Annotated in this window: 109 protein-coding genes and 1 pseudogene (2 of these 110 cut by a window edge); 49 read left to right on the top strand and 61 right to left on the bottom strand. The window is 60.8% G+C overall.

Annotated elements, in window-relative coordinates; all coding sequences use genetic code 11:
* Positions 1–854: the 5' portion of an undecaprenyl-diphosphate phosphatase gene (locus tag J5M57_RS14235; RefSeq protein WP_207849655.1), read on the bottom strand. It extends 19 nt beyond the left edge of the window; only the first 854 of its 873 coding nucleotides appear in the window; its start codon is at positions 852–854; the stop codon falls past the left edge of the window.
* A 227-nt stretch (positions 855–1,081) separates the two neighbouring features.
* On the bottom strand, positions 1,082–2,920 hold the full coding sequence (locus tag J5M57_RS14230; protein WP_207849654.1) for a sigma-54-dependent Fis family transcriptional regulator: 1,839 nt from the start codon (positions 2,918–2,920) through the stop codon (positions 1,082–1,084).
* A 382-nt stretch (positions 2,921–3,302) separates the two neighbouring features.
* Between J5M57_RS14230 and J5M57_RS14225 the strand changes: the two genes are divergently transcribed.
* The 6 genes from J5M57_RS14225 to J5M57_RS14200 are packed head-to-tail and all read left to right on the top strand — an operon-like array spanning position 3,303 to position 9,258.
* Positions 3,303–4,397: an ABC transporter ATP-binding protein gene (locus J5M57_RS14225; RefSeq protein WP_064586983.1), complete on the top strand. Its 1,095-nt coding sequence runs from the start codon at positions 3,303–3,305 to the stop codon at positions 4,395–4,397.
* The gene (locus J5M57_RS14220; protein WP_207849652.1) at positions 4,397–5,512 is read left to right on the top strand and encodes an ABC transporter ATP-binding protein; all 1,116 of its coding nucleotides are present in this window, start codon (positions 4,397–4,399) and stop codon (positions 5,510–5,512) included. Before J5M57_RS14225 ends, J5M57_RS14220 begins: the two co-directional genes overlap by 1 nt.
* Entirely contained in the window at positions 5,509–6,375 is an 867-nt protein-coding gene (locus J5M57_RS14215; protein ID WP_007912484.1) for a sugar ABC transporter permease, read from the top strand. The genes J5M57_RS14220 and J5M57_RS14215 overlap by 4 nt, the downstream gene beginning before the upstream one ends.
* Before the next feature lie 9 nt (positions 6,376–6,384).
* Complete coding sequence (locus J5M57_RS14210) at positions 6,385–7,185, top strand: carbohydrate ABC transporter permease (protein WP_007961997.1); 801 nt, start codon at positions 6,385–6,387, stop codon at positions 7,183–7,185.
* Positions 7,186–7,195: 10 nt separating this feature from the next.
* The gene (locus tag J5M57_RS14205) at positions 7,196–7,468 is read left to right on the top strand and encodes a DUF2160 domain-containing protein (protein WP_027614647.1); all 273 of its coding nucleotides are present in this window, start codon (positions 7,196–7,198) and stop codon (positions 7,466–7,468) included.
* A 47-nt stretch (positions 7,469–7,515) separates the two neighbouring features.
* Entirely contained in the window at positions 7,516–9,258 is a 1,743-nt protein-coding gene (locus J5M57_RS14200) for an ABC transporter substrate-binding protein (protein ID WP_064586985.1), read from the top strand.
* 212 nt (positions 9,259–9,470) lie between these two features.
* Here the strand turns inward: J5M57_RS14200 and J5M57_RS14195 are convergent, their stop codons facing one another.
* Together J5M57_RS14195 and J5M57_RS14190 are read right to left on the bottom strand one after the other, a co-directional pair.
* Entirely contained in the window at positions 9,471–10,928 is a 1,458-nt protein-coding gene (locus J5M57_RS14195) for a heavy metal sensor histidine kinase (protein WP_207849651.1), read from the bottom strand.
* Positions 10,925–11,599 carry a heavy metal response regulator transcription factor gene (locus J5M57_RS14190; RefSeq protein ID WP_064586987.1) on the bottom strand — a complete coding sequence of 225 codons (675 nt, stop codon included), beginning with the start codon at positions 11,597–11,599 and terminating at the stop codon, positions 10,925–10,927. Before J5M57_RS14190 ends, J5M57_RS14195 begins: the two co-directional genes overlap by 4 nt.
* Before the next feature lie 535 nt (positions 11,600–12,134).
* Here J5M57_RS14190 and J5M57_RS14185 point away from each other — a divergent pair.
* The 6 genes from J5M57_RS14185 to J5M57_RS14160 all read left to right on the top strand — a co-directional run bounded on the left by J5M57_RS14185 (position 12,135) and on the right by J5M57_RS14160 (position 19,484).
* Complete coding sequence (locus J5M57_RS14185; protein WP_207849650.1) at positions 12,135–13,382, top strand: TolC family protein; 1,248 nt, start codon at positions 12,135–12,137, stop codon at positions 13,380–13,382.
* A gap of 49 nt (positions 13,383–13,431) precedes the next feature.
* A complete protein-coding gene (locus tag J5M57_RS14180; RefSeq protein ID WP_207849649.1) occupies positions 13,432–14,625 on the top strand; it encodes an efflux RND transporter periplasmic adaptor subunit in 1,194 nt (397 codons plus the stop codon).
* Positions 14,626–14,640: 15 nt separating this feature from the next.
* A complete protein-coding gene (locus J5M57_RS14175) occupies positions 14,641–17,787 on the top strand; it encodes a CusA/CzcA family heavy metal efflux RND transporter (RefSeq protein WP_207849648.1) in 3,147 nt (1,048 codons plus the stop codon).
* Positions 17,788–18,036: 249 nt separating this feature from the next.
* On the top strand, positions 18,037–18,237 hold the full coding sequence (locus tag J5M57_RS14170; protein ID WP_064586991.1) for a co-regulatory protein PtrA N-terminal domain-containing protein: 201 nt from the start codon (positions 18,037–18,039) through the stop codon (positions 18,235–18,237).
* A gap of 66 nt (positions 18,238–18,303) precedes the next feature.
* A complete protein-coding gene (locus tag J5M57_RS14165; RefSeq protein WP_207849647.1) occupies positions 18,304–18,636 on the top strand; it encodes a DUF2790 domain-containing protein in 333 nt (110 codons plus the stop codon).
* 467 nt (positions 18,637–19,103) lie between these two features.
* Entirely contained in the window at positions 19,104–19,484 is a 381-nt protein-coding gene (locus tag J5M57_RS14160) for a DUF6124 family protein (RefSeq protein WP_169840613.1), read from the top strand.
* Positions 19,485–19,690: 206 nt separating this feature from the next.
* Here J5M57_RS14160 and J5M57_RS14155 read toward each other — a convergent pair whose 3' ends face one another.
* The 3 genes from J5M57_RS14155 to J5M57_RS14145 form a co-directional block, all read right to left on the bottom strand.
* Entirely contained in the window at positions 19,691–21,016 is a 1,326-nt protein-coding gene (locus J5M57_RS14155) for an OprD family porin (RefSeq protein ID WP_207849646.1), read from the bottom strand.
* A gap of 176 nt (positions 21,017–21,192) precedes the next feature.
* A complete protein-coding gene (locus J5M57_RS14150; protein ID WP_083366309.1) occupies positions 21,193–21,507 on the bottom strand; it encodes a transcriptional regulator in 315 nt (104 codons plus the stop codon).
* Entirely contained in the window at positions 21,497–21,847 is a 351-nt protein-coding gene (locus J5M57_RS14145) for a toxin (RefSeq protein WP_207849721.1), read from the bottom strand. The genes J5M57_RS14150 and J5M57_RS14145 overlap by 11 nt, the downstream gene beginning before the upstream one ends.
* A gap of 369 nt (positions 21,848–22,216) precedes the next feature.
* Here J5M57_RS14145 and J5M57_RS14140 point away from each other — a divergent pair, with 369 nt between their 5' ends.
* Positions 22,217–22,681: a GNAT family N-acetyltransferase gene (locus tag J5M57_RS14140; protein WP_207849645.1), complete on the top strand. Its 465-nt coding sequence runs from the start codon at positions 22,217–22,219 to the stop codon at positions 22,679–22,681.
* Between the two features lie 191 nt (positions 22,682–22,872).
* Here J5M57_RS14140 and nuoN read toward each other — a convergent pair whose 3' ends face one another.
* The 22 genes from nuoN to J5M57_RS14030 form a co-directional block, all read right to left on the bottom strand.
* Positions 22,873–24,336 carry an NADH-quinone oxidoreductase subunit NuoN gene (gene nuoN, locus J5M57_RS14135; RefSeq protein WP_169840612.1) on the bottom strand — a complete coding sequence of 488 codons (1,464 nt, stop codon included), beginning with the start codon at positions 24,334–24,336 and terminating at the stop codon, positions 22,873–22,875.
* Positions 24,337–24,343: 7 nt separating this feature from the next.
* On the bottom strand, positions 24,344–25,876 hold the full coding sequence (nuoM, locus tag J5M57_RS14130; protein WP_003223785.1) for an NADH-quinone oxidoreductase subunit M: 1,533 nt from the start codon (positions 25,874–25,876) through the stop codon (positions 24,344–24,346).
* Between the two features lie 39 nt (positions 25,877–25,915).
* Positions 25,916–27,769, bottom strand: a complete 1,854-nt coding sequence (nuoL, locus tag J5M57_RS14125) for an NADH-quinone oxidoreductase subunit L (RefSeq protein ID WP_207849644.1) — start codon at positions 27,767–27,769, stop codon at positions 25,916–25,918.
* A complete protein-coding gene (nuoK, locus tag J5M57_RS14120) occupies positions 27,766–28,074 on the bottom strand; it encodes an NADH-quinone oxidoreductase subunit NuoK (RefSeq protein ID WP_003223790.1) in 309 nt (102 codons plus the stop codon). Before nuoK ends, nuoL begins: the two co-directional genes overlap by 4 nt.
* A gap of 3 nt (positions 28,075–28,077) precedes the next feature.
* Positions 28,078–28,578 carry an NADH-quinone oxidoreductase subunit J gene (nuoJ, locus tag J5M57_RS14115; protein WP_003223793.1) on the bottom strand — a complete coding sequence of 167 codons (501 nt, stop codon included), beginning with the start codon at positions 28,576–28,578 and terminating at the stop codon, positions 28,078–28,080.
* A 9-nt stretch (positions 28,579–28,587) separates the two neighbouring features.
* Complete coding sequence (gene nuoI / locus J5M57_RS14110) at positions 28,588–29,136, bottom strand: NADH-quinone oxidoreductase subunit NuoI (protein ID WP_207849643.1); 549 nt, start codon at positions 29,134–29,136, stop codon at positions 28,588–28,590.
* Positions 29,137–29,147: 11 nt separating this feature from the next.
* The gene (nuoH, locus tag J5M57_RS14105) at positions 29,148–30,155 is read right to left on the bottom strand and encodes an NADH-quinone oxidoreductase subunit NuoH (protein ID WP_003223797.1); all 1,008 of its coding nucleotides are present in this window, start codon (positions 30,153–30,155) and stop codon (positions 29,148–29,150) included.
* Complete coding sequence (gene nuoG, locus J5M57_RS14100) at positions 30,152–32,866, bottom strand: NADH-quinone oxidoreductase subunit NuoG (protein ID WP_207849642.1); 2,715 nt, start codon at positions 32,864–32,866, stop codon at positions 30,152–30,154. The genes nuoH and nuoG overlap by 4 nt, the downstream gene beginning before the upstream one ends.
* A 136-nt stretch (positions 32,867–33,002) precedes the next feature.
* A complete protein-coding gene (gene nuoF / locus J5M57_RS14095) occupies positions 33,003–34,358 on the bottom strand; it encodes an NADH-quinone oxidoreductase subunit NuoF (RefSeq protein ID WP_064586999.1) in 1,356 nt (451 codons plus the stop codon).
* On the bottom strand, positions 34,355–34,852 hold the full coding sequence (gene nuoE / locus J5M57_RS14090) for an NADH-quinone oxidoreductase subunit NuoE (protein ID WP_003223804.1): 498 nt from the start codon (positions 34,850–34,852) through the stop codon (positions 34,355–34,357). Before nuoE ends, nuoF begins: the two co-directional genes overlap by 4 nt.
* Before the next feature lie 2 nt (positions 34,853–34,854).
* The gene (gene nuoC / locus J5M57_RS14085) at positions 34,855–36,639 is read right to left on the bottom strand and encodes an NADH-quinone oxidoreductase subunit C/D (protein WP_007964852.1); all 1,785 of its coding nucleotides are present in this window, start codon (positions 36,637–36,639) and stop codon (positions 34,855–34,857) included.
* 73 nt (positions 36,640–36,712) lie between these two features.
* Entirely contained in the window at positions 36,713–37,387 is a 675-nt protein-coding gene (locus tag J5M57_RS14080) for an NADH-quinone oxidoreductase subunit B (RefSeq protein ID WP_003223809.1), read from the bottom strand.
* Between the two features lie 10 nt (positions 37,388–37,397).
* Positions 37,398–37,811, bottom strand: coding sequence for an NADH-quinone oxidoreductase subunit A (locus J5M57_RS14075; RefSeq protein WP_003223812.1), 414 nt, complete (start codon positions 37,809–37,811; stop codon positions 37,398–37,400).
* Positions 37,812–38,416: 605 nt separating this feature from the next.
* Positions 38,417–39,742, bottom strand: a complete 1,326-nt coding sequence (aceA, locus tag J5M57_RS14070) for an isocitrate lyase (RefSeq protein WP_003223815.1) — start codon at positions 39,740–39,742, stop codon at positions 38,417–38,419.
* A 474-nt stretch (positions 39,743–40,216) separates the two neighbouring features.
* Complete coding sequence (locus tag J5M57_RS14065; RefSeq protein ID WP_064587000.1) at positions 40,217–40,954, bottom strand: secretin N-terminal domain-containing protein; 738 nt, start codon at positions 40,952–40,954, stop codon at positions 40,217–40,219.
* 262 nt (positions 40,955–41,216) lie between these two features.
* Positions 41,217–41,642: a GNAT family N-acetyltransferase gene (locus J5M57_RS14060; protein ID WP_025108996.1), complete on the bottom strand. Its 426-nt coding sequence runs from the start codon at positions 41,640–41,642 to the stop codon at positions 41,217–41,219.
* Positions 41,635–42,807: a cupin domain-containing protein gene (locus J5M57_RS14055; protein WP_207849640.1), complete on the bottom strand. Its 1,173-nt coding sequence runs from the start codon at positions 42,805–42,807 to the stop codon at positions 41,635–41,637. The genes J5M57_RS14060 and J5M57_RS14055 overlap by 8 nt, the downstream gene beginning before the upstream one ends.
* 86 nt (positions 42,808–42,893) lie before the next feature.
* Positions 42,894–44,264, bottom strand: a complete 1,371-nt coding sequence (purB, locus tag J5M57_RS14050; RefSeq protein WP_003223822.1) for an adenylosuccinate lyase — start codon at positions 44,262–44,264, stop codon at positions 42,894–42,896.
* 127 nt (positions 44,265–44,391) lie between these two features.
* Positions 44,392–45,015 (bottom strand): high frequency lysogenization protein HflD, encoded by a 624-nt coding sequence (hflD, locus tag J5M57_RS14045; RefSeq protein WP_169840609.1) that lies wholly within the window; start codon positions 45,013–45,015, stop codon positions 44,392–44,394.
* The gene (gene mnmA / locus J5M57_RS14040; protein ID WP_207849638.1) at positions 45,012–46,136 is read right to left on the bottom strand and encodes a tRNA 2-thiouridine(34) synthase MnmA; all 1,125 of its coding nucleotides are present in this window, start codon (positions 46,134–46,136) and stop codon (positions 45,012–45,014) included. Before mnmA ends, hflD begins: the two co-directional genes overlap by 4 nt.
* A 59-nt stretch (positions 46,137–46,195) precedes the next feature.
* Positions 46,196–46,642, bottom strand: a complete 447-nt coding sequence (locus J5M57_RS14035) for an NUDIX hydrolase (RefSeq protein ID WP_064587004.1) — start codon at positions 46,640–46,642, stop codon at positions 46,196–46,198.
* A gap of 213 nt (positions 46,643–46,855) precedes the next feature.
* A complete protein-coding gene (locus J5M57_RS14030; protein WP_207849637.1) occupies positions 46,856–49,081 on the bottom strand; it encodes an NADP-dependent isocitrate dehydrogenase in 2,226 nt (741 codons plus the stop codon).
* Between the two features lie 481 nt (positions 49,082–49,562).
* Here J5M57_RS14030 and icd point away from each other — a divergent pair, with 481 nt between their 5' ends.
* Positions 49,563–50,819 (top strand): NADP-dependent isocitrate dehydrogenase, encoded by a 1,257-nt coding sequence (gene icd / locus J5M57_RS14025; RefSeq protein WP_047601677.1) that lies wholly within the window; start codon positions 49,563–49,565, stop codon positions 50,817–50,819.
* A gap of 84 nt (positions 50,820–50,903) precedes the next feature.
* On the opposite strand, the gene J5M57_RS29080 is transcribed toward icd, so the two are convergent.
* A complete protein-coding gene (locus tag J5M57_RS29080) occupies positions 50,904–51,215 on the bottom strand; it encodes a cold shock domain-containing protein (RefSeq protein ID WP_169840606.1) in 312 nt (103 codons plus the stop codon).
* 224 nt (positions 51,216–51,439) lie between these two features.
* On the opposite strand from J5M57_RS29080, the gene clpS reads away from it, so the two are divergent.
* Together clpS and clpA are read left to right on the top strand one after the other, a co-directional pair.
* Complete coding sequence (gene clpS, locus J5M57_RS14015) at positions 51,440–51,823, top strand: ATP-dependent Clp protease adapter ClpS (RefSeq protein ID WP_027614670.1); 384 nt, start codon at positions 51,440–51,442, stop codon at positions 51,821–51,823.
* A gap of 30 nt (positions 51,824–51,853) precedes the next feature.
* Positions 51,854–54,124, top strand: coding sequence for an ATP-dependent Clp protease ATP-binding subunit ClpA (clpA, locus tag J5M57_RS14010; protein ID WP_207849636.1), 2,271 nt, complete (start codon positions 51,854–51,856; stop codon positions 54,122–54,124).
* Between the two features lie 997 nt (positions 54,125–55,121).
* On the opposite strand, the gene infA is transcribed toward clpA, so the two are convergent.
* The 4 genes from infA to trxB form a co-directional block, all read right to left on the bottom strand.
* Positions 55,122–55,340 carry a translation initiation factor IF-1 gene (gene infA, locus J5M57_RS14005; RefSeq protein ID WP_002553999.1) on the bottom strand — a complete coding sequence of 73 codons (219 nt, stop codon included), beginning with the start codon at positions 55,338–55,340 and terminating at the stop codon, positions 55,122–55,124.
* A gap of 112 nt (positions 55,341–55,452) precedes the next feature.
* Positions 55,453–56,160, bottom strand: coding sequence for an arginyltransferase (locus tag J5M57_RS14000; protein ID WP_207849206.1), 708 nt, complete (start codon positions 56,158–56,160; stop codon positions 55,453–55,455).
* Between the two features lie 57 nt (positions 56,161–56,217).
* A complete protein-coding gene (gene aat / locus J5M57_RS13995) occupies positions 56,218–56,898 on the bottom strand; it encodes a leucyl/phenylalanyl-tRNA--protein transferase (RefSeq protein WP_083366300.1) in 681 nt (226 codons plus the stop codon).
* A gap of 62 nt (positions 56,899–56,960) precedes the next feature.
* Positions 56,961–57,920, bottom strand: a complete 960-nt coding sequence (trxB, locus tag J5M57_RS13990; RefSeq protein WP_169840604.1) for a thioredoxin-disulfide reductase — start codon at positions 57,918–57,920, stop codon at positions 56,961–56,963.
* 309 nt (positions 57,921–58,229) lie between these two features.
* On the opposite strand from trxB, the gene J5M57_RS13985 reads away from it, so the two are divergent.
* The 6 genes from J5M57_RS13985 to cysG all read left to right on the top strand — a co-directional run bounded on the left by J5M57_RS13985 (position 58,230) and on the right by cysG (position 65,904).
* Positions 58,230–60,638, top strand: a complete 2,409-nt coding sequence (locus tag J5M57_RS13985) for a DNA translocase FtsK (protein WP_083366298.1) — start codon at positions 58,230–58,232, stop codon at positions 60,636–60,638.
* 67 nt (positions 60,639–60,705) lie between these two features.
* The gene (gene lolA, locus J5M57_RS13980; protein ID WP_207849207.1) at positions 60,706–61,326 is read left to right on the top strand and encodes an outer membrane lipoprotein chaperone LolA; all 621 of its coding nucleotides are present in this window, start codon (positions 60,706–60,708) and stop codon (positions 61,324–61,326) included.
* Positions 61,327–61,516: 190 nt separating this feature from the next.
* Complete coding sequence (locus J5M57_RS13975; protein ID WP_064587012.1) at positions 61,517–62,839, top strand: replication-associated recombination protein A; 1,323 nt, start codon at positions 61,517–61,519, stop codon at positions 62,837–62,839.
* Positions 62,839–63,213, top strand: a complete 375-nt coding sequence (crcB, locus tag J5M57_RS13970) for a fluoride efflux transporter CrcB (protein ID WP_064587013.1) — start codon at positions 62,839–62,841, stop codon at positions 63,211–63,213. Before J5M57_RS13975 ends, crcB begins: the two co-directional genes overlap by 1 nt.
* 15 nt (positions 63,214–63,228) lie before the next feature.
* Complete coding sequence (gene serS, locus J5M57_RS13965) at positions 63,229–64,509, top strand: serine--tRNA ligase (RefSeq protein WP_207849208.1); 1,281 nt, start codon at positions 63,229–63,231, stop codon at positions 64,507–64,509.
* Entirely contained in the window at positions 64,510–65,904 is a 1,395-nt protein-coding gene (gene cysG, locus J5M57_RS13960) for a siroheme synthase CysG (RefSeq protein ID WP_207849209.1), read from the top strand.
* 93 nt (positions 65,905–65,997) lie between these two features.
* Here cysG and J5M57_RS13955 read toward each other — a convergent pair whose 3' ends face one another.
* The 8 genes from J5M57_RS13955 to J5M57_RS13920 all read right to left on the bottom strand — a co-directional run bounded on the left by J5M57_RS13955 (position 65,998) and on the right by J5M57_RS13920 (position 70,705).
* On the bottom strand, positions 65,998–66,999 hold the full coding sequence (locus tag J5M57_RS13955) for a glutathione S-transferase family protein (protein ID WP_207849210.1): 1,002 nt from the start codon (positions 66,997–66,999) through the stop codon (positions 65,998–66,000).
* Positions 67,000–67,090: 91 nt separating this feature from the next.
* The gene (locus J5M57_RS13950; RefSeq protein ID WP_083366293.1) at positions 67,091–68,092 is read right to left on the bottom strand and encodes a glycosyl transferase family protein; all 1,002 of its coding nucleotides are present in this window, start codon (positions 68,090–68,092) and stop codon (positions 67,091–67,093) included.
* Entirely contained in the window at positions 68,089–68,424 is a 336-nt protein-coding gene (locus J5M57_RS13945; protein ID WP_169840599.1) for a TusE/DsrC/DsvC family sulfur relay protein, read from the bottom strand. Before J5M57_RS13945 ends, J5M57_RS13950 begins: the two co-directional genes overlap by 4 nt.
* Positions 68,421–68,714: a sulfurtransferase complex subunit TusB gene (tusB, locus tag J5M57_RS13940; RefSeq protein ID WP_207849211.1), complete on the bottom strand. Its 294-nt coding sequence runs from the start codon at positions 68,712–68,714 to the stop codon at positions 68,421–68,423. The genes J5M57_RS13945 and tusB overlap by 4 nt, the downstream gene beginning before the upstream one ends.
* On the bottom strand, positions 68,714–69,070 hold the full coding sequence (gene tusC, locus J5M57_RS13935) for a sulfurtransferase complex subunit TusC (protein WP_064587020.1): 357 nt from the start codon (positions 69,068–69,070) through the stop codon (positions 68,714–68,716). The genes tusB and tusC overlap by 1 nt, the downstream gene beginning before the upstream one ends.
* 1 nt (position 69,071) lies before the next feature.
* A complete protein-coding gene (tusD, locus tag J5M57_RS13930) occupies positions 69,072–69,464 on the bottom strand; it encodes a sulfurtransferase complex subunit TusD (RefSeq protein WP_207849212.1) in 393 nt (130 codons plus the stop codon).
* Between the two features lie 192 nt (positions 69,465–69,656).
* The gene (locus J5M57_RS13925) at positions 69,657–70,361 is read right to left on the bottom strand and encodes a YoaK family protein (protein WP_207849213.1); all 705 of its coding nucleotides are present in this window, start codon (positions 70,359–70,361) and stop codon (positions 69,657–69,659) included.
* Positions 70,362–70,375: 14 nt separating this feature from the next.
* On the bottom strand, positions 70,376–70,705 hold the full coding sequence (locus J5M57_RS13920; protein ID WP_064587022.1) for a DUF6388 family protein: 330 nt from the start codon (positions 70,703–70,705) through the stop codon (positions 70,376–70,378).
* 135 nt (positions 70,706–70,840) lie between these two features.
* Between J5M57_RS13920 and J5M57_RS13915 the strand changes: the two genes are divergently transcribed.
* The gene (locus tag J5M57_RS13915) at positions 70,841–71,191 is read left to right on the top strand and encodes a hypothetical protein (protein WP_041074236.1); all 351 of its coding nucleotides are present in this window, start codon (positions 70,841–70,843) and stop codon (positions 71,189–71,191) included.
* 94 nt (positions 71,192–71,285) lie between these two features.
* On the opposite strand, the gene J5M57_RS13910 is transcribed toward J5M57_RS13915, so the two are convergent.
* Complete coding sequence (locus tag J5M57_RS13910) at positions 71,286–71,711, bottom strand: GNAT family N-acetyltransferase (RefSeq protein WP_207849214.1); 426 nt, start codon at positions 71,709–71,711, stop codon at positions 71,286–71,288.
* Between the two features lie 147 nt (positions 71,712–71,858).
* Here J5M57_RS13910 and J5M57_RS13905 point away from each other — a divergent pair, with 147 nt between their 5' ends.
* The 4 genes and pseudogenes from J5M57_RS13905 to J5M57_RS13890 all read left to right on the top strand — a co-directional run bounded on the left by J5M57_RS13905 (position 71,859) and on the right by J5M57_RS13890 (position 74,941).
* Positions 71,859–72,296, top strand: coding sequence for a hemerythrin domain-containing protein (locus J5M57_RS13905; protein ID WP_027614687.1), 438 nt, complete (start codon positions 71,859–71,861; stop codon positions 72,294–72,296).
* Positions 72,297–72,518: 222 nt separating this feature from the next.
* On the top strand, positions 72,519–73,154 hold the full coding sequence (locus J5M57_RS13900) for a lytic polysaccharide monooxygenase auxiliary activity family 9 protein (RefSeq protein WP_083366286.1): 636 nt from the start codon (positions 72,519–72,521) through the stop codon (positions 73,152–73,154).
* A gap of 40 nt (positions 73,155–73,194) precedes the next feature.
* Positions 73,195–74,196, top strand: a pseudogene (locus J5M57_RS13895) (chitinase); the annotation flags it as partial.
* 154 nt (positions 74,197–74,350) lie between these two features.
* A complete protein-coding gene (locus J5M57_RS13890; protein ID WP_169840594.1) occupies positions 74,351–74,941 on the top strand; it encodes an NUDIX domain-containing protein in 591 nt (196 codons plus the stop codon).
* A 126-nt stretch (positions 74,942–75,067) separates the two neighbouring features.
* On the opposite strand, the gene J5M57_RS13885 is transcribed toward J5M57_RS13890, so the two are convergent.
* Positions 75,068–75,583 carry a methylated-DNA--[protein]-cysteine S-methyltransferase gene (locus J5M57_RS13885; RefSeq protein WP_169840593.1) on the bottom strand — a complete coding sequence of 172 codons (516 nt, stop codon included), beginning with the start codon at positions 75,581–75,583 and terminating at the stop codon, positions 75,068–75,070.
* A gap of 154 nt (positions 75,584–75,737) precedes the next feature.
* Between J5M57_RS13885 and ggt the strand changes: the two genes are divergently transcribed.
* Both ggt and J5M57_RS13875 read left to right on the top strand, forming a co-directional pair.
* The gene (ggt, locus tag J5M57_RS13880) at positions 75,738–77,465 is read left to right on the top strand and encodes a gamma-glutamyltransferase (protein WP_207849216.1); all 1,728 of its coding nucleotides are present in this window, start codon (positions 75,738–75,740) and stop codon (positions 77,463–77,465) included.
* 65 nt (positions 77,466–77,530) lie between these two features.
* The gene (locus tag J5M57_RS13875; protein WP_207849217.1) at positions 77,531–78,064 is read left to right on the top strand and encodes a cysteine hydrolase family protein; all 534 of its coding nucleotides are present in this window, start codon (positions 77,531–77,533) and stop codon (positions 78,062–78,064) included.
* Positions 78,065–78,306: 242 nt separating this feature from the next.
* On the opposite strand, the gene J5M57_RS13870 is transcribed toward J5M57_RS13875, so the two are convergent.
* Positions 78,307–78,948 (bottom strand): TetR/AcrR family transcriptional regulator, encoded by a 642-nt coding sequence (locus J5M57_RS13870; RefSeq protein ID WP_207849218.1) that lies wholly within the window; start codon positions 78,946–78,948, stop codon positions 78,307–78,309.
* Between the two features lie 142 nt (positions 78,949–79,090).
* Here J5M57_RS13870 and J5M57_RS13865 point away from each other — a divergent pair, with 142 nt between their 5' ends.
* Both J5M57_RS13865 and J5M57_RS13860 read left to right on the top strand, forming a co-directional pair.
* Complete coding sequence (locus tag J5M57_RS13865) at positions 79,091–79,552, top strand: GNAT family N-acetyltransferase (RefSeq protein WP_207871970.1); 462 nt, start codon at positions 79,091–79,093, stop codon at positions 79,550–79,552.
* Positions 79,553–79,674: 122 nt separating this feature from the next.
* Positions 79,675–80,310 carry a hypothetical protein gene (locus J5M57_RS13860; RefSeq protein ID WP_083366277.1) on the top strand — a complete coding sequence of 212 codons (636 nt, stop codon included), beginning with the start codon at positions 79,675–79,677 and terminating at the stop codon, positions 80,308–80,310.
* Positions 80,311–80,350: 40 nt separating this feature from the next.
* On the opposite strand, the gene J5M57_RS13855 is transcribed toward J5M57_RS13860, so the two are convergent.
* Both J5M57_RS13855 and J5M57_RS13850 read right to left on the bottom strand, forming a co-directional pair.
* Complete coding sequence (locus J5M57_RS13855) at positions 80,351–80,896, bottom strand: hypothetical protein (RefSeq protein WP_207849220.1); 546 nt, start codon at positions 80,894–80,896, stop codon at positions 80,351–80,353.
* A gap of 87 nt (positions 80,897–80,983) precedes the next feature.
* Positions 80,984–81,292: a hypothetical protein gene (locus J5M57_RS13850; protein WP_207849221.1), complete on the bottom strand. Its 309-nt coding sequence runs from the start codon at positions 81,290–81,292 to the stop codon at positions 80,984–80,986.
* Positions 81,293–81,449: 157 nt separating this feature from the next.
* On the opposite strand from J5M57_RS13850, the gene J5M57_RS13845 reads away from it, so the two are divergent.
* A complete protein-coding gene (locus J5M57_RS13845) occupies positions 81,450–82,895 on the top strand; it encodes a SulP family inorganic anion transporter (protein WP_207849222.1) in 1,446 nt (481 codons plus the stop codon).
* Between the two features lie 106 nt (positions 82,896–83,001).
* Here the strand turns inward: J5M57_RS13845 and J5M57_RS13840 are convergent, their stop codons facing one another.
* Entirely contained in the window at positions 83,002–83,517 is a 516-nt protein-coding gene (locus J5M57_RS13840) for a carboxymuconolactone decarboxylase family protein (RefSeq protein WP_169840584.1), read from the bottom strand.
* A gap of 131 nt (positions 83,518–83,648) precedes the next feature.
* Between J5M57_RS13840 and J5M57_RS13835 the strand changes: the two genes are divergently transcribed.
* Positions 83,649–84,464 carry an AraC family transcriptional regulator gene (locus tag J5M57_RS13835; RefSeq protein ID WP_169840583.1) on the top strand — a complete coding sequence of 272 codons (816 nt, stop codon included), beginning with the start codon at positions 83,649–83,651 and terminating at the stop codon, positions 84,462–84,464.
* Positions 84,465–84,467: 3 nt separating this feature from the next.
* On the opposite strand, the gene J5M57_RS13830 is transcribed toward J5M57_RS13835, so the two are convergent.
* Positions 84,468–85,361 (bottom strand): DMT family transporter, encoded by an 894-nt coding sequence (locus tag J5M57_RS13830; RefSeq protein ID WP_207849223.1) that lies wholly within the window; start codon positions 85,359–85,361, stop codon positions 84,468–84,470.
* A gap of 91 nt (positions 85,362–85,452) precedes the next feature.
* Here J5M57_RS13830 and J5M57_RS13825 point away from each other — a divergent pair, with 91 nt between their 5' ends.
* From J5M57_RS13825 to J5M57_RS13815, 3 genes are all read left to right on the top strand, one after another.
* Positions 85,453–86,784 carry a PLP-dependent aminotransferase family protein gene (locus tag J5M57_RS13825; protein WP_207849224.1) on the top strand — a complete coding sequence of 444 codons (1,332 nt, stop codon included), beginning with the start codon at positions 85,453–85,455 and terminating at the stop codon, positions 86,782–86,784.
* A gap of 101 nt (positions 86,785–86,885) precedes the next feature.
* Positions 86,886–87,272, top strand: coding sequence for a cytochrome c family protein (locus tag J5M57_RS13820; RefSeq protein WP_083366270.1), 387 nt, complete (start codon positions 86,886–86,888; stop codon positions 87,270–87,272).
* A 218-nt stretch (positions 87,273–87,490) separates the two neighbouring features.
* A complete protein-coding gene (locus J5M57_RS13815) occupies positions 87,491–87,784 on the top strand; it encodes a hypothetical protein (protein WP_207849321.1) in 294 nt (97 codons plus the stop codon).
* Here the strand turns inward: J5M57_RS13815 and J5M57_RS13810 are convergent, their stop codons facing one another.
* From J5M57_RS13810 to J5M57_RS13800, 3 genes are all read right to left on the bottom strand, one after another.
* The gene (locus J5M57_RS13810) at positions 87,785–89,428 is read right to left on the bottom strand and encodes a sensor domain-containing diguanylate cyclase (RefSeq protein WP_169840578.1); all 1,644 of its coding nucleotides are present in this window, start codon (positions 89,426–89,428) and stop codon (positions 87,785–87,787) included.
* 231 nt (positions 89,429–89,659) lie between these two features.
* Positions 89,660–90,061 carry a hypothetical protein gene (locus J5M57_RS13805; protein ID WP_207849225.1) on the bottom strand — a complete coding sequence of 134 codons (402 nt, stop codon included), beginning with the start codon at positions 90,059–90,061 and terminating at the stop codon, positions 89,660–89,662.
* Between the two features lie 124 nt (positions 90,062–90,185).
* Complete coding sequence (locus tag J5M57_RS13800; RefSeq protein WP_207849226.1) at positions 90,186–90,755, bottom strand: chorismate mutase; 570 nt, start codon at positions 90,753–90,755, stop codon at positions 90,186–90,188.
* A gap of 126 nt (positions 90,756–90,881) precedes the next feature.
* Here J5M57_RS13800 and J5M57_RS13795 point away from each other — a divergent pair, with 126 nt between their 5' ends.
* Positions 90,882–92,240: an MATE family efflux transporter gene (locus J5M57_RS13795; protein WP_083366267.1), complete on the top strand. Its 1,359-nt coding sequence runs from the start codon at positions 90,882–90,884 to the stop codon at positions 92,238–92,240.
* An 84-nt stretch (positions 92,241–92,324) separates the two neighbouring features.
* The gene (locus J5M57_RS13790) at positions 92,325–92,882 is read left to right on the top strand and encodes a YceI family protein (RefSeq protein ID WP_169840574.1); all 558 of its coding nucleotides are present in this window, start codon (positions 92,325–92,327) and stop codon (positions 92,880–92,882) included.
* A 15-nt stretch (positions 92,883–92,897) separates the two neighbouring features.
* Here the strand turns inward: J5M57_RS13790 and J5M57_RS13785 are convergent, their stop codons facing one another.
* A complete protein-coding gene (locus J5M57_RS13785; protein ID WP_047601629.1) occupies positions 92,898–93,110 on the bottom strand; it encodes a YXWGXW repeat-containing protein in 213 nt (70 codons plus the stop codon).
* Positions 93,111–93,151: 41 nt separating this feature from the next.
* Positions 93,152–93,475 carry a YXWGXW repeat-containing protein gene (locus J5M57_RS13780; RefSeq protein ID WP_207849227.1) on the bottom strand — a complete coding sequence of 108 codons (324 nt, stop codon included), beginning with the start codon at positions 93,473–93,475 and terminating at the stop codon, positions 93,152–93,154.
* Between the two features lie 255 nt (positions 93,476–93,730).
* Here J5M57_RS13780 and J5M57_RS13775 point away from each other — a divergent pair, with 255 nt between their 5' ends.
* Positions 93,731–94,417, top strand: a complete 687-nt coding sequence (locus J5M57_RS13775; RefSeq protein WP_207849228.1) for a GNAT family N-acetyltransferase — start codon at positions 93,731–93,733, stop codon at positions 94,415–94,417.
* Positions 94,418–94,787: 370 nt separating this feature from the next.
* Here the strand turns inward: J5M57_RS13775 and J5M57_RS13770 are convergent, their stop codons facing one another.
* A complete protein-coding gene (locus tag J5M57_RS13770; protein ID WP_064587049.1) occupies positions 94,788–95,906 on the bottom strand; it encodes a P1 family peptidase in 1,119 nt (372 codons plus the stop codon).
* A gap of 147 nt (positions 95,907–96,053) precedes the next feature.
* Positions 96,054–97,157 (bottom strand): polyamine ABC transporter substrate-binding protein, encoded by a 1,104-nt coding sequence (locus J5M57_RS13765; protein WP_207849229.1) that lies wholly within the window; start codon positions 97,155–97,157, stop codon positions 96,054–96,056.
* A 111-nt stretch (positions 97,158–97,268) separates the two neighbouring features.
* On the opposite strand from J5M57_RS13765, the gene J5M57_RS13760 reads away from it, so the two are divergent.
* Positions 97,269–98,048, top strand: a complete 780-nt coding sequence (locus J5M57_RS13760; protein WP_169840569.1) for a LuxR C-terminal-related transcriptional regulator — start codon at positions 97,269–97,271, stop codon at positions 98,046–98,048.
* Positions 98,049–98,171: 123 nt separating this feature from the next.
* On the opposite strand, the gene J5M57_RS13755 is transcribed toward J5M57_RS13760, so the two are convergent.
* Positions 98,172–99,113 (bottom strand): class I SAM-dependent methyltransferase, encoded by a 942-nt coding sequence (locus J5M57_RS13755; RefSeq protein WP_064587052.1) that lies wholly within the window; start codon positions 99,111–99,113, stop codon positions 98,172–98,174.
* Between the two features lie 199 nt (positions 99,114–99,312).
* Between J5M57_RS13755 and J5M57_RS13750 the strand changes: the two genes are divergently transcribed.
* The gene (locus J5M57_RS13750; RefSeq protein WP_207849230.1) at positions 99,313–99,726 is read left to right on the top strand and encodes a response regulator; all 414 of its coding nucleotides are present in this window, start codon (positions 99,313–99,315) and stop codon (positions 99,724–99,726) included.
* Positions 99,727–99,804: 78 nt separating this feature from the next.
* Positions 99,805–100,473, top strand: coding sequence for an HAD-IA family hydrolase (locus tag J5M57_RS13745; RefSeq protein ID WP_207849231.1), 669 nt, complete (start codon positions 99,805–99,807; stop codon positions 100,471–100,473).
* A gap of 102 nt (positions 100,474–100,575) precedes the next feature.
* Here J5M57_RS13745 and J5M57_RS13740 read toward each other — a convergent pair whose 3' ends face one another.
* Positions 100,576–101,235, bottom strand: a complete 660-nt coding sequence (locus J5M57_RS13740) for an isoprenylcysteine carboxylmethyltransferase family protein (RefSeq protein ID WP_207849232.1) — start codon at positions 101,233–101,235, stop codon at positions 100,576–100,578.
* A gap of 189 nt (positions 101,236–101,424) precedes the next feature.
* On the opposite strand from J5M57_RS13740, the gene J5M57_RS13735 reads away from it, so the two are divergent.
* Together J5M57_RS13735 and J5M57_RS13730 are read left to right on the top strand one after the other, a co-directional pair.
* Positions 101,425–102,222: an SDR family oxidoreductase gene (locus J5M57_RS13735; protein ID WP_207849233.1), complete on the top strand. Its 798-nt coding sequence runs from the start codon at positions 101,425–101,427 to the stop codon at positions 102,220–102,222.
* A 30-nt stretch (positions 102,223–102,252) separates the two neighbouring features.
* Positions 102,253–102,663 (top strand): SRPBCC family protein, encoded by a 411-nt coding sequence (locus tag J5M57_RS13730; protein ID WP_207849234.1) that lies wholly within the window; start codon positions 102,253–102,255, stop codon positions 102,661–102,663.
* 127 nt (positions 102,664–102,790) lie between these two features.
* On the opposite strand, the gene J5M57_RS13725 is transcribed toward J5M57_RS13730, so the two are convergent.
* Together J5M57_RS13725 and J5M57_RS13720 are read right to left on the bottom strand one after the other, a co-directional pair.
* The gene (locus J5M57_RS13725) at positions 102,791–104,185 is read right to left on the bottom strand and encodes a HAMP domain-containing sensor histidine kinase (protein WP_064587057.1); all 1,395 of its coding nucleotides are present in this window, start codon (positions 104,183–104,185) and stop codon (positions 102,791–102,793) included.
* The gene (locus J5M57_RS13720; RefSeq protein WP_169840562.1) at positions 104,163–104,846 is read right to left on the bottom strand and encodes a response regulator transcription factor; all 684 of its coding nucleotides are present in this window, start codon (positions 104,844–104,846) and stop codon (positions 104,163–104,165) included. The genes J5M57_RS13725 and J5M57_RS13720 overlap by 23 nt, the downstream gene beginning before the upstream one ends.
* Before the next feature lie 306 nt (positions 104,847–105,152).
* On the opposite strand from J5M57_RS13720, the gene J5M57_RS13715 reads away from it, so the two are divergent.
* From J5M57_RS13715 to hcnC, 5 genes are all read left to right on the top strand, one after another.
* Positions 105,153–106,094, top strand: a complete 942-nt coding sequence (locus J5M57_RS13715; protein ID WP_207849235.1) for a hypothetical protein — start codon at positions 105,153–105,155, stop codon at positions 106,092–106,094.
* Positions 106,095–106,331: 237 nt separating this feature from the next.
* The gene (locus J5M57_RS13710; protein WP_207849236.1) at positions 106,332–106,871 is read left to right on the top strand and encodes a hypothetical protein; all 540 of its coding nucleotides are present in this window, start codon (positions 106,332–106,334) and stop codon (positions 106,869–106,871) included.
* Between the two features lie 241 nt (positions 106,872–107,112).
* Positions 107,113–107,427, top strand: a complete 315-nt coding sequence (gene hcnA, locus J5M57_RS13705; RefSeq protein WP_207849237.1) for a (2Fe-2S)-binding protein — start codon at positions 107,113–107,115, stop codon at positions 107,425–107,427.
* Complete coding sequence (hcnB, locus tag J5M57_RS13700; protein ID WP_169840559.1) at positions 107,424–108,833, top strand: cyanide-forming glycine dehydrogenase subunit HcnB; 1,410 nt, start codon at positions 107,424–107,426, stop codon at positions 108,831–108,833. Before hcnA ends, hcnB begins: the two co-directional genes overlap by 4 nt.
* A complete protein-coding gene (hcnC, locus tag J5M57_RS13695) occupies positions 108,826–110,085 on the top strand; it encodes an FAD-dependent oxidoreductase (RefSeq protein ID WP_207849238.1) in 1,260 nt (419 codons plus the stop codon). The genes hcnB and hcnC overlap by 8 nt, the downstream gene beginning before the upstream one ends.
* A gap of 169 nt (positions 110,086–110,254) precedes the next feature.
* Here the strand turns inward: hcnC and J5M57_RS13690 are convergent, their stop codons facing one another.
* Positions 110,255–111,975, bottom strand: the 3' portion of a protein-coding gene (locus tag J5M57_RS13690; RefSeq protein ID WP_207849239.1) for a monovalent cation:proton antiporter-2 (CPA2) family protein. Its footprint extends 88 nt past the window's final position; 1,721 of the gene's 1,809 nt are visible here — the last part of the coding sequence; its start codon lies beyond the right edge, outside the window; its stop codon occupies positions 110,255–110,257.

Here is a 111,975-nt window from a genome sequence, read left to right as displayed (position 1 = left end):
CTGACGGCCACGATCAGGAAAATCCCCAGCACTGCGCGGTAGATGACGAACGGCCAGGTGGAGAACTTCTCCAGAAAACGCATCAGGCCCCAGATCGCGAAGAACGCCGAGAGGCTGGCGATCACCAGACCGAACATCAGGTGGCCCCAAACCGCTGCCGGAAGGTCGGCATGGAACAACACCCACAACTCTTTCAGGCCGGCGAGGGCAATCGCCGGCAGCCCGAGCAAGAACGAGAACCGCGCCGCTTCTTCACGCTTGAAGTTGAGAAACAACGCCGCCGTGAGCGTTGAGCCGGAGCGCGACACCCCTGGAATCAGCGCGCCAATTTGCGCAATGCCGACGATCAGCGCATCACGCAGACGCATTTCGTCCACGGTGCGCCGATGGCGACAGGTGAGTTCAGCAGCGGCCAGCAACACCGCCATGACCACGCAGGAAATCCCGATCACCATCAGGCCGCGCAGGGGCGAGTTGCATGCATTGAGCGTCGAGGACAGCGCTATGCCGGCGATACCGATAGGAATGGTCGCCAGCACGATGGCCACCGCGAGGATGAACCAGCGGTTGTTGAAGTCCCGCTGGCGCACCGCATCGACGCTGCCGCCGACCACTTGTCTGACGTCCCGCCAGAAATAACTGACCACCGCCGCCAGTGCGGCCAACTGCATGGCGGCGGAAAACGCCGAACCGGGATCCGGCCAGCCGAGCAGGGCCGGGACGATGCGCATGTGGGCGGTGGAGGAAACAGGCAGCAACTCGGTGATGCCCTGAATGATGCCGAGGATACCGATCTGCAGGTAGTCCAGAGAGGCAAAGCCGATATCAAGGCCGGTGGAACAGATGTTGGTCAAAGCACTTATCCTGTGAAAATCAGGAGGAGGGAGGTGTCTGAATCAAAGGCAGGGCGAAAAGCTGAAACATTTCGTCACAGTCTGGTCGGTGCGGTCAATGGGGGCGGTTTGATAGTTGTGTGGTGTCTGGGCAAATGCCATCGCGAGCAGGCTCACTCCTACAGTGATCTGTTCCTGGCGCAAATCCCTTGTAGGAGTGAGCCTGCTCGCGATTGACTGCGCAGCAGTCAGCTGTCCGCCTGACGCAACCGCTTATAGAGGGTATTGCGACTCACCCCCAACCGCCGCGCCAGATGCGAAATATTCCCCCCGGCTGCCAACAACTCGCGGTTCAGCGCTTCGGCATCATTCAGATCAACCCCCAACGGCGGCGCGCTCTCAACCGGTTCCATCTCCAGATCGACAAAAAAATCATCCGGCAAATGCTCCGGCCGTACCGGTTGCTCTTCGGCCATCGCCAGCGCCACCTGCATCACGCTGCTGACCTGGCGCAGATTGCCCGGCCACGGATGCCGCTCGAACAACTCCAGCACCTCACGGCTCAACCCGGCCCATTGCGTCGGTTCGCGATGCTGTTCCCACAGGCGCTTGAACAACGCCTCCTTATCACTGCGCTCCCGGAGCGGCGGCAGCTCCAGCGTCAACCCGCCGATGCGGTAATACAAATCCTCGCGAAAGCGCCCCAATTGCACCTGCTCCCTGAGCGAGCGGTTCGTCGCCGAGATGATCCGCAGGTCCACCGGGAACAGCTCGCTGCTGCCCACCGGTTGCACGCAGCGCTCCTGCAACACCCGTAACAGCCGCGCCTGGGTTGGCAGCGGCATGTCGCCGATTTCGTCGAGGAACAGCGTGCCTTTGTCGGCCTTGCGGATCAGGCCGATGCTGCCTTTCTGGTTGGCGCCGGTGAACGCGCCTTTCTCATATCCGAACAGTTCCGACTCCACCAGTTCGGCGGGGATCGCCGCGCAGTTGACGGCGATGAAGGCCTGTTTGCTGCGCGAGCTGGCTTGATGCAAGGCTTTGACGAACACTTCCTTGCCGACTCCGGTTTCGCCGTGGATCAGCAGCGGGATGTCTTTTTCCAGCAAACGTTCGGCCTGGCGCACGGCTTTTTCCACGCGGCTGTCGCCGAAGTGCAGGGTGTTGAGACTGATCCCCGCTGAAACGGCGGGCTTAGGCTCAGCAGTAAACACCCGCGCCTGAATCGGCGCCTGTTTCGGTCGCTTCAACAAACACTGGAAGCGGTTGCGTCCCGAGGTCTGCAGGGCGAACGGCAAGCCGTCGGGCTGGTTCAGCAGTTCCAGCAGCGACACATTGAACAGGCTTTCGACGCTGACCCGCGACAGGCCCACCCCGAGCAGATTGTCCGCCCGCCGGTTGGCTGACAGCACCTGACCGCTCTCATCGAAAATCAGTAATCCCGCCCACTGGCTGTCGAGGTTGTTCAACCCGGTGTTGAAGGTGAGTTGAAAGTGCTGGCCGTGGAACAGGTTGAGGATCAGCCGGTTCTCCACGCTCTGGCTCATCATCTTGACCATGCCCAGGGTATGCGAGGGCGGCAGGTAGCTGTCGCTGGACACATCGAGCACGGCGATGACCTTGCGCTCGGCGTCGAAAATCGGTGCGGCGGAACCGGTCATGAAGCGGTTGGCCTTGAGGAAGTGTTCATCGTGCTCGATGTGCACCGCTTGTTCGCAGGCCAGTGCGGTGCCGATCGCATTGGTGCCGCTCGAGCGCTCCATCCAGCTCGCCCCGGCCCGAAAACCCCGGGCCAGGTTGGGCTCGATAAACCGCTGGGTGCCCCACGACGTCAGCACCTGGCCCTGATGGTCGGCGAGCATGATCAGGCAATTGGAATTGCTCAGGATGTTCTCGTAGTACGGCAGCACTTCCTGGTGGGTGGTTTGCACCAGTGAGTGATGACTGTCGAGCAACTGCGCGATGCTGGCGGCTGGCAGCTGATCGAAGGCCGGGGTGCTTTGGTGGTCGAGACCGAAGGCGCGGCAACGCTGCCAGGAGGTCTGGATGATTGCATCGTGGGACAGCGGCGGGGCAGGTGCGGCCATGGCAGTGGGCCTCTGATGCAGCATTCTTATTGTTGTTATGAACCCAATCTTCGAAACCTCTACAAATCCCCTGTAGGAGTGAGCCTGCTCGCGATAACGGTGTGTCAGTCAATACATATATGTCTGATAGACCGCTATCGCGAGCAGGCTCACTCCTACAAGGGATCTTTGGTGTTCACGAAATCCGGGCAAAAAGCGTTCATAGAGTGTTGTTCACTATTGTTCATTGTCAATCGACCAACTGTTCAAATGTGTTCAGCAATGAACGCCCATTCCCTGCGTTTTCGGCACTTTTCGCCACAAATCAACCACTTGCCATTTCTGGCACGAATGTCGCTCTGCTGCACAGGTCGCTTGACTCCAATAATAAAAAGGCCGAGCCATGTCACTCACCCTGGAGCACGTCAGCCGCACCGTCGAGGGCCAGACCTGGATCGACGATGCCTGCCTGAAATTCGAACCCGGATCCTTCAACGTCCTGCTCGGCCGCACGCTGTCCGGCAAGACCAGCCTCATGCGTCTGATGGCCGGTCTGGACAAGCCCGACAGCGGCCGCATCCTGATGAACGGCGTCGACGTCACCCAGCGCCCGGTGCGCCTGCGCAACGTGTCAATGGTTTATCAGCAGTTCATCAATTACCCGACCATGACTGTGTTCGAGAACATCGCCTCGCCGTTGCGCCAGGCCGGTGTGTCGAAAGAGATCATCCACAGCAAGGTGCAGGAAACCGCACGGATGCTGCGCATCGAGAAGTTTCTGCAGCGTTATCCGCTTGAGCTTTCCGGTGGCCAGCAGCAGCGCACGGCGATGGCCCGGGCGCTGGTCAAGGATGCCGAGCTGATCCTGTTCGACGAGCCACTGGTCAACCTCGACTACAAGTTGCGCGAAGAACTGCGCCAGGAAATGCGCGAGTTGTTCAAGTTGCGCCACACCATCGCGATCTACGCCACCACTGAACCCAACGAAGCGTTGGCGCTGGGCGGCACCACCACCATTCTTCACGAAGGCCGGGTGATCCAGAGCGGCCCGTCGACCTCGGTTTACCACCAGCCGCAAACGGTGCTGGCCGCCGAGCTGTTCTCCGAGCCGCCGATCAACCTGATGCCCGGGCGCATTGCCGGCAACGAAGTCAGCTTCGCCAATTTCGTGCACTTTCCATTGAACGTCGACCTGCGCCCGGTGGGTGAGGGCGAGTTCCGTTTTGGCGTGCGCCCCAGCCATATCTCGCTGGTGCCGAGCAACGATGACGATCTGGAACTGGCGGTCACCGTCGAAGTGGCGGAGATCAGCGGTTCGGAAACCTTTCTGCACGTGCGCAACGAGCATTTTCTGTTGGTGCTGCACCTGCCGGGGGTTCACGAATACGACGTCGATGCGCCGATCCGCATCTACATCCCGACCCATAAACTGTTCGTGTTCGATGCGCAGGGTCGTCTGGTGCAGGCACCGGGCCGGCGTGTCGCGAGGGTTGCCTGATGGCCGAAATCCGTTTGCAGCACCTCGCTCACAGCTACAGCAAGCAGCCGAGCGGGCCTGAGGATTATGCGATCCGCGAGATGGATCACATCTGGGAGCAGGGCGGCGCCTATGCGCTGCTCGGGCCGTCGGGTTGCGGCAAGTCGACCTTGCTCAACATCATTTCCGGCCTGCTCAGCCCCTCGCAGGGCCACGTGTTGTTCGACGGCAAAGCGGTCAACGATCTCACGCCAGAGAAACGCAACATCGCCCAGGTGTTCCAGTTCCCGGTGGTCTACGACACCATGACCGTGTTCGACAACCTCGCTTTCCCCCTGAGAAATCAGGGCATGGCCGAGGCGAAAGTGCACAGCAAGGTGCAGGAAATCGCCGAGGTCCTCGACCTGCAAAACCTGCTGAGCAAGAAGGCGCGCAACCTGACCGCCGACGAAAAACAGAAAGTCTCCATGGGCCGTGGCCTGGTGCGCGACGACGTTTCGGCGATCCTGTTCGACGAGCCGCTGACGGTGATCGACCCGCACCTGAAGTGGAAGCTGCGGCGCAAGCTCAAGCAGATTCACGAGCAGTTCAACATCACCATGGTCTACGTCACCCACGACCAACTGGAAGCCTCGACCTTCGCCGACAAGATCGCCGTGATGTACGGCGGCCAGATCGTGCAGTTCGGCACGCCCCGGGAATTGTTCGAGCGGCCGAGCCACACCTTTGTCGGCTACTTCATCGGCAGCCCGGGGATGAACCTGATCGAGGTGCAGCCGCAGCCGGGCGGGGTCGGTTTCGCCTCGACGCACCTGCCACTGTCCGACGCCCTGCAGCGGCATATCGAACATGGGCAGTGGAAAAATCTGAAGGTCGGCATCCGCCCGGAATTCATTCATGTGTGGGACGAGCCTTTTGACGAGGCGATGCAGGCCAAGGTCGTACACGTCGAAGACCTCGGCACCTACAAGATCCTCACCCTCGACCTCGATGGCGCGCCGCTGAAGGTGCGCCTGACGGAAGACAAACCGGTGCCGCAGGGCACCGCGTACATCAGTTTTCCGGCGCAGTGGCTGATGGTTTATGCCGACGAATTCCTGCTGGAAGACACCGACTCTACCGAGGTGCAGCCATGAACAAGGTGCAGAACAACAAGGCCTGGTGGCTGGTGTTGCCGGTGTTTCTGCTGGTGGCGTTCAGCGCGGTGATCCCGATGATGACCGTGGTCAACTACTCGGTGCAGGACATCTTCGACCAGTCCAGCCGCTACTTCGTCGGCGCTGACTGGTACAAGCAGGTGCTGCTCGACCCGCGTCTGCATGACTCGCTGCTGCGCCAGTTCATCTACTCGGCGTGCGTGCTGCTGATCGAAATCCCGCTGGGCATTGCGGTTGCCCTGACCATGCCGACCAAGGGCCGCTGGTCGTCGGTGGTGCTGATCATCCTGGCGATTCCACTGCTGATTCCGTGGAACGTGGTCGGCACCATCTGGCAGATCTTCGGCCGCGCCGACATCGGCTTGCTGGGTTCGAGCCTCAATGCCATGGGCATCAGCTACAACTATGCGGCCAACACCATGGACGCCTGGGTCACGGTGCTGGTGATGGACGTCTGGCACTGGACCTCGCTGGTGGCGTTGCTGTGTTTCTCCGGGCTGCGCGCGATTCCCGACGTGTATTACCAGGCCGCGCGCATCGACCGCGCCTCGGCCTGGGCGGTGTTCCGCCACATTCAGTTGCCGAAGCTGAAAAGCGTGCTGCTGATCGCGGTGATGCTGCGCTTCATGGACAGTTTCATGATCTACACCGAGCCGTTCGTGCTCACCGGCGGCGGGCCGGGCAATGCCACGACCTTTTTGAGTCAGACGTTGACGCAGATGGCTGTAGGGCAATTCGACCTCGGTCCGGCAGCGGCGTTTTCGCTGGTGTACTTCCTGATCATTCTGTTGGTGTCCTGGCTGTTCTACACCGCCATGACGCACTCCGACGCCAACCGCTGAGGCCCGGCCATGAGCAAAAGAAAGCTTATTCCGTTGCTGATCTACATCCTGTTCCTGCTGGTGCCGATCTACTGGCTGCTGAACATGTCGTTCAAGAGCAACACCGAAATCCTCGGCGGCCTGACGCTGTTCCCTCAGGAGTTCACCTGGCACAACTACAAGGTGATCTTCACCGACCCGAGCTGGTACACCGGCTATCTCAACTCGCTGTATTACGTCAGCCTGAACACGGTGATCTCGCTGAGTGTGGCGCTTCCGGCGGCCTATGCGTTTTCCCGCTATCGTTTTCTCGGCGACAAGCACCTGTTTTTCTGGCTGCTGACCAACCGCATGGCGCCACCGGCGGTGTTTTTGCTGCCGTTCTTTCAGTTGTATTCGTCGATCGGGCTGTTCGACACGCACATCGCCGTGGCGCTGGCGCATTGCCTGTTCAACGTGCCGCTGGCGGTGTGGATTCTGGAAGGCTTCATGTCCGGTGTGCCCAAGGAAATCGACGAAACTGCCTATATCGACGGCTACAGTTTCCCCAAGTTCTTCGTGAAGATTTTCATCCCGCTGATCGGCTCCGGGATCGGCGTCACGGCGTTTTTCTGCTTCATGTTTTCCTGGGTCGAATTGTTGCTGGCGCGCACGCTGACCTCGGTCAACGCCAAGCCGATCGCGGCGGTGATGACGCGCACGGTGTCGGCCTCGGGCATCGACTGGGGCGTGCTGGCGGCGGCGGGGGTGTTGACCATTCTGCCGGGCATGCTGGTGATCTGGTTTGTTCGCAACCACGTGGCCAAGGGCTTTGCCCTCGGTCGGGTCTGAGGAACGCATGATGGAATGGATGAGCTGGACCACACCCACGGCGGGGTTCTTTATCGCCATCGGCCTGTTGCTGGTGGGCATGACCACCTGGGAATTGCGCTCGCCGAGCATCCTGCGGCGAGGGTTTCTGCCGATTGCCACCACCCGTGGCGATCGCTTGTTTATCGGTCTTCTCGGCAGCGCCTACCTGCATCTGCTGGTAATCGGCGTCACCGACTGGAGCATCTGGGTGGCGTCCGCGCTGTCTCTGGTGTGGCTGTTGGTTGTGATGCGCTGGGGCTAGTCGAGTCGCTCGGCAATCGTGCTCCGTAACTCAAACTGGAGGTCTCTATGTTCGACAAAAACAATAAGCTGCGACATAGCATTTCATTGGCAGCCATGCTGGCACTCAGCGGTTTGAGCGCATCTGCTTGGGCCGATGCCTACGAAGACGCTGCGAAAAAATGGATCGGCAGTGAATTCAAACCGTCGACCCTGACGGCGGATCAGCAGCTCGAAGAATTGAAGTGGTTCATCAAGGCCGCCGAGCCGTTTCGCGGCATGGAAATCAAAGTGGTTTCCGAGACCCTGACCACCCACGAATACGAGTCCAAGGTGCTGGCCAAGGCCTTCACCGAAATCACCGGGATCAAGCTCACCCACGACCTGCTGCAAGAAGGCGACGTGGTGGAAAAAATGCAGACGGTGATGCAGTCGGACAAAAACATCTATGACGGCTGGGTCAACGATTCGGACCTGATCGGTACACACTTTCGCTACGGCAAGACCGAATCGATCACCGACCTGATGGCCAACGAGGGCAAGAACTTCACCTCGCCGACCCTCGACATCAAGGACTTCATCGGCATCTCGTTCACCACCGCGCCGGACGGCAAGGTTTATCAGCTGCCTGACCAGCAGTTCGCCAACCTGTACTGGTTCCGTGCCGACTGGTTCGAACGCGCCGACCTGAAAGCCAAGTTCAAGGAAAAGTACGGCTACGAACTCGGCGTGCCGGTGAACTGGTCGGCCTATGAAGACATCGCCAAATTCTTCAGCGAAGACGTCAAGGAAATCGACGGCAAGCGCGTCTACGGGCACATGGACTACGGCAAGAAAGACCCGTCGCTGGGCTGGCGTTTCACCGATGCCTGGTTCTCCATGGCCGGTGGCGGCGACAAAGGCCTGCCCAACGGCTTGCCGGTGGACGAGTGGGGGATTCGCGTCGAGGACTGCCATCCGGTCGGCTCCAGCGTGACCCGCGGTGGTGACACCAACGGCCCGGCGGCAGTGTTTGCCACGCAGAAATACGTCGACTGGCTCAAGGCCTACGCGCCACCGGAAGCGGCGGGCATGACCTTCTCCGAGTCCGGCCCGGTGCCGTCGCAGGGCAACATCGCCCAGCAAATCTTCTGGTACACCGCGTTCACCGCCGACATGACCAAACCGGGCCTGCCGGTGGTCAACGCCGACGGCACGCCGAAATGGCGCATGGCGCCGTCGCCGCGCGGGCCGTATTGGGAAGAGGGCATGAAGCTCGGCTATCAGGACGTGGGGTCGTGGACATTCATGAAATCCACGCCTGAGAAACAGAAGCTGGCCGCGTGGCTGTACGCGCAGTTTGTGACCTCGAAAACCGTGTCGCTGAAGAAAACCATCGTCGGCCTGACGCCGATCCGCGAGTCGGACATCAACTCGCAGGCGATGACCGATCTGGCGCCGAAACTCGGTGGCCTGGTCGAGTTCTACCGCAGCCCGGCCCGCGTGCAATGGACCCCGACCGGGACCAACGTGCCGGACTATCCGCGTCTGGCGCAACTGTGGTGGAGCCATATCGCCGAAGCGGCCAGCGGCGAGAAAACCCCGCAGCAGGCGCTGGATGGCCTGGCCAAGGATCAGGACGCGATCATGACGCGTCTCGAGCGTTCGAAGGCCCAGGCGGTGTGCGCACCGAAAATGAACCCGGAACGCGACGCGCAATACTGGTTCGACCAACCGGGTGCACCGAAACCGAAACTGGCTAACGAGAAGCCGAAGGGCGAGACCGTGAGCTACAACGAACTGCTGAAATCGTGGGCGGATGCGCGTAAGTAAAAGCTGAAGTGTGAAAGGCAAACGGCACCGTGAGGTGCCGTTTTTTTTGCTGGCCGATTTACCGCTATCGCGAGCAGGCTCACTCCTACAGGTTTCAGCGGTGTTCACAAAACTCAAAAACACCCCGATCCCTGTAGGAGCTGCCGCAGGCTGCGATCTTTTGATCCTGATCTTCAAAGGCCAAGGCAAAAGATCGCAGCCTGCGGCAGCTCCTACAGGACATCGCTCAATGCCACTTTCATGCTTGAATTGCCTGTAAGCGATGGGGCCGTGGGTGTCACCGCAGGAAAACCAAGGCGGAATACGGTCATGACGCCGGGCAAGCTTTTCACCTCCGCCACCCCCTGGTGCAGGCTCATGATCGAGCGCACGATCGCCAGCCCCAGCCCGGTGCTGCCCTGCGAGCGCGAGCGGGCGCTGTCGACGCGGTAGAAGCGGTCGAACAGGTGCGGCAGGTGTTGCGCCTCGATGCCGGCGCCGGGATTGCTCACCAGCAGTGACGCCTGCGTCGCGCCTTGTTCGATCAGCAAGGTGATGGTTTTACCGTTCGGGCAATGGCGCAGCGCGTTGGACAACAGATTGGAAATCGCCCGTTGAATCATCAGTCGATCGCCCAACACCGATGCGCTACCAACAACGTTCAAGTGAATCTGCTTGTCCTGTGCCGACAACGAAAACATCTCCGCGACCTTCGCCGCTTCAACCTCCAGCGCCACCGACTCAAACGGCGCCAGCGCCGACGGATGACTGACCTGCGCGAGAAACAGCATGTCCGAGACAATCCGCGCCACGCGCTCCAGTTCCTCGGTGCAGGACACCAGCACGTCCTTGTATTCCTCGGTGGTGCGCTCGCGGGACAAGGTCACCTGCGCCTTGCCCATCAGGTTGTTGATCGGCGTGCGCAGTTCATGCGCCAGGTCATCGGAGAACTGCGACAACTGCTGCACCCCGGCATCCAGCCGATGCAGCATGAAGTTGATGCCTTGGGCCAGTTCGCTCAACTCCTGCGGCATGTTCACCACCGACAGCCGATGGTCCAGGTCCTGGGTCGAGACCATCGCCGCGACTTTGCGAAACTCGCGCATCGGCGCCAGTCCGCGCTGCACCGCGCCCCATGCCGTGAGGCCGATGAACACCAGCAGCAGCGGCAAGGCAATCAGCGTCGAGCGCAGATAAGCACTGAGCAGCGCCTGGTCATGCGCGTTATCCATCGACAGCAGCACCGGCAGGCTGTTGCCATCCTTGAGCCGAATCAGCTTCGACGCCGTGAGGAATTTCGCCCCTTCGGCATCGCTGCTGTCGCTGTAGGCTAACTCATCGGTGGCGGCGCGCACCGCCCGCATTTCCGCACGCGGATCCTTCAACCCGGAACCGGATTTGAGCAGCGGCGAACGTTGATTCGCGCGGTCATAAATCGTCAGCGTCAGGTTGTCGTGGCCCATGACCTGATCGAGCAGAATGTGCGGCTTGCCACTGACTTCATTGGCATCGACGTACAGCGACAGGCTGTGCTCGACCTGCGCCATCTTCTTTTGCAGGCTGTCGCGCGACAGCGCATTCAGCTCATGGGTCAGGGCGAAATACGCGAGGATCGCCAGAAACACCACCAGCAAGGCGCCGAGCGTACTTACCGTCAGACCCAGGCGCATCGACAAACTGGCCGGCTTCATTCCCGCGCCTCCAGCACGTAGCCGACACCGCGCAGGGTGTGGATCAGTTTGTGGTCGAACGGGTCGTCGATTTTCGCCCGTAGCCGGCGGATCGACACTTCGACCACGTTGGTGTCGCAGTCGAAATTCATGTCCCACACCAGCGAGATGATCTGCGTGCGAGTCAGCACCTCGCCGGACTGGCGCATCAGTAAGTGCAGCAGGGCAAATTCCTTGGTGGTCAGGTCGATACGCTGCGCGCCACGAAACGCCCGATGGCGGCCCGGGTCGAGTTCCAGATCGGCCACTTTCAGCACCTGCGGCAGCGGAATGTTTTCGCTGCGGCGCATCAGCGTGCGGACCCGCGCCAGCAGTTCGGGAAACTCGAACGGCTTGACCAGGTAGTCGTCAGCGCCCAGATCCAGACCGCGAATCTTGTCCGCCAGGCGCCCGCGCGCGGTGAGCATCATCACCCGCGTTGAGTGGGTGCGGCGCAGTTGTTCCAGCACGCCCCAGCCGTCGAGTTCCGGCAGATTCACGTCGAGAATGATCAGGTCATACACCTGTTGTTGCGCCAAGTGCAAACCGTCGGCGCCATTCACGGCGTGGTCAACGATATAACCACTTTCGGTCAAACCCTGATGCAAGTATTCGGCAGCTTTAAGCTCGTCCTCGACGACAAGGATTCGCATGATCTTTCACCACTTTTATTTAATGGATATTTAATTAAGGCGGCCCCTCACCCTAACCCTCTCCCGGAGGGAGAGGGGACTGAGCGCGGATTATTTCAGAACTACGCCGACGTGAAACAAATTTACTGAATCCATAATCGACTTGATTTAACAGGTCGATAGATAACGTCAGACATCTCGGTCAGCTCCCTCTCCCTCCGGGAGAGGGCTGGGGTGAGGGGAGGCGGCACAATAAAGGTTGTAGCGGCTACAGGGTCAACGACAAAACGCTCTAAGCCAGTGCTCTGCGACAGTCGGTCGCAGTGCGATCCACAAAAAATGCATGAATTCGCTTCACACAAGTGTTGTTCGGCAGACAACTAACCCGCATTTGTTTCCATGTATTGCAATAACACCGCTAGCACTTCGCATCCTAAAACAAAACAACTTCGGCAAACCGTGAATAACGGATTTGTAATCTTCCAGTCACCTTGTCGATAAGTTCAAAACCCTACCGTGGCGCAATCAAAGATTCTTGATAAAAGGAAGTCCTCCATTGCCCGGTTTAATACAACTGACGGCGCGATCACGCCTGAACAAAACCGCCAGCGGCCTCTTGTTGTTGGCGTGCAGCAGCCTTGCCAGTGCCTCGACCCTGACCCTGGATCAGGCGCTGCAAAGCGCCTTCGCCGGCAACCCGGATCTCGCCGCCGCGCAGTGGGAAATCGGCATTGCCGAGGGCGATCGCCAGCAGGCCGGGCTGATCCCCAACCCCGAAGTCTCATGGGAGGCTGAAGACACCCGGCGCAACTCGCGCACCACCACGCTGATGCTCAGCCAGCCGATTGAACTGGGCGGCAAACGCGGCGCACGGATCGATGTTGCCAGCCGCGCGCAGGACGCCGCCGGCATCGAGCTGGAGCGCAAGCGCAATGCCTTGCGCGCCGATGTGATTCAGGCATTCAACAGCGCGCAAACTGCGCAGCAACGTCTGCAGCTGTCGCGCCAGTCGCTGCAACTGGCCGAGCACGGTTTGCGTGTGGCCCAAGGGCGCATCGAGGCCGGTAAATCGTCGCCGGTCGAAGGCACGCGGGCGCAAGTGCAGCTTTCTGAAGTGCGCCTGGAAGTGAGCCGCGCCGAGCGCGATCAGGCCAACGCGTATCAGCAGCTGGCGCAGGTCATGGGCGCACCGTTGCCGACCTCGACCAACGTGCAGGCTGCCACGCAAAACCTCGCCAGCGCGCCACCACCCAGTCGGTTGCTCGAGCGTCTGAACGAGACTGCTGAGCTGCGCCTGGCCACGCTGCAGATCGACCAGCGCGAAGCGTCGCTGGGCCTGGAAAAGTCCCAGCGCATTCCCGACCTGACCGTGAGCATCGGCAGCCAGTACAGCGAGACCGAGCGCGAGCGGGTCAACGTGGTCGGGCTGTCGATGCCGATTCCGCTGTTCAACCGTAATCAAGGCAACGTCCTTGCCGCCGCACGCAGAACCGATCAGGCGCGGGACCTGCGCAATGCCACCGAACTGCGTTTGCGCAGCGAAGTCCAGACCAGCCTCGAGCAATGGCAGACCGCCAACGGCGAAGTCAAAGCCTTCAACCAGACCATCCTGCCCGCCGCGCAAAGTGCGGTGGACAGTGCCACCCGCGGTTTCGAAATGGGCAAGTTCGGCTTCCTCGATGTGCTCGACGCCCAGCGCACCCTGATCGCCGCGCGCAGCCAATACATCCAGGCCGTCAGCGAGGCGACCGACGCCCGCGTGCGCCTCGAACGGATCTTCGGCGACCTCAGCGTCAGCCCTTGAATTTCACCTTTCAGACAACTGCGCGATGGCTTGGCGCAGAGGAGTTTCCATGGATAAAAAACTGATGGTGGTCGCGGTGGCGACCTTGGCGCTGGGCATTGGCATCGGCTCGATGTGGCCGGCCCACTCAAATATCGACGCCCACGCCGATGAGGCGTCCGAGCATGCGGATCACGCCGAAGAGGGCGCTGCGGCCGAAGGCGAACATGCTGAAGAAGGGCACATTGAACTGAGCGCCGAGCAGATCGCGGCGGCGGGCATTCAACTGGCCGAGGCGCGGGCGCAGAGCATCAGTCTCGGCCTGTCGTTCCCCGGCGAAGTGCGCTTCGACGAAGACCGTACCGCGCACGTGGTGCCGCGCGTGCCGGGGGTGGTCGAGTCGGTGGCGGTCAACCTCGGGCAACCGGTGAAAAAGGGCCAGTTGCTGGCGGTGATCGCCAGTCAGCAGATCTCCGATCAGCGCAGCGAACAGGCGGCCGCGCAACGTCGCCTGGCGTTGGCGCGCACCACCTACGAGCGCGAGAAAAAACTGTGGCAGGACAAGATCTCCGCCGAGCAGGATTTCCTCCAGGCGAAGCAGGCGCTGGAAGAGGTGGAAATCGCCATGAACAACGCCCGGCAGAAAATCAGTGTGCTCAGCGGCAGCGTGGTCGCCACCGGTGGCAATCGCTACGAACTGCGCGCACCGTTCGACGGCGTGGTGGTGGAAAAACACCTGACACCGGGGGAGGTGGTCGATGAAACCACGGCCGCGTTTACCCTTTCGGACTTGTCCCGGGTGTGGGTCACGTTCGGCGTCTCGCCCAAGGATCTGACCAGGGTGCAGGTGGGTAAACCGGTGACCGTCAGCGCGCCGGAATTGAACGCGCAAGTCACCGGCAGCGTGGCTTACGTCGGCAGTCTGCTCGGCGAACAAACCCGCACCGCGACCGTTCGCGTCACCTTGGAAAACCCGCAGGGCTCATGGCGCCCCGGACTGTTCGTCAGCGCACGGGTGGCGACCGACAGCCGCGAAGCGCAAGTCGCCGTGCCGGAAACCGCGATCCAGACCGTCGAGGACAAACCCACGGTGTTCGTGCGTACCGCTGACGGTTTCAAGGCGCAGGCCGTCGAGCTGGGCAGCCGCGCAGCCGGCCACGTGGAAGTCATCCAAGGGCTGGAAGCAGACGTGCAAGTCGCCAGCGCCGGCAGCTTTGTCCTCAAGTCGGAGCTGGGCAAAGCCTCAGCCGAGCACAGCCATTAATCCTGGAAGGTCCTCATGTTCGAACGCCTGATCCAGTTTGCCATCGAGCAGCGCATCATCGTCCTGCTCGCCGTTCTGCTCATGGCCGGGCTCGGCATCGCCAGTTATCAAAAACTGCCGATCGACGCCGTGCCCGACATCACCAACGTCCAGGTGCAGATCAACACCGGCGCCGCCGGGTTCTCGCCGCTGGAAACCGAGCAGCGCATCACCTTCCCGATTGAAACCGCGATGGCCGGTCTGCCGGCGCTGGAGCAGACCCGTTCGCTGTCGCGCTCCGGGCTGTCGCAAGTCACGGTGATCTTCAAGGACGGCACCGACCTGTTCTTCGCCCGCCAATTGGTCAACGAACGTCTGCAGATCGCCAAGGAGCAATTGCCCGAAGGCGCGGAAGCGGTGATGGGGCCGATTTCCACCGGCCTCGGCGAGATTTTCCTGTGGACGGTCGAAGCCAAGGAGGGCGCACTGAAGGAGGACGGCACGCCCTACTCACCGACTGATCTGCGGGTGATACAGGACTGGATCATCAAGCCGCAATTGCGCAACGTGCCGGGCGTCGCCGAGATCAACACCATCGGCGGGTTTGCCAAGGAATATCAGATTGCGCCGGACCCAAAACGCCTCGCTGCGTACAAACTCACGCTCACCGATCTGATCACGGCGCTGGAGCGCAACAACGCCAACGTCGGCGCCGGTTACATCGAGCGCAGCGGCGAGCAGTTGCTGATCCGTGCGCCGGGGCAAGTGGCGAGCACCGAGGACATCGCCAACATCGTCATGGCCAATGTCGACGGCACGCCGATCCGGGTGAAGAACGTTGCCACCGTGGACATCGGCCGCGAACTGCGCAGCGGCGCGGCCACTGAAAACGGCCGTGAAGTGGTGCTGGGCACGGTGTTCATGCTCATCGGCGAGAACAGTCGCACGGTCTCGCAAGCGGTCGCCAGCAAGCTCGAACAGATCAACAAATCCCTGCCGCAAGGGGTGATCGCCGTGCCGGTGTACGACCGCACGCACCTGGTCGACAAGGCCATCGCCACGGTGAAAAAGAACCTCATCGAAGGCGCGATCCTGGTGATTGCGATTCTGTTCCTGTTCCTCGGCAACATTCGCGCGGCGTTGATCACTGCGATGGTGATTCCGCTGTCGATGCTGTTCACCTTTACTGGCATGTTCAGCAACAAGGTCAGCGCCAACCTGATGAGCCTCGGCGCGCTGGACTTCGGCATCATCGTCGACGGCGCGGTGGTGATCGTCGAAAACACCTTGCGCCGTTTGGCCCATGCGCAGCAGCATCACGGGCGTTTGCTGACCCGCGCCGAACGTTTCAAGGAAGTCTTTGCCGCAGCCAAAGAGGCGCGGCGACCGCTGATTTTTGGCCAGTTGATCATCATGGTGGTGTACCTGCCGATCTTCGCCCTGAGCGGCGTCGAAGGGAAAATGTTCCACCCGATGGCGTTCACTGTAGTGATTGCGTTGCTCGGTGCCATGTTGCTTTCGGTGACTTTTGTTCCAGCGGCGATTGCGCTGTTCGTGACTGGCAAGGTCAAGGAAGAAGAGGGCGCGGTGATGCGCGGCGCACGTCGCGTTTATGCACCGGCGCTGGCCTGGGTGATGTCGCATCGCGCTGTCGCCGTTGGTGCGGCATTGGCCGTGATTGTGCTCAGCGGCGTGCTCACCAGCCGCATGGGCAGCGAGTTTGTGCCGAGCCTCAGTGAAGGGGATTTTGCCCTGCAAGCGCTGCGCGTGCCGGGCACCAGCCTGACGCAATCGGTGGACATGCAGCAGCGTCTGGAGACGTTGATTCTGACGAAAGTGCCGGAAGTCGAACGCGTCTTTGCCCGCACCGGCACCGCCGAAATCGCCTCCGATCCGATGCCGCCGAACATCTCCGACAGCTACGTGATGCTCAAGCCCAAGGATCAGTGGCCAGACCCAGGCAAGTCCCGGGAAACCCTGATGGCCGAACTGCAAGCCGCCGCCGCGACGCTGCCGGGCAGCAACTATGAACTGTCACAGCCGATCCAGCTGCGCTTCAACGAACTGATCTCCGGTGTGCGCAGCGATGTCGCGGTGAAGGTGTTCGGTGACGACATGGACGTGCTCAATGCCACGGCAGCGAAGATCGCGGCGGCGCTGCAGAAGGTCAACGGCGCGTCCGAGGTCAAGGTCGAACAAACTACCGGGTTGCCGGTGCTGACCATCAACATTGATCGCGATAAAGCGGCACGTTACGGGCTCAACGTCGGTGATGTGCAGGACACCATTGCCGTAGCCGTGGGCGGGCGTCAGGCCGGCACCTTGTACGAGGGTGACCGGCGCTTTGACATGGTGGTGCGCTTGTCCGACGCCATGCGCAAGGACATTGATGGCTTGTCGGAGCTGCTGATTCCGGTGCCGGCGCTGAGCGGCGCGGCGAATCAGATCGGTTTTATCGCGTTGAAGGACGTCGCCAGCCTCGACCTGTTGCTCGGGCCGAACCAGGTCAGCCGCGAAAACGGCAAGCGTCTGGTGATCGTCAGCGCCAACGTGCGTGGGCGTGACATTGGTTCGTTTGTCAGCGAGGCCGGTGAGGTGATCGAGCGTGATGTGCAAGTCCCGGCCGGTTACTGGACCAGTTGGGGCGGCCAGTTTGAACAACTGCAATCGGCGGCCAAGCGTCTGCAGATTGTGGTGCCGGTGGCGTTGCTGCTGGTATTCGGGCTGCTGTTCATGATGTTCAACAATTTGAAGGACGGTTTGCTGGTGTTTACCGGGATTCCGTTTGCGTTGACCGGCGGGGTGATGGCGCTGTGGCTGCGGGACATTCCGTTGTCGATTTCGGCGGGTGTCGGGTTTATCGCGTTGTCCGGGGTGGCGGTGTTGAACGGCTTGGTGATGATTGCGTTTATTCGTAATTTGCGCGAGGAGGGGCGGTCGCTTGCGGATGCAATTAACGAAGGTGCATTGACGCGTTTGCGCCCGGTGTTGATGACCGCGCTGGTGGCGTCGTTAGGCTTTATCCCGATGGCGCTGGCGACCGGCACGGGTGCGGAAGTGCAGCGCCCGTTGGCGACGGTGGTGATCGGCGGAATCCTGTCCTCCACGATCCTCACGCTGCTGATATTGCCGGCGCTTTACCAACTCGCCCATCGCCGGGATGAGGACTCCGTCCCTACCTGACTGTGAACAGAACCCCTGTGGCGAGGGAGCTTGCTCCCGCTGGACTGCGCAGCAGGCCGCGCTTTTCCAAATGAAAAGCGAGGGCCGCTGCGCGCCCCAGCGGGAGCAAGCTCCCTCGCCACAGTTACTTTTCAGGCCTGCAGATTTTCCAGCGTGTTCACATTACGAATCTGTAATTCCCCCGCCACCGTCACGATAGGTTCACCTTGTTACCTTGATCCCGTCAGCTACTTAAACGAGGAATCAACGATGAAATTCGCCCCACTGAGCACCTTCGCAGCCGCCCTGATGCTGTCGTCCCTGGCCATGGCCGAAGGCGGCGGTGACCGCACCTTCGACCGCATGATGAGTGCCAACGACCGCGCCGTAGAGCTGTTCGTCGCTAAAGAGCAGGCCCGCGACCCGGTAGTCGTCAATGAAAAGAAAGACGACAAGACCAAAGACCTGTAAGCCCGGCGCACTGGAACAAGCCCGTTGTCGTGTGCCGATGCCGGGCTTTTTTAAGGAGGACTAAACATGCAGTTGATCAAATGGATGACCTTCGCCGGTGTCATGGCGATGTCGGTGAATGCATTGGCCGAAGGCGGCGGTGACCGTACTTTCGAGCGCGCCTTCAGCGCCAATGCCAAAGCCATGGAGCAATACGCGGCGGCGCGTGGCAAAGCGGCGCCGGTGGTCAAGGAGTTCGAATACGGCATGAAGCTCGATGTGGTGAAGATCGTCAGCGTGGTGAAGCCGCCGCCAGGTTGCTCGGTGGTCCCGACCGCCATGACTTACGAGGATTCCAAAGGGCAGCTCAATACGCTCAAGTACAGCGTGGCGGGCGTGTGCCGTAACAGCGGTGGCTAGCCCGCCTGAATTGTCGCCCCCCTGTAGGAGCTGCCGAAGGCTGCGATCTTTTGATCTTGATCTTTAAAGTCAAAGCCAAAAGATCGCAGCCTTCGGCAGCTCCTACAGGGGCGTTTTTGCAAAATCACGATCTGTATTTAGATTCGGAATGTTTAAAGGTTGTGTGGGAAAAGCGGAACCTTCCCACAATGTTTTCAGGTTGTCCGTCGGACGTCCGCTCTCTAGCCTGTGTGGGTCGCTGCCAAATCAGCGATCGGGATTGGAACCCCGGGACCCAGAAAGCGCAAAAGTGGCTTTCATGACGTATGCTTGCGCACCTTCGTGGTGTGCACTCTGTTATGGCGGCTGTGCGCGGGAGACTTCAAGTCTGCCGGGTTTTCTGGTCCCCGGGTTCCAACCTGCGTACAGCTGCCACCCTTCGCGTGGAACCGAATGGGCCAGCTCCACCGCAAGACTGGAGATACACCATGAAAAAGCCAACCCCCAATCCCCCCGAAGCAACTGCGTTAACAGACGCTGACCCCGCATCCCCCTACATTTCAGTCGACACCCATAAACTCCACGAAGCCGCCGAGCGCGCCCTCGACTACTACCTCAACCCCGCACCGCCCATCATGGCCACGCCCTACACCGCCAACGCGCTGTTCCTGGTCAACCCCGACGCCGACACCGAATCCCTGCTGGCCAATGCCTGCGAGTCCCTGGCCTCGGCCACGGTGATGCTCGGCGACTTCGCCGCGTTGCTGGAGGGTACGCATCGCAAGACCCTGCTCGGTATTGCGCAGGTCGTCATGCTCGGCGAACTGGCGGTGAACAAGGCGCTGGATAACGTAGATCCCACCGCATAACTCTTGTAGGAGTGAGCTTGCTCGCGATAGCGTCGGTACAGCCAACATCTTCATCGACTGGCCCACCGCCATCGCGAGCAGGCTCACTCCTACAGTGACCGAGTAAAGTCCGGACATAAAAAAGGCGCCCCGAAGGACGCCAAAAAATTCACCTCTGACCAAAGGAGCAAGGAGCTTCTAAAGGTGAATGGTATTGCTCGGGAAACTCAGAGAATCGCCAACGGGTATTCGACAATCACCCGCACTTCATCCAGATCGGACTCAAACGCCGTGGCGCGAGTAGTGGCCTGGCGCAAGCGCAGCGACAGGTCTTTCATCGAACCGCTTTGCACCACGTACTTGACCTCGATATCGCGCTCCCAGCGCTTCTGGTCGGTCAGCGGATTGCCCTCGGCATCGCGGCGCATGTACACGGCGTTGGCGTTGGAGTAATCGGCGTCGGTGCCGCGTGCGTAACGGGTCATGAATGACAGACCGGGCACGCCGTAAGTGCTCATGTCGAGGTCGTAGCGCACCATCCACGAACGTTCTTTCGGCGAGTTGAAGTCGCTGTACTGGATCGAGTTGTCGAGGAAGATCGAGTCGGACTGACGCAGGTAGTCGAAGTCGTCATTACCGTTGTTGCGCTGGTGGGAGAGGGCGACGGAGTGCGCGCCGAGTTTCACGCCGACGCGGCCGCTCCAGATGTTGTTGTCGAACTGGCCGAGCAGTTGTTTGCCCTCGTCGACCGCCTTGTAATAGTTCAGGCCACCGAACAGCGACAGATCATCGGACAGCGGGTAGGTCCAGGCAGTGCCGGCGTAGTACTGATTCCACGCATCCTTGAGGCGACTGGAGTACAGGCTGAAACTGAGATTTTTGTTAAGCGCATAATCGCCGCCGCCGTAAGCGATCCATGGCGAATTGACCGGGCCGGCGTAGAACGTGGCGAAGTTCTCGCGCATGTCGCTGGACACCGGCTGGCTCATCGCATGCAAACGCCCGCCCTGCACCGACAGACCCTCGATGCTGGTGTTGGTCGCCGTCACCCCGCGAAAGCTTTCCGGCAGCAGACGCGAGTCACCGGCCGCCACCACCGGGTTGGCCGGGAACACATCACCGACCCTGACCACGGTATCGAACGCCCGCACTTTGGCGGCGCCGCCAAACTTGGTGTATTCGTCCCGCGCCTGGCCGTCGCTGTTGACCGGCAACACATCGAACGAACTGCGCCCGCCATTACGCCCGTCACCGGTGTCGAGTTTCAAGCCGATCATGGCAAACGCATCGACACCGACCCCGACGGTGCCTTGGGTGAAACCGGATTCGAACTTGCTGATGACCGCATGCGCCCAGGCTTCGGAATAGCCGTTGCCGGTGGGGCTGGACTGGCCGTTGCGGTGATCACGATTGAAGTAGAAGTTACGGTTGAGCACCGTCAGGCTGCTGCCTTCGACAAAGCCCTCGGGCTTGTCTTCTGCAAACACCATGGACGGCCCTGAGCCGACCACCACCGCAAAAGCGGCCATCGATATTTTTGTAGGGTTAACCATCAAACACTCCTTGGGTTCGGCAGAACGGGAACGTGCGTCGGCGTAAGTTTTATTGTTCGACGGGCAAAGGCCCGCCGGCATTGGTCGCCGGGTGACATCGTTACAAGCTGCGGATAACGCCAAGGTGATGGGGGAATTACAATTTCGTCATGTGGATGGAGCGAAGGCCTTGAATATCAGGTCAGGGCTGCGAGTTGTTCGATAGTCTGCGGAAAACGCTCGACCAGACGGATCAGGGTCGTGGCCTGAGCATTGGGCGTTGCTCGTCCTTGCTCCCAGTTTTCCAGAGTTCGAGTGTTGGTGCGCAGGTACATGGCGAACACAGACCGCGATAGGTTGAGCTGTTGGCGGATGGCTACCACTTCCTCGGCAGTGATGGGTACCAGTTTCGGTAACTGAACCCTGTGTGTGCGCAACGTAATTTTGCCCTCGCGCTCTTCTGCCAGAGCTTCGAGGCCATCCATCAATTCGGAAAAAATGTCACGTTTCATAGTGGGATCTCGTGTTGATTTCTGTATCCAGAGTTTGTTTGAACAGTTTTCTCTGAGCAGGCGAGAGGTCGGTTTGCTCGTCTTTGCTATACACAGTGAACAGCCAGAATTGGTTGAAACCGGACCACCAGTAGTAAATCACCCGTAATCCGCTGCGCTTGCCCTTGCCTCGTCGTTGATCGCAGAAGCGAATCTTGCGCAGCCCACCTGTACCCTCGATCAGATCGCCCGCTTCGGGGTTTTTAAGCAACTCCAGTTGAAAGCTCCGAAATAGATCGTCGTCCAGATAATCGTTTCGGTATTTCTGAAACATACGTAACTCTACAAAAAGAGCATCCATGTTCTGTACGCTACCTACGTATAGTGTTGTCTCGATAATCGAATCGGTCAAGGCCTCTAGGCCGTCCTTTCCGTCCCTTTTTTAACGGTAGACAACGGTCGTAAAAAGACCTGTAGGACGAATCGACCAGCGTGGTAAGAACGTTCAATTGAGTAGCGAAGAAACTTCGCGATTGACGTGCCGGAACAATCCACAGCACTATCCGATCATGACTGCCCACCACCGAATGAACATGATGTGCTCCTCTATGACCGCTTCAGGCGGGCCATAAGGTCATACGTGTTTGTCATTTGACGTGTACCCAAAGCCCCGCCAGAAATGGACGGGGCTTTTTCATTGCCCGTCCGTACATGGCTCATGGAGAGAGGAATGTTCGACATCAGAAGAGCCACCGCGAATGACGCCCAAACCGCATTCGACATACGACGCTTGGCGATCAGGCATCAATGCATCGGTGCTTACACCGAGCAGCAAATGCACGACTGGACCAAGGGCTCGGCTGAGGACGGTTACGACACGCTCATGGCAAAGCACTTCTATCTGGTCTGCACTGAGGGTGAACCTGTGGCAACTGGAATGCTTGATCTGGAGCAGCGTGAAATCGGCGCAATCTTCATCCGCCCGGATTTCATGCAGCGTGGGCTGGGCAAGCGTGTTCTGTTCTTTCTCGAAGATCTGGCGCGGGAGCTGGGGCTGGCAGAGGTGTGTCTGGACGCGACATTGAACGCTGTCGATTTTTACCGGCGCTGCGGTTACATCGGGGAGGGGAGTGCGGTTTATCAGTCGCCTTCAGGTTTGCAACTGGCCTGCGTGCCAATGGTGAAGACACTGTGATGCCATTGTGGCGAGGGAGCTTGCTCCCGCTGGACTGCGTAGCAGTCCCCGCTTCTCAGCTGAACAGCGGGGCCGCTTCGCGTCCCAGCGGGAGCAAGCTCCCTCGCCACAGGTTATTTGTTGCTGCATAGAATCCGTAAAACAAAAACGGCACCCGAAGGTGCCGTTTCCGTTTCCAGCCAGCGGAGCAATCAGCCCGCCAGACCCGCCTGCTGAACCAGAGTCAGCAATGGCTGCGGGTACACACCCAGGAAGAACGCAACCAGGGCGATGGCCAGCAGCATCACGCCGCCTGCCTTCTGTTCCCAGTGCAGCTGGGCGTCGTGGCGACGCAGGTTTGGCTCGATCAGGTACAGGGTGACCATCACACGCAGGTAGTAGAACACGCCGATGGCGCTGCCCAGTACCAGGGAGCCGACCAGCCACCATTGGTGCGATTCGACACCGGTAGCGATGATGTAGAACTTGCCGATGAAGCCCGCGGTCAGCGGGATACCGGCCAGGGACAGCATCATCACGGTCAGTACGGCGGTCAGGTACGGACGGCGCCAGAACAGGCCGCGGTACTCGTACAGGGCGTCGGCGTCACGGCCGTTGTACGGCGAGGACATCAGGGTGATCACGCCGAACGCGCCGAGGCTGGTGATCACATAAGTAACCAGGTACACGCCGATGGCTTCCACCGCCAGACCCTTGCTCGCCACCAGTGCGATCAGCAGGTAGCCGAAGTGCGCGATGGACGAGTAACCGAGCAGACGCTTGAGGTTGCTCTGGGTCAGGGCCAGCAGGTTACCGAACAGGATCGAGGCGACGGCGATCACGCTCAGCACGTCGCTCAGTACGCCGCTGCTGGCAGCAGGGGAGATCTGGAACAGACGCACCATCACCGCAAACACCGCAACCTTGGACGCAGTGGCGAGGAACGCAGCGACCGGTGCCGGAGCACCTTCGTAGACGTCCGGCGTCCACAGGTGGAACGGCACCAGCGACAGCTTGAACGCCAGACCGATCAGCATCATGCCCAGGCCCAACTGCGCCAGCGAGCTAGGCAGGCCAGTCGCAGCCAGGGCCTGACCGATACCGTTGAAGCTCAGGGTGCCGGCGTCCGCGTACAGCAGCGCCATACCGAACAGCAGGAACGCGGAACCGGCGGCCGACAGCACCATGTACTTGATGCCGGCTTCCAGCGAACGCTTGTTGAAGAAGGCGTAAGCCACCAGACCGTAGACCGGCACCGACAGCAGTTCCAGACCGATGAACAAACCGGCCAGGTGCTGCGCGCTGACCAGAACCAGGCCACCGGCGGCGGCCATCAGGATCAGCAGGTACAGCTCTTCACGGTTGCCCGGGTAACCCGAACCGCCATCGCCGAGGTAGGCGTGGGCGAGGGTGACACAGGCGAGGGTGGCGACCAGGATCAGCGCCATGTACAGGCAGGCGAAGGTGTCGATCTGCAGCAATGGGGTCACGGCCAGAGGCGCGACTTTCAGGGCTGGCAGGATCGACAGCAAGGCCAGGTTCAGACCGGCGACCGAGATCAGAAAGGTCTGCGAGTGGTTGCGGCGCCAGGCGATTGCCAGCATCACCACGATAATGGTGAGGCTGGTGATCAACAGTGGCGCAAGCGCAATAAAGTGTTGAATCGTGAATTCCATAGCGCTCTTACCGGGCCGAAGCGAGTTGAGTGAAGGCGGTGCCGAGCCACTGCTGCACGCCATGCATCGTGGCGGCGGAAGTGTCGAGGAACGGTTGCGGGTAGACGCCGAGGTAAATCAGCAGCACCGCAAGGCCCAGCACCATGATCAGTTCGCGACCGTCCATGCCGTGCAGGATCGAATCCGATTTGGACGGACCGAAGTAGGCACGGTGGATCATGATCAGCGAGTAGACCGAACCGAACACCAGACCGGAGGTGGCAATCGCGGTGATCCATGGCGCACTGGCGAAGGTGCCGATCAGGATCAGGAACTCGCCGACAAAGTTACCGGTGCCCGGCAGACCCAGAGAGGCGGCTGCGAAGAACAGGCTGATCGCCGGCAGGTAAGCGATACGCGACCACAGACCGCCCATCTCACGCATGTCACGGGTATGCAGACGCTCGTACAGCTGACCGCTGAGGATAAACAGTGCTGCGGCCGACAGACCGTGCGCCAGCATCTGGATCACTGCACCTTGCAGCGCCAGTTGGCTGCCGGAGTAGATGCCGATCAGTACGAAGCCCATGTGGGAAACGGACGAGAAGGCGATCAGACGCTTGATGTCGGTTTGCGCGAAAGCGAGGAACGCGCCGTAGAAGATCCCGATCAGACCGAGGGTCATGGCGATCGGCGCGAACTCGGCCGACGCATTCGGGAACAGCGGCAGGGCGAAACGCAGCAGGCCGTAGGCAGCGGTTTTCAGCAGGATACCGGCGAGGTCGACGGAACCGGCAGTCGGGGCCTGGGCGTGAGCGTCAGGCAACCACGAGTGGAACGGCACCACTGGCAGCTTGACCGCGAAGGCGATGAAGAAGCCGAGCATCAGAATGTACTCGGTGGTCATCGACATCTTGGTCTTCAACAGGTCGGCGTAGTTGAAGGTAATCACGCCGGTGTTGTTGAAGTTGACCAGTACCAGACCGAGGATCGCCACCAGCATGATCAGGCCGGAAGCCTGAGTGAAGATGAAGAACTTGGTCGCTGCGTAGATCCGGGTTTTCTTGCCGTCCGAAGAACTGTGACCCCAGAGCGCGATGAGGAAGTACATCGGCACCAGCATCATTTCCCAGAAGAAGAAGAACATGAACAGGTCGAGGGCAAGGAACACGCCGACGACGCCGCCCAGGATCCACATCAGGTTCAGGTGGAAGAAGCCAACGTGACGTTGAATCTCTTTCCACGAGCACAGTACCGAGAGGATACCCAGCAGGCCGGTCAGCAGGATCATCAACAGCGACAGGCCGTCGAGGGCCAGGTGCACGTTGATGCCGAAGCGCTGGATCCAGACGTGCTTGAACTCAAGCGCCCAGGTCGGATCGGCGCCAGGCGCCGGAGCAAATGAATAGTCACCGTGGGCCCACAGCCAGAGGCCGAGGGCGAGTTCCAGGGTCATGGTCAACAGCGCAATCCAGCGGGGGAGGGTAGCGCCGAAGCGCTCACCCATCCAGCACAGCAGGCCGCCGATGAAGGGGATCAGGATTAGCCAAGGCAGAATCATGACGGGCTCGTTTCCTTTCGCAAATTCGCAAGGTTCATATCAGACCGCTACCAGCACGATGGCGCCGATTACCAGCACGGCACCAGCAGCCATCGAGGCGGCATACCAACGCAGTTGACCGGTCTCGGTACGGCTCAGGGCGGTGTGACCCCCCTTGGCCATACGCGGGATCAGACCGATGGTCTGGTCGAGCGGGTCTTTGCGCAGTACATGGCTGATCGCAAGGTACGGCTTGACGAACAGTTTGTCGTAGATCCAGTCGAAGCCCCAGGCAGCGAACCACCAGGCCGAAAGGAAACGGCCGATGCCGCTGTTGGCGATTGCCGTCACGAAGCGACGCTTGCCAAGGAACAGCAGGGCCGCCAGCAGGATACCGGCCAGGGCGATGGCGCCCGAAGCGATTTCCAGACTGTGCTTGGCTTCGCCACCGGCATGCCCGACGCTTTCCGGCAGGACGCCGTGCAGCGGTGGAACGATCATCGCGCCGATGAAGGTCGACAGCACGATCAGCACCGACAGTGGCAGCCAGTGAGCGATGCCGTGACCGGCGTGGGCTTCGGTCTTGGCTTCACCGTGGAACGTGATGAAGATCAGGCGGAAGGTGTACAGCGAAGTCATGAACGCGCCGACCAGACCTGCGTAGAGCAGACCGTGGTTGCCGCTGGCGAACGCTTCCCAGAGGATTTCGTCCTTGGAGTAGAAACCTGCGGTCACCAGTGGCAGGGCAGCCAGGGCGGCACCACCGACGATGAAGCTGGCGTAGGCCAGTGGCAGTTTCTTCCACAGACCGCCCATCTTGAAGATGTTCTGCTCGTGGTGGCAGGCAACGATCACCGCACCGGAAGCAAGGAACAGCAGGGCCTTGAAGAAGGCGTGGGTCATCAGGTGGAAAATCGCGCCATCCCAGGCACCAACGCCCAGCGCCAGGAACATGTAGCCGATCTGGCTCATGGTCGAGTAGGCGAGGATACGTTTGATGTCGGTTTGTACCAGCGCGGCGAAACCGGCCAGTACCAGAGTCACACCACCGACGATGCCGACCAAGTGCAGGATTTCCGGCGCCAGGGTGAACAGACCGTGGGTACGGGCGATCAGGTAGACGCCAGCGGTCACCATGGTTGCAGCGTGGATCAGTGCCGACACCGGGGTCGGACCGGCCATCGCGTCCGCGAGCCAGGTTTGCAGTGGCAGTTGCGCCGATTTACCGACCGCACCACCCAGCAGCATCAGGGTCGCCAGGGTGATCCAGAAGTCGCCGACCTGGAATTTCTGCGGTGCCAGCACCAGCAGTTCCTGGATGTTCAACGTGCCCACTTGCTGGAACAGGATGAACAGGCCGATGGCCATGAACACGTCGCCGATCCGGGTCACGATGAAGGCCTTGAGTGCGGCGTTACCGTTGTTGCGGTTGCTGTAGTAGAAACCGATCAACAGGTACGAGCACAGGCCTACGCCTTCCCAGCCGAAGTACAGGAACAACAGGTTATCGCCCAGGACCAGGAACAGCATGCTGGCGATAAACAGGTTGGTGTACGAGAAGAAGCGCGAGTAGCCCGCTTCGCCGCGCATGTACCAAGACGCGAACAGGTGGATCAGGAAACCCACACCCACCACCACGCCGAGCATGGTGATCGACAGGCCGTCGACGTAGAGGGCGAAGTCAGGCTTGAAGCCTTCGACCGCCATCCACTTCCACAGCACCAGGGTGTAGTGACCGCCTTCGGGAGGCGCGACGTTGAATTGCCAGATGACGTAGGCGGCGACAATCGCCGACAAGCCAATGGAACCCACGCCGATCAGCGCCGAGAGGTTTTCCGACCAGCGTCCACGGGAGAACGACAGCAGCAGGAAACCGATCAGAGGGAATACGAAAGTCAGAAAGATAAGATTCATCCGCGCATCTCACTGGCAGCGTCGATATCGAGCGTGTGGAAGCGGCGATACAGTTGCAGCAGGATCGCCAGACCAATACTGGCCTCGGCGGCTGCCAGGCTGATCACCAGGATGAACATGATCTGTCCATCCGGCTGGCCCCAACGGGCGCCTGCAACGATGAAGGCCAGTGCAGAGGCGTTCATCATCACTTCCAGACTCATCAACACGAACAAAATGTTGCGGCGGACCATCAGGCCGACCAGACCAAGGCAGAACAGGATGCCGGCAACCGCCAGACCATGTTCGAGAGGGATAGCAGGCATGTCTTACTCCTTCGCCTCGTTACGGCCCAAATGGAACGCCGTGACGGCTGCGGCGAGCAGCAGCATCGAGGCGAGTTCGACCACCAGCAGATACGGGCCGAACAGGCTGACGCCCACGGCTTTTGCATCGACGGTGGTGTGGCCGATGGCCTGACCGCTCTGGTGAGCGAACAGCACATACAGCAGTTCGGCCAGCAGCAGGGCGGCGAGAATCACCGGGCCTGCCCAAATGCCGGGCTTGAGCCAGGTGCGTTCTTGCTGAACCGAGGCGGGACCCAGGTTCAGCATCATCACCACGAACACGAACAGCACCATGATGGCGCCGGCGTAGGCGATCACTTCCAGCACGCCGGCAAACGGTGCGCCGAGTGCGAAGAAGGTCATGGCCACGGCGATCAACGAGATGATCAGGTAGAGCAGGGCGTGCACAGGGTTGGTGTTGGTGACCACACGTAGCGTGGACACAACCGCGATACCCGATGCGAAATAGAAAGCGAATTCCATCGTTCTTCCTTAAGGCAGCAAGCTCTTCACGTTGATCGGTTCGGCTTCGTTCTGCGCAGCGCCTTTCGGCTTGCCAGCGATTGCCATACCTGCAACACGATAGAAGTTGTAATCAGGGTTTTTGCCGGGGCCGGAGATCAGCAGATCTTCTTTCTCGTACACCAGGTCCTGACGTTTGAACTCGGCCATCTCGAAATCCGGAGTCAGCTGGATTGCGGTGGTCGGACAGGCTTCCTCGCAGAGACCGCAGAAAATGCAGCGCGAGAAGTTGATACGGAAGAAGTCCGGGTACCAGCGACCGTCTTCGGTTTCAGCTTTCTGCAGCGAGATGCAACCCACCGGGCAAGCCACGGCGCACAGGTTGCAGGCTACGCAACGCTCTTCGCCATCGGGGTCACGGGTGAGGACGATGCGGCCACGGTAGCGTGGTGGCAGGTAGACCGCTTCTTCCGGGTATTGCAGGGTGTCGCGCTTGCGAAAGCCGTGGCCGAAGACCATGACCAGGCTGCGCAACTGGGTACCGGTACCCTTAACGATGTAGCCAATATATTTGAACATGGGTCAAATCCTCACTGAACCGCAACCGCAGGTGTGTTCCACAACACAACCGCAGCGGTTATCAGCAAATTGATCAGGGTCAGTGGCAGGCAGAATTTCCAGCTGAAATCCATCACCTGGTCATAACGCGGACGCGGAATGGAAGCGCGCAGCAGGATGAACAGCATGATGAAGAACGCGGTCTTCAGTGCGAACCAGACGAAGGACAGTTGCGGCAGGATGCCGAACGGACCGTGCCAGCCACCGAAGAACAGGGTGACCAGCAGCGCCGAGATCAGGATGATGCCGATGTATTCACCGACGAAGAACATGCCCCATTTCATACCGGCGTATTCAATGTGGTAACCGTCTGCCAGTTCCTGTTCCGCTTCCGGCTGGTCGAACGGGTGACGGTGAGTCACGGCGACGCCCGCGATGAAGAAGGTACAGAAGCCGAAGAACTGCGGAATGATGAACCACAGGTTCTGCGCCTGGTACTCGACGATGTCGCGCATGTTGAACGAGCCGACCTGCACCACGATGCCCATCAGGGACAGGCCCATGAACACTTCGTAGGACACCGTCTGCGCCGAGGCACGCAAGCTGCCGAGCAGGGCGAACTTGTTGTTACTCGACCAGCCGGCGAACAGTACCGCGTAGACCGACAGACCGGCCATGGCGAAGAAGAACAGCAGGCCGATGTTCAGATCCGCCACACCCCAGGTCGGGGTGATCGGGATGATCGCAAACGCGATCAGCAGGGCGGACATGGCGACCACCGGTGCCAGGGTGAAGATCACCTTGTCGGCAAACGGCGGGGTCCAGTCTTCCTTGAAGAACATCTTCAGCATGTCGGCGGCGATCTGGAACATGCCGAACGGGCCCACGCGGTTCGGACCGTAACGGTCCTGCCACCAGCCCAGCAGGCGACGTTCGACAAAGCTGAGCAACGCGCCTGCGACCACAACGGCCAGCAGAATCACGATGGCTTTGATGACCGTCAGGATCACATCGATCACTTCAGGGGTGAACCAGGTCATTGCGCTGCCTCCTGCAGACCGTCGACGGACAGGCCGGCGAATGCCGGTGGAATGCCGGCGATGCCCGCAGGCAAGGCCACCAGACCAGCGCCCAGTTCTTCATTGATGCGCAGCGGCAGACGCAGGGTCTGCCCGGCCACGTTCAGGCTCAGCAGGGCACCGTCGTTGACGCCCAGACGATCCGCTTCGGATTTGGCCAGGGCAACGTACGGAGCCGGGATGCGCTCTTGCACCGGCGCGGCTTTCGACGAGTTTTCGTCGCTGCCGAACAGGTGGTAGAACGGCACGGCCTGCCAGGTGCCCGGCGCCGGGTTAAAGGCGCGCGGTGCGGCAGCGAACCAGTTCAGCGAATCGCCAGTGCTTTCGATCAGGCGGGTGCCCGGGTCGCCAGCACGCAGGTGACCACCGACTTCGTCCTGGAACTTGTTCCACGCTTGTGGCGAGTTCCAGCCCGGCGACCAGGCGAATGGCACCTGCTGACGCGGTTCGGCCGAGCCCGAGTAACCTTCCATGGAGAAGGCGAACGCGGTGTCTTTGTCTTGCGGGGTGCGCGGTTCGTGAACGCTGATGTCGGCGCGCATCGCGGTGCGACCGGAATAACGCAGCGGCTCACGCGCCAGTTTCAGACCCTTGATACGGAACGCGGCAGACGGAGCAGCATCAACGATGCGCGCCAGTTGCTCGGTGCTCGAAGCCACGGCAGCGGTGACGTGGTCGAGTTGCGTCCAGTCGATCGGCTGGTTCAGCAGGGTCGAGCGCAGGGCGTGCAGCCAGCGCCAGCCTTCGTGAACCAGGATGCTTGCATCCATGTATTGCGGATCGAAAACCTGGAAGAAGCGCTGGGCGCGACCTTCCTGGCTGACCAGCGTACCGTCGCCTTCAGCGAAGCTCGCCGCTGGCAGAACCAGGTGCGCGCGGTCGCTGGTGGCGGTTTTCTGGTGGTCGGCAACGATCACCACTTTCGCAGCGTTCAGGGCCGCATCGACCTTGGCTTTCGAGGTGCGGGTGTACAGATCGTTTTCCAGCACGACGATGGCGTCGGCCTTGCCATCGATCACGGCTTGCAGCGCCGCGTCGACCGATTCGCCACCGAGCATGGCCAGGCCGAGGCTGTTGGCTTCCGGCACGATCAGGCTGATCGAACCGTTCTTCTCGCGCAGCTTCAAGGCCTTGGCAATGTTTGCCGCCGCCTCGATCAGCGCTTTGGAGCCCAGCGAAGTACCGGCGATGATCAGCGGACGTTTGGCCGCGAGCAGGGCGTCGGCGATGCGCTTGGCCAGTTCCAGTGCTTCGGCATCCAGACCTTCAACGGCCGGTGCGCTGGCATCCAGTGCGTGGGCCACGGCGAAGCCGATGCGCGCCAGATCGTCCGGAGCGGCGTGAACGCACTCTTCGGCGATGTCGTCGAGCTTGGTTTCCGCCAGGCTGGCGATGAACAGCGGGTTCAGTTCGTGCTGACCGATGTTCTTCACGGCGGCGTCGAGCCAAGGCTGAACGCGCATGGCTTCGGCCATGTCTTCAGCTTTGCCCTTGACCGACTGACGCAGGGACAGCGCCATACGCGCGGCAGTCTGGGTCAGGTCTTCACCGAGGACGAAGATGGCGTCGTGGTCTTCGATGTCGCGCATGTTCGGCACGGGCAGCGGGCTTTCTTTGAGCACTTGCAGGACCAGACGGATGCGCTCCAGCTCGGAGGCTTCGATACCGGAGTAGAAGTGCTCGGCGCCGACCAGTTCGCGCAACGCATAGTTGCTTTCGAGGCTGGCACGCGGCGAACCGATACCGACGATGTTGCGACCGCGCAGCAGATCGGCCGCCTTGTCCAGTGCCTGATCCAAGCCCAGCTTGGTGCCGTCGGCCAGCATCGGCTGACGTGGACGGTCGGTGCGGTTGACGTAGCCATAACCGAAACGGCCACGGTCGCACAGGAAGTACTGGTTCACCGAACCGTTGAAACGGTTTTCGATGCGACGCAGTTCGCCGTAACGCTCACCCGGGGAGATGTTGCAACCGCTGGAGCAGCCATGGCAGATGCTCGGCGAGAACTGCATGTCCCACTTGCGGTTGTAGCGCTCGGAGTGAGTCTTGTCGGTGAACACACCGGTCGGGCAGACCTCGGTGAGGTTGCCGGAGAACTCGCTTTCGAGGGTGCCGTCTTCAACGCGACCGAAGTACACGTTGTCGTGGGCGCCGAATACACCGAGGTCGGTGCCGCCAGCGTAATCCTTGTAGAAACGCACGCAGCGGTAGCAGGCGATGCAGCGGTTCATTTCGTGGGAAATGAACGGGCCCAGTTGCTGGTTCTGGTGGGTGCGTTTGGTGAAGCGATAACGGCGCTCGTTGTGGCCGGTCATCACGGTCATGTCTTGCAGGTGGCAGTGACCGCCTTCTTCGCACACAGGGCAGTCGTGCGGGTGGTTGGTCATCAGCCATTCGACAACACTGGCGCGGAATGCCTTGGATTCTTCATCGTCGATGGAGATCCAGGTGTTGTCGGTGGCAGGGGTCATGCACGACATGACGATGCGACCACGGGTGTCGTTCTCATCGGTGTACTGCTTGACCGCGCACTGGCGGCAGGCCCCGACGCTACCAAGCGCGGGGTGCCAGCAGAAATAAGGGATGTCGAGGCCCAGCGACAGACATGCCTGTAACAGGTTGTCTGCCCCGTCGACTTCGAGCGCTTTGCCGTCTACGTGGATAGTGGCCATGGTTCAAAGGTCTTCGTTGGCCCGGTGTCAGCGGGCGTGGCTAATGGAATCTTGTTATTCGTCCGAATCCAGTCAGCCCCGAAAGGCGTCATCGGACGAAAGGCGAAGGGCACGGACCCTTCGCCTTTTTAAGCGTTTACGCGCCGACTACGATCGGCCTTGCCAGAGGCGGGACGGCGGCGCTTGCGGGCGCGATACCGGCTTCGAACTCTGGACGGAAGTATTTGATGGCACTGCCCAACGGCTCCACGGCACCCGGTGCGTGAGCACAGAAGGTCTTGCCTGGGCCGAGGAAGCCGACCAGACCCAGCAGGGTCTCGATGTCGCCTGGCTGACCGCGGCCTTCTTCGATGGCCATCAAGAGCTTGACGCTCCATGGCAGGCCATCACGGCACGGGGTGCAGAAGCCGCAGGATTCGCGGGCGAAGAACTGCTCCATGTTGCGCAGCAGCGACACCATGTTGACGCTGTCGTCCACCGCCATGGCCAGGCCGGTACCCATCCGGGTGCCCACTTTGGCGATGCCGCCGGCGTACATTTGGGCGTCGAGGTGTTCTGGCAAGAGGAAACCGGTACCGGCACCGCCTGGCTGCCAGGCCTTGAGCTTGTAACCGTCGCGCATGCCGCCGGCGTAGTCTTCGAACAGCTCGCGAGCGGTGACGCCGAATGGCAGTTCCCACAGGCCCGGGTTCTTGACCTTGCCGGAGAAGCCCATGAGCTTGGTACCCATGTCTTCGCTGCCTTCGCGGGCCAACGATTTGTACCAGTCAACGCCGTCGGCAATGATCGCCGGCACGTTGCACAGGGTTTCAACGTTGTTCACGCAAGTCGGCTTGCCCCACACGCCCACGGCGGCAGGGAAGGGCGGCTTGGAGCGCGGGTTGGCGCGGCGGCCTTCGAGGGAGTTGATCAGTGCGGTTTCTTCACCGCAGATGTAACGCCCGGCGCCGGTGTGGACGAACAGCTCGAAATCGAAGCCGCTGCCCAGAATGTTTTTACCCAAAAGGCCTGCTGCCTTGGCTTCTTCCACGGCACGGTTGAGGTGCTTGGCGGCGGTGGTGTACTCGCCACGCAGGAAGATGTAGCCACGGTAGGTTTTCAGTGCGCGGGCACTGATCAGCATGCCTTCGATCAGCAGATGGGGCAGTTGCTCCATCAGCATGCGGTCTTTCCAGGTGTTCGGCTCCATCTCGTCCGCGTTGCACAGCAGGTAGCGGATGTTGATGGATTCGTCTTTGGGCATCAGGCCCCACTTCACGCCAGTGGGGAAGCCGGCACCGCCGCGACCTTTCAGGCCGGCGTCTTTCACGGTCTGGACGATGTCGTCCTGAGCCATGTCGGCGAAGGCTTTGCGCGCAGCGGCGTAACCGTTCTTGGCCTGGTATTCGTCGAGCCACACGGCTTCGCCGTCGTCACGCAGACGCCAGGTCAGCGGGTGAGTCTCGGCCGAACGCTTGATGCGGTTGGCCGGGCCGAAAGATGTCAGGGTCATACGTAGCCCTCGAGCAGTTTGGCCACGCCAGCAGGCTGCACGTCGCCAAAGGTGTCGTCGTCGATCATCAGCGCCGGTGCCTTGTCGCAGTTGCCGAGGCAGCAGACAGGCAGCAGGGTGAAACGACCGTCGGCGGTGGTCTGACCCAGGCCGATGCCCAGATTGTTCTGGATTTCGCTGACCACCGACTCGTGGCCGCCGATGTAGCAGACCATGCTGTCGCAGACGCGAATGATGTGGCGGCCGACCGGCTGACGGAAGATCTGGCTGTAAAACGTCGCCACGCCTTCAACGTCGCTGGCCGGGATGCCGAGGATCTCGCCGATGGCGTACAGGGCGCCATCCGGCACCCAGCCGCGTTCTTTCTGAACGATCTTCAGGGCTTCGATCGACGCCGCGCGCGGGTCTTCGTAGTGATGCAGCTCGTGCTCGATGGCCGAGCGCTCGGTTTCACTCAAAGTGAAACGGTCTGTCTGGATAAGCGTGCTGTTCATGCTTAGCGGTCCACGTCGGCCATAACGAAGTCGATACTACCCAGGTACGCAATCAAGTCCGCGACCATGCTGCCTTTGATCACCGAAGGGATCTGCTGCAGGTGCGGGAAGCTCGGAGTACGGATCCGGGTACGGTAGCTCATGGTGCCGCCGTCGCTCGTCAGGTAATAACTGTTGATGCCCTTGGTCGCTTCGATCATCTGGAAGGATTCGTTGGCCGGCATGACCGGGCCCCACGAAACTTGCAGGAAGTGCGTGATCAGGGTTTCGATGTGCTGCAGCGTGCGCTCTTTCGGCGGCGGCGTGGTCAGCGGGTGATCCGCCTTGTACGGGCCTTCCGGCATGTTGCGCAGGCACTGGTCGATGATCTTGATGCTCTGGCGCATCTCTTCGACGCGGACCATGCAGCGGTCGTAGGCATCACCGTTGGCGGCCAGTGGCACTTCGAACTCGAAGTTCTCGTAGCCGGAGTAGGGGCGCGCTTTACGCAGGTCGAAGTCGCAACCGGTCGAACGCAGGCCGGCACCGGTGACGCCCCATTCCAGGGCCTCTTTGGTGTTGTACTGGGCAACGCCGATGGTACGACCCTTGAGGATGCTGTTTTGCAGGGCCGCCTTGGTGTATTCGTCGAGGCGTTTTGGCAGCCATTCGACGAAGTCTTTCACCAGTTTGTCCCAGCCGCGCGGCAGGTCGTGGGCGACGCCGCCGATGCGGTACCAGGCCGGGTGCAGACGGAAACCGGTAATGGCTTCGATCACCGTGTACGCCTTCTGGCGGTCGGTGAAGGTGAAGAACACCGGGGTCATGGCGCCGACGTCCTGGATGTAGGTCCCGAGGAACAGCAGGTGGCTGGTGATCCGGAAGAACTCGGCCATCATGATGCGGATGACGTCGACCTTCTCGGGCACCTTGATGCCGGCCAGCTTCTCGACCGAGAGCACGTACGGCAGGTTGTTCATCACGCCGCCGAGGTAATCGATACGGTCGGTGTACGGAATGAAGCTGTGCCAGGACTGACGCTCGGCCATCTTCTCGGCACCACGGTGGTGGTAACCGATGTCCGGCACGCAGTCGACGATCTCTTCACCGTCCAGTTGCAGAATGATGCGGAACGCACCGTGCGCCGAAGGGTGGTTCGGGCCCAGGTTGAGGAACATGTAGTCCTCGTTGGCCCCGGAACGCTTCATGCCCCAGTCTTCAGGACGGAAGCGCGCGGCTTCTTCCTCAAGCTGCTGCTTGGCGAGGTTGAGGCTGAACGGGTCGAATTCGGTGGCGCGCGCCGGGAAGTCCTTGCGCAGCGGGTGACCTTCCCAGGTCGGCGGCATCATGATGCGCGACAGGTGCGGGTGGCCTTTGAAGTCGATGCCGTACATGTCCCAGACTTCACGCTCGTACCAGTTGGCGTTCGGCCAGATGCTGGTGACGGTCGGCAAGCTCAGGTCGCTTTCGGACAAGGCGACTTTGATCATCACGTCACTATTACGCTCAAGCGACATGAGGTGATAGAACACGGTGAAGTCGGCGCCGGATGGCAGCCCTTGACGCTTGGTGCGCAGACGCTCGTCCACGCCGTGCAGGTCATAGAGCATGACGTACGGCTTGGGCAGGTTGCGCAGGAAGGTCAGGACTTCGACGAGTCTGGCGCGCGCCACCCACAGCACCGGCATGCCGGTGCGGGTCGACTGAGCGGTGAACGCTTCGGCGCCAAAACGGTTGTTCAATTCGACGACCACATCCTGGTCGTCTGCCTTATAAGGCGGGATGTACAGAGCGCTGCCTGTAGTCATGGTTATTTTTTCGCTTTCGGTCAACGTAAAGAATGAAGCCAGCTTCTCGTTTCTTTGTAAGAACAGATCTGGATCAGACTTCGTCAGGGCTGCGCAGGTTGGTGACTGCGATTCGCTGTTCGCGGCGCTGTTCCTTTTGCGAAGGCATGTCGGCGCGATAAACGCCTTGATCACCAACGACCCAGGACAGTGGGCGACGCTCCTGGCCAATCGATTCCTGCAACAGCATCAAGCCTTGCAGAAATGCTTCTGGACGGGGCGGGCAGCCAGGTACGTAGACGTCCACCGGCAGGAACTTGTCCACCCCTTGAACCACGGAGTAGATGTCGTACATGCCACCGGAGTTGGCGCACGAACCCATGGAGATAACCCACTTCGGCTCGAGCATCTGCTCGTAGAGACGCTGGATGATCGGCGCCATCTTGATGAAGCAGGTACCGGCGATAACCATGAAGTCGGCCTGACGCGGTGATGCCCGGATAACTTCGGCGCCAAAGCGCGCGATGTCGTGGGGCGCCGTGAAGGCGGTGGTCATTTCCACGTAGCAGCACGAAAGGCCGAAGTTGTACGGCCACAGGGAGTTTTTACGCCCCCAGTTGACCGCGCCACTCAGCACGTCTTCGAGCTTGCCCATGAAAATGTTTTTGTGAACTTGATCTTCTAACGGATCGGAAACGGTTTCCCGTTCGCCAATCGGATACTGCTCGTTAGGAGCATCGGGGTCGATTCTGGTGAGATTGTATTGCATTGCCAAAGCCTCATTGTTTCAGCTTCGCCTGCCGCTTGCGACGAGCTTCCGGAGCCCAGTCAAGGGCGCCCACTCGGAACAGGTAGACAAGACCTGCCAACAGAATTGCTATGAAAACGAGAGCTTCGACGAATCCGGTCCAGCCGCTTTCGCGGACGGACACAGACCATGCAAAGAGAAAGAGGGCTTCGATATCGAAGATCACGAACAGCATCGCGACCAGATAGAATTTGGCTGAGAGCCGCAAGCGGGCGCCACCGGTAGGTAGCATGCCCGACTCGAACGGTTCGTTTTTGCTGCGGCCCCAGGCTTTTGACCCGAGGAGGCTGGAGACCCCAAGCATGAAGGCACACAGGCCGACGACACCCAGAAGGAAAATGGCAAAGCCCCAGTTGTGGGCCATGAGTCCTGTCGCTTCGGGCATGCTGGTAATCCTTAACAGAGAGCAAAGGTCTCTGAGCTTGATAAAGAAAAAGGCAGTGACGATATGTCGCAGCAATCAATCGCGCTGATTTTATGGCTAAACACCCTGCAAGTAAAATTCCTATAGCGAAATTATTTATTGGAATAAGGACATAGCGCGCCTCCAATGCCCTGCAGCCCATGCGTAGCGGGCATTAGCCGGGTTTCTGCGAATTATGTTTTGTAGGAAATGTAACGAACATAGTTGCTGCTAAATGATAATTGATATCGTTTGGAGTGGTTTTGTAACTGTTTAGCGGTGCAGTAATCAGAAAGTTGTCTTATATGCCTGTTACTGCAAGTAGCGGTGGCGCCCGTTTTACCCGATTTTTGTGACGCGGATACCGTGCTGGATCAATGTTTTGCCCCATCGACCGTGTAGGAGCTGCCGAAGGCTGCGATCTTTTGATCTTCAAACCGAAAACAGAAGATCGCAGCCTTCGGCAGCTCCTACAGAGGGAATCTGCAGGCAAAAAAACGCCCCGAACCAGTCGGGGCGTCAGTCTTGCGGCTTTGCGGTTAGCTTTCTATACGATCCGCAAAGGCCGTTTGCTCAGGCGAAGCAGATCAGTGGAACTGCTCTTCTTCGGTCGAACCGGTCAGCGCGGTCACCGAAGACGAGCCACCTTGAATCACTGTGGTCATGTCGTCGAAGTAGCCGGTGCCCACTTCCTGCTGGTGAGCCACGAAGGTGTAACCCTTGGCGGCGTCAGCGAATTCCTGCTCCTGCAGCTTCACGTAGGCAGTCATGTCGTTGCGGGCGTAGTCGTGCGCCAGGTTGAACATGCTGTGCCACATGTTGTGAATGCCAGCCAGGGTGATGAACTGGTGCTTGTAGCCCATGGCGGACAGTTCGCGCTGGAACTTGGCGATGGTCGCGTCGTCCAGGTTTTTCTTCCAGTTGAAGGAAGGCGAGCAGTTGTAGGACAGCAGTTGGTCCGGGTATTCCTTCTTGATCGCTTCAGCGAAGCGACGGGCTTCTTCCAGATCCGGTTTGGCGGTTTCGCACCAGATCAGGTCGGCGTACGGCGCGTAAGCCAGACCACGGGCGATTGCCTGGTCCAGACCAGCACGCACCTTGTAGAAACCTTCCTGAGTGCGTTCGCCAGTCACGAACGGCTGGTCGTACGGGTCGCAGTCGGAAGTCAGCAGGTCAGCCGCGTTGGCGTCGGTGCGGGCCAGAATGATGGTCGGCGTACCGGCAACGTCTGCAGCCAAGCGAGCAGCGGTCAGCTTCTGGACGGCTTCCTGAGTAGGAACCAGTACTTTACCGCCCATGTGACCGCACTTCTTCACGGAAGCCAGTTGGTCTTCGAAGTGAACGCCGGCGGCGCCTGCTTCGATCATGCTCTTCATCAGCTCGTAGGCGTTCAGAACGCCGCCGAAACCGGCTTCAGCGTCAGCCACGATTGGCGCGAAGTAGTCGATGTAGCCTTCGTCGCCCGGGTTCTTGCCGGCTTTCCACTGAATCTGGTCAGCACGACGGAACGAGTTGTTGATGCGCTTGACCACGGTTGGCACGGAGTCCACCGGGTACAGCGACTGGTCCGGGTACATGGATTCTGCGGAGTTGTTGTCCGCAGCCACTTGCCAGCCCGACAGGTAGATCGCCTGGATACCGGCCTTGACCTGCTGAACAGCCTGGCCGCCAGTCAGGGCGCCCATGCAGTTGACGAAATCTTTCTCTGGGCGGAAGGACGGCTTGGCACCCTGGGTTACCAGGTTCCACAGCTTCTCGGCGCCCATTTTCGCAAAGGTGTGCTCAGGTTGAACCGAGCCACGCAGACGGACGACGTCAGCAGCGGAATAAGTGCGAGTCACGCCTTTCCAGCGCGGGTTTTCAGCCCAGTCTTTTTCAAGGGCTGCAATTTGCTGTTCGCGTGTCAGTGCCATGGAGATAAACCTCGTCGCGTCTTTATGAAAAGTTGTTCTGCGGTGGAAAATTCCTGCGCTCGCTGACCAGAAGCTTAGGTGGTCAAGTCGGATTCGGCGGGGTAGGCGACGGGATGAACGATGGGCTCGAGGGGAAGTGAGCAGGTAGTGGCGTACTGCGGGGCGCATTCGGGCGTCGTGGGCCTTTATACGAACTACAGCGTGAAGCCGGGTTACCTAATTACGCTTCCGTCCCTCGGGACAACTTCGTTCCAGTCGGCAACCTCGTCAAACACACCTTGTGGGCGGTACAGACACGAAGCGGTTCGCGGGGTAGGTGCGAACATCGCTTCGAAGGCCCTTGCCAGGGCCTCTGATTAGCGGGAGCGAGGCCATCATGCCTTCGCTTTTTTAACCCGTCAAACGTTTTGTAGTGCTTTTTTTCAAGCACTACATCTTTCGTCTAATACGACTAATCAGTCAGTTTTCGGTGCTTTAGTCCAAGGCGTCGACTTTCACTCGCAACGTCATGTCATCCCGGCCTTGAGTCGAGTAGCTGCGGCTCTGGCTCTGTTTGTCGGCCTGGGTTTCACGGTTTATGCCGGCGAGGGTGATCCATTCGCCGAGGCGTCCGCTGACCGTTGTGTCGGTACTTTGCACGTTCACTACATCGGGACGTTCCTGGCTCATGCGGTCACGGTTGGTACTGATCGCCAGGTGAACGATGTCGCCGGTGACGCTGGCGGTGACGTAGAAACCCTGGGTGACGTTGCGGTATTGGGTCTGGCTGCTGTAATCGCCGTAGGAATTGCTCTGGCTGCTGGTGATCGGCACGCTCTGGCCGACCTGAATCAGCGCCGGTGCGCCCTCACTGGCTTGAATCTGCTGAATGCCGCCGTCACGGCTGGCGGTGCTGTAGTTGATGATTCGGGTCTGTTGGTCGCCGGTGTTCTGCTGGTTGTTTTCGTTGGTGTCGACGGTGATCAGCAGGCGCTTGGGGGCGGTGTCGAGCTGGGTCACCAGTGCTTTGAGTTCCTGGATCTTGTCCGGCTCGGCCTTGATGATCAGCTGGTTGCCATAGGCGCTGACCTGACCGTCCTTGCCGAGAAAGTCTTGCGCCATGGGCAGCATGTCGGCGCTGGTGCGATACTTGAGGGGCACGATTTCTGTGGCTGCCATCACCGAGAGGCTGCAACCGAGCAGCAGGGTGGTGAGCAGGGTGCGTAGGGACATGTCCGTTATCTCCGCTTTCGAAAGGCTTGATATTGCCAGTTTGTCGGCCCGGGGTGGTGCAAGTTGAATCGTAGACAGCAAAACGCCCCGGCATCCGAAAATGGCGGGGCGTTTTGAGGGGGTTCACATACCGCTTTTTGTGGCGAGGGAGCTTGCTCCCGCTGGGCTGCGCAGCAGACCCCAGATTTTCAGGGCCGCTTCGCGCCCCAGCGGGAGCAAGCTCCCTCGCCACAGAGTTTCGCAGGGACGGAATCTCTGCCGGTCAGGCCGAATGCCGAACCATATCGACATGCGGAATCCCGGCTTCGAGGAATTCCTCGCTGACCAGGCTGAAGCCCAAGCGCTCGTAGAACGCCGTGGCCTGCACCTGCGCGCTGAGCATCTGCTGCTTCAGGCCGCGGGCTTCGGCTTCGGCGATGACTGCTTGCATCAGCGCATCGCCAACCTTCATCCCGCGCCAGTCCTTCAGCACCGAAACCCGGCCAATGTGCCCGTCGGGCAAGAGGCGGGCGGTGCCGATCGGAAAGTCGCCTTCGAACGCCAGAAAATGCACGGCGGTCGCGTCGTCGGCGTCCCACTCAAGCTCGGGTGGCACCGATTGTTCGGCGATGAACACCGTTTCACGAATGCGCCGGATCTCGGCGATGTCCTTTTGCCAGTCTGCGACACGTACGCGAATCTTATTCATCGGCGAATCCCAGGCTGCCCTGTTTGACCAGCTCGCACAGCAGGCCGCGACCGTCTTCGTCGTTCAGCCACTCGCCGAGGTTGTCGACGTGCAGCGCGTCGGCGGCGCAGATCAGCTTCAGCAGCTCACGCAGCTTGCCCGGCAAGTAACGGCTCTGGCCGCTGGCGAACAGCAGCAGGTCGTCATCGATTTCCGACCACGCCAGGCGGGCGCTCGGGTTGCGGATCAGTACGGCACCATCCTGCAGGGCCACGAGGAAGTCGTCTTCTTCAACGTCTTCCGGGCCGACCACCAGTTCCGGGTAGCGCGGCTCGGTCATGTACTGGCCGAACCAGGTCAGCAGCAGGCGCTCGTCGCTCATGTGTTCGGCGAGCAGGCTTTTCAGGCGGCCGAGTGCGTCGTGCTGGATCTGATGTGGATCATCGCTGACCGGCTTCGCATCGGCGTCGGTGTAGCGTTCTTCGTCAGTCAGGAACTGGCTGAGGAAGTCGGTGAAGTGGGTCAGCACTTCCGAGGCGCTTGGCGCACGGAAACCAACCGAGTAGGTCATGCAGTTGTCCACGGCGACACCGCAGTGAGCCAGGCGCGGCGGCAGGTAGAGCATGTCGCCCGGCTCCAGGACCCATTCTTCGGTCTCGTGGAATTCGGCGAGGATGCGCAGGTCCGCGTGTTGCAGCAGCGGGCTCTCGGAGTCGCACATCTGGCCGATTTTCCAGTTGCGCTTGCCATGACCTTGCAGCAGGAACACGTCGTAATTGTCGAAGTGCGGGCCGACGCTGCCACCCGGGGCGGCGAAGCTGATCATCACGTCATCGACGCGCCAGCTCGGCAGGAAGCGGAAGTTTTCCAGCAGCTCGCTGACTTCCGGCACGAATTGATCGACGGCCTGAACAAGCAAGGTCCACTCTTTTTCCGGCAGCTTGCTGAATTCGTCTTCGGCGAACGGGCCCCGACGCAGTTCCCACGGACGCTCGCCGTGCTCGATCACCAGGCGCGACTCGACCTCTTCTTCCAGAGCCAGGCCCGCCAGTTCGTCGGCGTCGATCGGGCTTTCGAAGTCAGGAATGGCCTGACGGATCAGCAGCGGTTTTTTCTGCCAGTAATCGCGCATGAATTCGCGCGCCGTGAGACCGCCCAGAAGTTGAAGAGGAGTATCAGGATTCATGTGTAACCTATTGAAAAAAAGCATTTTTCAGACGGGAATAAAAACGCCCGGCGCGGCCGGGCGTCTCAAACGGGTCAAGCGGTGAATCAGATGCGTTTGGCTTGCGCTACAGCGTTACCGATGTAGTTGGCCGGGGTCAGTTGTTTCAGCTCGGCTTTCGCTTCGGCTGGCATGTCCAGGCCGTCGATGAAAGTCTGCAGCGCTTCAGGGCTGATGCCCTTGCCGCGGGTCAGTTCTTTGAGTTTTTCGTACGGGTTTTCGATGTTGTAGCGGCGCATCACGGTCTGGATCGGCTCGGCCAATACTTCCCAGCATGCGTCCAGGTCAGCGGCAATCTTCTGCTCGTTGAGCTCCAGCTTGCTGATGCCTTTGAGGCTCGCTTCGTACGCGATCACACTGTGCGCGAAGCCGACACCGAGGTTACGCAGTACGGTGGAGTCGGTCAGGTCGCGCTGCCAGCGGGAGATCGGCAGTTTGCTCGCCAGGTGCTGGAACAGTGCGTTGGCGATGCCCAGGTTGCCTTCGGAGTTTTCGAAGTCGATCGGGTTGACCTTGTGCGGCATGGTCGACGAACCGATTTCGCCGGCGATGGTGCGCTGCTTGAAGTAACCCAGGGAAATGTAGCCCCAGATGTCACGGTCGAAGTCGATCAGGATGGTGTTGAAGCGTGCGATCGCGTCGAACAGCTCGGCAATGTAGTCGTGCGGCTCGATCTGCGTGGTGTACGGGTTGAAGCCCAGGCCCAGCTCGTCTTCGATGAAGGCGCGGGCGTTGGCTTCCCAGTCGATCTGCGGGTAGGCCGACAGGTGTGCGTTGTAGTTGCCCACGGCGCCGTTGATCTTGCCCAGCAATGGCACGGCAGCGACCTGAGCGATCTGACGCTCGAGACGGTAAACCACGTTCGCCAGTTCTTTGCCCAGGGTGGTCGGCGAGGCCGGCTGACCGTGGGTGCGCGACAGCATCGGCACGTCGGCGAAACGGATCGCCAGTTCGCGGATGGCGTTGGCGGTCTGACGCATCAGCGGCAGCATCACGTCGTCACGGCCTTCGCGCAGCATCAGGGCGTGGGACAGGTTGTTGATGTCTTCGCTGGTGCAGGCAAAGTGGATGAATTCGCTGACCTTGGCCAGCTCCGGCAGCTTGGCCGCCTGCTCCTTGAGCAGGTATTCGATCGCCTTGACGTCGTGGTTGGTGGTGCGCTCGATCTCTTTGACGCGCTCGGCGTGCTCCAGCGAGAAGTTTTCAGCCAGTTCATTGAGAACGGCGTTGGCCTCGGCGGAGAAGGCTGGCACTTCCGGGATACCGGCGTGGGCGGCCAGGCGCTGGAGCCAGCGCACTTCAACCAGGACGCGGGCACGGATCAGGCCGTACTCGCTGAAAATCGGGCGCAGGGCCTGGGTTTTGCCGGCGTAGCGGCCGTCAACAGGGGAAACCGCAGTGAGCGAAGAGAGCTGCATGGGGTGTTCTCGGACAGTCGGGCAACGAAATGGGGCGCGTATCATACATGAAAAAATCCGCCGGTCCGTTGCCAACTGACCGGCGTATTACGCGCTACAGACTACAAAACTTTTATTGCGCGACGATTTACTCGCTGCGCATCAACGGATACAGCTCTTTGAGCAGCTTGCGCCGGCTGATCACCAACTGCCAGCGGTGGCCGCCGAGCTGTCGCCACAGGCGTGCCGAGCGGATGCCGGCCAGCAGCAGGGCGCGGATCTTCGAGGCGTTGCTCGGTTGCTGCAGGTTGCGCATGTCGCCATGCACCTGAATGCGTTGGCGCAGGGTGCTCAGGGTGTCCTGATACAGCGCGCCGCACGCGGCGATCACATTCTCGTGGGCCGGGCCGAAGTGTTCGACCTGCGACTGGATCTGCGGCAGGCGCTTGCCGATGGTGTCGAGCATGTCGTTACGCTTGGCCAGCTGGCGTTCAAGGCCGAGCATCGACAGCGCATAACGCAATGGCTCGCGCTGCAAGGTGCTCGGGTCGCGCTCCAGCGCGCCGATCAAGGCGCGATAGCCTTCGCGCAGGTTGATGTCGTCGCCGCCATACACGTCCAGTGTGTCCTTCGGGTCGCGTACCAGCAGGCTGCCGAGCATGCAGCTCAGGCCGGCCTCGCTGGTCTGACCGGTCTTGGCGATCCGGTCGACCAGCACGGCAGCGAGAAACACGCCGCCCAGCGCCGTCAGTTGCTCCTGAGTCGGGCTCATGCCTGGCCGCTCCACGGCTCGGCGACTTCGATCACGCCGCCACCGAGGCAGATTTCACCGTCATAGAACACCACGGACTGGCCCGGCGTGACCGCGCGTTGCGGTTCATCGAACACCGCGCGGTAGCCGCTGGCGGTTTTTTCCAGGGTGCAGGCCTGGTCGCTCTGGCGATAACGCACTTTGGCGGTCAGGCGCAGCGGCTGGCTCAGGTCGATCGGGTTGACCCAGTAGATTTCCGAAGCGAGCAGGGCGCTGGAGAACAGCCACGGATGGTTGTTGCCCTGGCCGACGATCAGTTCGTTGGTGTCCAGATCCTTGCGCAGCACGTACCACGGCTCGTCGCCGGCATCTTTCAGCCCGCCGATGCCCAGGCCCTGACGCTGACCGATGGTGTGGTACATCAAACCGTGGTGACGGCCGATGACTTCGCCTTCGGTGGTCTTGATCTCGCCCGGTTGCGCTGGCAGGTATTGCTTGAGGAAATCACTGAAGCGGCGCTCGCCGATGAAGCAGATCCCGGTGGAATCCTTCTTCTTGGCAGTGGCCAGTTCGTATTTCTCGGCAATGGCGCGCACTTCCGGCTTTTCCAGTTCGCCGACCGGGAACAGGGTCTTGGCGATCTGTTCGCCGCCAACGGCGTGCAGGAAGTAGCTCTGGTCCTTGTTCGGATCGAGGCCCTTGAGCAGTTCGGTGCGGCCGTCGATGTCGCGGCGGCGCACGTAGTGGCCGGTGGCGATCAGGTCGGCACCAAGCGTCATGGCGTAGTCGAGGAACGCCTTGAACTTGATCTCGCGGTTACACAGGATGTCCGGGTTCGGCGTGCGACCGGCCTTGTATTCGGCGAGGAAGTGCTCGAACACGTTGTCCCAGTACTCGGCGGCGAAGTTGGCGGTGTGCAGCTTGATGCCAATCTTGTCGCACACGGCCTGGGCGTCCGCCAGGTCGTCCATGGCGGTGCAGTATTCCGTTCCGTCGTCTTCTTCCCAGTTCTTCATGAACAGGCCTTCCACCTCGTAACCCTGCTCGATCAGCAGGAGAGCGGAAACGGAAGAGTCCACGCCGCCGGACATGCCGACAATGACGCGCTTCTTGGATGTGTCAGAAGGGGCTGGATCACGCATAGGGATTCAATGAGTGTCTTGAAAAAGGACGCGATTCTATCAGGCTCACGGCCTCAAGGCTAAAGAGAAGGGCGGATCAGTTCGAGACTGAAGTGATGGCCGGCCAGATAATCGTCGATGCAGCGGATGATCAGCTCACTGCGCCAGTTGTCGCGCTGGGCGATTAATTCGCTGCGGGTCAACCACTTGGCGCCGACGATGCCGTCGTCCAGTTGATAGTCCGGGTGGTGTTTCACCGCCTTGGCGCTGAAGCACACGCGCTGATAAGTCACGCCGTTACTCGGTGCGGTGTACAGGTAGATGCCGATCACGCCGGTGGGCTCGACGTCCCAGCCGGTTTCTTCGAGTGTTTCGCGCACGGCAGCTTCGATCAGGGTTTCGTCCGGGTCGAGATGGCCGGCGGGCTGGTTGAGCACGTTACGCCCGGCCTTGTGCTCTTCGACCATCAGGAAACGGCCGTTGTCTTCGACGATGGTGGCGACGGTGATGTGGGGGAGCCATTCCATAAAACTTCCTCAATTCTGGGATTGAAATGCAATCCCCTGTAGGAGTGAGCCTGCTCGCGAAAGCGGTGGGTCAGTCAATGAAGATGCTGAATGGTATACCGCTATCGTCGGAACGCCGCCCGGAGCAGGCTCGCTCCTACAAGGGAATTGTGTGAATGCTGGAAACACAAACCCCGGCGCAGGGCCGGGGTTTGTGATGTTCCCTTTACAACCTTAAACCAGCGCAGCAATCGCCGCGTTGAAGGTGGCGCTTGGGCGCATGGCCTTGCTGATCAGCTCGGCATCGGCGTGGTAGTAACCACCGATGTCCACTGGCTTGCCTTGAACGGTGTTGAGTTCGGCAACGATGGTCGCCTCGTTCTCGGTCAGGGTTTTGGCCAGGGTCGCGAACTGCGCTTGCAGTGCAGTGTCTTCGGTCTGGGCGGCCAGGGCTTGAGCCCAGTACAGCGCCAGGTAGAAGTGGCTGCCGCGGTTGTCGATGTTGCCGACTTTGCGCGATGGCGACTTGTTGTTGTCGAGGAACTGGCCGGTGGCCTGATCCAGGGTTTTCGACAGAACCAGTGCTTTCGGGTTGTTGTAGTTCACACCCAGATGCTCGAGGGACGCTGCCAGCGCGAGGAATTCGCCCAGCGAGTCCCAGCGCAGGAAGTTCTCTTCAACCAGTTGCTGCACGTGCTTCGGAGCCGAACCGCCGGCGCCGGTTTCGAACAGACCACCGCCGTTCATCAGCGGCACGATCGACAGCATCTTGGCGCTGGTGCCCAGTTCCATGATCGGGAACAGGTCGGTCAGGTAGTCGCGCAGTACGTTGCCGGTCACCGAAATGGTGTCCTTGCCTTCGCGGGTGCGCTGCAGGGTGTACTTCATCGCGTCGACCGGCGCCATGATCTGGATGTCCAGACCGCTGGTGTCGTGATCCTTCAGGTAAGCCTGAACCTTCTCGATCACTACGCCGTCGTGGGCGCGCATCGGGTCCAGCCAGAAAATGGCCGGAGTGCTGCTGGCACGAGCGCGGTTGACGGCCAGTTTGACCCAGTCCTGGATCGGCGCGTCTTTGGTCTGGCACATGCGGAAGATGTCGCCGGCTTCAACAGTCTGTTCCATCAGCAGGTTGCCCTTGCTGTCGGTGACGCGAACCACGCCGTCAGCCTTGATCTGGAAGGTCTTGTCGTGCGAGCCGTACTCTTCGGCTTTTTTCGCCATCAGGCCAACGTTTGGCACGCTGCCCATGGTGGTCGGATCGAACGCGCCATTGGCTTTGCAATCTTCGATCACGGCCTGGTAGATGGTCGCGTAGCAACGATCCGGGATCACCGCCTTGGTGTCGTGCAGTTGGCCGTCGGTGCCCCACATCTTGCCGGAGTCACGGATCATTGCCGGCATCGAGGCGTCGACGATGACGTCGCTCGGCACGTGCAGGTTGGTGATGCCCTTGTCGGAGTTGACCATCGCCAGCGATGGGCGCGCGGCGTAGACCGCTGCGATGTCCGCTTCGATCTGAGCTTGCTGCTCGGCCGGCAGGGCCTTGATGCGCGCGTACAGATCGCCGATGCCGTTGTTCAGGTTGAAGCCGATCTGGGCCAGCACGTCAGCGTGCTTGGTCAGCGCGTCTTTATAGAACTCGGCAACGATCTGGCCGAACATGATCGGGTCGGAGACCTTCATCATGGTCGCTTTCAGGTGCACCGACAGCAGCACGCCTTGGGCCTTGGCGCTGTCGATTTCAGCAGCGATGAACGCACGCAGGGCGTTTTTGCTCATCACGGCGCAGTCGAGGATCTCGCCGGCCTGAACGCTGGTTTTTTCTTTCAGGACGGTCGCAGTGCCGTCTTTGGCGATCAGCTCGATTTTCACAGCGTCAGCGGCGTCGATCAGGGCAGCTTTTTCGCTGCCGTAGAAATCGCCGGTGCTCATGTGAGCCACGTGGGACTTGGAGTCTTTGGCCCAGGCGCCCATTTTGTGCGGGTGCTTGCGAGCGTAGTTTTTAACCGACAGCGGAGCGCGACGGTCGGAGTTGCCTTCACGCAGAACCGGGTTCACGGCGCTGCCCTTGACCTTGTCGTAACGCGCCTTGGCTTCTTTTTCGGCGTCGTTGGTCACGGTTTCCGGGTAGTCCGGCAGGTTGTAACCCTGGGCTTGCAGCTCTTTGATCGCCGCTTGCAGTTGAGGCACCGAAGCACTGATGTTCGGCAGCTTGATGATGTTGGCTTCAGGCGTAACGGCCAGGTCGCCCAGTTCAGCGAGGTGGTCGGCTACGGCTTTGTCGCCCAGTTGCTCGGGGAAGCTGGCCAGGATGCGTGCTGCAAGAGAGATATCGCGGGTTTCCACGGCGATATCGGCCGAGGCGGTGTAAGCCTCGATGATCGGCAGCAGGGAATAGGTGGCGAGGGCTGGAGCTTCGTCGGTGAAGGTATAGATGATCTTCGAGCGGGTGGGCATATTCGGATTAACTCTCTCTTCTTTGCTAAAGCGTGCGCAGAAACTCGAGGGGCGCCGGGTAAGCGCGTTCGTTCAAAGTCATCCATGAACCGAATGTCGAGATTCTTCGCGGTGATGTTGGGTGCATCAGTAGAGCGTCAAGCAGTCGGACTGCGGTAACAACCCGACCAATCAGGCGGAAAGTCTCGTGCTAGAGAGGCCAGCCGTCGTGACCCTTTGGTCAGCGGGCGGCATTATACATAGGTAGCTGGCAATCTGCCGATGGTTCATATGCAACGATTCTCGTCCATTGGTCTAAAGGTCGCAGGGCGGGGTGGGGCGTAGAGTCGTCGGGAATGCTTGAGTTTGGCGCTTTTCCCTTTGCTTTCAGGCTTGTACGAAACCAGATGTGTCCGCGCCGTGAACAGAGGGTTTGCGTGTTGATTTAACTGGGTTACGCTCGAACCAAGCCAGATGTTCAATCCAAACAATGGAGTTCAGCATGGGTTACAAGAAGATTCAGGTTCCAGCCGTCGGCGACAAAATCACCGTCAATGCAGACCATTCTCTCAATGTTCCTGATAACCCGATCATCCCCTTCATCGAAGGTGACGGCATTGGCGTCGACGTCAGCCCAGTGATGATCAAAGTGGTTGATGCTGCCGTGGCCAAGGCCTACGGGGGCAAGCGCAAGATTTCCTGGATGGAGGTTTATGCTGGCGAAAAGGCTACCCAGGTCTATGACCAGGACACCTGGCTGCCCCAGGAAACCCTGGATGCCGTCAAAGATTACGTGGTTTCCATCAAGGGCCCGCTGACCACCCCGGTCGGTGGTGGCATCCGCTCCCTCAACGTAGCCCTGCGCCAGCAACTCGATCTGTATGTGTGCTTGCGCCCGGTGGTGTGGTTCGAGGGTGTACCGAGCCCGGTGAAAAAGCCCGGCGACGTCGACATGGTGATCTTCCGCGAGAACTCCGAAGACATTTATGCCGGTATCGAATGGAAGGCCGGTTCCCCTGAGGCCACCAAGGTCATCAAGTTTCTGAAAGAAGAAATGGGCGTCACCAAAATCCGTTTCGACCAGGATTGCGGTATCGGCATCAAGCCTGTTTCCAAGGAAGGCACCAAGCGTCTGGTGCGCAAGGCCCTGCAATACGTGGTGGACAACGATCGCAAGTCGCTGACCATCGTGCACAAGGGCAACATCATGAAGTTCACTGAAGGTGCCTTCAAGGACTGGGGTTACGAGGTGGCGAAGGAAGAATTCGGCGCCGAACTGCTGGATGGCGGTCCGTGGATGAAGTTCAAGAACCCGAAAACCGGCCGTGAAGTCATCGTCAAGGATGCCATCGCCGACGCCATGCTCCAGCAGATCCTGCTGCGCCCGGCCGAATACGATGTCATCGCCACGCTCAACCTCAACGGCGACTACCTCTCCGACGCCCTGGCGGCTGAAGTGGGCGGTATCGGTATTGCGCCGGGTGCCAACCTGTCCGACACCGTGGCCATGTTCGAGGCGACCCACGGTACCGCGCCGAAGTACGCCGGCAAGGATCAGGTCAACCCGGGTTCGGTGATTCTGTCGGCCGAGATGATGTTGCGTCATCTGGGCTGGACCGAAGCGGCTGATCTCATCATCAAGGGCACTAACGGCGCCATCAAGGCCAAGACCGTGACCTATGACTTCGAGCGTCTGATGGACGGCGCCACGCTGGTGTCGTCTTCGGGCTTCGGTGAGGCGATCATCAAGCACATGTAAGTCGTGCAGGTAAAAAAAACCGCCTGACTCAAATGTTGAGTCAGGCGGTTTTTTATTGCCAGGAGTATTAGGGAGGCAGTCAGCTCATGCTTTGGCAGTCGCGGCAGCGGCAGCGGCAGCAGCAGCTGCGCCGACAGCAGCACTTTCAGCGGCGCTGGATGGTTCGGTGATGAGAGCCTTGATGCCTACGGCATGCAGTCCCTTGGGGCCTTGAACAATATTGAAAACCACTGATTGCCCGGCCTTGAGGGTCTTATACCCGTCCATCTCAATGGCGGAATAGTGCGCAAAGAAATCAATGTCTTTGCCATCCTCGTCACGTCCTTCGCGGGCATCAGTATTGATGAAGCCGAATCCCTTGGCATTGTTGAACCACTTGACCTTGCCGACAGCCATGCTCAAATCCCTCTGCAACAGACTCCATCGCTGGAGTATCATCCAGGACATCCGCAATCTAATCCGTTAAAAGGATTGACTCCGCGGATCTTTTTTACCCACTGTGGGCTCTATTGGTTGTAACACCGTTTTCCCGATAGTCAAGGTGACCGGGCAGTCGGAGTTGAAAAGGTGCACAGCCGCCCCCACCACTGTATTTGCACAACTGACGAACCTTTCTTTCCATGCATGCAATCAGCCAGATTCGACTAACATTCAATCAGGATCGCCCGCTTCTCCAAAAGGATCATCCAGAGGAGCACGACGACGATTCGGCAGGCGTTGCTGTTCAGGAAGCAAAGCCTGCGTTACAGGCGCCGCCGATGTACAAGGTGGTTTTGTTCAACGATGACTACACACCGATGGATTTCGTCGTCGAAGTGCTCGAGGTGTTTTTTAACCTGAATCGCGAGCTGGCGACCAAGGTCATGCTGGCCGTTCACACAGAAGGACGGGCAGTATGTGGAGTGTTTACCCGCGACATCGCCGAGACAAAGGCCATGCAGGTCAACCAGTACGCCAGGGAAAGCCAGCATCCGCTACTCTGTGAAATCGAGAAGGACGGTTAATCGCCGACCACTTGGGTATGAGGTGAAGCTATGTTAAACCGCGAGCTCGAAGTCACCCTCAATCTTGCCTTCAAGGAGGCTCGTTCGAAGCGTCATGAATTCATGACCGTCGAACACCTGCTGCTGGCCCTATTGGACAATGAGGCTGCCGCCACCGTATTGCGTGCCTGCGGCGCAAACCTCGACAAACTCAAGCACGACCTGCAGGAGTTCATCGACTCCACCACGCCATTGATCCCCGTCCACGACGAGGATCGCGAAACCCAGCCAACCCTGGGCTTCCAGCGTGTACTGCAACGTGCTGTTTTTCACGTACAGAGCTCGGGCAAACGCGAAGTGACTGGCGCCAACGTGCTGGTTGCAATCTTCAGTGAGCAAGAGAGTCAGGCCGTGTTCCTGCTGAAACAGCAGAGCGTTGCGCGCATTGATGTCGTCAACTACATCGCTCATGGCATTTCCAAAGTGCCGGGGCATGGCGATCACTCTGAAGGTGAACAAGATATGCAGGACGACGAGGGCGGTGAGTCTTCTTCTTCAGGCAATCCTCTGGATGCTTATGCCAGCAACCTGAACGAACTCGCGCGCCAGGGTCGTATCGATCCGCTGGTCGGCCGCGAAATGGAAGTCGAGCGGGTCGCGCAGATTCTCGCGCGCCGGCGCAAGAACAATCCGTTGCTGGTGGGCGAGGCGGGCGTGGGTAAAACCGCGATTGCCGAAGGCCTGGCCAAGCGTATTGTCGACAACCAGGTGCCGGATCTGCTGGCCAACAGCGTTGTTTATTCGCTTGATCTCGGTGCTCTGCTCGCGGGCACCAAGTATCGCGGTGATTTCGAGAAGCGCTTCAAGGCGCTGCTCAATGAACTGAAAAAACGTCCGCAGGCGATCCTGTTCATCGACGAAATCCACACCATCATCGGTGCGGGTGCTGCGTCCGGTGGCGTAATGGATGCCTCGAACCTGCTCAAGCCGCTGCTCTCGTCTGGTGACATTCGTTGCATCGGCTCGACCACGTTCCAGGAATTCCGCGGCATCTTCGAGAAGGACCGTGCTCTGGCGCGGCGCTTCCAGAAGGTCGATGTCGTCGAGCCGTCGGTGGAAGACACCATCGGTATCCTGCGCGGCCTGAAAGGGCGTTTCGAGCAGCATCACAACATCGAATACACCGATGAGTCGTTGCGTGCCGCCGCTGAGCTGGCGTCGCGCTACATCAATGACCGGCACATGCCGGACAAGGCCATCGACGTGATCGACGAGGCGGGCGCCTACCAGCGTCTGCAACCGGTCGAGAAGCGTGTGAAACGCATTGACGTGCCGCAGGTTGAAGACATCGTGGCGAAGATCGCGCGGATTCCGCCGAAACACGTCACCAGCTCCGACAAGGAACTGCTGCGCAACCTGGAGCGTGACCTGAAGCTGACGGTGTTTGGTCAGGATGCCGCGATCGATTCGTTGTCGACCGCGATCAAACTGTCCCGTGCCGGCCTCAAGTCGCCCGACAAGCCGGTTGGTTCGTTCCTGTTCGCCGGGCCTACCGGTGTCGGTAAAACCGAGGCTGCACGGCAACTGGCGAAGGCGTTGGGCATTGAACTGGTTCGCTTCGACATGTCCGAATACATGGAGCGTCACACCGTATCGCGTCTGATCGGTGCGCCTCCAGGCTATGTCGGGTTTGATCAGGGCGGTCTGTTGACCGAGGCGATCACCAAGCAGCCGCACTGCGTATTGCTGCTCGATGAAATCGAGAAGGCGCATCCGGAAGTCTTCAACCTGCTGCTGCAGGTGATGGACCACGGTACGCTCACCGACAACAACGGGCGCAAGGCGGACTTCCGCAACGTGATCATCATCATGACTACCAACGCCGGTGCCGAGACTGCAGCGCGTGCTTCGATCGGTTTCACTCATCAGGACCACTCGTCCGATGCGATGGAAGTGATCAAGAAGAGCTTTACGCCTGAATTCCGTAACCGTCTGGACACCATTATCCAGTTTGGTCGCCTCAGTCATGAGGTCATCAAAAGTGTGGTGGACAAGTTCCTTACCGAACTGCAGGCGCAGCTGGAAGACAAGCGTGTGTTGCTGGAGGTTACCGATGCGGCGCGCAGCTGGCTGGCGGCCGGTGGTTACGATTCGGCCATGGGCGCACGTCCGATGGCGCGTCTGATCCAGGACAAGATCAAGCGTCCGCTGGCGGAGGAGATTTTGTTTGGCGAGCTGGCCGAGCATGGCGGTGTGGTGCACATCGACATCAAGGATGGTGAGTTGACGTTTGACTTCGAGACCACGGCTGAGATGGCCTGACGGCTTGATGTTGATTGGGGAGGCGCCTTCGGGCGCCTTTTTTGTTTTTGGGGTTTTTGGGTTTTGGGTGAATATCCGTTGCTGCGGTGATGGCTTATTACGGTTTCGCCCTTACGGCGACTCACTTTTTTTCAAACGCCAAAAAAAGTAAGCAAAAAACGCTTGCTCCTACGTTCGGCCCGCTCGCTGGGGCTCGGGGTTCCTTCGCTCCGGGATCGATCCGGGCGCAGCGCCTACGGTTTGCTTCGCTGCACCTCCTCTCGCTGTGTTTGGCTTCGCCAAACGGTCGCTGCGCTCCCACCCCCGGATCAATCCCTCCACTCAGCCTTCCGACGTCGCCTTGCAGATCAAAAGCTGCAGCCGAGCTAACGCTCATCCTGTTGAGTGGTGAAAAGCGGGTGTTCGACGTTAGTTTTGTGTTGGGTTTGCCCCTCATCGGAGCGCCGCCCGCCCAGCCCTCTTCCGAGGGAGAGGGAGCCGATTTTCGGGCTTTTCAAAACTTGAGTTCGACTCGGTATTTCACGTCGGCGTACCTCTACCAAACCACTCGGACAGTTCCCTCTCCCTCCGGGAGAGGGCTAGGGTGAGGGGGCTCTTGATCTCGCTTTTGATCTGGCTTCGGCTTTTGATCTTTTGCCCCATCGGCAGGCCGAGTGGAGGTGTTCATCCGGGGGTAGGTTCGCAGCGCCGTGCGGCGAAGCCGCATTCATCGAGAGGAGGTGCAGCGAAGCAAACCGTAGGCGATGCCCCCGGATGGACACCGTAGCTCGGGAGCCCCGAGCCCCGGCGAGCGGGCCGTATGCCAGGGGCAAAGCCTTTTGGTTCCTTTTTGCTGGGCCGGCACTCCGGCGTTTGAAAAAGGGACTCGCTGTAAGAGCGAAACCGCCAGCGGCAGCACCCGCAAAAACGGATATGCCCCCAAACCCAAACCCAGCCATTCCCCAAAACGCACATACAAAAACGCCCGGCATAAACCGGGCGTTCTGTATTGACTTGATTAACGAGCGCGGTAAGTGATGCGCCCTTTGCTCAAGTCATAGGGCGTCAGCTCGACGCGCACTTTGTCACCGGTAAGAATACGAATGTAGTTCTTGCGCATCTTGCCGGAAATATGCGCGGTTACGACGTGCCCATTTTCCAACTCCACACGAAACATGGTGTTGGGCAGGGTGTCGACGACAGTGCCTTCCATTTCGAAGCTGTCTTCTTTCGACATGCAGTAAAGCCCTCGGTATCCAATGAATGGCCCGGTGCAACTGCGCCAGGCAAAAGCGGCGTGCATTGTGCCCGAAAAAGGGGGTTCAAGCCAAGGGGTTTAGGGTTTGCGATTAGTTAAGGATTACCCAGCGCTGATTAATCAGCAATTCGATGGGGCGATATTGGGTCTTGTAGTTCATCTTTTTGCAGTTCTTGATCCAATAACCGAGATAGACCGCCTCCAGCCCCAGTCGCTGGCTTTCGGTGATTTGCCACAGGATTGCGAAACGGCCCAGGCTGCGGCGCTCCTCCTGAGGTTCGTAAAAGGTGTAGACCGCCGACAGGCCGTTGGGCAGCAGGTCGGTCACCGCGACGGCCAGTAACCGTCCGTCGAGACGAAACTCATAGAAGCGCGAGAAGGGCAGATCGCGCACCAGAAAGGTCGAGAATTGATCGCGGCTTGGCGGGTACATGTCGCCGTCGGCATGCCGCTGCTCGATGTAACGCTGGTACAGCTCGAAATATTCTTCGCTGAAATGCGGTTTTACCGGACGCACCTGCAGATCGGCATTGCGTTTGAAAATGCGTTTCTGCTGGCGGTTGGGGTTGAACTGCGCCACCGGGATGCGCGCAGGCACGCACGCATTGCAATTCTGGCAATGGGGGCGATACAGATGATCGCCGCTGCGACGAAAGCCCATTTCCGACAGGTCTGCGTAGACATGCACATCCATGGGCTGGCTCGGGTCGAGAAACAGCGTCGTCGCCTGTTCCTCGGGCAGATAACTGCAGGAATGGGGTTGAGTGGCATAGAACTTCAAGCGCGCCAACTCGGTCATGATCAACCCTCGGGATAAGCTGGTGAATTAAGTGTAAGCCACGCGCGCAAAAGTCGCTCAGCAAACCCAGGTGGCACGACTGGGTTGATCCAGGTGGCGGGCCAGATAGTCAGCGAATTCGCGGCGGGGGATCGCGCGGGCGCCCAGGCTGTGCAGATGATCGGTCGGCATCTGGCAGTCAATCAGGACGAATCCGGCGTCTTTCAGATGCTGTACCAGCGTGGCAAAACCATATTTGGAGGCGTTGTCGGCACGGCTGAACATCGATTCACCGAAAAACAGCTGCCCCATCGCCAGGCCGTACAGGCCGCCCACGAGTTGGCCCTGGTCCCAGACCTCGACCGAGTGGGCGAAGCCGCGGCGGTGCAGTTCCAGGTAGGCGTCCTGCATGGCTTCGGTGATCCAGGTGCCGTCGGCGTAATCCCGTGGCGCGGCGCAGGCGCGAATGACCGCGTCGAAATCCTGATCGAAGGTCACCTGATAGCGTTCCTTGCGCAGCAGTTTGCCGAGGCTGCGCGAGACATGCAGTTCGTCGGGAAACAGCACGGTGCGCGGGTCCGGCGACCACCAAAGGATCGGCTGGCCTTCGGAAAACCACGGAAAACAGCCGTGACGGTAGGCCTGCACCAGACGATCGGCAGACAGGTCGCCACCGGCAGCCAGCAATCCATTGGGATCGCGCATGGCCTTTTCCAGAGGCGGGAAGGTCAGGGAATTGCGTTGTAACCAAGTCAGCATGGCGTCCAGGCTTGCAGAAGGGGAGGGCGGTGCGGGCGTCAGGCCCGCGATAAAGTGTGCCGTTAAATGACAGGAATGTCGTCCAGATACTTCTCCGCGTCCAGTGCTGCCATGCAGCCGGCCCCGGCCGAGGTCACGGCTTGGCGGTAAACGTGGTCCGCCACATCGCCGGCCGCGAAGACGCCGGGGATCTCGGTGGCGGTGGCATCGCCGTCACTGCCGCCCTTGACCCGCAGGTAGCCGTCACGCATCGGCAACTGGCCCTGGAACAGATCGGTGTTGGGTTTGTGGCCAATGGCGATGAACACGCCGGCCAGCGCCAGTTCGCTGGTTTGCCCGGTGTGGCTGTCGCGCAGGCGTGCGCCGGTCACGCCGCTGGCGTCGCCCAGCACTTCGTCGAGATTCTGGTTCCAGTGCAGGCGGACATTGCCATTGGCGGCTTTTTCGAACAGCTTGTCCTGGAGGATTTTCTCCGAGCGCAGTTTGTCGCGGCGGTGAATCAGGTGCACTTCCTTGGCGATGTTCGACAGGTACAGTGCTTCCTCGACCGCGGTGTTGCCGCCGCCCACCACCGCGACCACCTGATTGCGGTAGAAAAAGCCATCACAGGTCGCGCAGGCTGAAACGCCTTTGCCGGCGAAGGCTTCCTCCGAAGGCAGGCCCAGGTACTGCGCCGAGGCGCCGGTGGCGATGATCAGTGCGTCGCAGGTGTAAGTGCCGCTGTCACCGATGAGCTCGAAGGGGCGCTGCTGCAACTTGGCGGTGTGGATGTGGTCGTAAACGATCTCGGTGGCAAAGCGTTCGGCGTGTTTCTGCATGCGTTCCATCAGCACCGGGCCAGTGAGGCCTTCGACGTCGCCGGGCCAGTTGTCGACTTCGACGGTCGTGGTCAGTTGGCCGCCAGCCTGCAGGCCGGTAATGACCACCGGTTTGAGGTTGGCGCGGGCGGCGTATACGGCAGCGCTGTAACCGGCAGGGCCGGAGCCGAGAATGATCAGGCGTGAATGCTTCGCTGCGTTCATCAAATACACCTCATAAGCCTTTGTCACAAAAGACAATGCATGCTCAAATTGAACCGCAGGATTTGTGGTATTGGCTATGCTCAGCTATGGGGTTTGAAGCATGGCATCAGCCGCACAAACCCGTACAATGCCGGGCTGTTACAGAATATTTGCCGAGCGCTGTGTTTATAGCTGTGTTTATAAAAGCTGCGGCACAGTGTTAAAAGTAGTCTCAGTTGCGCCGGTTCACTTTTTTACCTGCCTGGATTGGGCAGTTTTTTATCGTCATTCAATAGATGGACGCGCCCCGGGCGCAGGAAAAGAAGCGTTTTGAAGAAATCCACCGCAGCACCAAAAACAGTCGTTCCGCTCTGGCGCCAGCAATTGCACTACCGGCTCAAGGAAGGTGCATTGATCGCCATCGGTGCCTTGTGCCTGTTCCTGATGATGGCCTTGCTGACCTACGGCAAGGACGATCCGGGCTGGAGCCACAACAGCAAGATCGACGACGTGCAGAACTTCGGCGGCCCGGCCGGTTCTTACAGCGCCGACATCCTGTTCATGGTGCTGGGTTACTTCGCGTACATCTTCCCGTTGCTGCTGGCGATCAAGGCGTATCAGATTTTCCGCCAACGCCACGAACCCTGGCAGTGGAGCGGCTGGCTGTTCTCCTGGCGCCTGATCGGTCTGGTGTTCCTGGTGCTGTCCGGTGCTGCGCTGGCGCATATCCATTTCCACGCCGCCACCGGTCTGCCGGCCGGCGCGGGCGGGGCGCTGGGCGAAAGCCTTGGCGATCTTGCGCGTAACGCACTGAATATCCAGGGCAGCACGCTGCTGTTCATCGCGCTGTTCCTGTTTGGCCTTACGGTGTTCACCGACCTGTCCTGGTTCAAGGTGATGGACGTCACCGGCAAGATCACCCTCGACCTGTTCGAGCTGTTTCAGGGGGCACTCAATCGCTGGTGGTCGGCCCGCACCGAGCGCAAGCAACTGGTCGCACAACTGCGTGAGGTTGATGACCGCGTCCATGACGTGGTCGCGCCGACCGTCACCGACAAGCGCGAGCAGGCCAAGGTCAAGGAACGTCTGATCGAACGCGAGCAGGCCCTGAGCAAGCACATGTCCGATCGTGAGAAGCAGGTGCCGCCGGTCATCGCCCCGGCGCCGGTCAAGGCGCCCGAGCCAAGCAAACGCGTGCAGAAAGAGAAACAGGTGCCGTTGTTCGTCGACAGCGCCGTGGAAGGCACCTTGCCGCCGATCTCGATCCTCGATCCTGCGGAAAAGAAACAACTCAATTATTCGCCTGAATCCCTGGCAGCAGTCGGCCACCTGCTGGAAATCAAGCTCAAGGAATTCGGCGTCGAGGTCACTGTGGACTCGATCCACCCGGGCCCGGTGATTACCCGTTATGAAATCCAGCCGGCTGCCGGCGTCAAGGTCAGCCGCATCGCCAACCTGGCAAAAGACCTCGCACGTTCGCTGGCGGTGACCAGTGTGCGCGTGGTCGAGGTTATTCCGGGCAAGACCACGGTCGGTATCGAAATTCCCAACGAAGACCGGCAGATCGTGCGTTTCTCCGAAGTCCTGTCGACCCCCGAGTACGACAACTTCAAGTCGCCGGTCACCCTGGCGCTGGGCCACGACATCGGCGGTAAGCCGGTCATCACTGACCTGGCGAAGATGCCGCACCTGCTGGTGGCCGGTACCACCGGTTCCGGTAAGTCGGTGGGTGTGAACGCGATGATCCTGTCGATCCTGTTCAAGTCCGGCCCCGAAGACGCCAAGCTGATCATGATCGACCCGAAAATGTTGGAATTGTCGATCTACGAAGGCATTCCGCACCTGCTGTGCCCGGTGGTCACCGACATGAAGGACGCCGCCAACGCCCTGCGCTGGAGCGTCGCCGAGATGGAGCGCCGCTACAAACTGATGGCGAAGATGGGTGTGCGTAACCTGTCCGGCTTCAACGCCAAGGTCAAGGAAGCCCAGGACGCCGGCGAGCCGTTGAGCGATCCGCTGTACAAGCGCGAAAGCATTCACGACGAAGCGCCGCTGCTGCAGAAGCTGCCGACCATCGTCGTGGTCGTGGACGAATTCGCCGACATGATGATGATCGTCGGCAAGAAGGTCGAAGAGCTGATCGCTCGTATCGCGCAGAAGGCGCGTGCTGCCGGCATCCACTTGATCCTGGCGACCCAGCGGCCGTCGGTGGACGTGATCACCGGTCTGATCAAGGCCAACATTCCGACCCGCATGGCGTTCCAGGTGTCGAGCAAGATCGACTCGCGGACCATCATCGACCAGGGCGGCGCCGAGCAGCTGCTCGGTCACGGTGACATGCTCTACATGCCGCCGGGCACCAGCCTGCCGATCCGTGTTCACGGCGCGTTCGTTTCCGACGATGAGGTCCACCGTGTGGTGGAAGCGTGGAAACTGCGTGGCGCACCGGAATACAACGACGACATCCTCAACGGTGTCGAAGAGGCGGGCAGCGGTTTTGAAGGCAGCAGCGGTGGCGGCGACGGCGATGATCCGGAGACCGACGCGCTGTATGACGAAGCCGTGCAGTTTGTACTGGAAAGCCGCCGGGCGTCGATTTCTGCGGTACAGCGCAAGCTGAAGATCGGTTACAACCGTGCTGCGCGGATGATTGAAGCCATGGAAATGGCCGGCGTCGTCACCTCAATGAACACCAACGGTTCGCGTGAAGTCCTGGCCCCGGGCCCGGTTCGCGACTGATTGCAAAAGCAAGAGGCGGGACAATGATGTGCCGCCGCTCTCCCCACGAGTATTCAAGAGGACTCCCATGCGTCTTATCCGCATGCTGTTGCCAGTACTGGCACTGACCACGTTCACGGCCCACGCCGACGACAAGGACGTGGCACGTCTGACCCAATTGCTGGAAACATCGAAAACCCTGACCGCGAACTTTTCCCAGCTGACCCTGGACGGCAGTGGCACGCAGTTGCAGGAAACTCGCGGTGATATGGTCCTGCAGCGTCCAGGCCTGTTCTACTGGCATACCGAAGCGCCAAACGAGCAGACCATGGTCTCCGACGGCAAGAAAGTCACCCTGTGGGACCCGGATCTGGAACAGGTGACCATCAAGAAGCTCGACGAGCGTCTGACCCAGACCCCGGCGCTGCTGCTGTCCGGTGATGTGTCGAAGATCAGCCAGAGCTTCGAGATCAGTGCGAAAGAGGCGGGCGGTGTGATCGACTTCACCCTCAAGCCGAAGACCAAGGACACCCTGTTCGACAGCCTGCGCCTGTCGTTCCGCAATGGTCTGGTCAATGACATGCAACTGATCGACAGTGTCGGCCAGCGCACCAACATCCTGTTCACCGGGGTGAAGGCCAACGAAGCCGTGCCGGCGTCGAAGTTCAAGTTCGACATCCCGAAGGGTGCTGATGTTATCCAGGAATAAATCCCGGATCCCCGGTTGGGCTCTTGTGGCTTGGAGCTTTTGTGGCGAGGGAGCTTGCTCCCGCTGGGGCGCGGAGCGGCCCCGCTCTTGAATCAAAAGCGAGGACTGCTCCGCTGTCCAGCGTGAGCAAGCTCCCTCGCCACAGGTATTCCAACAGGTTTCAGAAAATCAGAGGTTTCAACGCTACGTGATGGATCTGTTTCGCAGTGCACCGATTGCCCAGCCACTGGCCGCGCGTTTGCGTGCGACCAATCTGGATGAGTATGTCGGTCAGGAGCACGTGCTCGCTCGCGGCAAGCCTCTGCGTGAGGCGCTGGAGCAGGGTGCCCTGCATTCGATGATCTTCTGGGGCCCGCCGGGTGTGGGCAAGACCACCCTGGCGCGGTTGCTCGCGGAAGTCTCGGATGCGCACTTCGAAACGGTCTCGGCAGTGCTCGCCGGGGTCAAGGAGATCCGTCAGGCGGTTGAAATCGCCAAGCAGCAGGCTGGTCAGTACGGCAAGCGCACGATTCTGTTCGTCGATGAAGTGCACCGCTTCAACAAGTCCCAGCAGGATGCGTTCCTGCCGTACGTGGAAGACGGCACGCTGATTTTCATCGGCGCCACCACCGAAAACCCCTCGTTCGAACTCAACAACGCCCTGTTGTCGCGGGCCCGCGTGTATGTGCTGAAAAGCCTCGACGAAGCGGCGCTGCGCAAACTGGTGCACCGTGCACTCACTGAAGAGCGCGGGCTGGGCAAGCGCAACCTGACGTTGAACGACGAAGGCTTCCAGATGCTGCTGTCCGCCGCCGACGGCGATGGTCGACGGCTGCTCAACCTGCTGGAAAATGCCTCGGACCTCGCCGAAGACAACAGCGAGATCGGCACCGAGCTGCTGCAAAGCCTGCTCGGCGACACCCGTCGGCGCTTCGACAAGGGCGGCGAAGCGTTCTACGACCAGATATCGGCGCTGCACAAATCGGTACGCGGTTCCAACCCCGATGGTGCGCTGTACTGGTTCGCGCGGATGATCGACGGCGGTTGCGATCCGCTGTACCTGGCCCGGCGCGTGGTGCGCATGGCCAGCGAAGACATCGGCAACGCCGACCCGCGTGCGCTGAGCCTGTGTCTGGCAGCGTGGGAAGTTCAAGAACGTCTCGGCAGTCCGGAAGGCGAGTTGGCGGTGGCCCAGGCCATCACCTATCTGGCCTGCGCGCCGAAAAGCAACGCGGTGTACATGGGCTTCAAGACCGCCCTGCGCGCGGCCGCCGAAAACGGCTCGCTGGAAGTGCCGCTGCACCTGCGCAACGCGCCGACCAAGCTGATGAAACAATTGGGTTACGGCGACGAATACCGTTATGCCCACGACGAGCCGGACGCCTATGCCGCTGGCGAAGATTATTTCCCGGAAGAGCTTGAGCCGATCCCGTTCTATCAACCGGTGCCCCGTGGCCTGGAATTGAAGATTGGCGAGAAGCTCAATCACCTCGCGCAACTCGACCGTTTAAGCCCAAGACAGCGGAGAAAATAGTGCTTCCATTGATCATTGCAGTCTCCGCCGGCGGGATCGCCGGTACCCTGTTGCGCTTCGCCACGGCCAATTGGGTCACGGCCAATTGGCCGCGGCACTTCTATACCGCGACGCTGGCCGTTAATATCGTGGGCTGTCTGCTGATTGGCGTGTTGTACGGCCTGTTTTTGATACGCCCGGAGGTGCCGATCGAGGTGCGCGCCGGGTTGATGGTCGGCTTCCTCGGGGGGCTGACGACTTTTTCATCCTTTTCACTGGATACGGTGCGCCTGCTGGAAAGCGGGCAAGTGCCGCTGGCCCTGGGCTATGCGGCACTCAGCGTATTCGGCGGGCTGCTCGCGACGTGGGCCGGCCTGTCTTTGACCAAACTTTGATAACGAGAAACCGACATGCTCGATTCCAAACTGTTACGTAGCAACCTTCAGGACGTAGCGGACCGCCTGGCTTCCCGTGGCTTTGCCCTGGATACCGCGCGCATCGAAGCGCTGGAAGAACAGCGCAAGACCGTCCAGACCCGCACCGAAGCACTGCAGGCTGAGCGTAACGCGCGTTCCAAGTCCATCGGTCAGGCCAAGCAGCGCGGCGAAGACATTGCACCGCTGATGGCGGACGTCGAGCGCATGGCGGGCGAACTGAGTGCCGGTAAAGTCGAGCTGGACGCGATCCAGACCGAACTGGACTCGATCCTGCTGGGTATCCCGAACCTGCCGCATGAATCGGTGCCGGTTGGCGAAGACGAAGACGGCAACGTCGAAGTGCGCCGCTGGGGCACGCCGACCGCGTTCGAGTTCGAGGTCAAGGACCACGTCGCCCTGGGCGAGAAGTTCGGCTGGCTGGATTTCGAAACCGCCGCCAAGCTGTCCGGCGCACGTTTCGCCCTGCTGCGTGGCCCGATCGCCCGTCTGCACCGCGCTCTGGCGCAGTTCATGATCAACCTGCATGTCAACGAGCACGGCTACGAAGAGGCCTACACGCCTTATCTGGTTCAGGCCCCGGCGCTGCAAGGTACCGGTCAACTGCCGAAGTTCGAGGAAGACCTGTTCAAGATCGCTCGCGAAGGCGAAGCCGATCTGTACCTGATCCCGACCGCCGAAGTGTCGCTGACCAACATCGTGGCCGGTGAAATCGTCGATTCGAAACTGCTGCCGATCAAGTTCGTCGCCCACACCCCGTGCTTCCGCAGCGAAGCCGGCGCATCGGGCCGTGACACTCGCGGCATGATCCGTCAGCACCAGTTCGACAAGGTTGAAATGGTCCAGATCGTCGAGCCTTCGACGTCGATGGAAGCGCTGGAAAGCCTGACCGCCAACGCCGAGAAAGTCCTGCAACTGCTGGGCCTGCCTTACCGCACCCTGGCGCTATGCACCGGTGATATGGGCTTCAGCGCCGTGAAGACCTACGACCTCGAAGTGTGGATTCCGAGCCAGGACAAATACCGCGAGATCTCGTCGTGCTCCAACTGCGGCGACTTCCAGGCCCGCCGCATGCAGGCGCGTTTCCGCAACCCGGAAACCGGCAAGCCTGAACTGGTACACACCCTCAACGGTTCGGGTCTGGCCGTCGGCCGTACCCTGGTGGCCGTGCTGGAAAACTACCAGCAGGCCGACGGCTCGATCCGCGTTCCGGACGTGCTGAAGCCTTACATGGGTGGCCTTGAGGTCATCGGCTAAATGAAATATCTGCCGCTGTTTCACAACCTGCGCGGCAGTCGTGTGTTGGTCGTCGGTGGGGGGGAAATTGCCTTGCGCAAATCCCGCCTGCTGGCCGATGCCGGTGCGCTGCTGCGGGTGGTCGCACCTGAAATCGAAAGCCAATTGCGGGAACTGGTCATCGCCAGCGCTGGCGAGTGCCTGCTGCGTGGTTACGTGGAAGCGGACCTGGACGGTTGCGGGCTGATCATTGCTGCCACCGACGATGAAGCGCTGAATGCGCAAGTTTCCAGCGATGCTCATCGGCGTTGCGTACCGGTCAACGTGGTGGACGCGCCGCAATTGTGCAGCGTGATCTTCCCGGCGATTGTCGACCGTTCGCCACTGATCATCGCGGTGTCCAGCGGCGGCGATGCGCCGGTGCTGGCGCGGCTGATTCGCGCCAAGATCGAAACCTGGATTCCTTCGACCTACGGCCAACTGGCCGGACTGGCTGCGCGTTTCCGCAATCAGGTGAAAAACCTGTTTCCGGACGTGCAGCAACGTCGCGGGTTCTGGGAAGACGTGTTTCAAGGCCCGATTGCCGACCGGCAACTGGCCGGGCAGGGTGCCGAGGCCGAACGTCTGCTGCAAGCCAAGATCGATGGCGAAGCGGACATCACCACCGGTGAGGTGTACCTGGTAGGCGCCGGGCCGGGCGATCCGGATCTGCTGACCTTCCGCGCCTTGCGCCTGATGCAGCAAGCCGACGTGGTGCTGTATGACCGCTTGGTCGCTCCGGCGATTATTGAGCTGTGCCGTCGCGACGCAGAGCGGATCTACGTCGGCAAGCGTCGCGCCGATCACGCGGTGCCGCAGGATCAGATCAATCAACAACTGGTGGATCTGGCCAAGGCTGGCAAGCGTGTGGTGCGGTTGAAGGGCGGTGATCCGTTTATCTTCGGTCGCGGCGGTGAGGAGATCGAAGAGCTGGCGGCCCATGGCATTCCATTTCAGGTGGTGCCGGGGATCACGGCGGCCAGCGGTTGCGCGGCGTATGCCGGGATTCCGCTGACCCATCGCGATTACGCGCAGTCAGTGCGGTTCGTCACCGGGCACCTGAAGGACGGCTCCACCGATCTGCCATGGGCCGACCTCGTCGCTCCGGCGCAGACGCTGGTGTTCTACATGGGCCTGGTCGGTCTGCCGAGCATTTGCGAACAGTTGATCAAGCATGGACGTGCAGCCGATACCCCGGCGGCGTTGATCCAGCAGGGCACCACGGTCAATCAGCGGGTCTTTACCGGCACGCTGGCCGACCTGCCACGCCTGGTGGCGGAGCATGAAGTGCATGCGCCGACATTGGTGATCGTCGGTGAAGTAGTGCAACTGCGCGAGAAACTGGCGTGGTTCGAGGGCGCTCAGGCGCAAGTGTGAGTCAAAGCAAAAAGATCGCAGCCTGCGGCAGCTCCTACATGAGAATGCGTTCCCTGTAGGAGCTGCCGCAGGCTGCGATCTTTGCTTGTGCTGTTAGCCTTTCAACCAAACTCCTTCGCCAGCCAGCCGCGCCCGATCATGCGCCATGCTGAAGTCCTGCTTCGGCCCCCTCGGCACAATCCCTGTCGGATTGATGGTCTTATGACTGCCGTAGTAGTGGTTTTTGATGTGCTGAAAATCCACCGTCTCGGCAATCCCCGGCCACTGATACAGCTCGCGCAGCCAGTTCGACAGGTTCGGATAATCGGCAATCCGCCGCAGGTTGCACTTGAAGTGACCGTGGTACACCGCATCAAAACGAATCATCGTGGTGAACAAACGGATGTCCGCTTCCGTCAGGTACTCACCCGACAAGTAGCGATTGGCGCCCAGCACCCGCTCCAGATGATCGAGTTCGGCAAACACCTCATCGAACGCCTCTTCGTAAGCCTGTTGCGACGTCGCAAAGCCGGCGCGATACACGCCGTTGTTCACTGCCGGATAGATCCGCTCGTTCAGCGCGTCGATCTCACCGCGTAGCGGTGCCGGGTAGAAGTCCAGCTCGTTGCCGGTCAGGCCATCGAAGGCGCTGTTGAACATGCGGATGATCTCTGCCGATTCATTGCTGACGATGCGCTTGAGCTTCTTGTCCCACAGCACCGGCACCGTGACGCGGCCTGTGTAGTCCGGGGTGTCGGCGGTGTAGCGCTGGTGCATGAAGTCGAAGTGATCGAGCTTGTCGCCGGTCGAGCCGAGGGCCTTGTCGAAGGTCCAGCCGTTTTCCAGCATCAGCCAACTGACCACGGACACGTCGATCAGGCTTTCCAGGCCTTTGAGCTTGCGCAGGATCAGCGTGCGGTGTGCCCACGGGCAAGCGAGCGACACATAGAGGTGATAGCGCCCGGCTTCGGCGGCAAAACCGCCTTCACCGCTCGGCCCGGGCCGGCCGTCAGCAGTGACCCAGTGGCGGCGCTGCGCCTGTTCGCGCTGGAACGCGCCGTCCTTGCTGCTTTCGTACCACTTGTCCTGCCAGTGGCCATCGACGAGTAAACCCATGATCCAGACTCCTGATTCCAATAAGCGTTGGAGCCGAGTCTATTCCGATGAGTTCGAACAAAAAGCGCAAAGATCGGGCGTCGATGATCGGTTAAATCGATTTGTTCCGCGCGGCCCAGTACTGCTCGGCGGTGGCGAACGCTTGTTCACGACTTTGACCGAGACCGCGCAGGGCCAGGGCCATGGTCGAGATCAAGGCCATGTGCGGATAGCTGTCGACCACCTCGCCGCGCCACACAGCCTTGAGATGTTCAACGTCCAGCGTGGCCGGTTTGACGTGGCGCTGGCTCGACAGCTGCGGCCACTCCTCGTCCCAACTCTCGCCGCCGGCAGTGCCGTACAGGTGACTGTCGGCATCCGGGTTGATCTCGATTTCGCCGCCATCGCCTTTGACCACGATCGCCGTATCACCAAGCAGGCCGCTGGCGTCGCGGTGCACCGCTTGATAACCCGGGTGGAAAATACTTTGCAGGCCACACCTTGCGCGCAGCGGGTTGAGAATCCGCGCCAGCGAATGGATCGGCGAGCGCAGGCCCATGGTGTTGCGCAGGTCGATCATCTTCTGCAACTGCGGCGCCCAGTCCATCAGCGGCATGAACGCCAGGCCACCGTTGTCCAGCGCACTGCCGACCTGCTGCCAGGTGCGGCACAGGGGAATGCTCAGCTCGCCGAGCAGTTGTTCGGTGTACAAGCGCCCGGCGGTGTGCGCGCCGCCGCCATGCATGAAAATCCGTACGCCGTTTTGCGCCAGGCACTTGGCTGCCAGCAGGTACCACGGCAGATGACGTTTCTTGCCGGCGTAGGTCGGCCAGTCCAGATCGACGTTGAGCGCCGGCGCCTGCAAGCGTTCGCGCAAGGCTTCGGTGAAACCGGCCATTTCCTCGGCGCTTTCTTCCTTGTGCCGCAACAGCATCAGGAACGCGCCGAGCTGGGTGTCTTCGACCTTGTCGTCGAGCACCATGCCCATCGCCTCCCGGGCCTCCTCGCGGGTCAGGTCGCGGGCGCCGCGCTTGCCCTTGCCGAGGATTCGCACAAATTGCGCGAACGGGTGTTCGGCGGGTGTTTCGAGGGTCAGCGCTGGAAAGTCGGTCATAAGCAATTCGTCGGTTTGGGCAGGCCCGCCAGTTTCGCGGCGAGTTTGGCAGGGGTGCCTTTGAACAGTTGGTTCAGATGCTGGCTGTTGCCTTTCTCCGGACCGAGTTTCAGTGCGGTGTACTTGACCAGCGGCCGGGTGGCCGGGGACAGCTGGAATTCGGCGTAGAAGCTGCGCAGCAGTTCGAGGACTTCCCAGTGTTCGGGCGTCAGTTCGATGTCTTCAGCAGCGGCGAGGGCGCTGGCGACGTCATGGGACCAGTCGTCGAGGTCGACCAGAAAGCCATCCTTGTCCAGTTCGATGGCGCGGGCGCCGACAGTCATCGCGTTCATAGCCAGCTGTTGACCTTGTCGTGGTGGATCGACAGTTCGACAAAGGCCGGGTAATCGATGGCTTCGGCCCAGTCCGGCAGTTGCACGGCGCGCGCCTGCGCATCTTCGGCCAGGACAAACAGTTTCAGCTGACGGCTTTGCAGCTCGGTGAACGGTGCGGTGCCGGGTTGCAGGGCATACACCGCGTCACCGGAAAGCAGCAAGGCGTCGGCAGCGCCGAGCAGGCGCAGGCAACTGGTCAGGCGCTCGTCGCCGAACGGGGAATGAGACAACACATGCAAAGTCGACATCAGAGGGTGATCACCTGGTCGTAACGGTCAATAAGGGCGGTGATTTGTTCGGCGGCGAGCGGTTGCGCCTCGTCCAGCGACCGATCGCTCAGGCCCCGAGTGCTGGCGCTGTCGGCGCAATAAAACAGCGCTTCGACGCCGAACATCGGCAGCGCCTGCAGGTTGGCGCTCAGGTCTTTCTGCTGCAGGGCCTTGGCGTTTTGCCCGGCGGCGAGTTGCAGCACGCCGTCATCGAGAAACAGCAAGCCGATCGGCAGATCGAAGGCGCCACCGGCCAGCACGATGTCCAGCGCTTCGCGGGCGCCGGGGCCGGACCATGGCGATTGGCGGCTGATGATCAACAGGGATTTGGCCATGTCACGCGCCTCCGAAACAGATCAGTCGATCGGCGTCCTGCACCGCATCGTGCAACTGGCCGAGGCCGGACAGTTCCCATGGCGCGCTGACCGACACCGCGTTACGCTGATAGCGCTTGGCTTCTTCGGCGTTCAATGCACCACGGCGCAAGGCCGCGGCGATGCACACCACGCCGTCCAGTTGCCGCTCGGTGATGAACGCGCGCCATTGTTTGGGCAGGTCCAGTTCGTCCTGCGGGGTGACCACCGCGTCGGAGGCGTTGTAGACGCCATCCTGATAGAAAAACAGCCGGACAATCTCATGCCCCCCGGCCAGTGCCGCCTGCGCAAACAGCAGGGCACGGCGCGAGGAGGGCGCATGGGCGGCGGAAAACAGCGCAATGGCGAACTTCATGACGGACTCGATCAGCAAAACTGCGGCCATGATAAAGCTTTATCGGTGTAGCGGCGAAACCCAAGTTGCCTGAGTGCATGCCCCTGTCGGCGCTGTCGAGTGAAACGAGGCTGCGATCTTTTGATTCTGATCGTTGAAATCAACATCAAAAGATCGCAGCGTGCCGCAGCTCCTACGGTATGTAAGGCGTTTTCAACGAGGCATATAGCCCAGTTGCCAGCGCCGCGGAATGGTCAGCGACAGCACGCCCAACACCGCCGCCAGCAAGCCGCTGACGAACAAGGCCTTCAGCCCCAGATGATGTTCCAGCACTGCCCCCAGAATCGCGCCGATGAACATGCCAGTCCACGGTACCAGTTGCACCCGCCAGCCGTTCCGGCGTTCGCCGAGCATCCAGCGCCCCAGTCCACGGCCGAACCGCGACAGCGCCCCGGTCACGTAAGTCAGGCCCACCGGCAGACCGTTCACTTCCTCGACCGCCGCGTTGAGCATGCCCATCGCGACGATCGCCGCCAGCAGCGCCGGCAGTTGCGTGTCAGAGGGCCAGGCGGCCGCCGCGCAGAGCAGGGTGGCGATGCACAGCAATAGCGGCAGGGTGCGCCGCCCGCCCAGGCGCCCGATCACAATCCCCAAGGCATTACCGATCACGAATGTGACGACGAGGATGACCAGGCGCAACGTCAGCCCCAGATCGCCGTCACTGATGGCCACCGCCAGGCGCGTGGTGTTGCCGCTCATGAACGAAACAAAATCGCCGCTGGCCATGAAGCCGATGGCGTCGGTCATGCCTGCCAATACCGAGAGCGCCGCCACCAATGACAAGCCGATCCGCCCGCGCCACTTTTTTGTGTGCAGGTGCTTGGGGCTGGCGCGGTTGCTCGTGGCGGAAGGCAGCATGAGAGTCCTTGCGGTTACGTTTTCAGTTCATACAACTCGCAATATTCCAGCCAATCGAGGCCGGCCATTTCCGCCACCTCGCGGTGCACGTCCATGCGTTGCGCCTGATATTCCTCAGGGGTGGCGGCGGTCAACTGCAGGGTCAGTTCCCAAGCGAACAGTCCCAGGTTCTCAGCTTCGGCTTCAAACGCTTCATTCAAGCGTTCTTCGCGGTACTGGGCCTGGGTCTCACCCTTGGCCTGGGCTAATAAAGGATTGAGATGATCGAGGGTTTCGCGCAGTTCGGGACGCGCGTCGAGAAACAGTTTCAGAGCCTGTTCGTGTCGCTGGTCGGTGGGCGCCATATGCGTTCCTTTGTGAGGCTGATGACCGTAGGGTGCCGCAGCAGACCGTGCCTGTCGCGCTATAAATGCAGTAAAGCAGAACGATTTTGCCTGCCGCGATGATACAGTCCGCTTTTTTCTGAATGAGCGAATGCAATGCGAATTCTGATGGTAGCGCTGGCCGCAACCGTGCTGGCTGGCTGCGCGGGTTCGGTGATGGACGATTCTCGCACCAAAGCCCCGTACAAAGTCCTGACCTCGGACAAGCCCGAGAAAGTCGTGGCCCAGTGCGTGCAATTCGCCTGGCAGGACGAGGCGGTGTTTGGCGTGGACGCCGGGGCGTATCTGCAACCGGGCAAGAAGGGCGGCTCGACGGTGTATACGCGTTCGGCGGAGTCGTTTGTCGACGTGACCAGCGATGCCTCGGGCACGGTGCTCAATTACTACGTGCAGAAGGATGACTTTGTCGCCAAGCGCCGGTTGGCGGGGTTGGCGACCTGCCTCTGATCATGCGTTGAGGCGGCTGCCGCCATCGCGAGCAGGCTCACTCCTATACAAATCCAGTGGAGGAGTGAGCCTGCTCGCCATGGGGCCAGTGCGTTCAACCGATCAAACGCTTCTGGAAATAATGGCGACTATGCCCAGGCGGGTAATCGATAATCTCGCCAAACTGGCTGAATCCCAGCTTCTTGTAAAACTCCGGCGCCTGAAAATCGAAGGTGTCCAGCCAGATACCCAGGCAGTTCTTCTCTCTGGCCAGATTTTCCGCCATGGCCATCAGTTCCGAGCCGATGCGTTGTCCGCGACCCTGTTCCGGTACGCAGAGCAACTCGATGTACATCCAGGTAAAAATCACCCGGCCGTACAGACCGCCGAGAATCGCGTCGTGTTCATCGCGCACCAGCAGGGCGAACGGTTCCGAAATGCTGCCACCGGTCTTTGCGTCGTTATACGCAATCAAAGGCTCGAGAATAGCCTTGCGTTGTTCTTCCGTAGGGTTCTTCGACAGCTCGATTCGCAACGTCATGCGTAACTTCCTTGTGAGGTGAGCCCGCAGCCTATCCTGCTTGGGGGGCGTCTTCCAAGTCCTCGCACATCCCTTTGGAACCGCCGCTGTCGCGCTGGGGTCTAGCGTTTACAGCGTCATTTCGAACGCGGTTGATGAGGACCCCCCATGAATATTTTCGAAGCCCTTCGCGAAAGCCACGACCGCCAGCGCAGTTACGCCAAAGCCCTGGTCGAAACCAGCGGCGACACCCCGGAGCGGGTTGAAGCCTACAAGCAGCTCAAGGCTGAACTGCAGGCCCACGAAACCGCTGAAGAGCGCCACTTCTACATCCCGTTGATGGAGTTCGACAACGGCGTCGACCTGAGTCGCCACGCGATCTCGGAACATCACGAGATGGACGAGATGATGGAAGAACTGGACGAGACCGAGATGTCCAGCCCGGCGTGGCTGGCAACGGCGAAAAAACTCTCGGACAAAGTCCATCACCACCTCAAAGAAGAAGAGCAGAAGTTCTTCCAGATGGCTGGCAAGTTGCTCGACGACAAACAAAAGGAGCAACTGGCCGGCCAGTACGAAAAGGAATATCAGGCACAGTTGCCATAAGCGATGAATGCCGGTTTTTGCAGCGTCCGCGTGTAGGTCTTTAGCCATGCGTCGGGTCGGTTTTGTCGCAATAGACTGTATATATATCCAGTGTTTTCGGCCTTTTCTCTCAACGAGAGCGGATGCCTGCGACAAAACCGCCGATGGACAAAAAAACCACCTCCGTTAGCTTGAAGGCCTCTCCTCGGACAGGAGAGTTCTTAAATCAACGGAGTGAAAAACATGAATCAACCACAAGCTCAAACGTCATTGCGACACGGTCGCGTCACCTCTCCAGCCAGCCGCGGTGCGGTAGCCATCGAGCAAGGATTGCTCGGTGCCTGGCAGGTCAATGAAATGGAAGGGGGCAAGAACTTCCCGGCGCTGACGGCAGGGCCTTTCCCTGCTCCCTATGGCAGCGACAGTGACAGCGTCACGCCGCCCGGTGATGGTTTCATTCTCAGCGGTGGCAAGACCGATGCCCGAGACTGTGTGAACTTCACCGACGAGGAAATGAGCAAAAAGCTCAACCGTCCTTTCAACTGGCCATTGCTCAGCGTCACCCCGGGCCAGACGCTGGAAGTGAAGTGGGAATACACCGCGCCGCACACCACCCGCGGCTACCGGTGGATGATCACCAAGGATGGCTGGGATCCGAAACAGCGTATTTCCCGTGCACAGCTCGAGGCGCAGCCTTTCGCCGAAGACTTCTACACTCAAGTGCCGTATTACAGCTATCCGGGGGAATTGAAGGCCAAGGTCAATCATTCGGTGAAATTGCCGGCCAATAAAAAGGGCCGTCACGTCATCGTGCTGATGTGGATCGTCGCCAACACCGGCAACGCGTTCTATCAGGCGTTCGACGTCGATTTCAAATAACGGCACAACGCCAAACCCACAAGTTCTGAAGGATTAGAACATGGCAAATATCGACTTCACACTCGTGCAAAACCAGGCAGCCGATGCGGCTTCGCTGATGCCCAGCATCGCCGGCAAGAAGATCCTCATGGGTTTCTGGCACAACTGGCCGGCCGGCCCCAGTGACGGCTACCGTCAGGGCCGCTTCGCGGAAATCGCTCTGGAGGCGGTGCCCAAGGAATACAACGTGGTCGCGGTGGCCTTCATGAAGGGCAGCGGGATTCCCACCTTCAAGCCGTTCAACGTGTCCGATGCCGAGTTCCGCCGCCAGGTTGGCGTGCTCAACAGCCAGGGGCGGGCGGTGTTGCTGTCCCTGGGCGGTGCCGATGCGCACATCGAGTTGCGTGCCGGGCAGGAACAACCGCTGGCCAATGAAATCATCCGTCTGGTGGAAACCTACGGCTTTGATGGGCTGGACATCGATCTTGAACAGAGCGCGATTGATTTCGCTGCCAACAAGACCGTGCTGCCGGCCGCACTGAAACGGGTCAAGGATCACTACGCCGGCCAAGGCAAGCACTTCATCATCAGCATGGCCCCGGAGTTTCCGTACCTGACCAGCAACGGCAAATACGTTGGTTACCTGCAGGCGCTGGAAGGCTACTACGACTTTATCGCCCCGCAGTTTTATAACCAGGGTGGCGACGGGGTCTGGGTGCCGGAGGCCAATAACGGCAACGGCGCCTGGATCGCGCAGAACAACGACGCGCTGAAAGAGGACTTCCTCTACTACCTGACCGAAAGTCTGGTGACCGGTACTCGGGGCTTCACCAAAATCCCGGCGGACAAATTCGTCATCGGCCTGCCGACCAACGTTGACGCCGCCGCCACCGGTTACGTGATCGACAGCACGGCAGTGGGCAATGCGCTCAAGCGCCTGGCGATCAAAGGGCTGGCGATCAAGGGCCTGATGACCTGGTCGGTGAACTGGGACAACGGTGTCAGCAAGGACGGCGTACCGTACAACTGGGAGTTCAGTCGCCGATATGGACCGCTGATTCACAGTGTACGAGCAGCGGCGCAGGAGACGGATGAGGCGTTGTCGCGCCTCGCCCGTTAAACGCAAATGAAGAAGCCCGGTAGCGCTGCCGGGCTTTTTTTGTGGGCGCGTTTATTCGAACATGGGTACTTTCCGATGAAAAAAAGGAACAGGCGTCATGACCAAGACCGCCGAGCGGGTCAACATTGTCGACACTCAGGTGTTGTCCCACGACTGGTACCTGTTGCAGAAAATTACCTTTGACTACCTGCGCAACAACGGCGACTGGCAGCGGCAAACGCGCGAGGTCTACGACCGTGGCAATGGCGCGGCGATCCTGTTGTTCAACCGCGAGCAGCGCACGGTGGTGCTGACTCGCCAATTCCGCTTGCCGGTGTTCGTCAATGGCCACGACGGCTTGTTGATCGAAGTGGCGGCGGGACTGCTCGAGGGTGCTGCACCGGAGCAGCGCATCCGCGACGAGGCCGAAGAAGAAACCGGTTACCGCGTGCACGACGTGAAGAAAGTGTTCGAGGCCTACATGAGCCCCGGCTCGGTGACCGAGAAACTGCACTTCTTCATTGCCGAGTACGACGCCAAGTCGAAGGTCAGCGAGGGCGGAGGCCTGGAAGAGGAAACCGAGGAACTGGAAGTGCTGGAGTGGGGCTTCGATGACGCGTTGGCGGCGTTCGAGCGCGGCGAGATCTGCGACGCCAAGACCATCATGCTGTTGCAGTATGCGGCGATGAATAACCTGTTCAGCGCCTGATTCAACGCAAATCCATTGTGGCGAGGGAGCTTGCTCCCGCCGGGCTGTGCAGCAGCCCAGGTTTTTGCCAGTGCTGCGCACTGGAGCGGGAGCAAGCTCCCTCGCCACAAAATGGCATTCACGGAATTAAAACAGGTCGCCTGTTTTACCGACGTCGCACCAATCGCCACCCTCCAGTACTAACAACCGTTGCTTGGCTTCAAGCCCACCCGCAAACCCGGTCAACTTCCCCGAAGCACCAATCACCCGATGACACGGCGCCACAATCGAAATCGGATTGCGCCCATTCGCCGCCCCCACTGCACGCACGGCCGCTGGGTTGCCAATCTGTTCGGCGATCTGGCGGTAGGTGCGGGTTTCGCCAAACGGGATGGTCAGCAGTGCCGCCCAGACCTTCTTCTGAAAATCGGTGCCGACGAAATCCAGTTCCAGATCGAAGCGATCGCGATGGCCGGCGAAATATTCCTGCAGCTGTCGAGCGGCGTTCTGCAGCAGCGGATTGTCCGGCGCTAGCGTCATCGGCCCGAGGCGCACCCGGCCCGGTTTGTCGTTTTCCCAGAGGATGGCCGCCAGTCGTGCGCCGTTCGCAACCAGCTTCAATTCGCCGACGGGTGAGGGCAGGGTGATGAACGTGTAGGGCATGGGGGCAGAGCTCCGGATCGGCACGGCGAGAGCGCCCAGCATACTGCCTGATCCGGGAGGCGCAAATCGCAATAGCGACCATACTGCTTGTTGCTTTTGAAGCGTTCCCCCTCTGTTTTGCACAGACCCTGAAAACAAAAAAAGAGATCGACTCATGAAGTACGAACCTTTGGCCAAAACGCTGATTGCGACGTCACTGGCACTGAGCTGCCTCATGGCCCATGCCGCGTCGGTGGCGCCGGTGGCCGCCGAAAACGGCATGGTGGTCACCGCCCAACATCTGGCTTCCCACGTCGGCGTGGATGTGTTGAAAAGCGGCGGTAACGCGGTGGATGCCGCGGTGGCCGTGGGCTATGCGCTGGCGGTGGTGTATCCCGCGGCCGGGAACCTGGGGGGTGGCGGTTTCATGACCATTCAACTGGCGGACGGGCGCAAGACCTTCCTCGACTTCCGCGAAAAAGCACCCTTGGCGGCAACAGCCAACATGTACCTGGACAAGGATGGCAATGTCGTCCCGGACCTGAGCACCCGTGGCCATCTCGCCGTGGCAGTGCCGGGCACCGTGTCGGGCATGGAGCTGGCGCTGAAAAAGTACGGTACCAAGCCGCGCAAGGAGATGATCGCGCCGGCGATCAAACTGGCTGAAGACGGTTTCGAACTGGAGCAGGGCGACGTCGATCTGCTGGACTACGCCACCGATGTGTTCAAGAAGGACATGCGTGATTCCGGGGCGATCTTCCTGCACAACGGCGAACCGCTGCAGGTCGGGCAGAAACTGGTGCAGAAGGACCTGGCGAAAACCCTGCGCACCATCTCGGACAAGGGCGCCGACGGCTTCTATAAAGGCTGGGTCGCTGACGCCATCGTCACCTCCAGTCAGGCCAACAAGGGCATCATCACCCAGGCCGACCTCGACAAATACAAGACCCGCGAACTGGCCCCAGTGGAGTGCGACTACCGTGGCTACCACGTGGTCTCGGCGCCACCGCCAAGCTCCGGCGGGGTGGTGATCTGCGAGATCATGAACATCCTTGAAGGTTATCCGATGAAGGATCTGGGCTTCCATTCGGCTCAGGGCATGCACTACCAGATCGAAGCGATGCGCCACGCCTACGTGGACCGCAACAGCTATCTGGGCGACCCGGATTTCGTCAAGAACCCGATCGAGCACCTGCTGGACAAGAACTACGCGACCACGCTGCGCAACGCGATCCAGCCACAGAAGGCCGGCATCTCCGCCGAGCTGAAACCCGGCGTTGCGCCACATGAAGGCAACAACACCACGCATTACTCGATCGTCGACAAGTGGGGCAACGCGGTGTCGGTGACCTACACCCTCAACGACTGGTTCGGTGCCGGCGTGATGGCGAGCAAGACCGGGGTGATCCTCAACGACGAGATGGACGACTTCACCTCCAAGGTTGGCGTGCCGAACATGTACGGTCTGGTACAGGGTGAGGCCAACGCCATCGCCCCGGGCAAAACCCCGCTGTCGTCGATGAGCCCGACCATCGTTACCAAGGACGGCAACGTGGTGATGGTGGTGGGCACGCCGGGGGGCAGCCGGATCATCACCGCGACCTTGCTGACCATGCTCAACGTCATCGACTACGGCATGGGCCTGCAGGAAGCGGTCGACGCGCCACGCTTCCACCAGCAATGGATGCCGGAGGAAACCAACCTCGAAGACTTCGCCGCCAGCCCCGATACGAAGAAAATTCTCGAGAGCTGGGGCCACAAGTTTGCCGGGCCGCAGGACGCCAACCACATCGCGGCGATCCTGGTCGGCGCGCCGTCGCTGGGCGGTAAGCCGGTGGGCAAGAACCGCTTCTACGGCGCCAACGATCCTCGGCGCAACACCGGGTTGTCATTGGGGTATTGAGCAGCGTAAAGGGGGGCGGGCGCAGGTCCGCCCCTGTCTCAAGGATCGATCAAGGAAGGCTCATCATGTCTAGCGCATTGCTGATCATCGACGTCCAGCAGGTTCTCTGCTCCGGCCAGTACCAGTGCTTCGACATCCAACGCGTCATCGCCACCATCAACCAGCTCAGCACGCGCGCGCGAAAGGCTGGCGTGCCGGTGGTGCTGATTCAGCATGAAGAAACGGGCAGCCCGCTGGCCCACGGTACCGAAGGCTGGCAACTGGCCGAAGGCCTGCTGACTGAAGCAAAAGATCTGCGTGTACGCAAAACCACCCCGGATTCGTTCTACCAGACCGACCTGGGCAAACTGCTGCCCAGCGAAGACTTCGAGCGCCTGATCATCTGCGGCCTGCAAACCGACTACTGCGTCAACGCCACCGTGCGCAAGGCGCATGAACTGGGCTACGACGTGGTGCTGGCCGCGGACGCCCATTCCACCCTCGACAACGGCAACATGAGCGCCGAAGACATCATCGCCGAACACAACAAGGACCTGGCGCACTTGACGGGGGCCACCGGCCGCATCGACATCAACCCCGCAGCCGAGATCGTTCTCTAAAGCCAGCGAATACCCCTGTGGGAGCGAGGGTGTTCACAGATTCCGATGTCCAGCATAAGTGCCCTGTGGGAGCGTAATGCTGCTCACTTCGCTGGGCCGCGAAGCGGTCCCAAAAGAGGGACTGCTACGCAGTCCAGCGGGAGCAAGCTCCCTCGCCACAGTCACAGTGTCGGGCTTAAGTGAACAGCATTACCTGTGGGAGCGTGCTTGCTAGCGCCTTGATACGAAACAGCCCTCACACGTCAAGTCGCAAACAAGACCCCACGAATCTCCCCGGTGCGCGGTGGCACCACCCCCTCCAGCACCATCCGCGTAATCGTCTCTGCCGCGGTCTGATAGTCCTCATCCTGCGGCACCGGGCGTCCGGTGATGCAGCCCATTTGCCAGCCGATGTTGGTGTAGGTGCGGGTCGCCGACCAGATGAACAGCATCAGGTGCTCCGGGTCTACCGGGGCCAGCAAGCCGCGCTCGATCCAACTGCGCAGGCAGTCGACGTTGCGCCGGGCTTCGGCGTGCAGCAGGTCGCGGCATTCGCCTGGCAACTGGCGGCCGCCGAGCAGCAGTTCGCCGCTGAACACCTTGGCAATCGCCGGATGTTCGCGGGCGATGCGGATTCGTGCGGCGACGTAGGCGCGCAGGCCGATCAGCGGATCGTCGCTTTCGCGCAGCGCTGCCGAAGCTTCCAGCAGCGGTTCGACGAACCCCAGCAGGACTTTCGAGTACAGGTTTTCCTTGGTCTGGAAGTAGTAATACAGGTTGGCCTTGGGGACGCCGGCGCGGGCGGCGATATCGCGCGTCTGGGTGGCGTCGAAGCCACGGGCGGCAAACTCTTCGCTGGCAGCGGCGAGAATCAACTGCTCGTTGCGCACGCGGATGGCGCTCATGGGAACACGATGTGAATGCATGGCATGGGGCGGGTTCTGGCGAATTCGGTTTCGCAATATACAAAACTATATAGCGAAGAGGCCAGCTAACTCCTCGGCCAGCGCTATGCTGGATCGATCATTTGTATGACGGGGAGGGGATATGACCGTTCAGGTACTGCGCGCCACCACCGCTGAGTTGGAGGCCGTGGCAAGTTTGTTCGACGCGTATCGTGGTTTTTATCAGCAGCCGTCGAATCTGGCGCAATCGCGTGCGTTCATCGCCGAGCGCATGGCAAGGGACGAATCGGCGATTTTCCTCGCGCAGGATGAAAACGGCGACGCTCTGGGCTTTGTGCAGTTGTACCCGACGTTTTCCTCGATCGATGCCCGCCGCACCTGGCTGCTCAGCGATTTGTTCACCGCGCCCGCTGCCCGTGGTCGTGGCGTCGGGCGGTCGCTGATGAACTGCGCGCGGGACTTCGCGCTGCAGACCGGCGCCAAAGGCCTGGTGCTGGAAACCGCCACTGACAACCTCACGGCGCAGGCGTTGTACGAGTCGCTGGGTTATGTGCGTGATACGGGTTACTTCACCTACAACCTCGACTTGCGGCAGGCTGACTGACTTTTTATGTAAATTTTCCGATTCAGCCTTTCCTCGACCGACAGCTCTCTCTAGAATCCGCCCGGCCTCTGCAATGGAGGCTCTTTGACATCATTTGGCTGGGTTCACATAGGGAAGACAACATGCAATTCGGGAAAATCCTGGCGCTGGGCCTGGTGCTTGCGCTCGGTGGCTGTGCCAGTTTCACCAAAGACGAAGTGGCGCCGGTCAAACTGCCATCGATGGCCAGCTACGCCAACAAACCCAATGTCTATGTGGACTTCGATTTCTATCAGGGCGAGCCAAAAAGCGCTTCGGCCGTAGAAGTGCCGCAGGCCCGTGACCAGCTCAAGCCTGAGCTGCAAAAGATTCTGACCGATTCGGGCCTGTTCGGCCGTGTCACGCTGGACGAGTTCCAGAAGCAACCGGGCGACTACAGCCTGCGTCTGAAAATGTACAACCATCCGCCGAATGCCGGTTCGATGGTGCTGGGCTTCATCAGTGGTTTCAGCCTGGGTGTGATCCCGGCGTACGGCACCGACCAATACACCATGAGCCTCGAAGCCGTGGATGGCACAGGCCAGGCCCTCACTACCGCGAGTAATCATGATGCGGTCGGTACCTGGATCGGTATCTGGTTCATTCCGCTGATGGGCAATACCCCGAAGGCGGCCGTCAACGACACGTTCGCCCGTCAGGTCAATGCGCTGCTCAAGCAAATGATCGACAACAACAACCTGAAATACTCGGCGCTCGACACCCGTACTCCACGGGCGTGATGCCAAAAAAAGAGCCGCAATTGCGGCTCTTTTTTTGGCCTTATTTCAGGGCCTGGATGAACTGAGGATCGCTGTACAGTTCCTTCAGCAAATCGCGCAGCATCGGGTTGTAGGCGTTGACCGCATTCGGAATCGCAATGAAACCGAAGAAGCTGCTGCTCCACTGGCTGCTGACATTCTTGGTCGCGTCGTAGACCACGTTCTGGCCATTGAGCAGCGTGAAGCGTGCAGCAAGCTGGCCATCGCCGGTGCCCATGCCGGCCGACAGGTTGTTCTTCACCACCAGCACTTTCAGCTGACGCTGGGCTTGCGGATCAAGCAGGCCGGCCTTGCGCAGCTCTTCGGTGATCGCGTCCTGAATGTGCGCCGGAATGCTGCCGGACGGCGAGCGCACCGGGTTGGCCCGCACCATCAGCGACCCTTCGCCGGACTCGGCACTCACTTGCGGATTGCTGATCGCATGCAGGGGTGGCGTTTGCTTGAGCTTCTGGACGTTTTCGTAGCTCGGCTCATAGCGGGTCATGGTCATGCCACACCCTTGCAGCAGCACGGCCAGCATCGGGATCAACAACAAAGACTTGTTCACGGCGTTTCCTTGCGTGAGGAATAAAAGGGGGGGGCGAATTATGGGCAGAGTGCCAGCATCGGGCAACCGTCTTCGCCCATGCAGTGATCAGCCTGCCTCTAGCCGGTCTGGCCTCAGCAGGTTCTCGATCTGTGCCAGCTCCCAAGTGCTCAGCAGGTTGACCGGATCAGTGCCATAGCGGGCGTTGAAATGCCATTCGCGACCCTGCGCGCAGCGGCAGTGTTCACAGTGATGCAATCGCCCATCTTCAATATCCAGCAACAGGCGCCAGCCTTCGATATCCACCGCAACCAGTCCGGCGTCACCGGGCGTCTGGCTTCGGTTGAACGCCCGCACACCCAAAGCAGCCTCGCGCAGGCGCTGGCAAACGTCACGGGCACTCAGCAATGCAGTCATGGTCGTACTCGATGGAAGCAGAAGCGCGTCAGCATAAATCGCGCGTCGACGGGTGTCAGCGATCACTGGCCCGCTTGCGAACTATTCCGTAACATCCGCACCCCTCATTTTCGCGAACATCCGCGGCCACACTCGTCGGCCGCCAGTCAGGTAAGCCATGAAATCACAACGTCTGCGCGCCGATGTCCTGGCCGGACTCACCACCTCGTTTGCCCTGTTGCCCGAATGCATTGCGTTCGCGCTGGTGGCCCACCTCAATCCACTGATGGGCCTGTACGGCGCGTTCATCATTTGTACGTTGACCGCGTTGTTCGGCGGGCGGCCGGGGATGGTCTCCGGCGCGGCAGGTTCGATGGCGGTGGTCATCGTCGCGCTGGTGGTGCAGCACGGTGTGCAGTACCTGTTGGCGACGGTGTTGCTGGGCGGTCTGATCATGATGGCGTTCGGGCTGCTGCGCCTGGGCAAACTGGTGCGCATGGTGCCGCACCCGGTGATGCTTGGCTTCGTCAACGGCCTGGCGATCATCATTGCGCTGGCGCAACTGGAGCATTTCAAGAGTGGCGAACACTGGCTCAGCGGCACGCCGCTGTACCTGATGGCCGGGCTGGTGTTGCTGACCATGGCCATCGTCTACCTCCTGCCGCGCCTGACCCGCGCGGTGCCGCCGGCGCTGGTGGCGATCCTCGGCGTGGGGCTGTTGGTCTACCTGTTCGGCCTGCCGACCCGCACCCTTGGCGACATGGCGCACATCGCCGGCGGTCTGCCGAGCTTCGCGTTGCCGGACCTCCCGTGGAACCTGGAGACCCTGCGCATCATCGCGCCGTACGCGATTCTGATGGCGCTGGTCGGCCTGCTGGAAACCCTGCTGACGCTGAACCTCACCGACGAAATCACCGAAACCCGTGGTTACCCGGATCGCGAGTGCGTGGCCCTGGGCGCGGCGAACATGGTCTCCGGCGCGTTCGGCGGCATGGGCGGGTGCGCGATGATCGGCCAGACCGTGATCAACCTCAGCTCTGGCGGACGCGGGCGCTTGTCCGGGGTGGTGGCGGGGGGGCTGATTCTGTTGTTCATCCTGTTCCTGTCGCCGCTGATCGAGCGCATTCCGCTGGCGGCGCTGGTGGGCGTGATGTTCGTGGTCTCGCAGCAGACCTTCGCCTGGGCCTCGTTGCGGGTGTTGAACAAAGTGCCGCTCAACGATGTGCTGGTGATCATCGCGGTCACCACCATCACCGTGTTCACCGACCTGGCCACCGCCGTACTGTGCGGGATCATCATCGCCGCGCTGAACTTCGCCTGGCAGCAGGCCCGCGAGTTGTACGCCGACGAGCATCTGGAGGCCGATGGCAGCAAGCTCTACCGCCTGCACGGCACACTGTTTTTCGCCTCGACCACGCCGTTCCTCAACCAGTTCGACCCGGCCAATGACCCGGCGAAAGTGACGCTGGATTGCCGGCATCTGAGCTTTGTCGATTATTCGGCGATTGCCGCGTTGAAGACATTGCGTGAGCGTTACGCAAAGGCAGGGAAGGTGTTGCAGGTTTTTCATCTGTCCGAGCGCTGCAAGAAGCTGCTGAAACGCGCCGGCGTCGAGCATCACTAACCAATAGTGGGAGCGAGCCTGCTCGCGAAGGCGGAGGGTCATCCAACACACCAGTTGACTGACCCAGCGCTTTCGCGAGCAAGCCCGCTTTCACAGTTTTTCGCGTTCAATCAATGGCCGGGAAGTCGATGTCGGTCAAGGCCGCGTTGTTCAGGTAATTGGTCAGCGACTGCACGGCGACCAAGGCAATCACCTCGATGATCTTACTGTCGTCGATACCGGCAGCACGAGCGGCGGCGATCTGCTCATCGCTCAGGTGCCCGCGGCTTTGCGTCAACTGCCGGGCGAGGGCGGCATAGGCATTCAGTTCACCCTGACGCGCCGCGCCGATGTCCTGTGCCGAGAGTCCGGCCTTGCTGGCAAACAGGCTGTGCGCCGCCAGGCAATAATCGCAGCCGTTGACCTGGGACGTGGCGAGATACACCGCTTCTTTTTCCTTGGCGCTCAGCGAGGTCTTGCCGAGGATCGCCGAGGCTTGCACGTAGGCTTCCAGGGCCACCGGGGCTTTGGCCAGGGTGGTGAAGACATTGGGCAGGAAGCCGATTTTTTTCTTCACGCCTTCCAGAATCGGGCGGCTGGCGTCGGTGGCGTTTTCAAGGCTGATGGCAGGGATGCGGCTCATGGTGACTCTCCAGAAGTCCGGTGCGAAGTGCGCCGGGGATGGAGGTCATGCTATTCAGCACGGCTGGTGCTTTGGCAGCAGATCGTCGAGGATATGCGACAGATCGTCCAAATATGCTCCGGGAGTCGTCCATGGATCGCCTTTCCACGCTGCTCAGCCATTTCGGCGTGAACGCCGGTACCTTTCACAGCGGCAGTTTCTGCGGCCTCGGTCTGCACAAGGACGAACCGGTGGGGCATGTGCACCTGTTGCAGGCCGGCGAATTGCTGCTCAAACCGGGCAATGAACGCGAGATCCGCATCGTCGAGCCCTCGCTGATTTTCTTCCCCAGACCCTTCACGCACCGGATGTCCGCCGACGAGGCCATGGGCGCGCAACTGGTCTGCGCTACGCTGTCGTTTGACGGTGGCTCGGGCAATGCACTGGCGGCAGCACTGCCGGATTACCTGGTGCTCAAACTCACTGAAGTGCCGGAGATGGGCAACACCCTGAATTGGCTGTTCAGAGAAGCCTTTGACGGTCATTGCGGGCGCATGGCGGTGATGGATCGGCTGTTCGAATTGCTGGTGATCCTGCTGTTGCGGCACTTGATCAGCAGCCGTGTTCAGCAACCGGGGATGATGGCCGGGCTGGCCGATCCGCGCTTGTCCCGCGCCTTGACCCTGATGCACGAGCAGCCGGCCAAAGCCTGGCGCGTGGCGGATCTGGCGACTGCCGCCAACCAGTCTCGCGCCGGATTCGCCGAGCAGTTTCGTCGCGTTGTCGGGCAGTCGCCGGCCGACTATCTGGTGAGCTGGCGCATCAGCCTGGCGCAGAAACGTCTGCGCGAAGGCCGGCCGATTGCACTGATCGCGCAAGAGGTCGGTTATGAAAGCCCTTCGGCCCTGGCCCGGGCCTTTCGTCGCAAGACCGGACTCAGCCCGCGGGAATGGAAGGTCGATAGCTGAGGTTTATCGGGCGAAGTGCTTCGCCCCGGCCACACACAGAATCACACCCAGGGTCACCGCCAGCATGCCGAGACTGACGTGTTCGTGCAGCAGTGTCGCCGCCAGCGCCAGGCCGAAAAACGGTTGCAGCAACTGCAGCTGTCCGACGGCGGCAATCCCGCCCTGGGCCAGCCCGCGATACCAGAACACAAACCCGATCAGCATGCTGAACAGCGCCACGTAAGCCAGGCACAACCACGCCGACAGGCTGATGCGGCTGAACGAGGCGGGCGCCAGCCACAGACTTGCGGCGGCCATCACTGGCAGCGATAACACCAGCGCCCAACAGATCACCTGCCAGCCGCCGAGGGTTCGCGACAGCTTCGCGCCTTCGGCATAACCCAGGCCACAGGCCAGAATCGCCGCGAGCATCAGCAAATCACCGGTGGGCGAGGCGGTCAGTCCCTGAGACAGGGCGTAGCCAACCACCAGCGCACTGCCCAGAACCGAGAACATCCAGAACACCGGCCGCGGTCTTTCGCCGCCGCGCAAGACTCCGAAAATCGCCGTCGCCAGTGGCAGTAATCCTACAAACACAATCGAATGCGCCGACGTCACATGTTGCAGTGCCAGTGCCGTCAGCAACGGAAAGCCCAGCACCACGCCCAGCGCCACGATCAGCAGCGACAGCCACTGATTGCGTGCCGGACGCCGTTCGCGAAACAGCCACAACAGGCCCACCGCGCACACCCCGGCGATGGCTGCGCGCAACACCGTGAGAAACACCGGATCGAACTCCAGCACCGCCAGACGCGTGGCCGGTAGCGATCCGCTGAAGATCACCACGCCGATAAAACCGTTGATCCAGCCGCTGGTTTTTTCCAGCCCAGGGTTAACCAGGTTCGAAGTCCGTTCCATACAAGGTCATGCTCCAAAGGTGGGGTTGCTTTCAGGCAATCCTGGGGCCGAGAATCATGACAATCAAATAATTGTCATGGATACATCCGACATGCCGCGCTCGCGCTACAAGACCCTCGTTGATGCTTATGCCGCGAACATTCGCGCGGGACGTCTGGCACCCGGAACACGCCTGCCCACTCACCGGGAGCTGGCGGCCAAGGAAGGATTGGCACTGGTGACGGCGTCGCGGGTGTACGCCGAACTCGAAGCCATGGGCCTGGTCAGCGGCGAGACCGGACGCGGCACCTTCGTGCGTGAAACCTCGTTGTCGCCGGGGCAGGGCATCGATCAGAAGGACGTGGCGGTCGGCATGATCGACCTCAATTTCAACTACCCGTCGTTGCCCGGTCAGGCCGATCTGTTGCGCAGTGCATTGCGCCAACTGGCGCTGTCGGGGGATCTGGAAGCTTTGCTGCGTTATCAACCCCACGCCGGGCGCCAGCATGAGCGCGCCTCGATTGCACGGCACTTGCACGATCGCGGTGTGCAGGTGGATGCCGGGCAGATACTGATCGTCAACGGCGCCCAGCAGGGGCTGGCGGTGAGTTTGATGGCCTTGCTCAAGCCCGGGGATGTGATTGCGGCGGATGCGCTGACCTATTCCGGGTTCAAGGTATTGGCCGAGGCATTGCACCTGGAAGTGGTGGCGATCCCGCTCGGTGAGCACGGGCCGGATCTGGCGGCGCTGGAAAAGCTCTGCCGCAGCCGTTCGGTGCGTGCCGTGTACAGCATGCCGACGCTGCACAATCCGTTGGGTTGGGTGACGCCGCTAGAACAACGTGAGCAACTGGTCGCACTCGCCCGGCGGCATGATCTGACAATCATCGAAGACGCGGCCTACGCCTTTCTGGTGGAAAACCCACCGCGTACGTTGGTCGATCTGGCGCCGGAGCGCACGGTGTACGTATCGGGACTGTCGAAGAACATCGCTACCGGCCTGCGCGTCGGTTTCATTGCGGCGCCGCTGCCCAAGGTGCCGGCGTTGGAGCGGATCATCCGCGCCACCACCTGGAACACCCCCGGCGTGATGACCGCGCTGGCTTGCGGCTGGCTCGACGACGGCACCGTCAGCCTGCTGGAGCAGCAAAAACGTCACGACGCCCAGGCCCGACAACTGTTGGCCGCCGAGATGCTGCAAGGGCTGCCCTGCATCGGCCATCCATCCTCCTACTTCCTGTGGCTGCCGCTGCCGGAAGACGTGCGCGCCGATCAGATTGTGGTGGAGTTGATGCACGAGCAGATTTCCGTCACCACGGCCGAGCCGTTCGCGGTGTCGGCGCATGTGCCGCATGCGATTCGGCTGGCGTTGGGTTCGGTGCCGATGGATGTCCTGCGCCAGGCATTGATCACCGTCAGAAAGGTCATCGCTGCTTACCTGTAAAAAACACCTGCTGCGAAATACACCCGTGGCGAGGGAGCCAGCGCCCTTGCCACAAAGTGTTAGCCTTGCCTCAACTGCATCACACCGCTTTGGATCGCCCGATGAAAAACACCGTTTCACTGCTACTTGCTTTGACCGCCACCGCCGTACTGTTCAGCTCAACCGCCCGCGCCGCAGGCGATCCCGCAGCCGGCGAAAAGATCTTCCCGCGCCTGTGCGGCGGCTGCCATCAGGTGGGGCCGGACGCGCGCCCGGGTTTCGGCCCGCAACTCAACGGCATCATCGGCCGGGCGGCCGGGACCTCGGCCAACTACGTGTATTCCGATGCGATGAAAAACTCCGGCGTGACCTGGGATCGCGCGACGCTGACCGCGTATCTGAAAGACCCGAAAGGCGTGGTGCCGGGTACGCGGATGATTTTCTGGGGGCTGAGTGACGAGGAGAAGATCGATAACTTGCTGGCGTATCTGCAGCAGTACTCCAACTAACCGATTTGCTATGCCTGTCCGGACAACCCATGCATCACCATCTCGCCTGCCGGATGTGAAGCCGCACGCATAAAGCGTCGCGGGACTCAAGAAATACGGGTAGAGGGCGCGCCAACGTTCAGTTGTTACCCGGCAAAAGGCGTCGGCCGGTTTACCGGATTGAGCGAATGCCGCGCCGTCTGGTCTACCTTCAAACCAACCCAAGTCTGGAGTCGACCATGAAAACGCTATTCCTGGCTGCACCGCTGGTGCTCGTTGCCAATCTCGCCCACGCGGGTATCCCGCTGGTCAACGCCACCTGCCCGGGCAAGATCGAAGTGCATGCCGATGAAGGCGGACCGATCTACATCAATGGCAAGGAGGGCAAGTTGAAGAAATTCAATGACAACTACTTCGAAGCCAGGGGCGCGGGAGTGACGATTTCGCTGAGCATCAATCCCGATGGCTCCCCGGCAGTTTCGTACACCGGGAAGAACAGGGCCAACGGAGTCTGCGAGGTGAAAAAGGGCTGATCACGCCACCTGATTACGACCTGCCGCTTTCGCCTGATACAACTGCTGGTCGGCACGTTTGATCAACATCGTGTGGCTGTTGTCCGCCGGGTCGGCCAGAGCGACGCCAATGCTTACCGTGATTTGCCCGATGTTGGGGAAGTGCGCTTGGGCCACCGCGGCACGGATTTTTTCCGCGACCACCTCTGGTGTATCAGGCTGGGCGACTTCCGGCAGCAGCACGGCGAACTCCTCGCCGCCGTAACGGGCGACGAAATCGGTGGCGCGGACGCTGACCTGAATGATCTGCGCCAGTTGCTGCAGCACGTCGTCGCCAATGGCATGGCCGTAGGTGTCGTTGATGCGCTTGAAGTGATCGGCGTCGATCAGCAACAGGGCAAAGGGGCGCCCGGTGCGGCGGAACAGCAGGCTGTATTCACTGAGTTTTTCATCAAGCCGGCGGCGGTTGTAAACGCCGGTCAGGGCATCGTGGGTCGCCAGATTCAAAAGCTCGGCGTTGGCCTGCATGAGCGCGGCGGTGCGCTGGGCAACGGTGGCTTCCAGTGAGGCGTTGGCGTCCTGCAACTCACGTTCCTTGGCCAGCAGCGACTGGGTCATGGCGTCGATCGACTGACCGAGCTGGGCGATTTCCAGCACCGGGTGCTGCAGCGGGAAGTGCGCACCCGGTTGGTTGTTCTGTACCTGTTGAGCCGAGTGCGCCAGTTGTTCGATCGGCCGGCTCAGGTATTGCGCCAGATAGTAAGCCACCAGACCGAACGCCACTGCGGCGAGCACCCCCAGCAGCAGTAACTTGTAGAGCAGCAGGCGCGCTGGCTCCAGAGCGGTGTCCAGCGGTTGGCGCACGGCGATCGACCACGACAGCGCGGTACTCGACGGCGTCGGCACGCTGACCATGCTGGTCAGGTAACCGTTACCGACCGACCAGCCCGGTGCTTTCGAATCATTCACCGCCAGTTGCTGGCCCATCAGCGCTTCCGGGTACAGCACCTTACCGTCGTGATCGATGATCAGCGCTTCGATATCCGGCGATGCATTTTTATGCGAGAACGCTGCTGATTCGACAATGCGCGTCACCCAACTCCAGTGCGCGTGCGCCCCCAGTACGCCAATCACCTGGCCGTCGGCGTTGCGGATAGGCGCGGCGAAGTCGATGAAACGCAGCGGTTCGCCGTCAGGCGTACCCGGCAACAGCTTGGCCAACAACACCGCTTCGTGCGGATCTCCGGTGTACTCACCCCGCAGGCCAGCCTGGAACCATGGCCGCGGCTGCACCGATTGCCCAACCAGCAAATTATTGACCGCTTGATGCACATTGCCTTCGGCATCGGTCACGCCCATCCACGCATACTCGGCACGGGCCTGGGTGCGCAGTTGCATCGATTTGAGAATCGCCGGGTTGTCCAGGTCGCCACGTTCCAGATGTGGCGCGCGGCTCAGCAGGTAAACCTCCAACTGGCGCTCGCGTAACTGGTCACCGAGCAACGTCGCGGCCGAACGCGCGGTATTGAGCAGCGCATTGCCGCTGGCCAGTTTCATCTGTTCGGTGGCGATGTGACCGACATAGAAGCCGACGCTCACCAGTGTCAGCAGGGACAAACCGGCAAACCAGAGAGTCAGGTGGCTTCGCAGACTGGCTTTGAGCATGGGCGGGCTATTTCTGTTTTGGAGTTGTGGCCGCATGGTATGCGCAATGAGCGTCGGGCTGCCAGTCAGTCGCTTCGGTTGCTCGTTGTCGGACCTTTCATCCGAGGTGGCTACCGCACCGGCATTTCTGACGGCCCGTGTTGAAATGAACCACGACTGCAAAAAGAATCGAGATGAAAAAAAGCCCGGCTGATCAGGCCGGGCTTGTGTTGTTTCGGTAGAACCTTTGGTTCAGGCGTTGCGACTTTCGATCAGACGATCCGAACCACCTTCAGCAACGCGACGTTCCAGCAGGCGATCCGATCCACCTTCGGCAACGCGACGTTCTTGCAAACGATCCGAGCCACCCTCGGCAACGCGACGTTCCAGCAGGCGATCCGAACCACCTTCAGCAACGCGACGTTCCAGCAGACGATCCGAGCCACCCTCGGCAACGCGACGTTCCAGCAGGCGGTCCGAACCACCTTCGGCAACGCGACGCTCCAGCAAACGATCCGAGCCGCCTTCAGCCAGACGGCTTTCAATCAACTTGTCCGAGCCGCCTTCAGCGACCAGGGTGTGAGCGGGGGTTGCTGCAAAAGCGTTAACTGCGAGAACCGAGAAAGCGATGCCGAGGATGGTTTGGCGTTTCATGATCGTGTGCTCCGGGGTGTAGTGGGTTTGTCTGGAGCCGATGTTACGCCGCGGAGTTTTTATGAGAACTTCATTGGCGTGATGGTGACTATCGACGCCAGCAATGTGTGCCAGAACCCCCGGTTCAGAGGCCCGCCGCCCGAATGCACAACTCGCCGGAGGCACGGGTAAGCGCCAGATCGTGCAGGGCGTCATGGGTCAGCCCCTGACGCGCCTTGGCCAGCCAGACCGAGCATGCGGGGTCGCGACGATAGGGCAGGAAGTCGGCGTACTGCTGCAGCAGGCGGCTTTGCAGCTCGTCCAGTTGCGGGCGAATCTGTTTCGCCAGGTCCGGTCGCGGCGTATCCGGTGCGCGACCTGCCGCCTGCCATTGCGCCAGCAGTCCGTACTGCACCAGTTTATTGGCTTCCATTTGCGCGGCGATCAGCTGCGCCACATCCTCGGGATCAAGCTTGCGTTCACTGGCCAGCGTCCGGGCATTGGCGATGACCTGGGCTTCGCGCGGGCTGTCCTGAATCGGCTTGCCGCTGTCCCATTTGGTCAGGGCCACGAGGTCACCGATGTTCAGGCGTTCGTTCAGGGTGGTCAGCAAGGGGCGCAGCGATTTGGCGGGCGCAGGGGCTTCGGCGGCGTACGCCAGGTGGCTGAAAACAACCAGCAGTGAACAGGTCAGGGCATTTCGCAAAGGGATCATCGGTTGGCGTGTTCCATGGATAAGAGTGCCGCCATTTAAGCCGTGAGCGCACACGATGTCGACCGCCTTTAACCTGCCCATCTAGCGTAATATCCCTCGCATCTCCCACCCCGAGACGGATCCTCAATGCAAACCCCCAGCGCCACCAAACCCCTCTGGCAAACCTATCTGCTGTTCCTCGCGCCGATGGTGCTGTCCAACTTCCTGCAATCGATGTCGGGTACGGTCAACAGCATCTACATCGGGCAGATGCTCGGCACGCAGGCGCTGGCGGCGGTGTCGGGGATGTTTCCGATCATCTTTTTCTTTATTGCGCTGGTGATCGGGCTGGGGGCGGGCGCGGGGGTGTTGATCGGGCAGGCGTGGGGTGCGCGCGAGGCGCACATGGTCAAGGCAATTGCCGGGGCGACCTTGTTGCTGGGCGTGGTGATCGGTTTACTGGCGGCGGTGCTCGGCAGCGTGTTTGCGCGACAGGCATTGCAGGGGTTGGGGACGCCAGCGGATGTGCTGGACGATGCGGTGGCGTATGCGCACGTGATGATGTGGATCCTGCCATCGATGCTGGTGTTTGTGCTGTTCACGCAGTTACTGCGCGGGGTGAGTGACACGCTGTCGCCGTTGCTGGCATTGATGGTGTCGACGTGCGTCGGGCTGGCGCTGACGCCGGCGTTGATTCGCGGCTGGTTCGGCTTGCCGCAGCTGGGAATTCAGAGCGCGGCGTTCGCCGGGCTGGCCGGCAACCTGTCGGCGATGGCGTGGCTGGCCTGGCGGCTGATTCGCAAGCATCATCCGCTGGCACCGGACCGCGAGTTCTTCGCCGCACTGCGCCTGGACACGGCGATTCTCGGCAAGGTGCTGCGCATCGGCCTGCCGACCGGGGTGCAGATGATTGTGTTGTCGCTGTCGGAGCTGGTGATTCTGGCGCTGGTCAACCAGCACGGCTCGCAGGCCACGGCGGCCTACGGCGCAGTCACGCAGATCGTCAACTACGTGCAGTTTCCGGCGCTGTCGATTGCAATCACCGCGTCGATCCTCGGCGCCCAGGCCATCGGTGCCGGGCAACTGCAGCGCATGGCGCCGATCCTGCGCACCGGGCTGTTGATCAACGTCTGCCTCACTGGCGGTTTGATTGTGCTCGGGTACCTGTTGTCGCACTGGCTGCTGGGGTTGTTCCTGACCGAAGATTCGACCCGGGCAATGGCCGAACACTTGCTGCACATCATGCTCTGGAGCCTGCTGGTGTTCGGCTTCCAGGCAATCATTGGCGGCATCATGCGCGCCAGCGGTACGGTGCTGGTACCAGTGGTGATCGCGATTGTCTGCGTGGTCGGCGTGCAGTTGCCGGCGGCTTACTGGCTGGACGGGCAATACGGCTTGCAGGGCGTGTGGATGGCGTTTCCGGTGGCGTATCTGGGCATGCTGGTGTTGCAGACCCTGTATTACAAACTGGTCTGGCAGCATCAGAAGATCGAGCGGCTGGTCTGATCGAACAGTGTGATTGGCGGCCTGCCTGATTGTTTGCTTAAGTCAATCCTCACCCCCGAAGGTCTGCCTTGCGCGGAGCATCCCATGTCGATCCGATTGTTGCTGGCGTCTGCCTGTTGTCTGATCGTGATGCCTGGGGCGCAGGCGGTCGAGTACACCCGCGTCAATACCGCGGCCAGCCAGATCAGCTTTACGTACAACCAGATGGGCTCGCGCGTGTACGGCACTTTTGGCAAGTTCGAGGCGACGCTGGACTTCGACACCCGTAACCCCGCCAATGCCCGCACCACCTTGCGCATCGATCTCAACAGCATCGATGCCGGCAGCGAAGACGCCAACACCGAACTGGTGAAGCCGGCGTGGTTCGACACTCAAAGATTTCCCGTTGCCGTATTCGAGTCGACCGGTTTTAGCCAGATCGAGCCAAACCGCTATCTGCTCACCGGCCGGCTCACCGTCAAAGGCACGACCCGGGACGTTCAGGTGCCAGTGCAACTGAAACCGAACAACGCCATCGGCATTTTCGACGGTGAGTTGGTGCTCAAGCGCGATGATTTTGCGCTCGGGGCAGGGGAGTGGGCCGACTCCGTGGTGTCCAACGAAATCGACATCAAGTTCAAGGTGGTGGCGCCACAGCAGTGACGCCACCGTTGGCAATCAATACGCGCGCCAGTGTCCCGGTGCCCAGCGCCACTCACGGCCATCCCAGCGGTAGTGGCCGGCGACCCAGTGGTAGCCGGGTGCAGGCATGACCGGCACGACTTCAACCGGTGGCGGTGGCCGATGCGGCCGGACCGGTTCGACAATGCAGCCTGACAGGGTGATCGCGACCAGAGAGGCGGCGAGCAGGGTTTTCAAGGTTCGCGACATGGTGGTGTTCCCGATAGATGAAGTGTGCAGGCGGATCGGACTCAACGCGCCCAGTGACCTTCGACCCAGTACCAGTTAGGCCCGCGCGGCTGCCAGTGGCCTGGTCGCCAGTGCGCGCCGTGCCTCACCGGTTGCCAGTGGCCGGGCATCCATACATAGCCGCGTCCTTCCCAGCGCCAGTGACCCTGATCCCAGACATAACCGGGACGCGGCCCAGGCATCACTTCCATGCGCATCGGCGGGGGGGCCTGCTGAATGTAAACCGGGGGTTGGGCGAACACCGGTGTACTGGCCAGCGCGGCCAGGGTCAACGGCACCAGCAACAAGGCTTGCCGGCATTTGAACAGAGAACGCAAAACGTTCATGAGAACTCCTCAAGGCCTGCGTAGAAACGTGAACGCAGCTGAAGAATTGGACGCCAAATCGGCGAAAGATCCGATCCCTGGCAGATGAAATTTTCTTCAGGACTGCTTCCGGCTTTCCTGCAGGAGCTGTCGCAGGCTGCGATCTTTTGATTTTTACAAGCAAGATCAAAAGATCGCAGCCTGCGGCAGCTCCTACGCAGAACAGGCCTCGGGACACGGTATGATGTCGCGGTTTTCCGCCGGAGTTCACCCGCCATGCCCCGCATCACCCACTACAAATCCCCATGCCCCGAAAGCGTCAACAGCCAGATTCTGCAACTGGTCGTCGATTACCTGACCGACATCAGCGCGGTCGGTCTCGGCCCGAGCAACCTGCTGTACAACGTCTATCAGTACGCGGTCGGCTATGAGGTGCACCTGTATCTGGAAGCGTTGAACGGCGAGAAGGGCACCGAGGTGGAATTGCTGGTGGCGACTGCCGAGGACGATCCGGAGCGGGTCACCGGTTTCCTTTTGTACCTGCCGGTGCAGGGCGACTGGGAAGCGTGCAGCGTCGCCTACATGGCGGTGCGCGAAGGCTATCGGCGCCAGGGCGTGGCGCGGTCGATGATTGGCGAGATGGTCAGCCGTTATCCGCACGCCGAGCTGACCTGCAGCGTCGGCAAGGTGCCGTACTTCGAGGCGCTGGGCTTCGAGGTGATTGGCGCTCGCGAAACTCAAGTGCTGATGAGCACCCGGCATTACCGCAGCAACGGCTTGCGCGGTTTCATCGACACCACGCCGATCTACCGTTCGCTGGAAGTGCAGCAGATCCACACCTACCTGCTGCAGAAAAACGGCAAGCGCGCGATGCTCGATGCCGAGAAACAGCGCGATCGGCATCTGGATCAGGCCACCCGCCACGTTGAAGAATTCGTCCGCCAACGCCTGACGCTGCACTGAGCCCGACGCAGAAAACAGACAAAAAAAGAGCCTCAAGGCTCTTTGATGGGGAGAAGTAGAGCCCTCGAGGCTCAAGCTGCGCATGAAACAGGGAACAGGCTTGATTTGAGATTCAGAACACCCGTCCCTACGCAGACGCTCAGGAGAGAAACGACTGCGTACCTTCATCATGGGAATGCGCAGGGGCCGACTCAAGTACCGCGTGTCGAAATCCTGATACCGCGCCGCACGGGGGGAGAAGTGGTCGTTGAGCACCGCTCTGGTCAGTTGCCCCCCCCTGTAGGCGCTGCGGCACGCTGCGATCTTTCGATTTTTCAAAGCAAGATCAAAAGATCGCAGCGTGCCGCAGCTCCTACAGGTTTTTGTGGTGTCAGCGCGCGCCGGGCCAACCGGCCTTGGCGAGGGCGGCGAGCAATGTTTCTTTATCCAGTCCCGGCACCGAGTGCCCGTTGCCGGCGGTGCTGTCGCTGGCGAGCAGGGCGTTGATGATCGCTTCTTCCACGGCTTCGGTGGCGGCGAGGAACAACTCGCTGATGTGGTCATTGTTGACCATGCGCAAGCCGTCGCAGGTGGACGCGCCTTTGCCTTCATACGCCGCCGGCGGTACGTGCTCGTTGCCGGTGGCGAAGGCGATGAAGATGTCGCCGCTGTGGTCTTCGTTGCCGCCGCCGCTGCGTGCCAGACCGAGGCTGGCCCGTTGTGCCAGACGAACGCATTGGTGCGGCAGCAGCGGTGCATCGGTGGCCAGGCAGACCACGATCGAGCCCATGCCCGGGTGCGGCAGGGCCGCGCGCAGGAACGGCGAATCCACCTGTTCCATGTAACGCCCCACCGGATAACCGTCGACCCGCAACTCGCTGCGAATGCCGTGGTTGGCCTGGACAATCGCGCCCACCGTCCAGCCGCCCTGCGCGCTGTTCAACCGGCGTGATGCGGTGCCAATCCCGCCCTTGAATTCATGGCAGATCATGCCGCTGCCACCGCCCACCGCGCCTTCTTCGACGGCGCCGTCATGCGCGTCATGCAGCGCCTCGGCGACGTGCTCCGGCTTGACGTGAAAACCGTTGATGTCGTTGAGCAGGCCGTCGAAGGTCTCCAGTACCACCGGCATGTTCCAGTAGAGACGCCCATCGTCCGGTTGCTGCTGGCGATCCAGGGCGATCAACGCATCGCGCACCACGCCGAGGCTGTGGGTGTTGGTGAAGGCGATGGGACTGGTCAGCAGCCCGGCTTCGCGAATCCACTCTAGGCCGGTGGCATCGCCATTGCCATTGAGCACATGCACCCCGGCGAAACACGGTTGCTGGTTGGTCGAGCCGCGACGAGGTTCAATCACGGTGACGCCGGTGCAGATGTCGCGTCCGGCCGGGCTGCGTCCACGCACATTACTGTGGCCGACGCGCACGCCGGGGACGTCGGTGATGGCGTTGAGCGGGCCGGGTTGCAACTGGCCGATGCGGATGTTGAGGTCACGGGCACGGGGCTTCATGTTTTGTCTCTCTGTAAAAATCTGAAGGACACACGGACCTTGTAGGAGTGAGCCTGCTCGCGATTGCGGTGAGCCAGTCAACAAACATGTTGAATTCAAAGACGCCATCGCGAGCAGGCTCACTCCTACAGGGGAGATGTTTTGGGGTTACTGGCCGTTCTTGACCTTGCTCCACACCCGCGTGCGCACCCGTTCGGTGGCTTTGGGCAGCGGTTCAAGGGTGTACAGGGTGGCCATCGCCGCTGCGGACGGGTACACCGCCGGGTTATCGCGAGTGGCCTCGGCGACCAGTGGCGTCGCGGCACGATTGCCGTTTGGATACGACAGGTGATCACTGACCGGCGCGATCACTTCCGGGCGCAGCAGGTAGTCGATGAATGCCAGGCCTTGGGCGCGGTTCGGCGCGTCCTTGAGCAGCACCAGCGTGTCGAACCACACCGGCGCGCCCTCCTTGGGCAGGCTGTAGGCGATCTTCACGCCGTTGTTGGCTTGCTCGGCGTTGGTCTTGGCCTCGAGCATCGCGCCGGACCAGCCTACCGCCACGCAGATGTTGCCGTTGGACAGGTCACTGATGAATTTCGACGAGTTGAAGTAGGCAATGTGCGGGCGCAGCTTGAGCAGCAGCGCTTCGGCTTTCTGGTAGTCCTCGGGGTGGGTGCTGTTGGGCGGCAGTCCGAGGTAGTGCAGGGCCACCGGGAGCATTTCCGACGGCGAATCAAGCATCGCCACCCCACACTGACCGAGCTTGGCGAGGTTCTCTTCCTTGAACACCAGGTCCCACGAATCCACCGGCGCCTTGTCGCCCAGCGCGGCGCGCACCTTGTCGACGTTGTAGCCGATGCCGTTGGTGCCCCACAGGTAAGGCACGGCGTATTGATTGCCGGGGTCGTTGTTGGCCAGTTTGCTCAGCAGATCGCTGTCCAGATTCTTCCAGCCCGGCAGTTGATCGCGCGGCAGCGGGGCGAGGGCGCCGGCCTTGATCAGCGTCGGCAGGCTGAAGTTGCTCGCCACCACCACGTCGTAACCGCTGCGGCTGGTCATCAGTTTGCCTTCGAGCACTTCGGCGCTGTCGAAGGTGTCGTAAACCGGTTGAATACCACTGTCGCGCTTGAAGTCAGCCAGGGTGTTGGGGCCGATGTAGTCGTACCAGTTGTAGACATGCACGCTCGGTGCGTCGGCGGCATTGGCGGCGCAGGCAACGCCGATGCAGGCGAGCAGACCCAAGTTGATATAGCCACGGTGACAACGCATGATGCGGCACTCCTGGCCTGCGGCAGGCCGGTGATGATCGGGAGTGCTCAGCCTATCGGGCCGGTCACCCCCGACCCATTCCCATCATGGGTTACTCAAAAGGGGTAGTGCGTGGACGCGTTGTTGCAGGAGTTGCCGGTGCATCAAAGTCTGGCGCGGGTCTTTGCCACGGTCGGGCAGGACGGATTCTGGCGGGCGCTGGTGGACACGTTGCGGCTGCTGGTGCCGCTGGACAACGCGCTGGTGGCGCTGATGCAGGCGGGACAGGCGCCGCGATTGCTGATCGATTTCGACAGCAAGGGCCGCGCCGACGAGCAGGAAGAACTGGCCAGCTACTGCGCCGGGATGTACCTGCTCGACCCGTTCTGGCAAACCGCCTCGACCGGTATTACCGACGGCCTGCACAGCCTGGCTTCGGTGGCGCCGGACCAGTTTCTGCACAGCGAGTATTACCAGAGCTACTTTCGCTCGGTGGTGGGCGAGGACGAGTTGCAGTTCATGATCAACGTCGAGGGCGGCGTGCTCGGCCTGTCACTGGGACGCTCGACGGCGTTCGATCTGGCGGAGCAGGGCCGCTTGCTGTGTGTGCGCGACTGGGTACTGGCCGCGATGCGCCGCCATGTGCAGTTGTTGCCGCCGCAAGGGCCGGGCGCCGAACCGGTAGTGGGGGATCTGGCGACGCTGCTCGACCGCTTCGATGCGCGCCTGACCACCCGTGAAGTCGACACTGCGCGGCTGATCCTGCAGGGCTTCTCCAGCAAAGCCATCGCCCAGCAGATGGGCATTTCGCCGGAGACGGTGAAGGTGCATCGGCGCAATCTCTATCACAAGCTCAATGTGAACGGGCATGGCGAGTTGTTTGCGCTGGTGTTGCGTCCGCCGACTGCCTGACCCACCACAAATCCCCCTGTGGGAGTGAGCCCGCTCGCGATAACGGTGTGTCAGTTGATGAAAATGTTGACTGATCCACTGCTATCGCGAGCAGGCTCACTCCTACAGGGGATTTGCGCTGCGTCAGTCGAAGCGTTTGAAGACCAAGGCTTTAAGGCCGCTCTGCGGATCAATATCCGGAAACTCCGGCGGATTCTCCAGCCGCTGTTCGAAGCGCAGACTCGGCGCTTCCCGGGTCACGCCATCAATCAGAAAGTCCGCGCCAAACGACGGATCATTCATGCACGCCAGCACCGTGCCTTGCGCCGTCAGCAGTTCCGGCAAGCGGCGCAGCACCCGCTGGTAATCCTTGGTCAGCAGAAAACTGCCTTTCTGAAACGAGGGCGGGTCGATGATCACCAGGTCGTACGGGCCGCTGTTGATCACCTTGCCCCAGGACTTGAACAGGTCGTGGCCGAGAAAACTCACCTTGCTCAGGTCATGCCCGTTCAGCCGGTGATTGTCGCGGCCCCGGCTCAGGGCCGCGCGGGACATGTCGAGGTTGACCACATGGCTGGCGCCACCCTCGATCGCCGCCACGGAAAAACCGCAGGTGTAGGCGAACAGATTCAGTACCCGTTTGCCCGCGGCCTGCTCGCGTACCCAGTTGCGCCCGTAACGCATGTCGAGAAACAGCCCGGCGTTCTGCTTGCGGCCCAGATCGACGCGGTACTGCAAGCCGCCCTCGACGATGCTCATCTCGTCGATCTCATCCCCCAGTAGCCATTCGGCGGTGCTCTGCGGCAAATACCGATGTTGCAGCAACAAAGTGTGCGCGCCGGACTGTTGCCACTCGGCCGAGGTGCTGATGTCGAGCAGCAAGTGCTTGAGCGCTTCGAGCTGTTCCGGCGCCGGTTCCTTGAACAGCGCGACCAGCACCACGCCTTGCAGCCAGTCCACCGTCAGTTGCTCCAACCCCGGCCAGCAACGTCCGCGGCCATGAAACAGGCGACGGGTTTCGCTCGGTGCCGCAGCGAGTGCTGGCAGCAGATGGGCGCGGAGGGTGGCGAGGGCTTCAGGGTTCATCAGTCACGGTCGGCAAGCAAAAGGGCCGGCATTTTAACCACAAAAACCGCCTGGCGAATGCCCGTCAGCCAAGGCCAATGACGACTGTTAAGAAAAGACCTGTATCAAAAATGAATTTATGCAGGGCGCGCTGCTCATACCAGATAAGCAGCGGATTTGAGCCGCTAAGTCGTTAATGTAATTCAGGGAGTGCCAGTTCATGAGTCCAACACCGACGCCGAGCGCGCACCTTCCTGGCGGGTTGATTCTGGTGGTTGAGGACGATCCGTTGATTCTGGAGTTTCTCTGCGAAATTCTTCAGGAGGAAGGTTTCAAGGTCGAGCCGCGCACCAGCGCGGATGACGCCAAGCTGTATCTGGAAGAGCATGCGCCGGAAGTGGCCTTGCTGCTCACCGACATCACCATGCCCGGCGAAATCAACGGCGCCGGGTTGGCCAATCTGGTCGGCGAGCGCTGGCCGGACAAGCCGGTCATGGTCATGTCCGGTTATGAAACCCCGGAGACGTCGGGGGTCAAACACCCGGTAGCGTTCATCAAAAAACCGTGGGCCATTGGTCAGTTGATTGACTGCGTGGAAAGCGCGTTCAAGTCCAAGGCCTCGCGCCTGCACTGAGTCAACGGGTCGAATCGCCGGGCAAAAATGCTACATTGCCCGGCCAATTCGCCCAGTCTTGTCAAAGGATGCGACCTTTTGTCTGCTCACGATAACGTCTTCGACCGCGTGTTCGGCGCGTTCCTGTTCGACATGGACGGCACCGTCCTCAATTCCATCGCCGCCGCCGAGCGGGTCTGGGCCGCGTGGGCCGAACGCCATGGCGTGGACGTCGAAACGTTCCTGCCGACCATTCACGGCGCCCGCGCCATCGACACCATCCGGCGCCTGAATCTGCCGGGGGTGGACGCCGAGGCGCAAGCGGCGTTCATCGCGCAGGCGGAAATCGATGATGTGGACGGGATCGTGCCCATACCGGGGGCGGTGGCCTTTCTCGACAGCCTGCCTGCCGAGCGTTGGGCGATGGTGACATCGGCGCCCCGGGATCTGGCGTTGCGGCGTATGGCAGCGGCGGGGATTGCCGAACCTGCGCTGCTGATCACGGCCGAAGATGTGACGGCCGGCAAACCTGATCCGGCGGGCTATCGTCTCGCGGCGAAACGCCTTGGACTTGATCCCCGCGACTGCCTGATTTTCGAGGACGCCACCGTTGGCATCCAGGCCGCTGAAGCGGCGGGCGCCGCGCTGATGATCATCACCACAACGCACCCGCATCCCCTCGAAACCCGCCACGCGACCCTCGACAGTTATGAGTCGCTGAGCGTCGCCGTCGACAGCCAAGGCCAACTGCGCCTGAAAAAAACCTGACACAACACAGTCCCGGTAGGAGCTGCCGCAGGCTGCGATCTTTTGATCTTGCTTTTGAAAATCAAAATCAAAAGATCGCAGCCTTCGGCAGCTCCTACGCGGTCAATAGATGCCCGGCAACAACCGCCAGCTGCGCGCGCAATAAGCCTCATATTCCGCGCCAAATTGCCCGCGCAGCAGCGCCTCTTCCGAGTGGATACGGGCGATCAGCGGAATCAGCGTCAGCGCCGCGAGAACCAGCCCGACGCTGGATCGAAACGCCAGCGCCCAGCCCATGGCGTTGACCACCAGACCCAGATAGCTCGGATTGCGCAGCCGCGTGTAAATGCCGTCAGTGACCAGTCGATGCCCCGGCTGGATCGCCACCAACCCGCTGAACCGCCGGCCCAGGATAAACACCGGCCACAGCCGCAGCGCGCCACCGAGGATAAACAGCAGCGCGCCGAGCCAGCGCACGCCTTCACCGCCGAAGGTCCAGAACCCGATCCGGTCGCAAAAGGCGGGCAGAAAACCGCTGACCAGACCGATAACGCCGAACGCCGGAATCACCCAGCGATTGGCACGGTCCTCGCGTTCGCCGGAGCTCATGTTCACGTCGGTAAACAGTGACGCCACCACCATCAGCACGGTGGCCAGCGCAATCACCACCAGCGCCCCATGGGCAAAGAACAGCGCCGGCCCGCCAATACCCCACACCGCAAGCCCCAGGTAGGCGAGGGTGGCGAGCACCGCCACTACGATCATTTGCGCGGACATTTTCATGGTGATCTCTTAAAAGGCGACCGACCCTTTCAGTGTAGGACGCCGCTGAACCTGTGGGCGCGGGCTTGCTCGCGAAGGCGTCGGGGCTATCGGTCGTCGGTCGGCAACGTCCTCACCCGGCAAATATCGCGTCTACGCTGATCCATTCCTGCCCATTCTGCGTGCATTGCCAATCGAAGAGGTGAACCCATGAAAATCGACTTGAGTGGAAAACTGGCCATCGTCAGCGGCAGCACCGGTGGGATCGGGCTGGGCATCAGTCAGGCGCTGGCCGAAGCCGGCGCCACCGTGGTGGTGATCGGCCGTGAAACCGCCAAGGTCGAGCAAGCGCTGGCAAGCATTCGCCAGCACGTGCCGGGTGCGCAGTTGCGGGGGCTGACCGCCGATCTCGGCACCGCCGAAGGCGCCGAAAAACTGTTCGCCGCTGAACCACGGGCAGACATTCTGGTGAACAACCTCGGGATCTTCGACGCGGTGGATTTCTTCGACACCCCCGACAGCGAGTGGACGCGGTTCTACGAGGTCAACGTGATTTCCGGAGTGCGGTTATCACGGCATTACGTGTCGGCGATGGTCGAGCAGGGCTGGGGGCGGGTGATTTTTCTGTCTTCGGAATCCGGTATCGCGACGCCGGCCGACATGCTCAATTACGGGGTGACCAAAAGCGCCAACCTCGCGGTGTCCCATGGCCTGGCCAAACGTCTGGCTGGCACCGGTGTGACGGTCAATGCGATCCTGCCGGGGCCGACCTTCACCGGTGGCGTGGAACACATGCTCAAGGACGCCGCGGCCGAGTCCGGTCGCAACCTGCGCGATGAAGCCGACGCCTTTGTGCGCAGGGCTCGCCCGACGTCAATCATCCAGCGTGTAGCCGATGTCGCCGAGGTGGCGCATCTGGTCACGTACATCGCGTCGCCGTTTTCTTCGGCCACCACCGGCGCGGCCTTGCGTGTGGATGGCGGCGTCGTCGACAGTATGGCGATCTGAACCCCAAAGACTCTGGAGACCCGTTTATTTATGGCAACAGCATCAGCAACCATCGACATCCCGGCCTCGGCCGATCAGGTCTGGCAATTGATCGGCGGCTTCAACACGCTGCCGGACTGGCTGTCGTTCATTAGCAAAAGTGAACTGAGCGAAGGCGGGCGCGTGCGCACCCTGCAAACCGCCGATGGCGCGGTGGTGATCGAACGGCTGCAAACGTTCGACAACGCCGGCAAGACCTACAGCTATTCGATCGAACAGGCGCCGTTTCCGGCCACGGATTACCTGGCGACGATCAAGGTCGAAGCCCACGGGCAGGCCGCTCGGGTGACATGGTCGGGTCGCTTCAACGCCAAGGGCGTGAGCGATGAGGACGTGGTGGCGTTGTTCAGTGGCATCTATCAGGGTGGGCTTGAGGCGTTGCGGGCCAATTACCCGGCCTGAGTGAGCACCCCCATCATCCCTGTGGGAGCGAGCCTGCTCGCGAAGCGTTTGAACAATCAGCATCATCGCTGGCTGGCACACCGCATTCGCGAGCAGGCTCGCTCCCACAGGGGTAGAGGTGCAATTCTCAGGACTGCGAAATCAGACTCTGCCGACAATCCAGCACCAGTTTCGCACCCCCCAGTTCGCTGCTGCCCACCTCAAGATTGAAGCCATGCAGGCTGACAATCGCCGCGACAATCGACAGCCCCAGGCCAAAGCCGCTCTGCGGTTGCCCGCCCTCGGCCCGGTAGAAACGCTGGAACACGGCCTCACGCTCGGCCTCGGGAATGCCCGGCCCGGAATCGTGGACTTCGATCCGTGTATGCCCGCCATCATTCACACCGCGCAGGATCACTGTGCCGCCCGCCGGGGTGAACTTGATCGAGTTGCTCAGCAGATTCGCCAGCGCCTCGAACAGCAGCGCCCGGTCACCATTCAAGGGAGGCAGGGTTTCCGGCATGTTCAGCACGAACAGCAGTTCGCCTTCCTCGGCCAGCGGCAGGTAAAACTCGTGCAGTTCTTCGAGCAGCTGCACCGGATCAAGCTCGACAAACCCTGAGCGGCGCTGACGGTCTTCCAGCTCGGAAATTCGCAGCAACCCGCGAAACCGCGCCATCAGCGTATCGGCCTCGGCCAGCACCAGGTCCAGTTGCGCTGCTTCCTGCGAGCCTTCGCCGGCCTGCTGCTGCATGCGATACAACTGCGCGCGCAACCGTGTCAGCGGCGTACGCAAGTCATGGGCAATGTTGTCGCACACGCCTTTGACTTCATGCATCAGGCGTTCGATGCGATCGAGCATGGCGTTGACGATGGCGGCGAGCATGTCCAGCTCATCGCGGCGGTTGGACAGCGGCAAGCGGTGGGTGAGGTCGCCAGCGACGATCGCCTGGGCGCTGTCCTGAATCGCGCGGATCCGGCGCATCGGGCGGCGGCGCAGCAAATGCCAGCCGGCAATCCCCGGCAGAATCGTCAGCGATACCCCCCAGAACAACGCATGCAGAATGATCCGCGTCACCGCGAACAGCGAACCGTTGTCGCGCAGCAACACCAGCCAACGACCGTCGCGGGTCTGGGTCGCCACCGCGTCGCAACTGTCGGCGGGCAGGGTCGGGTCGTCGGAGTCGGCGCAGTCATCGAGCGTGTGGATCTTGCCGTCCAGCGGCAGGCCTTCGGGCAGTTGCTGCAGGGCGCCACCGAGGTACACGCCCTGGGCGTCGAACAGACCGTAGGCGTCGATGCCACGGATATCGAAAGTCATGCTGGCGGCGAGCGCTTCTTCCAGTTGCTCGCCGCGAAAGTGCGAAAACAGATGCTGACGTTGCATCAGCGAATGTTTGGCGAGGTTGTCGAGGTAGCTGGAGACCTCGAAATACATGACCCCCATGAGGATCGCGCTCCACGCCACGAACAGCGAACTGTACAGCGCCAGCAGACGGCTGCTGGAGGAACGCCAGCCGTCAGACGGGTTCGGCAATGACATAACCCGAGCCCCGTACCGTGCGAATCAGCGGGACATTGCCCGCCGCGTCGATCTTCTTGCGCAGACGACCGATGTGTACGTCGATCAGGTTGGTGCCGGGGTCGAAGTGATAACCCCAGACTTCTTCGAAAATCATCATCCGCGACAGGATCTGGCCGCTGTTGCGCATCAGGAATTCCAGCAGCTTGTATTCGGTCGGCAGCAGCGTCAGCACTTGTTCGGCGCGGCGTGCTTCGTGGCTGATCAAATCCAGTTCAAGGTCGGCGACTCGCAGCGTGGTGGCCTGGGTAGCGACGCTGTTTTGCCGGCGCAGCAGCACTTCCACGCGCGCAGCCATCTCGTCGGTGGCGAAGGGTTTGGTCAGGTAATCATCACCGCCGGCACGCAAACCGCGCACGCGCTCATCGACATCCGACAGGGCGCTGATCATCAGAATCGGCGTGGCCACGCCCATGGTGCGCAGAGTAGTGACGATGGCCAGGCCATCGAGCTCCGGCAGCATGCGGTCGAGGGTGATCAGGTCGTAGTTGCCGCTGACGGCGCGGTCCAGGCCTTCGCGGCCATTGTCGACCCAATCCACTTCCAGGCCGTGGCTGCTGAGTTCGGCGACGATTTCACGGGCAGTCACGGCGTCGTCTTCGATGGTCAAAATACGAGTCATAGAGCAAGCCTTGATCGGTTCAAACGGAATGGCAGCATTTTGCCAAGTATTTTCCGCCGCGCTTTAAATTAACTTTCATGTATAGCCTGTCACAAACGCAAATCCGGACGTCTGCGCGATTTGGCAGCAATGCAGAAAACCCGCCGAATTGCGTGGTTTGTTGCAAATTGCATGGTCTTAGGAAGTTCATTCTTTTTAAGCTATTGAAAAATAACGATTTATTTAAAGTTGGCGAATGGCACGGTCGCTGCAATTCCTCCGGTGACGAGTTGTAACACCATTTTTCATGCCTGGAGCACTACAACAATGAATAGATCCTCAGATGGGTTTTATCCTGCCTTCGAAGGAGAGTCGAGCAACGTGTCAGGCGTGTCCTGGGGCGCGATTTTCGCGGGCGCGGCGGCGGCAGCAGCACTGTCGATGATTTTGGTGCTGCTGGGCTTCGGGCTTGGTTTCTCTGCGGTCTCGCCATGGGCCGGGGAGGGTATCAGCGCCAAGGGCCTGGGGATTTCCACGATTGTCTGGCTGGCGGCGACGCAAATCATCGCTTCCGGCCTGGGTGGCTACATCGCCGGTCGCCTGCGGGTGAAATGGGCCAACATGCACGGTGATGAAGTGTATTTCCGTGATACCGCCCATGGTTTCCTCGCCTGGTGTGTGGCGACGCTGGTGACCGCGATCCTCGTGGTCGGCTCGGTCAGCAGTGTGATCAGTGGTGGTGTACAGGCCGGTGCCAGTGTCGCCGGTGGTGCCGCCAGCGCCATGACTCAGGCCGCCGGTAGCGCAGCCGCCAACACCGACAGCAACCAGTACGGTTATTTTATCGACAGCCTGTTCCGCGATGACCGTCCAGCGTCCGTTAGTGATGACGCCGCCCACGGCGCCGTGGCGCGGATCTTCGCCCAGAGCCTGGCCAACGGCCAACTCAGCCCTGAAGACCGTACCTACCTCGCTCAACTGGTCGCCCAGCGTACCAATCTGAGTCAGGCCGATGCCGAACGTCGTGTCGACGAAGTCTACGCTCGCACTCAGAAAGCCATCGCCGATGCCAAGGTAAAAGCCCAGCAGGCGGCTGATACCGCTGCGAAAGTCGCTGCATGGACTTCGCTGTGGATGTTCATCGCGCTGTTGGCCGGTGCGTTCTTCGCCAGCCTCGCCGCTACATTTGGCGGTCGTCGCCGGGATGCGGTCGAGTACGTTGAAGTCGAAACCTACGCCACTACCACCACGCTGCCTCCAGTTCGTTAAGCAAGGAGATTCACCATGCGCTCTCTACTTCTGTTCTTCCTCGGTGTGCCGATCCCGATCATCATCCTGATCGCCCTGTTCGTACACTGATCCGAATGCTCTATTGAGGCCCATGCCTCGGCCGCTTCCACTTCACGGTGGAAGCGGCTTTTTGCTTTCCGGGGTTCAACAAGGTGAGAATCGGCGGCTGGAGCGCAACGTTCCATCCCGGGATCTCTCTACTTAAGGAAAAGCACGTTGGACAAGAAGGAAATCAAACGTCAGGCAATGCAGATGCTGGCGGCAGGGCGCTCGAAAACCGAGACCTTCAAGGCGTTGTCCGGTGGTGCGGTCAAGGACAAGGTCCTGGCCTACTGGATTGGCTCGCGCCCGGATCCGCAATTGCTGGACCGGCATGCCGGCAAGATCAAGATATTGTTTGGACTGATCTACGTTCAGGCGTTGATCGGGCTGGTGGGCGGTTATTTACTGGGGCTGACGATCAGCGACGGTTTCGCGATCATCCTCGGATTGCTGGCCGGTGGCGTGCCGTTGTTGTTCGCTTGGGGTTTCCATCGCCACTTGGCGCAGACCTACACCGTGTACATGCTGCTGTCGATCAGCCAGATGCCGCGGCTGTTCAAGGATTACGCCGCGGACCCGGTGTCGGTGATCATCGGTGTGGTGACGACGTTGGCCATGGTGTTTTTCGTGGGTTGGGTGAAACACCTGTTGTTTCCCGACCTCGGTTTCATGGGGTCGAACAAGGTCAAGGGGCAGTTCGTCTTCTCCAACTGAGATCGTTGAACAATCCGACCGCTTTCACTGGCCTGGATCAATATTTCGTCGGGCAACTTCGCCTAACGTAAATGATCCAGGCCTTTGCTGAGGTATGAACTACAGTGCTTCACGCGCATCTTGTTGCGCTGACGAAGTACCCGCGCCGACGCACCGATCAAAGCAATAAAAGCGTCGACACGGTGTAGTGCAGCAAGGAGCTGACACCACCTCAACCGAACCTTCACGGATGAACATTGCAATGCACTGCCTAGAAAGAACCTTCGATATCCAGCCCCTGACCCAGGCGGATATGACCGTCCACATCAACGGCCAGCCGGTCACCGCTGCCATCGGCGAAACCGTGCTCAGCGTTATCCAGTCCCTCGGCGTACGCCAGGTCGCGCGCAATGATCATGACCAGATCAGCGGTGCCTACTGCGGCATGGGCGTGTGCCAGTGCTGCCTGGTGAAAATCGACGGCCGCCACAAGCGCCGCGCCTGCCAGACTGTAGTGCGCGACGGCATGCAGATTGAAACCCGGGTCAACCGCATCGTCGGGCAGGAGGTGGTATGAGCCAGCAACCGGTGATCGTCGGCGGCGGGCCGGCGGGGATGGCGGCGGCCATCGAACTGGCGCGACATGGCGTGCGCTGCACCTTGCTCGAAGAGGCTTCACGCCTCGGCGGCGTGGTCTATCGCGGGCCGCTGCGTGACGGCGTGCAACTGGATTACCTGGGGCCGCGCTATTGCGAAGCCCTGAGTACACTGCACGGTGATTTTCAGGAGCAATCGGGGCTGATCGACGTGCGCCTCAACCACCGCGTGGTCGGCGCCGAAGGCACCCGCGCGCTGGTGGTGCTGGACGGCGACGAGCAACTGCACGAAATCCATTATCCGCAATTGCTGTTGGCCGCCGGTTGCCATGAACGCAGCGTGCCGTTCCCCGGCTGGACACTGCCGGGGGTGATGATGCTCGGCGGCCTGCAACTGCAAATCAAAAGTGGCGTGGTCAAGCCGCAGGGGCCGGTGATCATCGCCGGCACCGGGCCGTTGCTGCCGTTGGTGGCGACTCAGTTGCACGCTTCCGGGGTCAAGGTCGCGGGCGTGTATGAAGCCTGTGCTTTCGGCAAGATCGCCCGGGAAAGCCTGGCACTGCTGAACAAGCCGCAGCTGTTCCTCGACGGCCTGAGCATGCTCGCTTACCTGAAACTGCACGGTATCGCGATGAACTACGGCTGGGGCGTGGTTGAAGCCCACGGCGACGGCGAGCTGAAAAGCGTCACCGTGGCCCCGTACTCCGCCACCTGGGAGCCGGACCTGACCCGCATCGAACGCTTCGAAGCGCAGACCCTGGCCGTCGGCTACGGCTTTATTCCGCGGACCCAACTCAGCCAGCAAATGGGCCTGGATCACGGCTTCAGTGACGACGGTTACCTGCGCGCCAATTCGAACATCTGGCAGCAAAGCAACGAGCCGCACGTGCACCTGGCCGGCGACATGGGCGGGATTCGCGGCGGTGAAGCGGCGATGCTCGCCGGCAAGATCGCCGCGACCTCGATCCTGCTGCAACGCGGGATTATCGAGGAAGATCTGGCGCGGGTGCGTCGCGACCGCTTCTTGAGCAAACTGAAAACCATCGTGCGCTTCCGTGCCGCGGTGGACCGCTACACCGAGCGCGGAGTCGGCCAGACCGCTTTGCCGGCGGCTGACACAGTGATCTGCCGCTGCGAGCACGCGACCCGCGCCGACATCGATCGGGCGCTGGAGCAGGGCGTGCAAGACATCGCCAGCCTGAAAATGCGCACCCGGGTGAGCATGGGCGATTGTCAGGGGCGGATGTGCGTCGGCTATTGCAGCGACCGTCTGCGCCAGGCCACCGGACGCAAGGACGTCGGTTGGCTGCGCCCGCGCTTCCCGATCGATCCGATTCCTTTTTCCGCGTTCCAGTCCGTCGGCACGGAGGCCACTTCCCATGAGTAAGTTCTATGACGTGATCATTGCCGGCGGCGGCGTGATCGGCGCATCCTGCGCCTATCAATTGTCCAAGCGCCAAGGTCTGAAAGTCGCGCTGATCGATGCCAAACGCCCGGGCAACGCCACCCGCGCTTCGGCCGGCGGCTTGTGGGCCATCGGCGAGTCGGTGGGGCTGGGCTGCGGGGTGATTTTCTTCCGCATGATGTCGGCCAACCGCAAGCGCGCAACCCAGGGCGCGGCGGTGGCGGTGGACGCTAGCACGCCGCACATCCTGCCGGAGTCGTTTTTCGATTTCGCCTTGCAGTCCAACGCGCTGTACCCGGCATTGCACCGTGAGCTGAAAACCAACCACGGCATGGATTTCAAGTTCGAAAAGACCGGGCTGAAGTTCGTCATTTATGACGACGAAGACCGGCTCTACGCCGAGCACATCGTCAGCTGCATTCCGCACCTGGCCGACCAGGTGCGCTGGCTCGATCAGGCGGCGCTGCGCGCAGCTGAGCCGAGCGTCAGCCACGAGGCCCGGGGTGCCCTGGAGTTTCTCTGCGATCACCAGGTCAGCCCGTTCCGCCTCGCCGATGCCTACATGGAAGGCGCGCGGCAAAATGGCGTGGACATCTTCGTCAACACCAACGTCACCGGGGTGTTGCACCACGGCAGCCGCGTCACCGGCGTGCAGACGGCCGAGCAGGGCGTGTTCCACTGCAAGACCCTGATCAACGCCGCCGGTGCCTGGGCGGCAGACTTGAGCGAGTGGGCCACCGGTGTGCGCATTCCGGTGAAACCGGTCAAGGGCCAGATCCTGCTGACCGAACGCATGCCGAAAATCCTCAACGGCTGCCTGACCACCAGCGACTGCTACGTGGCGCAAAAGGACAACGGCGAGATCCTGATCGGCAGCACCACCGAAGACAAAGGCTTCGACGTCACCACCACCTACCCGGAAATCGCCGGGCTGGTGCAGGGCGCGGTGCGCTGTCTGCCGGAACTCAAGGACATCAACCTCAAACGCACCTGGGCCGGTCTGCGTCCGGGCTCGCCGGATGAGCTGCCGATTCTCGGGCCAATGCGTGGTGTGGAGGGTTACCTGAATGCCTGCGGCCACTTCCGCACCGGCATCCTGACCTCGGCGATCACCGGGGTGCTGCTGGACAAACTGGTCAACCAGGAAGCGCTGCCGCTGGACATCACACCGTTCCTGGCGGACCGGTTTGAGGTGACGCCGGTCAAGCAAGAGCGCGAATTAGAGCTGGCCTAAGCCCATCCCCAAACCTGTAGGAGGTTGGGTTATATCGATCAATTGAGCACAACGCTTAACCCTGTAGGAGTGAGCCTGCTCGCGATGGCGGTGCGTCAGTAAAAGAGATGTCTACTGATAGATTGCAATCGCGAACAGGCTCACTCCTACAATTGGAAGTGCGCTGAAGTCAGGTGTTGCGTGATTCTTCTTCCAGTTGGTCGGACTCAAACAACCGCGCCAGTTCCGCCCGGGCTTCCTGGGCGGTCTGCAGGACTTTCGCCGCGTCGTCGTAGACCGCGTGCTGCGCTTCCAGCACCTGTTCGTCGTGGTGCTTGAAACGCTTGATGCGCGCATCGGCCTGGGTCTGGGTCAAGCCCAGCCCCACCAGGGTGCGGCGGCTCATTTCCAGGCTCGAGTAATAGGTCTCACGAATCGGCTCGGCGCCGACATCAATCAAACGGTGCACGTGCTGCCGGTTACGGGCCCGGGCGATGATCTTCATGTGCGGATACAGTTTGCGCACGATCTCGGCGGTCTTGATGTTGGTCTCCGGATCGTCGGTGGCGATGACGAAGTATTCCGCCTCGCCGACCTTGGCCGCATGGAGGATCTCGGGGCGCATCGGGTCGCCGTAAAACACCGGCACGCCGCCGAAGCTGCGCGACAGTTCAATGGTTTCCACCGATGTGTCGAGCGCCACGAACTTGATGTTCTGCGCCCGCAGAATCCGCGCCACGATCTGGCCCATCCGGCCCATGCCGGCGATCACCACACGCGGTGTCTCAGTGTCGATTTCGCGGAATTTCTCCGGCACTTCCACAGGCTGCACCTTCGGGCTGACCAGCCGCGCACAGATCAACAGCAGCAACGGTGTCAGCGCCATCGACAGGGTGATGGTCAGCACCAGCAGGTCATACAGGCGCGGTTCGAACAGGCCCTGATCGCGACCGATCTTGAACACCACAAAGGCAAACTCACCACCGGCCGCGAGGACGATGCCCAGCCGGATCGCACTGACCTTGCTCAGTCCGCCGGCCAGACGCCCGACCACAAACAGCAGCGGTAACTTCAGGCCGATCAACAGCAGGGTCAGGCCGAGCACGGTGATCGGTGCACTGAGCAGAAGGCTGAGGTTCGCGCCCATGCCGACGCTGATGAAAAACAGCCCGAGCAGCAGGCCTTTGAACGGCTCGATCTGCGCTTCCAGTTCATGGCGGTATTCTGAATCCGCCAGCAGCAGGCCGGCGAGGAAGGCCCCGAGCGCCATCGACACGCCGACCAGATCCATCAACCACGCCGTGCCGATCACCACCAGCAGCGCGGTGGCGGTGGATACTTCCGGCAGACCGGTTTTCGCCACCACGCGGAACACCGGACGCAACAGATAACGCCCGCCGACCACCACCACGGCGATCCCGCCGAGCACCTGCAAACCATGATTCAGACTTCCGGCGCTGCTGGTGTCGTGACCACCGCCGGCGAGCATCGGTACCAGCGCGATCAACGGGATCGCCGCGATGTCCTGAAACAGCAGAATCGCAAACGCCAGCCGCCCGTGAGGGCTGGTCAGTTCCTTGCGCTCGGCCAGGCTTTGCAGGCCGAATGCCGTCGAGGACAACGCCAGACCCAGGCCGAGCACGATCGCACTGTTGAGCGGCTGACCGAACGCATACAACGCCAGCACACCGATCACCGCAGCGGTCAGCAGCACCTGCGCCAGGCCGACGCCGAACACCGATCTGCGCATTACCCACAAGCGGCGTGGCGACAGTTCCAGGCCAATGATGAACAGCAGCAACACCACACCGAGTTCCGAAATGTGCGCAACGCTTTGCGGATTGCCGATCAGGCCGAGCACCGACGGGCCGATGATCACCCCCGCCAGCAGATAACCGAGCACCGCGCCCA

It is taken from the genome of Pseudomonas sp. 86_A, from assembly GCF_017491705.1.
GTDB lineage: Bacteria > Pseudomonadota > Gammaproteobacteria > Pseudomonadales > Pseudomonadaceae > Aquipseudomonas > Aquipseudomonas koreensis.
The sequence above is the reverse complement of the archived record's forward strand: the minus strand, read 5'-3'. Positions and strand labels throughout refer to the sequence as shown.

What these genes read in the sequence shown, in the direction of transcription:
- J5M57_RS14230 (WP_207849654.1), bottom strand. Translation starts at nt 2,920, where the DNA reads ATGGCCGCACCTGCCCCGCCGCTGTCCCACGATGCAATCATCCAGACC.
- J5M57_RS14225 (WP_064586983.1), top strand. Translation starts at nt 3,303, where the DNA reads ATGTCACTCACCCTGGAGCACGTCAGCCGCACCGTCGAGGGCCAGACC.
- J5M57_RS14220 (WP_207849652.1), top strand. Translation starts at nt 4,397, where the DNA reads ATGGCCGAAATCCGTTTGCAGCACCTCGCTCACAGCTACAGCAAGCAG.
- J5M57_RS14215 (WP_007912484.1), top strand. Translation starts at nt 5,509, where the DNA reads ATGAACAAGGTGCAGAACAACAAGGCCTGGTGGCTGGTGTTGCCGGTG.
- J5M57_RS14210 (WP_007961997.1), top strand. Translation starts at nt 6,385, where the DNA reads ATGAGCAAAAGAAAGCTTATTCCGTTGCTGATCTACATCCTGTTCCTG.
- J5M57_RS14205 (WP_027614647.1), top strand. Translation starts at nt 7,196, where the DNA reads ATGGAATGGATGAGCTGGACCACACCCACGGCGGGGTTCTTTATCGCC.
- J5M57_RS14200 (WP_064586985.1), top strand. Translation starts at nt 7,516, where the DNA reads ATGTTCGACAAAAACAATAAGCTGCGACATAGCATTTCATTGGCAGCC.
- J5M57_RS14195 (WP_207849651.1), bottom strand. Translation starts at nt 10,928, where the DNA reads ATGAAGCCGGCCAGTTTGTCGATGCGCCTGGGTCTGACGGTAAGTACG.
- J5M57_RS14190 (WP_064586987.1), bottom strand. Translation starts at nt 11,599, where the DNA reads ATGCGAATCCTTGTCGTCGAGGACGAGCTTAAAGCTGCCGAATACTTG.
- J5M57_RS14180 (WP_207849649.1), top strand. Translation starts at nt 13,432, where the DNA reads ATGGATAAAAAACTGATGGTGGTCGCGGTGGCGACCTTGGCGCTGGGC.
- J5M57_RS14175 (WP_207849648.1), top strand. Translation starts at nt 14,641, where the DNA reads ATGTTCGAACGCCTGATCCAGTTTGCCATCGAGCAGCGCATCATCGTC.
- J5M57_RS14170 (WP_064586991.1), top strand. Translation starts at nt 18,037, where the DNA reads ATGAAATTCGCCCCACTGAGCACCTTCGCAGCCGCCCTGATGCTGTCG.
- J5M57_RS14165 (WP_207849647.1), top strand. Translation starts at nt 18,304, where the DNA reads ATGCAGTTGATCAAATGGATGACCTTCGCCGGTGTCATGGCGATGTCG.
- J5M57_RS14160 (WP_169840613.1), top strand. Translation starts at nt 19,104, where the DNA reads ATGAAAAAGCCAACCCCCAATCCCCCCGAAGCAACTGCGTTAACAGAC.
- J5M57_RS14155 (WP_207849646.1), bottom strand. Translation starts at nt 21,016, where the DNA reads ATGGTTAACCCTACAAAAATATCGATGGCCGCTTTTGCGGTGGTGGTC.
- J5M57_RS14150 (WP_083366309.1), bottom strand. Translation starts at nt 21,507, where the DNA reads ATGAAACGTGACATTTTTTCCGAATTGATGGATGGCCTCGAAGCTCTG.
- J5M57_RS14145 (WP_207849721.1), bottom strand. Translation starts at nt 21,847, where the DNA reads ATGGATGCTCTTTTTGTAGAGTTACGTATGTTTCAGAAATACCGAAAC.
- J5M57_RS14140 (WP_207849645.1), top strand. Translation starts at nt 22,217, where the DNA reads ATGTTCGACATCAGAAGAGCCACCGCGAATGACGCCCAAACCGCATTC.
- nuoN (WP_169840612.1), bottom strand. Translation starts at nt 24,336, where the DNA reads ATGGAATTCACGATTCAACACTTTATTGCGCTTGCGCCACTGTTGATC.
- nuoM (WP_003223785.1), bottom strand. Translation starts at nt 25,876, where the DNA reads ATGATTCTGCCTTGGCTAATCCTGATCCCCTTCATCGGCGGCCTGCTG.
- nuoL (WP_207849644.1), bottom strand. Translation starts at nt 27,769, where the DNA reads ATGAATCTTATCTTTCTGACTTTCGTATTCCCTCTGATCGGTTTCCTG.
- nuoK (WP_003223790.1), bottom strand. Translation starts at nt 28,074, where the DNA reads ATGCCTGCTATCCCTCTCGAACATGGTCTGGCGGTTGCCGGCATCCTG.
- nuoJ (WP_003223793.1), bottom strand. Translation starts at nt 28,578, where the DNA reads ATGGAATTCGCTTTCTATTTCGCATCGGGTATCGCGGTTGTGTCCACG.
- nuoI (WP_207849643.1), bottom strand. Translation starts at nt 29,136, where the DNA reads ATGTTCAAATATATTGGCTACATCGTTAAGGGTACCGGTACCCAGTTG.
- nuoH (WP_003223797.1), bottom strand. Translation starts at nt 30,155, where the DNA reads ATGACCTGGTTCACCCCTGAAGTGATCGATGTGATCCTGACGGTCATC.
- nuoG (WP_207849642.1), bottom strand. Translation starts at nt 32,866, where the DNA reads ATGGCCACTATCCACGTAGACGGCAAAGCGCTCGAAGTCGACGGGGCA.
- nuoF (WP_064586999.1), bottom strand. Translation starts at nt 34,358, where the DNA reads ATGACCCTGACATCTTTCGGCCCGGCCAACCGCATCAAGCGTTCGGCC.
- nuoE (WP_003223804.1), bottom strand. Translation starts at nt 34,852, where the DNA reads ATGAACAGCACGCTTATCCAGACAGACCGTTTCACTTTGAGTGAAACC.
- nuoC (WP_007964852.1), bottom strand. Translation starts at nt 36,639, where the DNA reads ATGACTACAGGCAGCGCTCTGTACATCCCGCCTTATAAGGCAGACGAC.
- J5M57_RS14080 (WP_003223809.1), bottom strand. Translation starts at nt 37,387, where the DNA reads ATGCAATACAATCTCACCAGAATCGACCCCGATGCTCCTAACGAGCAG.
- J5M57_RS14075 (WP_003223812.1), bottom strand. Translation starts at nt 37,811, where the DNA reads ATGCCCGAAGCGACAGGACTCATGGCCCACAACTGGGGCTTTGCCATT.
- aceA (WP_003223815.1), bottom strand. Translation starts at nt 39,742, where the DNA reads ATGGCACTGACACGCGAACAGCAAATTGCAGCCCTTGAAAAAGACTGG.
- J5M57_RS14065 (WP_064587000.1), bottom strand. Translation starts at nt 40,954, where the DNA reads ATGTCCCTACGCACCCTGCTCACCACCCTGCTGCTCGGTTGCAGCCTC.
- J5M57_RS14060 (WP_025108996.1), bottom strand. Translation starts at nt 41,642, where the DNA reads ATGAATAAGATTCGCGTACGTGTCGCAGACTGGCAAAAGGACATCGCC.
- J5M57_RS14055 (WP_207849640.1), bottom strand. Translation starts at nt 42,807, where the DNA reads ATGAATCCTGATACTCCTCTTCAACTTCTGGGCGGTCTCACGGCGCGC.
- purB (WP_003223822.1), bottom strand. Translation starts at nt 44,264, where the DNA reads ATGCAGCTCTCTTCGCTCACTGCGGTTTCCCCTGTTGACGGCCGCTAC.
- hflD (WP_169840609.1), bottom strand. Translation starts at nt 45,015, where the DNA reads ATGAGCCCGACTCAGGAGCAACTGACGGCGCTGGGCGGCGTGTTTCTC.
- mnmA (WP_207849638.1), bottom strand. Translation starts at nt 46,136, where the DNA reads ATGCGTGATCCAGCCCCTTCTGACACATCCAAGAAGCGCGTCATTGTC.
- J5M57_RS14035 (WP_064587004.1), bottom strand. Translation starts at nt 46,642, where the DNA reads ATGGAATGGCTCCCCCACATCACCGTCGCCACCATCGTCGAAGACAAC.
- J5M57_RS14030 (WP_207849637.1), bottom strand. Translation starts at nt 49,081, where the DNA reads ATGCCCACCCGCTCGAAGATCATCTATACCTTCACCGACGAAGCTCCA.
- icd (WP_047601677.1), top strand. Translation starts at nt 49,563, where the DNA reads ATGGGTTACAAGAAGATTCAGGTTCCAGCCGTCGGCGACAAAATCACC.
- J5M57_RS29080 (WP_169840606.1), bottom strand. Translation starts at nt 51,215, where the DNA reads ATGGCTGTCGGCAAGGTCAAGTGGTTCAACAATGCCAAGGGATTCGGC.
- clpS (WP_027614670.1), top strand. Translation starts at nt 51,440, where the DNA reads ATGCATGCAATCAGCCAGATTCGACTAACATTCAATCAGGATCGCCCG.
- clpA (WP_207849636.1), top strand. Translation starts at nt 51,854, where the DNA reads ATGTTAAACCGCGAGCTCGAAGTCACCCTCAATCTTGCCTTCAAGGAG.
- infA (WP_002553999.1), bottom strand. Translation starts at nt 55,340, where the DNA reads ATGTCGAAAGAAGACAGCTTCGAAATGGAAGGCACTGTCGTCGACACC.
- J5M57_RS14000 (WP_207849206.1), bottom strand. Translation starts at nt 56,160, where the DNA reads ATGACCGAGTTGGCGCGCTTGAAGTTCTATGCCACTCAACCCCATTCC.
- aat (WP_083366300.1), bottom strand. Translation starts at nt 56,898, where the DNA reads ATGCTGACTTGGTTACAACGCAATTCCCTGACCTTCCCGCCTCTGGAA.
- trxB (WP_169840604.1), bottom strand. Translation starts at nt 57,920, where the DNA reads ATGAACGCAGCGAAGCATTCACGCCTGATCATTCTCGGCTCCGGCCCT.
- lolA (WP_207849207.1), top strand. Translation starts at nt 60,706, where the DNA reads ATGCGTCTTATCCGCATGCTGTTGCCAGTACTGGCACTGACCACGTTC.
- J5M57_RS13975 (WP_064587012.1), top strand. Translation starts at nt 61,517, where the DNA reads ATGGATCTGTTTCGCAGTGCACCGATTGCCCAGCCACTGGCCGCGCGT.
- serS (WP_207849208.1), top strand. Translation starts at nt 63,229, where the DNA reads ATGCTCGATTCCAAACTGTTACGTAGCAACCTTCAGGACGTAGCGGAC.
- cysG (WP_207849209.1), top strand. Translation starts at nt 64,510, where the DNA reads ATGAAATATCTGCCGCTGTTTCACAACCTGCGCGGCAGTCGTGTGTTG.
- J5M57_RS13955 (WP_207849210.1), bottom strand. Translation starts at nt 66,999, where the DNA reads ATGGGTTTACTCGTCGATGGCCACTGGCAGGACAAGTGGTACGAAAGC.
- J5M57_RS13950 (WP_083366293.1), bottom strand. Translation starts at nt 68,092, where the DNA reads ATGACCGACTTTCCAGCGCTGACCCTCGAAACACCCGCCGAACACCCG.
- J5M57_RS13945 (WP_169840599.1), bottom strand. Translation starts at nt 68,424, where the DNA reads ATGAACGCGATGACTGTCGGCGCCCGCGCCATCGAACTGGACAAGGAT.
- tusB (WP_207849211.1), bottom strand. Translation starts at nt 68,714, where the DNA reads ATGTCGACTTTGCATGTGTTGTCTCATTCCCCGTTCGGCGACGAGCGC.
- tusC (WP_064587020.1), bottom strand. Translation starts at nt 69,070, where the DNA reads ATGGCCAAATCCCTGTTGATCATCAGCCGCCAATCGCCATGGTCCGGC.
- tusD (WP_207849212.1), bottom strand. Translation starts at nt 69,464, where the DNA reads ATGAAGTTCGCCATTGCGCTGTTTTCCGCCGCCCATGCGCCCTCCTCG.
- J5M57_RS13925 (WP_207849213.1), bottom strand. Translation starts at nt 70,361, where the DNA reads ATGCTGCCTTCCGCCACGAGCAACCGCGCCAGCCCCAAGCACCTGCAC.
- J5M57_RS13920 (WP_064587022.1), bottom strand. Translation starts at nt 70,705, where the DNA reads ATGGCGCCCACCGACCAGCGACACGAACAGGCTCTGAAACTGTTTCTC.
- J5M57_RS13915 (WP_041074236.1), top strand. Translation starts at nt 70,841, where the DNA reads ATGCGAATTCTGATGGTAGCGCTGGCCGCAACCGTGCTGGCTGGCTGC.
- J5M57_RS13910 (WP_207849214.1), bottom strand. Translation starts at nt 71,711, where the DNA reads ATGACGTTGCGAATCGAGCTGTCGAAGAACCCTACGGAAGAACAACGC.
- J5M57_RS13905 (WP_027614687.1), top strand. Translation starts at nt 71,859, where the DNA reads ATGAATATTTTCGAAGCCCTTCGCGAAAGCCACGACCGCCAGCGCAGT.
- J5M57_RS13900 (WP_083366286.1), top strand. Translation starts at nt 72,519, where the DNA reads ATGAATCAACCACAAGCTCAAACGTCATTGCGACACGGTCGCGTCACC.
- J5M57_RS13890 (WP_169840594.1), top strand. Translation starts at nt 74,351, where the DNA reads ATGACCAAGACCGCCGAGCGGGTCAACATTGTCGACACTCAGGTGTTG.
- J5M57_RS13885 (WP_169840593.1), bottom strand. Translation starts at nt 75,583, where the DNA reads ATGCCCTACACGTTCATCACCCTGCCCTCACCCGTCGGCGAATTGAAG.
- ggt (WP_207849216.1), top strand. Translation starts at nt 75,738, where the DNA reads ATGAAGTACGAACCTTTGGCCAAAACGCTGATTGCGACGTCACTGGCA.
- J5M57_RS13875 (WP_207849217.1), top strand. Translation starts at nt 77,531, where the DNA reads ATGTCTAGCGCATTGCTGATCATCGACGTCCAGCAGGTTCTCTGCTCC.
- J5M57_RS13870 (WP_207849218.1), bottom strand. Translation starts at nt 78,948, where the DNA reads ATGAGCGCCATCCGCGTGCGCAACGAGCAGTTGATTCTCGCCGCTGCC.
- J5M57_RS13865 (WP_207871970.1), top strand. Translation starts at nt 79,091, where the DNA reads ATGACCGTTCAGGTACTGCGCGCCACCACCGCTGAGTTGGAGGCCGTG.
- J5M57_RS13860 (WP_083366277.1), top strand. Translation starts at nt 79,675, where the DNA reads ATGCAATTCGGGAAAATCCTGGCGCTGGGCCTGGTGCTTGCGCTCGGT.
- J5M57_RS13850 (WP_207849221.1), bottom strand. Translation starts at nt 81,292, where the DNA reads ATGACTGCATTGCTGAGTGCCCGTGACGTTTGCCAGCGCCTGCGCGAG.
- J5M57_RS13845 (WP_207849222.1), top strand. Translation starts at nt 81,450, where the DNA reads ATGAAATCACAACGTCTGCGCGCCGATGTCCTGGCCGGACTCACCACC.
- J5M57_RS13840 (WP_169840584.1), bottom strand. Translation starts at nt 83,517, where the DNA reads ATGAGCCGCATCCCTGCCATCAGCCTTGAAAACGCCACCGACGCCAGC.
- J5M57_RS13835 (WP_169840583.1), top strand. Translation starts at nt 83,649, where the DNA reads ATGGATCGCCTTTCCACGCTGCTCAGCCATTTCGGCGTGAACGCCGGT.
- J5M57_RS13830 (WP_207849223.1), bottom strand. Translation starts at nt 85,361, where the DNA reads ATGGAACGGACTTCGAACCTGGTTAACCCTGGGCTGGAAAAAACCAGC.
- J5M57_RS13825 (WP_207849224.1), top strand. Translation starts at nt 85,453, where the DNA reads ATGCCGCGCTCGCGCTACAAGACCCTCGTTGATGCTTATGCCGCGAAC.
- J5M57_RS13820 (WP_083366270.1), top strand. Translation starts at nt 86,886, where the DNA reads ATGAAAAACACCGTTTCACTGCTACTTGCTTTGACCGCCACCGCCGTA.
- J5M57_RS13815 (WP_207849321.1), top strand. Translation starts at nt 87,491, where the DNA reads ATGAAAACGCTATTCCTGGCTGCACCGCTGGTGCTCGTTGCCAATCTC.
- J5M57_RS13810 (WP_169840578.1), bottom strand. Translation starts at nt 89,428, where the DNA reads ATGCTCAAAGCCAGTCTGCGAAGCCACCTGACTCTCTGGTTTGCCGGT.
- J5M57_RS13805 (WP_207849225.1), bottom strand. Translation starts at nt 90,061, where the DNA reads ATGAAACGCCAAACCATCCTCGGCATCGCTTTCTCGGTTCTCGCAGTT.
- J5M57_RS13800 (WP_207849226.1), bottom strand. Translation starts at nt 90,755, where the DNA reads ATGATCCCTTTGCGAAATGCCCTGACCTGTTCACTGCTGGTTGTTTTC.
- J5M57_RS13795 (WP_083366267.1), top strand. Translation starts at nt 90,882, where the DNA reads ATGCAAACCCCCAGCGCCACCAAACCCCTCTGGCAAACCTATCTGCTG.
- J5M57_RS13790 (WP_169840574.1), top strand. Translation starts at nt 92,325, where the DNA reads ATGTCGATCCGATTGTTGCTGGCGTCTGCCTGTTGTCTGATCGTGATG.
- J5M57_RS13785 (WP_047601629.1), bottom strand. Translation starts at nt 93,110, where the DNA reads ATGTCGCGAACCTTGAAAACCCTGCTCGCCGCCTCTCTGGTCGCGATC.
- J5M57_RS13780 (WP_207849227.1), bottom strand. Translation starts at nt 93,475, where the DNA reads ATGAACGTTTTGCGTTCTCTGTTCAAATGCCGGCAAGCCTTGTTGCTG.
- J5M57_RS13775 (WP_207849228.1), top strand. Translation starts at nt 93,731, where the DNA reads ATGCCCCGCATCACCCACTACAAATCCCCATGCCCCGAAAGCGTCAAC.
- J5M57_RS13770 (WP_064587049.1), bottom strand. Translation starts at nt 95,906, where the DNA reads ATGAAGCCCCGTGCCCGTGACCTCAACATCCGCATCGGCCAGTTGCAA.
- J5M57_RS13765 (WP_207849229.1), bottom strand. Translation starts at nt 97,157, where the DNA reads ATGCGTTGTCACCGTGGCTATATCAACTTGGGTCTGCTCGCCTGCATC.
- J5M57_RS13755 (WP_064587052.1), bottom strand. Translation starts at nt 99,113, where the DNA reads ATGAACCCTGAAGCCCTCGCCACCCTCCGCGCCCATCTGCTGCCAGCA.
- J5M57_RS13750 (WP_207849230.1), top strand. Translation starts at nt 99,313, where the DNA reads ATGAGTCCAACACCGACGCCGAGCGCGCACCTTCCTGGCGGGTTGATT.
- J5M57_RS13740 (WP_207849232.1), bottom strand. Translation starts at nt 101,235, where the DNA reads ATGAAAATGTCCGCGCAAATGATCGTAGTGGCGGTGCTCGCCACCCTC.
- J5M57_RS13735 (WP_207849233.1), top strand. Translation starts at nt 101,425, where the DNA reads ATGAAAATCGACTTGAGTGGAAAACTGGCCATCGTCAGCGGCAGCACC.
- J5M57_RS13730 (WP_207849234.1), top strand. Translation starts at nt 102,253, where the DNA reads ATGGCAACAGCATCAGCAACCATCGACATCCCGGCCTCGGCCGATCAG.
- J5M57_RS13725 (WP_064587057.1), bottom strand. Translation starts at nt 104,185, where the DNA reads ATGTCATTGCCGAACCCGTCTGACGGCTGGCGTTCCTCCAGCAGCCGT.
- J5M57_RS13720 (WP_169840562.1), bottom strand. Translation starts at nt 104,846, where the DNA reads ATGACTCGTATTTTGACCATCGAAGACGACGCCGTGACTGCCCGTGAA.
- J5M57_RS13715 (WP_207849235.1), top strand. Translation starts at nt 105,153, where the DNA reads ATGAATAGATCCTCAGATGGGTTTTATCCTGCCTTCGAAGGAGAGTCG.
- hcnA (WP_207849237.1), top strand. Translation starts at nt 107,113, where the DNA reads ATGCACTGCCTAGAAAGAACCTTCGATATCCAGCCCCTGACCCAGGCG.
- hcnB (WP_169840559.1), top strand. Translation starts at nt 107,424, where the DNA reads ATGAGCCAGCAACCGGTGATCGTCGGCGGCGGGCCGGCGGGGATGGCG.
- hcnC (WP_207849238.1), top strand. Translation starts at nt 108,826, where the DNA reads ATGAGTAAGTTCTATGACGTGATCATTGCCGGCGGCGGCGTGATCGGC.